This is a genomic window from Psychrobacter sp. H25 (genome assembly GCF_059076335.1).
Window position 1 is genome coordinate 1845490 of record NZ_JCACRV010000001.1, and the last position, 115343, is coordinate 1960832.

The following is a 115343-nucleotide window of genomic DNA, read 5'->3' on the forward strand; positions in this document are numbered from 1 at the left end:
TTTGATTATAAACTGAACGAAGGTGTAAAAGTCTCATGGGTCGATGGCTGGGAGTGGGTATTGCCAGACGATACTGATCATGTAAATAATGCGACTGCACAAAAGGATGGTAGCTGATGGCCCGCAACCACTTAAGCAGCAAAAGTCCGTTTCGTACGGCCACGCTCTGGCTGATTTGGGGCTGGTTACTTATTTTTGCGCTATTACCAAATATATTGGTAATCGCGGTCAGCTTTTTGACCCGAGACAGTAGCGATTTTATTAGTTTGCCTGTCAGCATCGACAGCTATGTGCGCATGGTTGATCCGTTATATTTTGAGGTATTTGTTCATTCATTATGGATGGCAGGTATCACAACGATCATCTGCTTGCTACTGGGCTATCCTTTTGCGTGGCTAGTATCTAGGGTAAAAGTACGATGGCAACCGCTGCTTATGCTGCTATTGATCCTGCCATTTTGGACCAACTCTTTGGTACGAACGTATGCGCTCAAGCTGCTGTTTGCTAACAATGGCTTGATTAATAAGTCGCTACTCGCCATCGGTGTGATCGATACCCCTATCGATATTTTATATACACAAGGCGCGGTGATTGCAGGTTTAACCTACTTGTTATTTCCGTTTATGGTACTGCCGCTATATGCCGTGTTTACCGACTTACGCAATGATATGCTGCTCGCCTCGCAGGATTTGGGTGCATCAAGAACACAGACTTTTTGGCATGTGGTACTGCCTTTAACGACACCGGGTATCATCTCTGGCGTGCTGCTCGTGCTTTTACCGGCGATGGGTATGTTTTATGTGGCGGATATTTTGGGCGGTTCTCGGAACTTACTGGTCGGTAATATCATCAAAAACCAGTTTTTGGATGCGCGTGACTGGCCCTTTGGTGCTGCGGCCAGCGTTTTATTGACACTGGCGATGGCGGTATTATTACTTGCCTACCGTGCTAGTAGCCGCCGTATTGGCAAAACTGATTTTAATGAGGTGGCCTAATGTCTTATAGCTCACCGAACAAAACAACTCGTAAGCTGAAGATTGGCAGTATCGCCGCCAAAGGCTATCTCGGACTTATTTATACCTTGTTATATCTACCTATCATTGTCTTGGTAGTGATGTCATTTAATAAGTCAAAAATCGGCTATAACTGGGGCGGCTTTAGCTTGAAGTGGTACGAGTCGCTATTTAACAACCAGGCGATGCTCGATGCGTTTTGGCATTCTATTGTACTAGGACTGGTGGCCGCTACCGTCTCAACCTTGATAGGTACGCTTACTGCCCTCGCCTTACACCGTTATAACTTTCGCGGTAAAGGCTTGCTAAATGGGCTACTGTTTGTACTGATGATGTCACCTGAGATTGTATTGGCTATCTCGTTATTGGCACTGTTTTTGTTGATCGGTCTACAGTTAGGCTTTGTCTCACTATTGTTGGCGCACATTACCTTTTGCCTACCCTTCGTTGTGATTACCGTTTTTGCACGACTGAGCAGCTTAGATGAGCGCTTGATGGAAGCGGCACGTGATTTGGGCGCTAGCGAATCTACGATGGTACGTACAGTGCTCATTCCCGTTATTCTACCAGCGGTTATGGCAGGTTGGTTACTTGCTTTTACCTTATCGCTCGATGATGTGGTGGTATCGACTTTCGTCACTGGGCCTAGCTATGAGATTTTACCGCTACGTATTTATTCTATGGTGCGGGTCGGTCTCAAGCCAGAGGTCAATGCGATTGGTACCTTATTGCTGGTTGCTTCACTAGTATTAGTGGTTATCTCACAGCTGTTATTACGTAAGCGCTAAATGTTGATTGCTTGTTAATTGCTCATTAACTACTCATTAATGATGGACTATGAGTGAAAGTCAGCGCTATATTGACTATAATGAATTTTTCTCACGGTAGCGGTTGGGTAATATCATGCTTGAGTTACGTCATCTTAATACATTAACCGCGCTGCGTGCGCATGGTTCACTTGCGGCAGCAGCAGACGAGCTACACGTCACCGCCTCTGCCGTTTCTCATCAACTAAAAGAGCTTGAGAACTATTACGATATCAGCTTAGTCAATCGTCGCACTCGTCCGCTGAGCTTCACGCCAGCGGGCAAAACTGTCTTAGCATTAGCAGACAGCATCCTGCCGCAAGTGACCCGTACCAAATCTAACCTCAAACGCTTAGCACACGGTCAAGCAGGACGATTGCGACTAGCATCAGAGTGCCACAGTTGTTTTGATTGGCTTATGCCGATACTCAACCACTATCGCCGTGAATGGTCAGATGTCGAGCTAGACTTTGCCACAGGGTTTGAGCCTGAGCCGCATCATCTGCTGATGGAAGGCGATATTGACCTGCTCATTACCACCAGCGATTTGCCGCTCGACGGTATCAGTTATCAGCCATTGTTTGAGTATGAGAGTCGCTTGGTGTTGTCGCCGACACATGATTTGGCAGCGCAGAAGTTTATTGAACCCAATGATTTGACCAATGAGACGCTTATTGCCTATCCCGTAGAAGCAAAACGTCTCGATATCATTGCCAACTTTATGACGCCAGCACAAGTGAGCTTTGAGCGTGTTCGTACCACAGAGCTGACTGCTATGCTGATTCAGCTGGTGGCGAGCGAGCGCGGCGTAGCGGCACTACCCGACTGGGTGGTGACTGAATATGAGAAAAAAGGCTGGGTCGTCTCACGACCGCTTGGCAGTGGCGTGCATTGCCAGCTATACGCAGCGACACGTACTTCTAGTCAAGATATTGCTTATATGCAAGGATTTGCCAATTTACTGGAAGGGATTATTAAGCCGTTGTAGTTTCATTACTAATTACTTTCTTATAGTTATAAAATATTAATTACCTCTTCATATCGTAGTGAATGTTATGGTAAATAATGGTTCCCTAGTGAGGACTTGAACACTAAGCTTCAGGCTAATGGTATCAGTATCTTGATTTATTTAGGTAGTCACGATGTACTTGGTAATGTACACGAAGTGAGTTTTTCAAGATTCAATCGAATTGTTCTTAAGTATCTTAGACAATTTAACAGGCCATTTGTATGAACGTTTTATTCGATGAAGCTTCAGTTGCTCTTAAAGAAGTTAGAGTGTTAGCAGATGAAGAGTCTAGGAAAGTAATGAGTCAGTTTGTTAGCTCATTTCCGATACGAACTAGTGGTAACGGAGGAATTGACTGGAACAAGGTTGATAAAAAAGTGCTGCTAAACTGTATAGAAGAAATTAAAAATCAAATAAATCTCACACTAGCAGATAACTGTTTTATTATCTGGAATGATGCAGCACACCCGATTCTAGAGACTACTGTTGAAAGGATAGTAAATGCTTTTGACGACGTTACAGCTGTAAGTTTTGATACATGGATATTCATCCCAAAAAACAATAATGTAATTGAAAGTACTCCCTCCGGCTTAAGAATGAGTACGTTTTTTTAGGGTTTATCTGCGTATTCTATACGTGATCGGTGCGCTATACAGGCATCGAACTATATGATAGAAATTTTCCAAGTTAATTCCTACGAGATTAACGGTAGGGTCAGATGTAAGGACAGTTATAATGAAACATATCAAACACTTTGTAAATTCTTATGGAGAGCATACTTGGTATTTTACGTACTACTATGATGAAGTAGTACCTAAGATACTTAAACGTAGGAAAGATTTGAGCCCGATTTTATCAAGTGATTTAAACGGAATAGACGATATAGAGAAGACGCTTAATAAAGGTATAATTAAGGCGATTTATTATGATTTAGAACACGATAAAATATCGTTGAAGATCGAGCAAAGATATGGCAAAGATTTAATAGAAATCATCTATTCTGATATTATAAATGTTGATATTAATTGTCAAATATTACCAATGACTATAATGGCACATGAAGTAGACGTAACGCCTGATAATAATACTATACATTCACTATTTTTATTAGGTGATACAGAAATAGTTTTTGAATGCAAAACAATAGAGTTGAAGACTATGCCTCTTGAAAAAGTCACAAGTTAAGCTCGAAATTAACTGCACTGTCTAATTTATTACGTCTAAATCAAAGCATGTATTTTGGGTTCAACTCATCAAAAGATATAGCAAGAAACTTTGACTATACCCCAACAGAACCAGCTATTTCACCCTTCAAACCTATTAACAGACCACTTAAAACAGACTAATATGATTGAACCACTTATAACAGACCATTAAACGATTAATATCTACTAATGACTACAAAACCAACTTAAAGAAATAAAAGCCAAGCGCGGTTGCCAATAATGTCAGCCCCACATGCAAACCGATGAGCGCTAAGCCTGCCAGCAGCCGCCCGTCATGGATAAAGCCAAACACCTCTGCACTAAACGTACTAAAAGTCGTCAATCCACCCAAAAAGCCAGTTATCACAAACACGCGTACATGATCGGATAAATTGCTACCCATACGCTCAAACCATACTAGCGCAAGCCCAATTAATAGTCCGCCCAAAATATTGGCACCCAGCGTACCGAGTGGTATCCAACCATGCAGGGCGTTGAAGCGAGATAGCCATGCTCGCAGACAAGCACCGAACGCTGCTCCCAAACCGATAGCAAGCCACTGCATAGACTGTCCTTAATTCATGTAAGCGTGTTGGACTAAATACTCAACTATACAGCTGGCAACTCTGTCATCGGCCAGCGCGGAATACAGCTAACCGCTAGGTCATCTGCTTGACCAGCTTGCAGACGCTCAAACCCTGCATAAGCAATCATTGCCCCATTATCCGTACAAAGCGCAGGCGGTGCATAATGGACGGTTGCATTGATCTTAGCCAACTCAGCTTCTAGCATCTCACGCAAATGGGTGTTGGCGCTGACGCCGCCTGCAATAACCAGACGGCTCATATCTGCTTGCTTAAGTGCCTTAACGCATTTTTTTACCAGTGTATCGACTACCGCATGCTGAAAACTAGCGGCGATATCGGCACGGACTTGTGGATCACTATCAGTACTATTGCCTGAACCACCAGACAGTGGTGTGTCTTTAATCAAATTATGTACCGCTGTTTTCATACCGCTAAATGAAAAGTCTAGACCTCGATGGAGCATCGGTCTTGGCAGTGCATAAGCATCAGGGTTACCTGTTTCTGCCAGCTTGGCAATATTAGGACCACCCGGATAAGGTAGACCTAGCATTTTGGCGGCTTTGTCAAAGCACTCTCCCGCTGCATCATCGATCGACTCACCCAAGATCTCATACTGCCCCACACCATGAGCGGCAATAAGTAACGTGTGACCACCAGATACCAGTAAGGAGACAAACGGAAAAGCGGGTGGATTGGCACCCATCAGCGGCGCAAGTAAATGCCCTTCCATATGATGAATACCAATAGCGGGAATATCCAAACCATATGCCAAGCTACGCCCAAACAACGCACCCGTCATTAGTGCACCGATCAGCCCTGGCCCTTTGGTATAGGCAATCGCATCAATATCGCTTTTGCTCATATTGCATTGCTCAAGCAGCTCGTTGAGCAATGGCACCAGTTTACGAATATGATCGCGACTGGCAAGCTCAGGTACAACGCCGCCATAGAGCGCATGCAGCTCAATTTGCGAGTACAGCACTTGCCCGACCAAGCCTTGATTGTCACTATTGATCTGCTCGCTATCAAAAATCGCTAGCCCCGTCTCATCACAAGAGGTCTCTAAACCCAATACCTTCATACTTTTGCCTTTATGCTTTTATTTTCGGACTACTTTTCGTCGCGTCTTTGTCTTATACCGCTTTGGTTTTATATCACTCTAAAGCTGTCAATAGCAAATAAGATAAGTGACACACAGCCAGTCGAACGTCTGAGAGTGATATGAATAAAAATGGGCATAAAAAAACCGCCATTGTCAGTCACAATGACGGTCATTTTAACAAATTTCAATGGCTGATATATGCTATATCCACCGTATCAGCTTACTGACGCGAGCATATAATCAACAGCCGCTTTGACTTGTTCCTCAGTCACACCATCTACCGCTTGAGCCGGCATTTTATTAAAACCTTTGACCGAGTGCATATATAGCACTTCTTTATCTTTGGTCAAACGAGCCGTCCAAGCTGCTTTATCGCCATATTTTGGCGCATTAAGTAACCCAGCAGTATGACAAACCTTGCAATTTGATTCGTACAGCGCGCTACCAGCATTTGCAGTTAACACTTCTGGCTCAGCAGCAACATCAGTTTCTGCTGTTATCGTCTGTTCTGTAGCGTCAATCTCGCTAGTGGTATCAATGACTGGTGCATCGGCTGCCACTGTTGCTTCGGTAGCGTCAGGCTCTACTGGTGCTGCCGTCTCGTTGTCACTACTACAAGCGCTTAATGCCAATAACATGCTTATACTAATTGCAGACAAGCTCAGCTTATTTATATGCTGCTGTATCTCAATCATGACCTGACCTTTTAATTGGCTTATTCAGCAGGTGTTGCTGCTGCGTCTTCCGTTGCCATATCAGCACTTTCCTCAGTAGGTGCCGCTTCGGTATCAGTGCCATCTGTAGTCGCCGCTTCTGCCATATCAGCGTCAGCCATTGCCGCTTCGGTAGTGGCAGTCCCATCAGCGTCTGTCGTAGCTGCATCAGTCGCTGGCATTGGTGCCGTTTCTGGGAACTCCATCTCTTGAGCAGGTGGTCCATTTTTGATTGCAAGCTCAGCAGCTTCATCAACGCGATCGATTGCTAGTACTTCTTCGTGCTCTTCACCGCCACTACAAGCGCTCACGCCTGCACCTAACGCTAGAACAAACGCCATGCTCAATGCTGTCTTTTTCATGCCAAATCCTCAATAAAATACACACAAAACGGTTTATATGCTGACTACAATATGGAAATTATCATAGCATAAACTCCTACCAAACCGTTATAGACCGTAAGGACTTTTTATTTCTAAAGAGTTTTTGTCTATGAGCACAATAAATTAAAGCAGCGAATCTTATAGACTGGCTTATATAAAGAACATATATGAAATTATAAATAGCTGATAAGCAATAAATCGTTAAAACCATTGACTTTGTTGGTATTTTTTATTAAAATACTTGCCCTCACACTTATGCGTGAGAATTGTCCTAGTTTGAGCTGATGCCAGTAATCTTGAGATATTACGGCTAAATACTAACACACAGCCAAACTAATGCCCTTATATCTCATCCTAATCGAGGAGTCTTCATGCCTGCAGTTAAGGTTAAAGAAAACGAACCAGTTGACATCGCTATCCGTCGTTTCAAACGTTCTTGTGAAAAAGCTGGTGTATTATCAGACGTACGTAAGCGTGAGTTTTATGAAAAACCAACGCAAGTACGTAAGCGCAAAAAAGCTGCTGCCGTAAAGCGTTATAAGAAGAAGTTACAACGCGAAACTATTCGTACCACTCGTATGTACTAATCAATAATCTGATTAGTTAAGTACAAGCGCTACACTAACGCCACTGTTATCCATCGATATCAGTGGCGTTTTTTATGCTACAATTTTTGTTATTACTGCTGACGCCACTTTTTATCAAAGCCCGCTATCAGCAGGTTTTACCCCAAAATTTAATTAAACACTATCTAATAAACAGCAGTTAACAAATCAATAAGGATAATAGCAGTGAGCCAACTTAAACAGACTTTGTCAGACAGTATCAAAACTTCTATGAAAGCGCGTGAGCTTGAGCGCGTTAAAGTACTACGCAACGTACAATCAGTAGTTAAACAGATCGAGATCGATCGTCAAACAGAGCTCGATGACGCACAAGTACTAGAAGTACTGCAAAAGCAGCTAAAACAACGTCAAGAGTCGCTCACTATTTTTACAGAAAATGGCCGTGATGATTTAGCGGCAAAAGAGCAGTTTGAGATTGATCTTATCAATGAGTTTATGCCGCAGCAAATGAGTCATGATGAGATCATGGTGTTGGTCAATGCTGAAATCAAAGAGCAAGGTGCCACCTCTATGCGCGATATGGGTAGCGTGATGGGTGTGTTAAAGAACAAAACCGCTGGTCGTGCTGATCCTGCCCTAATCTCTAAGATGGTCAAAGAGACGTTACAAGGCTAGAGCTTTGCTTGAACTATGAGCGTTGCTAATAAGTATGAAACGTAGGTTCATGCAAACATGATCTGACACAACCAAAACCGCCTAAGGCTCAAAGTCTTTGGCGGTTTTTATTGCTTTGATTTCTGCATTGATATTGGCCAGTAACGGACGCGCACTATTGGCTTGCGCTGTGGTTTGCAAATTCTCAGTCAACTGCTTGGCTTGCGTCAGTGAGGTGAGTGCACTCTCATAACGTCCATTCCACAACTGATCATAACTGCGATAGCGCAATGCGTTGATTGTCGCAATGTTTGCCAGTGTCGATGACGTTGTGGTTTTAGCAAGCTTTTCATTAGCCAGCTGTAGGCTTTGCCACGCATAACGATCGCTTGGTTGCTGCGTTGTAAGTGGTTTTAGCAATGCTTGTGCTTGTGTAGGTTGATTGCTGTTGGTGAGTGCTTCTGCCAAATAAAGACGCAGATCACGGCGCTCAGGATAGAGTCGCTGCTGGCTCTCTAAAACATCTACAGCTTGCTGCCATTTGCCTTGCTCACTGAGTAGCTCACTATGAGCAATCGATAGTAAAGGCTCGAGTTGTTGGCGCTGAAGCACAGGGAGTTTATTTATTTCAGCCAACACCTTATTAGCCTCTTGAAAGCGCTGCTGCTCGCCATACCACCTCATCAATGCCAGCTTGGCACCCAGACTGTTTTTGGCAGCGGTTGTGAGCGTCACTTCAGAGGCATGCTTGCCAGTACTTTGTACACGCCAATAGAGCAGATCAAACAATGCCTGATGGCGCTGCTGCTGACTCAGTGATAACGTAGGATACTGCCCAGCACGGCTCTGCGACTCACTTAAGCGTTCACCACTGAGCGGATGCGAGCGCACAAAGCTGGGCAAGAACCGATTTTCAACCTGATTGAGCTGGCTTTGCTGATTCATCGTGGCAAAAAACCGCGGCATCGCTCGAGGGTCATAGCCCGCTTGGGTCATAATTTGCATCCCTACTCGATCGGCCTCGCGCTCGTTATTTCGACTAAACGCCATACTGCTATTCATAGATGCTGTCTGGCTACCCGCCATGACAGCCGCGGCGGCATCGCCATCGACGGCTGATGCAGCAATCGCAGCCAGCATGCCCCCTATTTGCATCAGCAACGCTTTTTTGCGCTCGTCTGCGCCGTGCTCATAGTGACGTTGGCTGATGTGCGCTACTTCATGGGCTATGACACTTGCCAGCTCATCCATACTGTTAGCAGCCAGTATCGTCCCTGTGTTGATACCTATGACCCCGCCAGGTGCCGCAAAAGCATTGATACTAGGATTATCAAGAATCACCAAACCAAGCGGTGCTTGCTGACGTGCTTGGGCGTTCAGTCGCCACGTCATGTCTTTTACCGTTTCTTGTACCCATGGATCGTGCTCCATTTTGACACGGCCATTAATATTCTGTAGCGACCATTCCCCAAGCATTTTGTTTTGATACTGCTCAGAAAAGCTTAGTCCTTGCCCACGCAAATTGGGTAGTTCTAATGCCTGTGAGTCTATTGTTTGCCCCGCGTACTCACCAAATGACAGCGCTTGGGTATCATTGCTATGAGCACCTGTCGCCGTCACTAGTAAGATCGCTGACAGGCTCAATCTCATGCTATGTCTGGTAGTCAACTTGGTCTTTGAGCGTTTGTATTTTTTGTCGAGTCGCGACGATTTGCTATCAATGTAGTGCAAGCGTATTTCCTATCGTATTTTTTATAGCGTCTTTTCGACTATACGAGCTTGTTCCTATCAGGTCAATTCTACTATTCATTTGACTACCAATAACTTAGCGACCCGTCACTATTGTGCAACATGATTGTGTGATTCTAGAGAACCGAATGTGACGTTGACTATATTCAAATACAACTATACATCAGCGATTTGGTATAATGTGTTGTGACAGTAAGCTCGCATTTATAACTAATATGCTCAAAATAGTCATTTTTGAAAGCGCACTGTCAGCTCATCTGTTAATGAAGAAATAATAATATTCACAAGGTTTGTTCTATGTCCGCTGATAGCCAATCACTCATCACGCAAGAATCATACGCTATTTGCTTATCAACGGATTTTTCCGATGCCGTACAACAAGAGGTGACTCATCTATTAGGTTTATTGCCAGCCAGTCATAGTATCGCAGATCATTCTAAAAGCGATGTAGATAGTGCGCTACCTTTGTTAGATATCAGAGGTTTTGTCGATGGTCGCGGCCTTGCATGCCCGATGCCTTTATTGAAAACTAAAGTTGCACTACGTAATGTGGCGATCGGTGAGTCATTATATATCGTCGCAACGGATCCCAACTCACAAGCCGACATCACAGCATTTTGCCGACAAAGCCAACAAGTACAATCATCTGATGGCCTGAAACTGATGGTCAATGACGTTACGGATTTGACAGGTGATAGCACATCATTACAGCGTTTCGCTACAATATATCACTTCATCATTACCAAAACTGATAGCAACTAAACGCTGCTGTCCTTTACAATTACAACTATAGAGATTTTTATCTGACTGTTTGCTTAACTATTTAACCAAGGTCAAGAATATGGCTACTACTACTTCTGATGCTGCAAATGCGAATAAAAAAGACGGCTCAGCTCCTATAAAAAACGATGCGCGCGATGCTGCACTAAAAGCAGCTGCACAGCGTCCTCCTTATGATGCAAGTACGCTAGGTGATATGAATACACGTGATTTGGTGCCTGCGATGCCAACGCACTTGTCAGCGCCAGGTGTGAATTTGGGTGCTTATATCAATACTGTGCATCAAATTCCTATCTTGACCCCTGTCCAAGAACAAGAACTCGCCCATCGCTATTATGATGAAGGTGATGTCGAGGCAGCGCGTCTACTGGTAATGTCGCATCTGCGTTTTGTGATTCATATTGCGCGCAGCTATTCAGGTTATGGCTTACCACAAGCTGATTTGATCCAAGAAGGTAACTTAGGACTGATGAAAGCGGTCAAACGTTTTGATCCTAATAAAGGCGTGCGTCTGGTTTCTTTTGCGGTACATTGGATCAAAGCTGAGATCCATGAATTTGTAATCCGTAACTGGCGTATTGTAAAAGTCGCAACGACCAAAGCCCATCGTAAATTATTCTTTAATTTACGTAGCCTAAAGAAAACCAACAACCAGCTGACACTAGAAGAAGCAGATGCAATCGCTAATGACTTAAATGTCACACGTAAGCAAGTGCTAGAGATGGAGTCACGTCTTACCTCTTACGACGCTTCATTTGAAGCGCAGTCAAGTGACGATGATGATGGTCGCTATGCACCGCAGCTGTTTTTGGAAGATGGTATCGATCCTGCTGAACAGCTAGAAGAAGAAGACTGGGAAGAAAACAACTCGTCAGCACTAATCGCTGCTATGGGTACATTGGATGACCGTTCACGTGATATCGTTGAGCAGCGCTGGCTTTCTGAGCAAAAATCCACGCTCCACGAGCTGGCGGCGGTCTACTCTATCTCAGCTGAGCGCGTGCGTCAGATTGAAAAGAATGCGATGGACAAAATCCGCGATGCCATGACTATCGATAGTGTTATCTTACCAGATGATATTCAATAGTCTTATGACCATAAGAGTTGTGTCATGTTGAATTGGATTGGTATTGCAGCGATCAATATGGCCGTTGCTGTTGCTTTGGGGGCGTTCGGTGCTCATGGCTTAAAAAACATAGCCAGCTCGCAACAGCTTGAATGGTGGCATACGGCTACGCTATATTTGTTTGTACATGCGCTTGGACTACTGTTTGTTGGCCTGCTGATACGCTTGAGGTATATCACTCAGGCAACGGCTTGGTTACTACAGAGTGGTATTATCATATTTGCTGGTAGCCTCTATGCTATGACTCTTGGCGCGCCACTTTGGTTTGGCGCGATCACGCCTATTGGTGGAATACTTATGATAGCTGGCTGGTTATGGCTTGCAGTCTCTGCGTTTCGATCCAATGATGTCGCGCGCTAATCTAGGGTTCGTCTTCAGTCCATCGTCTATATGATGAGTTTTGCCGATACTATGAGTAACTATCCAGACAGTCATTCTTCAATCGCAGAGATAGAGCGATACAAAAGGAATCTTAAATCATTAGGGAGCATTTAATATGAGCACCATTACTGTTAATGGTAGAAGTCTACAAACCACTCATCAGACTGTACAACTGGTCGTCAATGAACTTGGGCTTAGTCAAGGGCGTTATGCCGTGGAAGTTGATGGCGATTTGATACCAAAAAGTGAACTTGCCCAACTACACATCGTAGAAGGAATGAATATTGAAGTAGTGCAAGCTGTTGGCGGTGGTTAAAAAGTTTCCATATCGTAGTTTATTGTCATCTCTCCTCAATTTTAAAACCTTAACACCTGTACTAAAAAAGACCCCAACGTATCAAACGTTTGAGGTCTTTTTTCTTTGTTAAATCACTGGTTGTTGGTTTCTTCATTAAGTTGCTATTTAACTAGATCGTTACTTAATGGAGCAGCTGTTTATCGTACTTCTTATTTTATTTTCCTAATTTATTATATTTTAGTCTTACGAAACTGTAGTAGGACTATTCGCTACTCAACTAACCCTACTTATTAGTAGACTAGGCAGCTGGTACTGCTTCAGCTGGACTGATGTCTTGATAACGTCCATCTCGTCCGGCACCCTGAGTCTTTTTGCGCTCTTGACGAGTCTTATACTTGCGTACTTGTCTATCAAGTTTGTCTGCCATCTCGTTAATGGCTTTATACATATCATCTTCTAATGCTTGGACGAACATTTCTTGACCTGAGACGCGCATAATTGCTTCAGCTTTATGGCTCTTTTTACCACCATCACTTGCGCCGCTATTGTCTAGCGATAATATCACCTTAATACTCTGTATCTGATCAAAGTGTCGCTCTACTTTTTCAAGCTTTTCGCGAACTGCTGTGTCCATAGCTTCGGTAACACTGATATGGTGACCACTGATAGAAACATTCATATTATTGTCCTTTTAGTTGTAACTTACATTCAACAGATGAGGTCGCATTCCTGCTCTTTTCACCTTGCCTTACCAATTACTATACTAGTGTCTCTAGTAAAATATCGACGTATCCTTTTATCGTCTCCTTTATTAGTTATAAATAAATACTATGCTTCGACACTTAGGTTTCGTTGTTGGTATGACTCTAATTTGTCATGAAAATCGGATAGTAGCAAGACATTAAATTGTAATTAAGTGTAACAATACCTGTTGTTTCTATCATGTTTCTATATAATCAAAAAATTTTATTTTTAAACTATGGTCAATCAAATAATCTAACGCTACTATTAAAGGTTGCGTACCACTTATCTCGTCTTCTACTGTCCTAAAACTCTATATTTAAATAAGAGCTAAATTTATGATGATAATAACGTCTATCCGACCTGCTCTCATTTTTACTGCTCTAATAATCTCGTTCACCATGACTGGCTGCAGTGATAACCAATCGTCTACTAGTGATGAGAAAACTGCTACGAAAGAAGTCGAGCAAGTAAATGAAAAACTCAATATTGCTTGGGCTGAAATGGTAAGCGAAAATCAAAATAGAATGGCATTAGTCCCTGAGTTACTAGCTGTTGTCAAAAAGCCTTATGATGAGGAGCAAAGCGCATTTAAACAACTACAAGAGGCACGAGCAGAAGTAGGTAAATTGCAATTGAGTGTCGAGACATTTAATGACACTCAAGAATTGGTAAAATATCAACAGGCACAAACCAACCTGAGTAGTTCGTTAGCAACTGTTATAGAAATCTCAAATCGATATCCTGCTCTTAGTTCTGATGCTGTGTTTCAAGATTTGTTGGCAACTATAGATGCTCAAGAACAGAAGATAACCTTAGCGCGTACACTCTACGAACAACGAAAAGTCGAATATAGGTCTTTATTTGTACATTATCAACGCTTACAAGATGTAGCAGGTAATATTCCCAAAATCATACGGAACCATACTCATAACGATGAGTCGATCTTCACTCAAGTCACCGCTAAAAAATCAGCTTTAGACCGCTTCGATATTAATTTGGAACCACCTACAAGCTTGGAAAAAGCAGCACCTTATCTAAACGCTCAAACAGAGATGGGTATTGCTTTGTCTAGACTGATGGAGCTCTCACAGCATTATATCGAACTACAATCTAATGCAGAGTTTGTGAGGCTACAATCAACATTGGAAGAAATCGATGATCGAATGATAGCGGCACGCAATATTTACGAGGAAGAAGCCAAAAAGCTATAGGACTTGATGACTGGGCTAGCTTGTAAGACTCAGAAAACCAAACAGGCTTAACTGAGTCTTTCGGTATTTTTTTAATATTTTTGCTTACGCTGAGTAGACGAACCTATATTCATCGCCTCGCGATATTTGGCGACGGTTCTTCTGGCAATATCAATACCGTCGGCTAGCAGCTCATCTTTGAGTCGACTGTCTGATAGTGGTTTTTTGGGGTCCTCGTTGGCGATAAGCTTTTTGATCATAGCACTGATAGCCGTTGATGAAATGTCTCCATCGGTACTGCTCACATGCGACGAAAAGAAATGCTTTAACGAAAATAGCCCTTGCGGTGTCAAGATGGTCTTGCTTGTTGTAAGGCGTGAAACGGTGGACTCATGTAGGTCCACTTCTTCTGCAATAACCTTTAAGATAAGAGGCTGCATGGCAGTCGCACCGTGCTGCAAGAACTCTTGTTGATAGCGTACAATGCTGGTCGCTACTTTTAGCAGGTTTTGGTTACGCTCCTCGATACTGCGTATAAATAATCGCGCATCGGTCAGGTTTTCACGTAGATATTGATTGTCAGGACTATCATCACCGCGTTTGACTAGATTGGCGTACTCTTGGTTGACTCGTAGCTTGGGTAGTGTGTCAGGATTTAGGCGTACGTGCCAGCCATCTTCTAGCGCTTCAGAGTTGGTAGTCGCTTTACGGCTTCTTATAGGTGTGACCAGTACATCTGGAATGTCATAACTATCAGATTGCTGGGTATAGTCCGGCTGACTAATCTGAAACAATAATCCTGGTGAAGGGTTTAAAGTACGTAGCAAGGTAATGGCAGGTGTGATCTTTTCAGGTGCAAGTCCTGTAAGTTCAGTAAGTGCTTTGATATTATTACTCACCAAGTGCTCGCCTGCGGTGAGTAGGGCTTTTGCTTCTGTAAGATGTTCGGTGCGCGCATCTAGCTTGGACAGCTGAATGGCTAAGCATTCACTTAAGTGACGCGCCCCAACGCCAATAGGATCGCAAGACTGGATAATATGTAATACCGCCATGACTTCATCGTGCTCAACCCGTTCATCCCATTGATAGAAGTTTGCCATGGTATCGAAGCTTTGTAATAACTCATCGACATCTATCCGAATAAACCCCATGTCATCCATAGAGTCCATCAGATACTCTGCAATCAGCGTATCCACTTCTGACAAGCGCTTAAAGTTGAGCTGCCAACGTACATGATCCTGAATAGTAGAGGAGGTACCGCCTTGATAGCTGTCAAAGTCTTCATCGCTTCTACTGCTGCCTGAGCCTGTTTGGGCAGAGGCATAGTTATCTCTATCAAAGCTGCTGTCGCTATCCATCGCACCATCATCGATACTCGGTTGCTGCAACTTGTCTAAGCTATCAGTGGCATCGTCACTGTTATACTCTGTATTGCTCTCAGACCCTGTCTTTGATGAGTCACTACCTTGATTCCAACTATCAAGTGTTAGGGGCTCACTTAACTCGTCTACCCTATCGTCATGGCTATTTTCGTACTCCTCGTCATCTTCGATACGTTCAAGCAGCGGATTACTATCCAGCTTGGCCTGAACCTCTTGTGCGAGTTCAAGACTAGAGAGCTGCAGCAGTTTGATAGCCTGCTGCATTTGCGGCGTTAGTTTTTGTGAGTTACTCAGCGTGGTCGCCAATCCGAACGACATACTCATGGGCGGCTTATTAAACTCCAGTCTTGGTGATTTTATATTTATTGTGCCAATCGAGGCTGTGTCATAACCTTATTAGGACATGACGATAGCATTTTTTGCCACAATTTTGCTATGATAATTTATATTCTACTCAGATACGTCTGAAATATTTTTTATATAAACTTATCATTTTGGCATCAATAACCAATCAATAATTATGAATGGTCTGTTCAGCAAGCTCTAAAATTTATAATAAATAAAAGGCAACAAGCGACCATTGAAACTCAACAGTTACGGAGAACACCGTTATGAATGACATAATAGACAACCCTCAATTTAGCATAGCTGCTATCCAAATGAACAGTCAGCAAAATATCGAGAGCAATTTAGCAGATATCCAATCTGCCATCATTGATGCCAAATCCCAAGGCGCTGAACTCGTTGTGATACCCGAGAACTGCTGTAGCATGGGGCAACAATTTGCGACTGCCGAGCGTTTTGACGCGCTTTCAGCGACGATGGCTGATTATGCTCGCACTCATGGTATTTATCTACTTGCAGGCTCGTTGCCTTGTCCTTATCGTCCTGATGGTGCTCTAGTCCCTGACGGTAGATTGCGTCAAGTCAGTCAGTTGTTTGCACCAGACGGTACGCGTGTAGCACGTTACGACAAAATCCATTTATTTACTGCAACTGTTGCTGATAAGCAAGGCAGCTATAACGAAGCTGCAACGTTTGAGCCAGGTACTCAGACGATAGTGGCTCCCGTGGAGTCAGGCAGTTCTGTGTATCAGCTGGGCATGATGGTGTGCTTTGATTTGCGCTTTCCTGCATTGGCGCAGCGCTTGCGCCAAGCAGGTGCCGACATACTGAGCGCACCGTCTGCCTTTACTTATTTGACTGGGCAAGCGCATTGGTCACTGCTACTACAGGCACGTGCTCTAGACAGTCAATGTATGGTGATTGGCGCCGCACAAGGCGGTGATCATAGGTACAAGGATGGCAATACTCGCCAGACATGGGGACATACCGCCATTACTGCCTTTGATGGTAGTATCATTAACAGCCATGACAGTAGTGAGCTAACCTCCTCTACCGCATCTGAAACAAATAAAGGCTATGCTGTCATCATGGCCTCACTAGACAAACAAGCTCAAATACAAGGGCGACAAAAGCTACCAATTTTTGATTGCCATCGCTTAGCATAAACAATACTGCCCTATCGCTAGGTTTGCTATTGAATATTAGGTAGGATTACTCTCGTTCTGAGCATGTGTTGCGCGCGGGTGGGCACGGTCATAAACTTGGGTTAGCTTGGCAAAATCAACATGAGTATAGATCTGAGTGGTACTAATATCACTGTGCCCCAGCATCTCCTGCACGGCGCGCAAGTCGCCACTGCCTGACAACATATGTGAAGCAAAACAATGACGTAATAGATGCGGATACATGTTTTGGGCGATGCCTGCGCGTGCCGCCGCAACTTTTAAGCGCTGTTGTACAGCACGTGTGGAGAGCCGAGTACCGAGCTTTTCACTGATGAACAAAGCACTATCCATTTGCTCGACCCATAGATTACGATGTGGTAGATAGCGTCTGATCGCTTCTGCTGCCTTTGCACCAAGCGGCACTAGACGTGTCTTGTTGCCTTTACCCGTGACTCGAACACGCAAATCAGACAAGTCAACATCCGCTATATCAAGTGCGACCAACTCGCCAACACGTAGACCACTACTATAGAGCAATTCAAACATTGCTTTATCTCGTAGCCATAAGCGCGCCTGCTCTGGTATATCAGGAACTTCTTGATCAAGCAGCTGGGTTAATAGATCCACATCAGCAATAGATGGTAGTGGTCTAGGGCTTCGTTTGAGCTGATAGCCTGTGGCTGGATTGATACGTGCTAAGCCTTCTTCTATCAACCAACCATAAAAATGCCGAATCGCTGATAGCTCTTGCTGCACGCTAGCAAGCGCAAGCTTGTCTTCATCGAGACGTTGACTGATATGCTGAGCCAATTGGCGCTTATCACAGCGTGTCCATGTCAAACGCTTGCCGCGTAAGAACAGTGCCAACTGGTTTAATCCTGCAAAGTAAGCCGTTAACGTATGCGGCGAGTGATTACGTATAGATAGGGTATTGAGCCAGCGGTGCACAGGGGCCAGTAGCTCTCGTAATATCGCATCTGACTCTATACTGGCCGCCAGCTCATCTGACAGCCAAGGCATAGAGGGCGTAGAAGGAATAGCCTGCATCGCTTGACTGACCTTATTAGACATAACCATATCAAAAGCACCTGCACCGTTTATATCGTTTGCCCGACATTTATATCATTTTTCTGATGATAGGCAGCAGTCTTTAGACGTTATCAGCCTTCAGAGTTTGGCTTGATACCTGCTTGCGCCATTAACCCATCTGGACTAAATACCCCTTCATAAACAAAAGCAGTCGGACCCGTCATCATGACTGAGTAGCCGGGCTGCCATTTGATAATCATGCTGCCACCATAGAGCTGTGCACGGACTTCTTCACCTTCATCGAGCCAGCCTTCGCGTATACCAACCGCTACTGCTGCACAGGCACCAGTACCGCAAGCTTGAGTCTCACCCACGCCGCGCTCATATACACGCAGACGAATATGACGCTGATTCATCACCTGCATAAAGCCTACATTGACGCGGTCTGGGAAAGCAGGATGAGATTCGATGGCCTTACCTAACGTTTCAACTTCAGCATCGAGTACGTCATCAACCTTGATGACGGCATGAGGGTTACCCATATTGGCAACGTATAGCTGCACAGGCGTACCATTTACATCAAGGTGATAGGTGTTTTGAATTTTAGTCGTGGCTCTCGGACTAAAAGGAATCTCATTTGGTTCAAAACGAGGTTTACCCATGTCTACCTCTACCCAGCCAAACCGATCCGTGGTCAAAGAGATAATACCACTGGCAGTCTCCACACGTAGACGCTGCTTAAAAGATAGCTTACGGGCCTGCACAAAACGGGCAAAACAGCGCGCGCCATTGCCGCATTGCTCAACCTCGGTGCCATCAGTATTAAAAATACGGTAGCTAAAATCAACATCAGGGCGCATCGGTGGCTCGACCACCAGCAATTGATCGAAACCAATACCTAAATGGCGATCTCCCAATAACGCTACCAAATCCTTAGTCAACTCCAGACGCTGGGTCACCAAATCGATAACCATGAAATCATTGCCCAGCCCATGCATTTTAGTAAACTCTATTAGCATATCCTTGATGTCCTATCCTATTTTTATGTATGGCTTATATTAGCACGCTGCCAGATACAATCATAATTATCACCGCGCTCAAATACTAACTTATCGTTATAACTAAAAATTGTTTTGGTTACTTAGGGTTTGCCATAAAAAACCCACCATTATCATCATGGTGGGTTTTCTTTATTACTCAAAAACAGTTTCAGTTTTACAGTTTCAGTTTTGCGGTTTTATTTATCCTGCCATAACATTTCATCAGCATATAACGCTTCGACCGTTTCGCGCTTACGGATCAGTTGATGGCTATCACCTGACACCATAACTTCGCTAGCACGCGGACGCGAATTATAATTGCTGCTCATCGTAAAGCCATAGGCACCCGCACCTGTCACTGCCAAGACATCATTGGTGCTCAATGACAACAAACGGTCTTTTGCCAAGAAATCACCTGTCTCACAAATCGCCCCAACGATATCCCACGGCTGCGTATCCTCCGTATCGATACCATTGCTTGGAAGTCTACTTGGAATCACGGCCATCTCAGCTTGATATAAAGCAGGACGAATCAAATCATTCATGGCAGCATCAACGATCGCAAAGTTCTTGTGCTCCGTTGGCTTAAGCACATCAACTTGCGTCAATAGCACACCAGCATTGGCCACAATACTACGACCCGGCTCAAAGAATACGGTCAACCCAAGCTCGCTAAGTTTCGGCAATAAGGCCTCGGCAAACTCATTAATCGATACTGGTGTCTCATCAATATAACGCACGCCCAGTCCGCCACCTAGATCAACATGGCGTAGCGCAATACCACTATCGCGCAGGCTATGTATCAGCTCAATAACTTTATCTAACGCCGCAACAAATGGCGCCACTTCAGTCAGCTGCGAGCCAATATGACAGTCGATACCAACGATATCGATATGCGATAGATTTGCCGCTTGCTGATAGACGGCTAGTGCGTCTTCATGAGTGATGCCGAACTTATTGTCTTTGAGGCCGGTTGAAATATAGGGGTGTGTTTTGGCATCGACATTTGGGTTAACACGTAATGAGATTGGCGCCCGCTTATCAAGTGACTGTGCGACCTCGTTGATTAGAGTCAACTCACTGATAGACTCGACGTTAAAGCAGCCAATACCTTGGGTCAGTGCATACTCAATATCGCTATACGTTTTGCCAACACCCGAAAACACAACGCGTGATGCGGCGCCACCTGCTGCCAGTACACGCATCAGCTCGCCACGAGAGACGATATCAAACCCAGCACCTGCCTGTGCCAACACACCAAGTACAGCAAGGTTAGAGTTTGCTTTTACGGCATAGCATACCTGATGATCAAGTCTGGCAAAACTGTCGGTATACGCCTGATAGACGTCGAGTATCGCCTGCTTTGAGTAGACATAGCATGGCGTACCATATTGTTTTGCTAGCTCATCGACACTGACCTGCTCCATATATAGCGCATCAGCGCGATAGCTCAGTGCAGGCAGATGAGCACTCAAGGCTTTAGGGTCGATATATAACCCTTGCTCAGATTGGATAGTGACCGATTCGCCAGTTGCAGAGTCGGTCAAGTCAGCAGGTAGTTCAGAATGACTCATATAAACATCTCTAATATAATCAGGGTAACAGGGGTAACATAAATTTTGGGTAGCGAGCACGACCTAATGATTAGGTATCAGCAGTCGTTGGGCTTTAATAGCCGGACTCTAATAATCATTAGGGTCCGTACTTGGTTCAGGCAATAATTGCTGCTCATCTAGATAGTCGTTTTTTTGATAGGTATCGTCATCGATGCCTGCAAAGGCAGCATCTTGCGGATTACTTGTACTATTGAGTACCGACGAGCTGCCTTCGACTGTTTGGCTGCTGGACTCTGCCAAATACAGATCGCCTTTTTGTCCGCAGCCTGATATGCCTACCATGACGGTGCTGCTGATAATGAGAGTAGCAATGGCGCGGCGACTGGTAAGTAGGTATGAGGTATGCTTAGTGTTCGATGGGCGAGATGTAATAGACATAAAGCGTATAACCTATGAGCGTGCAGTGGTGTAAGTGCAATAAAAAACCATAATAGATAGACAGTCAAATAGGCAGCTAAAAAACTGCCAATGCCATCATTTCAATCATAGCATTATTACACAAAGCTGTACGCATACTGAACATGAATGGCTAATAAATTTGCTGAATATTGAGCATTATTTTGAAGCTGTTGCTAGAAATAAATAAAGTACTTCTGACAATGTTGGATGCTTCCTTACCCTTCTTACTACCAACAATGCTGTCCTAAGATAATCGAACGCTTATGGCTATCGCACCCAAGTACGACTCATAACGATAGGTATGTCAACGCTTTGATAGCCTAATATGCAGCACTCTTAAGCCACACCATCATCGAGGTATAGGTACAAAAATATGTTACATTGTAGCGCGACCTTGGCACTATGATGAGTGGCCATGATGATTTGCCGCCTAAGACTGTTTTATAAAAAATAGAATCATTGGTCTAAACTAATATAAGTATCATGCAAATCGACAGCATGTTTGTTTAATGTATTTATTATAAAAACGATACGATATCAACCTGACTATTTAGTAGTATTAATGCTGTATTGGCATAAGCGTCTATTTATATCGCGTTATATTACGCTTACGATATGATGACGCGCCACCTAATAAACACCAACCTGAGGATAGAGCATGAGCGACAACCTAACCACCACTTTTGATGACAAGAACACTGAAGTATCAACCCTGACTAGCCCCACACTGGTTTTGAACTGTGGCTCGTCTTCCATCAAATACGCGTTGATTAGTGATGACAACTCTACTCGTATCACAGGTCTGGCTGAAAACTTAGGGCTTGATACTGCTCGCATCAAACACACTACCCTAGATGGTGACAAGCTCGAGATATCTATTCCTGGTGGTCGACACAAACTGGCACTACAGAAAATCCTTGAGCTACTAGAGCAATATCACTTTATCGCTGTCGGTCACCGCGTGGTACATGGCGGCCGAGAGTACTCAGAAGCGGTACGCGTTGACACTCATGCGTTAGAAGAAGTGAAGCGACTCAAAGCATTAGCGCCACTACACAACCCTGCCAATGCTCTGGGAATTGAAGCGGTTCAGGCGATCTATCCTGATATTCCGCAAGTGGTCGTATTCGATACCGCCTTTCATCAGACCATGCCGCCCGTTGCGTTTCGCTATGCATTACCAAAGTATCTATATGAAGAGCATAGAATTCGCCGCTATGGCTTTCATGGGACATCTCATGCTTATGTCTCAGAACGCACCAGCCAAATTACTGAGTCTACAGGACCACATGGCTGGCTAACGGCGCACTTAGGCAATGGGTGTTCCGCTGCTGCTGTATACGACGGCAAGAGCCTCGATACCAGCATGGGGCTGACACCGCTTGAGGGGCTCATGATGGGTACTCGTAGCGGCGACGTCGACCCAAGCCTGCACATGCATCTAAAGCGCCAGCTGGGTATGAGCCTAGAAGAAACGGACAAAATGCTCAACAGTGACAGTGGTTTACTTGGTATCTCAGGTCTGTCCAATGATCTGCGCACTATCGAACAAGCAGCCAGTGAAGGTCATGAAGACGCGCAGCTTGCTATCGAGATGTTCTGTTACCGCGCGGGTAAGTATCTCGCCAGTCTCAGCTGTGCGCTACCTGAGTTTACTGGTATTGTCTTTACTGGCGGTATAGGTGAAAACTCAGACATTACACGTACCAAAATCTTGGCAGTGATGCGTCATTTCGGTATAAAAATAGACGCTGATAAAAACGCAAACTTGATACGCGGTAAAGAAGGCAGTTTTCATGCCGAAGATAGTAGCGTCGAGCTATGGGTTGTACCAACCGATGAAGAGTACCGTATCGCTCAAGAGACCCGTCAAGCACTAAATATTGGCTAGATTGGGTAATATTGAGCAGTATTGAGCAATGATTACTTGGCATTCATTATAAAAATATAAAATAAACCATAGGATTTATTATGCAAACTATTTTACTTGTTCCCATTAGTCGCGGTATTGGCGTGACATCAGCCGCTCTTGGTTTGATTCGTGCTTTCGATTATAACGGCATCAAGGCCGGTTTTATGAAGCCATTCTTGCAAGATGACACGCTTGATAAGCAGCATAGTCTAGACAGCTCAAACGCCCTAACCATGCATGCGTTTGGTCTAAAACCGCCCAAATCGATCAGCCGTCAGCACGTTGAGCGTATGTTAGGTGATGACAATTTAGATGACTTGATGGAAGAAGTAATCGCCAATTACCACACCATGGATAGTGGGCATGATGTGGTAATTTGCGAAGGACTTGTGCCTACCACGGAGACGTCTTACGCTTCTCAAATCAACCGTGCGCTTGCTCATGCTTTAGATGCCAAAATCATCTTTGTTGGTACAGCAGATATCAGTAAACCTGCTTATCTAGCGGACAAACTCGACGTCCATGCCCGTGAGTTCGGTGGTGTCATCGATACCCGTACGCTGGGTGTGATATTGATGCGCGTACAAGACGTGCCCAATACTTTTGATAACCAACCCGTTGCCCCTGGTGAAGCAGTTGTTAGTTTAGACCCAACCTTTTTGCAAGAAGTGCAGCGCTTGTCGCCATCGTTCAATACCGAAGCGTTCCGTCTTATCGGTGTGGTGCCGTTTAGCGACTCACTGTCAGTACCGCGTACGTGGGATATCGCGACAGAGCTCGATGCTACATGGCTGAATGTCGGTGAAGCAAAGACTCGTCGTATCAACCGTATCAGCTTGACCGCACGCTCAGTGGCCCGAGTCAATGAAGTTTTTAAGCGTGGCACACTAATGGTCGTCCCTGGTGACCGCGATGACTTATTATTGGCGGCGGGCTTGGCTTGTATTAATGGGATTCCACTTGCAGGATTGGTGCTGACTGGTGGTATCACGCCAGGCAAAACCGTGGCTGAGCTATGGCAGTCAGCGCTCAAAACGGGTATCCCTGTTATGAGTGTCGAGACCGATAGTTATGAGACGGTACAGAGTCTGATGCATATGAGCTCTGAGATTCCAAGCGATGATACCGAGCGTGCAGAGGAAGTGGCTCGTTACGTGGCAGCGCACTTAGATCTGAGCTGGATCAAAGAATACTTCAGCCGGAATCACGAACCACGCCTCTCGCCATCAGCGTTCCGTCATCAGCTGGTCAAAAAGTCACAACAGGCCAAAAAACGCATCGTACTGCCCGAAGGGTCTGAGCCACGTACCGTTGAGGCGGCTTGTATCTGCCAAAGCCGCGGTATCGCCAACTGCGTCCTACTTGCCAAGCGTAGCGATGTCGAACAAGTCGCCAAAAACCGTGATTTGACGTTGCCAGAAGGGCTAGAAATCATTGATCCTGATAGTGTCGATATGAGCAAATACATCAGCGCAGTAGTAGAACGCCGCAAAGGCAAAACCAATGAAGATGTCGCTGCTGAATATCTAAAAGACACGGTATATCTTGGTACCATGATGCTACAACTGGATGAAGTTGATGGTTTGGTTTCAGGCGCTATTCATACCACAGCCAACACGGTACGCCCAGCGTTTCAGTTGATCAAGACCGCACCGCAATACTCTTTAGTATCGTCTGTGTTCTTTATGCTGTTGCCTGAGCAAGTGGTGGTCTATGGTGACTGTGCCATTAACCCTGACCCCAACGCCGAAGAGCTGGCAGAGATTGCTATCCAATCAGCACAGTCAGCTGCTGCATTTGGTATCGATCCAAAAGTGGCAATGATCAGTTACTCTACTGGCTCATCAGGCGCTGGCGCGGATGTCGAAAAAGTAGCCCGTGCCACTCAAATCGTTCGTGAGCGTGCACCAGACCTAAAAGTCGATGGTCCACTACAGTATGATGCCGCCTCGGTCATGAGCGTGGGTAAACAAAAAGCACCTGACTCGCCTGTCGCAGGTCAAGCCAATGTCTTTATCTTCCCTGATCTCAATACGGGTAACACCACCTACAAGGCCGTACAGCGCAGTGCCAATGTCGTCAGCGTCGGTCCTATGCTCCAAGGGCTCAATAAACCGGTAAATGACTTGTCTCGCGGTGCGCTCGTTGATGATATCGTCTATACCATTGCACTGACGGCGATCCAAGCACATAGCGACTTGATTTAATTGCTATAGGTCTTGCTAGTTATCCTCTTATATAATGCCGACTATCGCCATGATGGTCGGTTTTTTAATGTCGTTTTATTGGTAATGTGGTGACAGACAGCTGCTATGTGGACAGGCAGTGGTGACAGATGCTCACCTGCCCTCTACAATGGGTCTATCACTTACTCATGACTGCCATGCTCTAATAGCTCATGTACTATCACCACAACAAGCGCCTACCCCTTTATAACTATGCCTAATACCACAAGCGACCAGCAAAGCACACTCACCTCACCCCTACCTGCTATCCGCGCGTATCTTGGTGGCTCATTTGATCCGGTACATAACGGTCATCTAGAAGTAGCGATGTCTGTCCATCAGCACCTGCTCCCCATCGCCGTGCAGCAACAGTGCGCCTTGCACGTCTACCTACTACCCAATGCACGCTCACCATTTAAAACCCAAAGCACAGATCCCAATCACCGCTTAGCCATGTTGAATCTTGCGGTGCAGGACACACCGATACAGATCAGCGAGCTGGAGCTATGGCAAACGCCACCTGTCTATACTATAGACAGCGTACGCACACTCAGGCAGCAATACCCTAACGATAGCTTGATATTTATTATGGGTATGGATAGCGCGCATAGCTTGGACAAATGGAAAGATGGATTGCGACTCATTGACTATGTCGATCTATGGGTGTTCAATCGTGCAAGCCACGATAGTAACAATGACGGGATTTCTGACAGTCAGTCATCATTTGGACAAGATACGGCGACTGCTCAAGATATCTCTACTCTAAAATCGCAACTGCCAGTGTCGTTGCAGCTCTGTATCGCGGACTCACCTATGACATTGTTAACCTCAAGTTCCAAATGCCTGAAAGATAGCACTCATTTAAATAGCTCTGATCCAAATAGCTCTGACTTAAAAAACGCCAATCAAGGACATATTTATATAGACACGCGGCCCATCACTGCCGTATCCAGCACTCAGATACGTGAACAACTACAGGATCTGGCGCACAAAACAAATAAAATACCCGTCGCTGACAGGCAAATCGCATCTATAGCATCAATAAATGCTATCATTAGCAATACTGAATTCAATCCATTAGCTAAATGGCTAAATCCTGCTGTTTATCACTATATTATCGCCCATCAGCTATATTCTGCTGCTCAATTCCGTTAAAATCGCCTTATCTATGTCATTTTTTCTATCCTGTTTTTATGCATGACTGACAATATGTGATCAGTCGGATAAGACAAATTGACGTTTTACCCCTTTATTTTTAATATTTACGATTCAAGAGATTAAAGTTTATGACCAAAACCATGACTGAAGAACGCCTAAAAGAATGTTTGACCATAGTACAAAGCGCTCTAGATGATATGAAAGCAAAGAACATTACTGTAATGAACGTAGAAGACTTGACCGACGTCACTGAACGCATCGTCATCGCTGATGGTACCTCAAAACGTCATGTCCGTGCGATGGCGGATAGCGTTGGTGCTGAAGCCAAGCAATCAGGCTTTATGCCGCTTGGCCGTGAGGGCGGTATCGACTCTGACTGGACATTGATTGATTTGGGCGCAGTTGTCGTTCATATCATGACCCCGCAAGCGCGTGAGTTCTACGACCTAGAAGGTCTATGGTCATCACCGGACCAGTTGGCTGAGCTGGTTGCTACGCCGCGTGAAAAGAAAACTGCTGGTCGTCGCAACAAGAACAAATAAAGTCATTGAGTACAATTACCGCGTCATACTAAAAGCATGAGACCATAAAGACCAGAATCATTATTCTGGTCTTTTTTTGTGCTTATATTTGAGTATATATGTCATGATAAATACCCATTAAAATGGCTAATAATGCGATAGATTGCTATGATAATCTTTTCCTTTTTTGCCCAATTTTTGTCTTGTCTATGACGCTTTTATTAAGGACTGCTCATGTCTGCTGACCACAGCTCAAACCCTAAGATTAACCTACCCTTGCATGTGGCAAACCTAGTATGTGTCCGCGCGGGAAAAGCCATGCCATTCACTCGCGAAGAAATGAGTGCCATTGATAAAGCGCCAATCAAAACGCCTGTTGCCGTCAACTTTATGGGATTGACCACCGATGAGCAAGCCGACCGCAAACATCACGGCGGCCCACTCAAAGCCGTGCATCAACTGCCAACTGCGACGTATGAAAAAATCAATACAGAGTTTGACCTAAAAGTACGTGTCGGTACGCTTGGTGAAAACCTTACCACTGAAGCCGTCAATGAATTACCTGAAATGGATGAGTCTAATGTCTGTATTGGCGATGTTTATCAGTATGGCGGGCAGTATAGTGAAGACAATATAAACGGTGAAGATAGCGTGCAACTGCGTATCGTGCAACCGCGCCGCCCGTGCTACAAAATCAATGACCAAATTGGTCAGTTTACTAAAGTGCCCAATATCGCGGCATGGGTCAGCAAGCAAGGTATCTCAGGCTGGTATTTCCAAGTTGTACGTGATGGCATGATTAACCCTGATTTGCCTGTGTATTTAATCGAACGTCCCTATCCGTTTGCTACGCTTGAGACACTTTGGCAATTGTCCAATTCAAAAGAGAAGTTTGACGCCGAAGTGATTGAGCCGTGGCTGGCAATTAAGTGTTTGGAGGAGAGTTGGAAAAAGGTTCTGGCTAAAAAAATCCAACAGGATCGCAAAAGCATCACTTAACAAAAACCTTTAGTATGACTTTCCTATTTATAAGAGATGGCCAGTACCCTGCGTAATGGCGTCACAAGGTTTTTCATGCCCCAGCCCAATTCGACAATAAGAACGACACTCTCCTTTGTTTTACATCTCAAAGGAGACAGCTATGAGTGAACAAACAGAAAGCATCAGTTATCTACAGGCAATTGCCATCAGCGTGGGCGCCATTATCGGTTGGGGCGCTTATGTGATGCCAGGTGATTTGTTTTTACCTCAATCACAGCTGCTAGGCTCTTCTGTTGCCATTATTATCGGTACTTTGGCAATCTATATGGTGGCGCGCGCTTACATCAACTTGCTGACCCAAACACCAGAAAACGAGTCAGGCGGTATCTATTGGATTGAAAAGTATATCAATAGAAAACACGCCTATATTTATGGTTGGGGTGTCACAATAGGTTATATCTCCATTATCGCGCTCAATATATCAGCTGTCGCTTTACTGTTGCGATATCTGTTGCCCAGCGGCTTACAACTGGGTTATCTGTATACGATTGCCGGTTGGGAAGTCTACGCCAGTGAAGTATTCCTATGTAGCGCGGCTATTATTTTGTTCAGCTATATCAATTTAAAGGGTGTACGAGTTGGCGCAAAAATCCAGCTATACATCGCTTTATTTATGATTTTGTCAGTGACGGCATTGTTTTTTGCGTCGCTCTGGATGACGCCTGCTACTCAAGCATTTTTGCCCACTGATATGTCTAGCAGCTCTATTACTAGTTTGGTATGGCTGCCTATATTAGCCGTGATGCCATGGGCGTATGTCGGTTTTGAGACCACACCGCAGATTTCAAAAGCCATTAGCGACTCAAAAACCAAGACCAAAAGCATTATTTTGATTTCACTCATCGCAGGCGTGTTGTTTTATTTTTTGATCAACTACTTTACTGCGCTAAACATGAGCTTTGAATACCAAGCCATCAAAGACAGCAATTGGGCAGCAGGTGAAGGCATAGACAATCGCATCGGTAGCATCGGCATCTGGCTGCTATCGATAGCGATGATTGGTTCAATAATGAGCGGTATCAATGGGTTTATATTGTCATCTGTTAAGCTTTTAGAGTCTATGAGCGACACCTCGCTATTGCCTAGTATATTTACGGATAAAGACAATCATTTTAGTAAGCAAAAAACCGTGATATTGATATGTTTCGTATGTCTACTTTCGCCCTGGCTCGGTAGAAACTACCTACTCGATATCGTGACCATGGCATCTTTGGGTATTACAGTGGGCTTTGCTTATGTCACTACCGCTGACCTCATCAATGAGCGAAAAAAGAAACAGGCAGGTCTACTAAATTACTTGTCTGTATTGATCAGTGTGGTCTTTATATCGCTACTGCTGCTGCCATTTTCACCAGCAGCGTTGTCATTCAATGCTTATGTATTGCTCGGACTCTTTGTTGTCTTAGGCGTAATAGGATATCGAAAAATAATGCCTGTGCAAACCGTAGCACCGTAGCGCATAATATCAGCACATAACCTTCCGCTATATAGAGCAATTTATGGCAAAAAGTATGACCTCTTTAGCATTGGCATCAGTATTAGTATCGTGCTTCACGCTGCCCTTGATTGGCTGCGTGACGACGACATCACCAGTAGCAACGACCAAAAACTATAGCGTCGATAGCGACACGTATCAATCGACGGGTAAAAGTGAACGCATCAAAACCATCGTTCTGCACTATACGGTCTCAGATAATGAGCGCTCGATAAAGACATTGACGACGGGCAATGTGAGCGCGCACTATCTAATCCTAGACAGTAATGATGATAAAATTTATAACCTCGTGCCCGAATCTGAGCGCGCGTGGCATGCAGGCGACGGTGGCTTTGCAGGACGTACCATCCTCAACGATACCTCTATCGGTATCGAGATTGTCAATGCAGGGATAAAGCCTGAATATCGAGACGCGCTAAAAAAGGATGATATGAATTACCATCCTTATGAGCATTATGTGACGTTTGATGAGTTGCAGATTAAGAAAGTCGCGGAGCTGGTGCAAGATATCACCGCGAGATATGGTATCTCACCAAAAAATATCATCGGTCACTCGGATATGGCACCCTCGCGCAAGATTGACCCCGGAGCAAGATTCCCGTGGGAGCGACTGTATAAAGAATACGGTATCGGCGCTTGGTATGATGAAGCGGACAAACAAGAAATTATGAATCGGCGTACCTTAGTCACGCCAAGCGTGCAAGAGATCAAGCAAGCCTTTCGCAAGTATGGTTATCAAATCAACGATACTGATACGTGGGACAAACCCAGCCGTGACGTGATCTATGCGTTTCAGCTGCATTTCAGACCGCAGCAACCAACCGGTAATATGGATAGCGAGACCTATGCGATATTACAGGCGCTCAATATGAAGTATGCTGGTCGGGGTGACTTCTACTAAAATTAGGTATTGGCCATTAACAACTATCTATTTATTTATCTACCCATAACAACAATGAAAAAGGACATATGATGAGCACCCTATTTAGTGTTAATTTAAACAAACTCGCCTTAATCAGAAACTCTCGCGGCACGGATTATCCCAATCTGCTGTATTTTGTAAAGAAGCTCATTGATCTGGGTGTCAAGGGCTTTACTGTGCATCCGCGACCTGATGAGCGTCATATCAGATACCAAGATGTCTATGATATCAGTGCATTCTTAAAAGACTATCCAGAGATTGAGTTCAATATCGAGGGCAACCCAAATGAGCAGTTTTTAAAGATTATTCGCGAAGTCAAACCGCATCAGTGTACGCTCGTGCCCGATAGCGAAGACCAACTGACCTCCGATCATGGTTTTGACATCATCAAGCATAAAGATATGCTGTCAGCGTTAAGTCATGAGCTGCAAAGGTTTGGTACACGCTGCGCGGTATTTATCGATCCTGATATCGAGCAAATCAAAGCGGTCATCGACAGCGACGTGCAAACGATCGAGATGTATACCGAAGAATGGGCACGCGCCTACAGTAATGGTAAGAGTGATGCCAATATTGATTTCAATGAGGTCAAGCAACGCTTTAGCGACTGTATCACCCTCGCCAGTGATAACGGAATTCGCGTCAATGCGGGTCATGATTTGAATTTGGATAATTTGGCTGATCTGCTCGCGCTTAGTGATATCGCTGAGGTGTCTATCGGTCATGCGTTTACGATTGAGTCGCTAGAGCAAGGCATGGATAATGTGGTGCGCCAGTATCTGACGATTTGTGCTTAAACTGCATCAATAAGCAAATAGTTTGGTTCTATTAGTAGTTTCAATATTTTTATGTTCAACAGACCCTAAGCAAACACTAATAATATAAAAAAGGAATTTTTATGTATCAAGCCTTTCAACAACATCTACAACAAGAAATCGACGATATCCGCGCAGCAGGCCTGTATAAATCCGAGCGCATTATCACTTCTCCGCAAGATGCGCTCATAACCATCGCCGACGGCCGTGAAATGCTGAACTTCTGTGCCAATAATTACCTTGGATTGTCTGACCATCCTGAGATTAAAAAGGCAGCTACCGAGGCCATTGAAAACTCAGGTTATGGCATGTCATCGGTGCGTTTTATTTGTGGTACTCAAGATTTGCATAAGCAGTTAGAGGCGGCGATTTCTCAGTTTTTTAATACCGAAGACACGATTCTGTATGCGGCCTGTTTCGACGCCAATGGCGGTGTCTTTGAGCCACTGCTGACCAGTGAAGATGCCATTATTTCTGACTCATTAAACCATGCCTCAATCATCGATGGTGTGCGCCTGTGTAAAGCCGCGCGTTATCGCTATGCCAATGCGGATATGCAGGATTTGGAGACTCAGCTGCAAGCGGCACAAGCACAGCGTTTTCGTTTGGTTGTCACCGATGCCGTGTTTTCAATGGATGGTAACGTGGCACCGATGGATGAGATCTATGCGTTGGCACAAAAGTACGATGCTATGGTCATGATTGACGAGTGTCATTCAGCAGGTGTCGTCGGTCGCACGGGTGGCGGCGTGACTGAATTGTTTGACCTACGCGGTGATATTGAGCTGATCACAGGTACTTTAGGCAAGGCATTTGGCGGGGCGATTGGCGGCTTTACGACGGGTAAAAAAGAAATGATTGAGATGCTGCGTCAACGCTCACGCCCGTATCTGTTTTCAAACTCTATTCCGCCTATGATTGCGGCCGCTGGGTTAAAAGCGTTTGAGATGCTAGCAGAAGACAATACCCTACAAGACAAACTGCATGAAAATACCGCCTATTTTGTGAAGCAAATGCAAGATGCAGGCTTCGATATCAAGCCCACCGAATCGGCAATCTGTGCAGTGATGCTGTATGACGCTACTGTCTCGCAACAAATGGCAGAGGCGCTACTTGAAGAGGGTATTTATGTGATTGGCTTCTTCTACCCTGTCGTACCCAAAGACGAAGCGCGCATCCGTGTCCAGCTCTCCGCTGCCCATACGCGCGCGCAGCTCGATCAGTGTATCGCCGCCTTTATCAAGGTTGCCAAGCAAATGGAAGTGATTGCTTAGGTATTTGATAATTCATAGGTAGGCACTACTTATAGCCAAAATAAGAGAAAATTATGAAAGCACTGGTTAAAACGCATGCCGAAAAAGGCATCTGGATGCAAGACGTACCAGAACCGACGGTCGGCATCAATGACGTCAAAATAAAAATTAAAAAGACCGCCATTTGTGGTACGGATTTGCACATTTATAAGTGGGATGAGTGGTCACAAAACACCATCAAGACGCCGATGATCATTGGGCACGAGTACGTCGGTATCATTAGTGAAATGGGCGATGGTGTCAAGCATTTCGCAGTGGGTGACCGTGTTACTGGCGAAGGTCATATCGCTTGCGGGCATTGCCGTAACTGTCGCCGAGGTAAGCTGCATGTGTGCGAAAACACAATAGGCGTGGGCGTTGACCGCGATGGCGCGTTTGCCGAATATTTGGTGATACCTGCCGATAATGTCATCAAGCTAGATGAGCGTATCAGCGATGAAATGGCCGCCATTATGGACCCTTTTGGTAATGCCACGCATACCGCCCTTTCATTCCCTGTACTGGGTGAAGATGTGCTAATCACGGGGGCGGGTCTGATTGGGTCAATGGCAACAGCGATTTGCCGCTTTGCCGGAGCGCGTAATATCGTGGTCAGCGATATTAGTGATTATCGCCTAGAGCTTGCCAAAAAAATGGGCGCGACGATGACCATCAACCCAGCCAAAGGTGAAACCATCGAAGGCGCTATCGATACGTTAAAAATGCACGGCTTTGATATTGGGCTTGAGATGTCAGGCTCGCCTCAGGCGTTTGATTCGATGATTAGTAACATGTATAACGGCTCTAAAATTGCACTCTTGGGCATTTTACCCAACACTACCACGGTGGATTGGAGCAAGATTATTTTTAAGGCGTTAACTCTAAAAGGTATCTATGGCCGTGAGATGTGGGAGACGTGGTATCAGATGGAGCAAATGCTGATTAGCGGTATTGATCTATCGCCTATCATTACCCATCGCATGCACATTGATGACTTTCAAGAAGGCTTTGATATCATGGAAAGTGGGCAATGCGGTAAGGTGATTTTAAGCTGGGATTGATAATCCGGTGCGTCAGTATTTGAGGAGTCGTGGTTAGGGTTTACATTGTCACAACTTATGAAACGGCGCTGATTTCAGTGCCGTTTTTTATAGGGTAAAAATTATATGGAGGATAAACTATGAGTGATCCTGAAGCCGATAAACTTAAAAAGTATCTAGCAGAAAAAGCCAAACAAGATCAGGAGAAAGAACAAGCGTCTGAGCCGCTTTCTGCCTATGATGATTGTGTGTTAGAAAGAGTGCTAAAGTTTATGGCAGAGGCTCAAAGAGATGTTAAGAAATGAGTGGGCATAGACATTTTTAGCCAAAAATCTCGTATCAAATCCCTTTAATTTTAACAACTTCATTCATCTTATAAGACCAAGAAGCTAGTTTAACGAAGCTAACTATAAATAGTTTTTGCATGTAGTTAAATTAAGCTCTAGCATACCATTTACCCCTTAATTTTAGACATTATGGTATGCTACTAAATGAGTTGTATTGATATTGAGTTTATTGATACTTTAGCAGTCTACAAGCGTAAAATTTTCTCTATGTTCCACTTTAAGTCACTCCTACTTAGCTAGTTATTCTTAAAGCTAAGTATATCTCTAGTTTGCCTAATATATTAAATTAATGTAAATCTAATTCTAAAGAAAAACTATGAATAATTTTATTGAAAATGTTGAGATTAAAAACCTATTTCATGAGAAGGATGTTAACTGGAACTTGAAAAGAGTAAATGTTCTGGTTGGTAAAAATGGACTAGGCAAATCGACTATTCTTCGTCTTATAGACTCTGCTATCACTCAAAATCCATGTGAAGATTGGAAGGTATGTGATGAAGCTTCTATAAAATTCAATAATAATAACTATAGCACTATAAAAAAAGACCTCAAGGAATTTAAAAAATATTTTGAAAAATTTAATAACTCAGGTAATTTATCAGAATTAGTTGAGAAAACCATTAGAAACAATGCTCTTGCAAAAGAACTCGACCAAGAAATAATTGAAGAACTCAAAAACCAAGTGATAAATGATTTCAATAAGGAACTTAATAATCTAAATAAGAAAAGTATAGGAGAAAATAGCCTGATTGGATACTCTTTAAAGAGTGATCTAGAAGATTTAAAGACTGAGTTTATATCTACAATAAATATGAGTGCGAATTCTATTAATAATATTACTACAAGTAGTGGGAAAAATACGACCCTTTTAGATATCGAAATAGATAATGAAATTAAAAGAATGATAGACAATTGCAAGAAAAATAAAGATTTTGACCTAAGATTGAAGCTTACAACAGCATTGAATAGTTTTTTTGAGGAAACAAACAAGAAAATATATTTTGAGGACGATGCTATAAAGATAGTTTCGGGTAGTAATAAAAAATTGCAATTTCAAAACCTATCATCAGGTGAAAGACAGATAATTTTTATATTTTTAAAAGTAATAAATGGTGGTGTTGATCGATCTTTAATTTTAATGGATGAACCCGAAATATCTTTATACCTTTCATGGCAAGAAAAATTATTAGATGAAATCACTAAAATTAATGAGTCTAGTCAGATTATCATTGTTACTCATAGTCCAGCTATAGTAATGAATGGGTGGTTCGACTGTCTTGTGGACATTGGAGATATTCTTATAGATAAACTTGATTTTATCGAGGCTGAATAATGTCAGCTTTTATAAAATATCCTTTCGACTCTAATTTCATCAAGGCTTACAATAAGATGTATTTTGGCACCGAAATGTACAATCTATATATTGAAGATAGTAGCGATGCTTGGTTTTGGGAAAAATTTATTAAAAAAAGTCTTCCGAATAAATATCGTATTCTCTCTTGGAGTAAACGTGGAAAATTCAATTTAGCGCCGCATTATTCAGAAGCCAAGCTTGAAGCTCTAATTGCTGTAGATAGTGATTTCGACTATCTGTGCCCAAATATTGGGTATGGAAATGAGTTCTGTTCTAATCCTTATCTTTTACATACATTTGCATATAACCGTGAGAGTGTGCTCATAGAAAAAAATAGTCTTCAGCAATTTATATCAGACATTAAATTTACTATCACTCATGATATTGACATAAATCTATTTATTAAAAAATTTTCAGCATTAGTATTTGAAGGACTCATAAAATTTATTCATCTGAAAAATATCAATAAAGAGAACTTAAATCATGATGAATTCCATCAATGCTTTCATATTACAGATAAAAAAATCATAACGGTTAATGCTCAGAATAAGCCAATTATTGATATGACCGTTTTGGACAGTATTTCACATAACTTCCAAAATTATTTCCAGAATTATACACTCTCATTATCAGAAGAATCTGATGCTCGAAACCATCTACTTCAATTAGGTGTTAATCAGGACAATGCTTACAGATTTATAAACGGGCACAAGCTAGAAGAGCTAGTTGTTAATATAGTGAGCCAATTGACTGCTACGTTGTCTCATCTAGAATTAAATATTATCAAACAAGAATTTCAAGGCGATCAAATTAGTGAACGTAGGTCTCAGGTAAGGAAAACTCTCGAAGAAGAGTCTCAAATCAAGACATATTTACGTAGATACCCTATTTGCGATGAAGATGAAATTCATCAAAAAATATTTGCAAAAATTGAAGCTCTTAAACCCTAGCTTCAGTTATTTCTAATGAGTGAGTTTAGACCACAATATCTATCAAAATGCGCCATTCATCTCTAACTGGAGCAGTGTCCTACTAATTTGGGCAAATTACGGCAGCTAGAGGTTGAGATGATGTCGAGGTAACAGTAATATTTCAACTCATGTCACCGCCTAGATCAGATGTACAGATATAATGAAACAGAAAGTTCCCTTTAAATAATTTTCACTTGTGAGGCTAAAATTGCAGTGCAAGTTTTTAACGCTTCTCAGGATTTAGCTCCTAATATAATGAAACCCAAACACAAAAAAGGTGAGCATTACGCCCACCTTTTTTATGTCCACAACATTATCTAAACCAACTTAGCCTATCTAAACCAAGCACGAGCGTTACGGAACATACGCATCCACGCGCCGTCCTCATCCCACTCTTCTGGTTTCCAGCTGTGGTTATACGCTTTTAGGTTACGCTCAGGATGCGGCATCATGATCGTGACGCGACCGTCGGTGCTACATAGACCCGTGACACCGCCGAGCGAGCCGTTTGGATTGAGCGGATACGTCTCGGTTGGGTGACCTTGGCTGTCGACATAACGCATGGCGAGCTGACCGTGGTTTGCCATACCGTCGATTTCGGTATTATCTAGTGTGGCATAGCCTTCACCATGCGCCACCGCGATTGGCAAGATACTGTCTTGCATACCTTTAAACAGGATAGACTTGGTACGCTCAACTTTTACGTTGACAGTACGCGCTTCAAAACGAGCGGATTTGTTAGCGATGAAGCGTGGGAAGTTTTCCGCACCTGGGATGAGGTCTTTTAACTGAGCCATCATCTGACAACCGTTACAGACACCCAAGCTAAAGGTATCAGGACGGGCGAAGAAGCGCACAAACTGCATGCGTAGCTCGTCATGGAACAAGATAGAGTTCGCCCAGCCTGAGCCTGCGCCGAGTACATCACCATAACTAAAGCCACCACAGGCGACCAGACCGTCGAAGTCACGTAGATTGATACGGCCGCTCAGCAGATCGCTCATGTGGACATCGACCGCTTCAAAGCCAGCTTGGGTAAAGCCTGCTGCCATTTCCGTCTGACCATTGACGCCTTGCTCGCGGAGGATTGCGACTCTTGGCTTCTCTTCGCGGCTAGCCAAGTACGGTTCTTCAACTTTTTGATTCAGATCAAAGTTCGGCGCAGCGATCAGACCTTTATGGCTCGCGTCGCTAATCAAGTCATACTCTTGCTGTACGCACGCTGGATTATCACGGCGACGCGCGATTTGATAGCTGACCTGAGTCCACGCTTGCTGCAATTCAGTACGGCTAAAGCGTAGCGTGTCATCACCCATAAGCGTTGGCGTTTGGATAAGCAGGCTATCTTCTTCCGAGCTTTGACCGACGAGGCTCAGCATATCAGCAACGTTAAACTCTTCTGCCAATTGCATTAAAGCGGCTACGTTTTCTGGCAATACTTGGATGACCGCACCCAACTCTTCACTGAACAGCTGACCGAGTAAGTTATCATCATCTAATGACAGCTTGATACCTTGACGGCTGGTGAACTGCATCTCAGCGATAGTTGCCAATAGACCACCATCACCGATATCGTGATAGGCGCTGATGACGCCTTGCGCGTTGCCTGCTTGCACAAAGTTAAAGAAGTCGATCAAGTCGCTTGGCTGAGCCAAATCTGGGCAGTCGTTGCCTAATTGGCTCAACGTTTGCGCAAGGATTGAACCGCCCAGACGTAGCTTGCCTTTTGACAAGTCAATACGGTAGAACGCGCTATCGCCATTGATTAGCTCAGGGGTTAGCGTTTTTGCCACATCAACCACAGGGGCAAAGGCAGTAATCACGAGGCTCGTTGGTGACACGACTGATTTATCCGTATCACCTTCTTCACTGCTGTCAGTCCAGTTGGCACGCATGGATAGCGAGTCCTTACCGACTGGAATAGCGATACCTAGTGCTGGGCATAGCTCTTCACCGACGGTATGTACCGCATCGAATAGTGCTGCGTCCTCGGCGTCATCGCCGCATGCTGCCATCCAGTTCGCTGACATAGTGATATCAGACAACTGAGCGATACGCGCACCAGCGATGTTAGTGATTGCTTCACCCACTGCCAGACGCGCAGACGCTTTTGGATTAATTAGCGCAACAGGTGTACGCTCACCGATACTCATCGCTTCACCAGTCATTGGCTGACCGTCTAGCGCGATCAATCCTGACGCCGTCACTGCGCAGTCCGATACAGGCACTTGATAGCGACCCACATACTGATCACGCACGACCATACCCGTGATAGAGCGGTCACCAATGCTGATCAGGAATGATTTGCTAGCGACGGTTGGGTGACGCAATACATCAGTGATTGACTCGGCTAAATTAACGTCATCAAGCGCTAGTGCTGGCAACGTGCTATCAGTACGCTCAAAGCTACGCTTCATCTTTGGCGTGCCACCGAGCAATACTTGCATCGGCATATCGACAGGCTGCTCATCTAGTAGCGAATCATTAACAACCAGCTGGCGCACATCCGTAGCTGTACCTAAGATGGCATACGGGCAGCGCTCACGCGCACAGATGGCATCAAACTGGGCTTCGCTATCAGGGCGAATCGCGAGGACATAACGTTCTTGCGCTTCGTTTGACCAAATGGCCATTGGTGACATGCCTGCTTCTAGCGATGGAACGTTACGCAGGTTAAGTACCGCGCCCATCTCGTGGTCATTGACCAGCTCTGGCATTGCATTAGAGATGCCGCCCGCGCCCACATCGTGCAATGACACGATAGGGTTACCGTCTTTGCCATTATTGCTCGCATCGACATCATTACCAGCTAATGCCCAGCATCGATCCATAACTTCTTGGCAACGACGCTCCATCTCAGCGTTGTCACGCTGGACTGAAGCAAAATCCAAACCTTCATCAAGGTCGCCACTATCGACCGACGATGCGGCACCGCCGCCCAAACCGATTTGCATCGCAGGACCACCAAGGACGATTAGCAAATCACCTTGTTGAATAGCGTTTTTTTCAATCAGGTTGCGTTTGATGTTGCCGTAACCACCTGCCAGCATGATTGGCTTATGATAGCCGCGCATCTCGCTGCCGTCTTTTGCCGCTGACGTATCTAACTGAAAGCTACGGAAGTAACCGCATAGGTTAGGACGACCAAACTCGTTTGAAAAGTTGGCACTACCTAATGGCGCTTCGGTCATAATCTCAAGGCTGGTTGCCATACGATCTGGCGTGCCATAAGCTTCCGTGCTCAGTTGACCTGACTGCTCCCATTTCTCAGCCAACTCAGGGATATGCAAATGTGATACGTGGAACCCTGTTAGACCACCTTTTGGCTTGCCGCCGCGACCTGTTGCGCCTTCATCACGAATCTCACCACCAGCACCTGTCGCTGCACCAGAGTACGGCGCAATCGCTGTTGGGTGATTGTGCGTCTCAACTTTCATCAAAATATCAATTTCTTCTTGATGGAAGTCATAAGGATGAGCAGAATTTACATCCATAGCGTCAGTCGGGATAGGATAAAAACGCATACCATTAGAGCCTGCCATGACCGCAGCGTTGTCTTTATAAGCAGACAAGATGCCTTGTGGATTAGACTGGTAGGTGTTCTTGATCATTTGGAACAGTGATTTGGGTTGTACCTCGCCATCGACGGTCCACTGGGCATTGAAAATCTTATGACGGCAATGCTCTGAGTTTGCCTGTGCAAACATCATCAGCTCAACGTCAGTTGGGTTGCGTTTCAGCTCATTGACGTACGCATTCATCAGATAGTCGATATCTTCACTGGATAATGCAAAACCAAACTCGGTGTTGGCTGACTCTAGCGCTGACTGACCTTGTCCAATGACGTCGATATGATTTAGTGATGCTGGCGCTTGATCGTCGAACAATTTGCTCACATCGCTCAAGTCATAGACCAAGCTCTGGGTCATACGGTCGAACAATAACTGCTCAGCGTCTACTGGTAATTTTTCGCCTGCATCACCGTTTATTTTTTTATCGAGGGTCAACGTATAAACAACGACACGCTCAACACGGTTGATCTCGATTTCACAGTTATTAAAGATATCTGTCGCTTTACTTGCCCATGGTGAGATAGTACCAAAACGTGGCCCAACGATGACTTGGTATTGATTGTCCTGCGGGGCAGCTAACGTTGTTGATGGGTCAACCGCCAGTAGATCTAGCGCTTTTTTGTGCTCATCACCAGATAGCTCTCGTGATAACACATAGACTTGCTGAGTACTTATTTGACTGACATTTAGCTCGGTTTTTTGCTGGAACTGACTGATGAGTTGCTGCGTCTGAAAATCGGTAAGAAACGGTTGTCCGGCGATGGTCATCATAAAGGCATAATCCGTAAGATCAAGGCATCTCTGCCATGCTAAGTAAATGGTCTGGGTATTATAACAAGAAGACCTATAATAAGCAGGTCTAAACCAAGATAAATTGCCGATAAGTTGTACGCTACTGCTATCGAATACTGGCAGAATAATAAGATTGTGCCACGGTTTATCCATTACTCTGCTAATGCTGTACAAGACAAACAAAAGTGAAAAATACACAGCGTCACACTTTTTACTTAACCCTCATACTCCTTACAAACACTCACATCGCATTACTGGGCACCTATATAAATGTATGGGGACAACTCGGTATTCTACATCCAGATAAAAACTAAAGCGTGTAACCAAAACGTTTCACTATAATCTTAAAGTAAAAGGGATATCCTATGAGCAAGCAAGACCAAATTGATAAAATCCAAAACGTCATTAAAGATGTAAAGTTTGCGATGCTGAGCACTGTCAACAGCAAAGGCGATGTACACGCGTGGCCAATGACGACTAGCGAAGCGAGCATCGGTGGTAAAGAGATTTGGTTCATCGGTGACAAAACATCAGACATAGTAAAAGACATTCAGAATAACGAAAAAGTCGGTCTGTCTTATGCTTCTCAAGATGAGAAAGATTATGTCTCTGTGAGTGCCAATGCAGAACTGCCAACGGACAAGAATAAGTTAGAAGAATTGTGGTCACCAGTCTACAATGCGTTTTTTGAACATGGTAAAGAAGATCCAAACGTACAGCTAATCAAAGTCGTACCACATGGTGTTGAGTGCTGGTTAGGTGGTAGCTCTACCATTAATATGTTCAAGATGGCAGCAGCAGCATTACAAGACGGCAAAACAGCTGAAGACATCGGTGAGCAGTTTGAAGTATCGCTATAAGTTATAAGTATTGAACCAGAAGTATTAGATAAGACGATTATTTGATAATCGGATATTTAATAATATAAAACGTCAGTAAGCATCTGCTTATTGGCGTTTTTTAGTAGGTACTATAGCAGTAGCCAAATCGATTGTTGCACGGTGATAAGCCCTTACAAACCATCACAGAGTATTACAGATTGCCTGTATCGCTGAACTGGACGATATCGTTATATTAATTGTGGTTGCGCTGATAATAGTTGTCGCAATCGCTGCTCTACTACAATACCTACAGGTATTAACAGGTACCGATCAAATTGTAATGACAGTACCTATCCAGCGACGCGAAGATGATTTTTATCAGATAGCTCTTATCTCGCACACTCATTTCATTATAAAAATTAAACAGTAAAGGATAACTATTATGAATAAGCAAGAACAGCTAGATACCCTCCAAGATATGGTAAAAGATATTAAATACACGATGATGACTACTCGCACCAGTGAGAACCACCTCCACTCTTGCCCGATGAACACTACCGAAACCGGTTTTGGTGCCAAAGAGATTTGGTTCATCGCTCATAATCCGTCCGAGACTGTTGATAACATCAACAATGACGCACAAGTCAATCTCGCTTACGTCAGTCAAGACAATAAAAAGTACTTGTCTATCACGGGTAAAGCTGAGCTGGTAGATGATAAAGATAAGTTAGATGAGCTGTGGTCAGTGACTTACAACGCTTACTTTGAGAAAGGTAAAGAAGACCCAACAGTACAGCTGATCAAAGTCATCCCTCACGGCGCTGAATACTGGGCAAATGGTAATGCCATAGCTAGTGCTGTGAAGATGACAGCTGCGGCGGTGACAGATACCGCTATTGAAAAAAGCTTAGGTGAGAACTTCTCAATAGAACTATAGTATGCTAGATATCAAAAATTTGAACACAAAAAACGCCAGTGGTAGTAGCAACTGGCGTTTTTTATTAGTGACGGCTCTCAATACTAGCTACTTTACTAGCCGCTTTGTTTTAAGTAAGGCCATGCCGCTTTTAGGTAAATCATCATTGACCATAATGTCAGTATCACGGCGGCTACCATCAAGACATAACCAATCGTCTCAAGCGACTCCCAATTTAATAACAGTACAGTAATGGCGACCATCTGAAAGGTCGTCTTTAGCTTGCCGACGTAAGACACCGCAACGCTGGTGCTTTTGCCGAGCTCTGCCATCCACTCACGTAGCGCAGATACCGCGATCTCACGTGAGATAATGACGATAGCGGCGATAGCCATGATGATATTAGGGTGCCACTGGACAAGCACAATCAATGCGACCGCTACCATGAGCTTATCAGCCACAGGGTCCAAAAAACGCCCAAATGCTGACATGACGTTTAGTTTACGAGCAAAATAGCCATCGAGCCAATCAGTAATCGCCGCAATAATAAAGACACCGGTCAAAAGTAAGTGGCGCAGCAAACTATCGCTAAACTCGCTCATCCCTACTCGAGCAATAACATTGTCTGAGATTGCCGGCATGCCGATACCCATAGCAGGTGGCCAGTAGGCAATTGCAACAAACAGCGGAATCATCAAGATACGAGCAATCGTCAGATTGTTGGGCAAGTTAAAAATACTCTTAGTATTTTGCGAACTTGACGGCTCCTGCGTGTGCAAATGCGTGCTCTCAGTCATGGCAAACCCAGTTCAATATAGACATAATAATGGCAGATAGCTTAGCATTTTTCGGACGAGACGTCATGCCATCTCTTCAGCGATTGAGTGATCAAAACTATCTAGATTAGATATTTGGGCCCTAGATACCTAACCTATTGAAAGCATTGAACGTTAAAAGCATTGAACGCTTTGATCACTAACTCTTAACCCCAACTGTAGAGACCTTCTCATTTATTTAATCGCTTACCGTTTAGAAACCCCTTAAACGACAATGGCTTAAATGCTAACTACTTAAAACGTGTGCGGCTATTTTAGCAGTCAGAGGTTATCTTCAGACATATGATTTGAGGTTTTTAAAACGTAATATACTGTAACCAGAACCGCCCAACCGTAACCAATTAGGTTATGATAGCAACTGCAATAAAACACTTGTACACTCAAAAATAAGTCTATCTTGCCTTTCATATGGGTCATTATGACTGTGATAAATGACAATATAGAGAACTAATAACTACAATAAATCACGACCACGGAATATGTAGCTTACCTACCTACACAGCCCGTTTTCCTCAGCCCGCAGTATCTCCTCTGTGGGCCTTTTTTTGTCTTTGAACTTCTCGCTTGTACTGTCTCTATCTAACTCAGATTGAATGAGTGACTGATCTGATTACTGCTTGGTTTGATATGCTTATAATTCAAAAAAATTAATATCTACTACGCTTGTTTCGCTTGCCCAATGGTCTGAGCGGTTTGTAGTGCTGCTTGGTAGCAGCTCTCGATATTCCCTTTTGTACACCAGTCACCGCTGACTATCCATTGTTTGGACTCATCTACTAGGATGCCTAATGCTTTCGTATCCGTATCTACTATAGTTGCTGCATAGCGCCAGCGATGACAATCTGTCTGGCTAGGGGCGCTATTCTCATCCCAGCCCAATGCCTGCTTGGCTGCCTGCAATAATTGCTCTTTGACCGCCTCGATATCATCATCGACATGTACCTGCGACCAGTCATTGCGTGCATGAATCGTGACACTTGGTAGTAGTCCATCATGTCCAGGCTTATGATGCTCAATAAATATTCTATCGAGTACAGTGCTATTTACGTAAGCAACATCCCATTGTGGTGCCAACTGATTGTTTAGTGTTTCAGGCAACGGCTGGGAGTCATCCCAACCGAGCATCAGCGTGTAGCACGCCTGCATCTTTGGTTCAGTAATGTTGTCTTGCTGACTAAACCCGCTCCCTGCCATGAGCTCTACCGCCTGACCATTCGGTGCAGTACAGATTACCCAATCAAACCAGCCAAGACTAGCCCCAGTCTCATCAAAGAGCTCAGTTTGCTTTTCGTTTTGATGCTTTTCATTTTGATGTTGAGTCGGGCTTTGGGTAAACTGAGCAAGTGGTGCCACACGAGTTTTGAACACTATGTCTGTATGTTTGAGCGCAGCCGCTAATTCACGTCCCCAGCTGGTCATCTTTGGTGTGCTGATATATCGTGCATGGATAGTATCCCATTGTTCCTTGCTTTTTATATCAGGCGATTGAGCATTGTTGTGTTGTGAGTCAGATGCTGGCATCAGTTCAGCCACCTTGGCACACCATGGCTGTAATAACCCCGTATCTAACCAAGGAGTGATAAACGCTTGGAAGCTAGTGGTCTTTGCTGTAAAGAACTGCGCACCGAATGCCCACTGCCAGTTTTTGCTTGTATCACTATCAGTACGATAACGCGTTGCTAGGCGTCCCACACTACGTGATTTTTCAAAGATAGTGATGTGCGGTGTGAGTGCATGATTGTGGTTCTGGCTTGATTCGCGTTCTAATAGTGTCGCAGTTATCAACCCTGTCAGACCACCGCCAATAATCGCTACTCTTGGTGATAGGGTATCCGTTGAGATCGAAGCATGTTCCGTCATAATGGTCGTAAACCTTATAGAGTCTTTGTGAGTCGCCATTATAGCCACTTTGTGAATCACATCGTCGTATGCGTATGTGCCGTCATGATGTTGTTATTTAGATGTATTGAACCTTCAAAACACCTTAATATCAATATCGTCTACGTAAAAAAGCCATGCTATTCGCGATAGCATGGCTTTTTTTGGCTTTTGTTAAAGATGTATAAGCGAGCCCTACAGGTCAGTTTTGCATATCTTTCTCTGGCAAAAACTAATCAATCAACGACTCTACTCTCCGCGACCAGCTTTGACCTGTTCAACCAGATCATTAATCACTGAGCTATCTGCCAGCGTAGATAAGTCACCCAGTCCAACATACTGTCCTTCTGCTAGCTTACGCAAGATACGGCGCATGATCTTTCCTGAGCGGGTCTTTGGTAGTGCCTCGACCATATAGATAGCATCTAAAGTCGCAATCGGCCCGATCTCAGCACGTACATGACGTTTTAGCTCCGCTTTTAGATCGTCTGTTGTTTCTTCACCTGATTTTAGAATGATGAAGGCACAGATACCTGTCCCGCGTATCTCATGCGGCATACCGACAATCGCAGCTTCGGCAGTAGCCGGATGAGCAACCAACGCGCTCTCAATCTCTGCTGTACCTAAGCGATGCCCTGCAACGTTGAGTACGTCATCGACACGGCCCGTAATCCAATAATGCCCATCTTCATCACGCTGGGCACCATCACCTGTGAAGTAATGACCCGGATAATCACTAAAATATGTCTTTAAGAAGCGCGGATGGTCATTGTAGATCGTCCGCATCTGTCCTGGCCAACCACTGCTGATAACCAAATTGCCTTCTGCCGCGCCTTCCATTATTGCGCCGTCAGCATTGACGACTTGTGGCTTGACACCGTATAGCGGCGTCATTGCAGCACCTGGCTTCAAATCAACTGTGCCTGGTATTGGTGCCATTAGGATACCGCCTGTCTCGGTCTGCCACCATGTATCGACGATTGGACACTTACTATCACCAACAACATTATAGTACCAGTCCCATGCTTCTGGGTTGATCGGCTCACCGACCGAACCTAGCAAGCGTAAGCTTGAACGATCTGACTCATGCACAAAGGCATCGCCTTCTTTCATCATCGCTCGGATAGCAGTTGGCGCAGTATATAGAATAGTAATGTCGTGCTTGTCAATGATGTGTCCGATACGTGCCCAGGTTGGATGCTCTGGTACCCCTTCAAACATAACCGTGGTTGTACCGTTAGCGAGCGGTGCATACGTGGAGTACGTGTGACCAGTAATCCAGCCGACATCTGCGGTACACCAATACACGTCATCTTCTTTGACATCGAATACATCACGGAAGGTGGACAACGCATAAGTAATATAACCCCCTGTGGTATGCACCACACCTTTGGGTTTACCCGTTGAGCCAGAGGTATACAATAAGAATAATGGATCTTCGGCATTCATCACTTCAGGCTCACAGATCTCTGATTGCCCATCAACGAGATTGTGATACCAGACGTCGCGGCGACCACTCATTGGGATAGAGTTACCTGTACGGTGGACGACGATGACTTTTTCGACACTGTCAGTCCCATCCATTTCTAACGCCTGATCGACATTGGCTTTGAGCGGTGTATGTTTGCCGCCGCGTAAGCCTTCATCAGCGGTGATAACGACTTTTGATCGGCTGTCTATCAAACGGTTGCCTAGACTCTCGGCAGAGAAACCACCAAACACCACTGAGTGCACCGCACCAATACGTGCACATGCCAGCATCGAAACCATAGCTTCTGGTATCATTGGCATATATAACGTGACACGATCACCTTTCCCAACGCCAAGCTTGCGTAGCGAATTACCCAGACGACAAACAGCCTCATGTAATTCTTTGAAAGAAATAATCTTGTGTAATGAAGGGTGATCCCCTTCCCAAATAATGGCAGGCTTATAGGGATTGTCTTCAAGATGGCGATCTAGGCAGTTTACTGAGATATTCAGCTCACCATCTTCAAACCATTTGATATTAAAATCATCGAGATCATAATTGACGTTGCTGATTTTTGTCGGTTTCTTTATCCAGTCAATCAGCTCAGCACGCTGTGCCCAAAAAGCATCACTGGTTTCGGTTGATTCGATGGATTGTGCATAATCTTTGTTGTACTGCTCAGGTGTGGTATTGGCTGCAGCCATGAACTCGGCTGTGATAGGGAATGATTTCTGGGTCATAGTTTTGTCCTTTTAATTGTTATGACCTACACAGATAATCGTCTATAACGACCGTCTATACAGGTGATAAGAGCCATCTTCCATAATGTGTGACACTCAGCGATAGTTTGACAAATAAGCGTGACGGTTGCAAGACTTCAACCGCCAAACATAACAATTTCGCTGTACAACTGTGTACTTGCAGACCAATAGCCTCATCTTTGTAAGCACTTATTTTGTTCTCTCCTCTTCTTCCTAATTGCTTTTAATGGCCTATAAGTGATTATCTATTTTGATATTGAGCAAAACCTTTGGACTTATAAGACTATAAGAAACCATTAAGACAAAGGGTGAAATCTAAAGTTGTAAACGACACAAGCCATACTTATGTATGGCTTGTTGTTATCAATATTTAACTATATACAGTACGTACTTATTTGAGCTGCGTAACGGTTTTCCATGCGCCACTGTTCACTTGTGATAAGTAAACATCATTAATCGCAACATGGCTCTCAGGGGTTATTGCGACCGTAGACCCTGTCACGCCATCAACAAAACTAACCGTCTCTAAACCAGCATTGAATGTATCGGCATTCAAATCAGGACCTGCAGCTTTTAATCCGTCAACAGTGATTCTTGCAGCAACATGACCAATAATCGCGCCTGCTGATACGTCTTCACCAGTGGCTTTTTTGAACTTATCAACGAACGCTTTGGTTTCAGGCTCATTGGCTCTTAATGCCAAGTCGTTGTAGTAAGAGACTGCATACAGACCTTCACTTGCACCGCCTGGCGCTGCAGCAACGGCCGGATGGAACCCTGTTGCAGGTGCGATAAACTTCACATCGCTCCAGCCCATTGCGTTTGCCGTACCGACAGCCGTAATAGCGCCTCGGATGGTGAGAGACAACGCAATCAAATCACAATTGGATTCTTTTAGTTTGGCAATCGCCCCTGAGAAGTCTGTCTCATCTGGGCGATGTGAGCTGGAGGCAACCAAGGTGACATTAGGATTATTATCACTGATGTCCTTTGCCGCTGCATTGGTCTCCTCTCCATAATCCGATGGGATATACATGACACATAGGTTTTTCACATCGTTTTCAGCGATCAGATACTCCATCCCAAGTTTCATGGAGTCGTAATAAGTGCTCCCGATTGTATAACGACGATTTAGTGCGCCCTCTTCTTGCATAGGGGTTGCAAACGTGATCGGCATAACGCTAGGGACATTGGCACGATCCATGATAGGGAAACTGGCTAAGTTGTGCGGTGTACCTAACGACATCAACATCGCAAAGACTTTATCGCGGCTCACTAATTTGTTGGCGGCCTGTACTGCTTTTGGCACTTGATAAGAATGGTCTTCGACTATGTAGCGAATCTTTCGACCGTTGACACCGCCTGCAGCATTTACTTCGTCAAAATACATATTGGCCGCAGTGACCGCAGGATTACCAAAACCTGCAAACGGACCAGATAAATCATTTGCACCGCCCAAGACAATTTCGGTATCGGTGACGCCTTGTACTGGTATATCACTCGTAGAAGCTGTCGCTTCGGCATCAGTGCCAGTTGCTGATGTGGTTTCTGGATTATTACACCCAACCAAACCTATCGTCCCAACTGTCAATGCCAGTAGCGTCGTTTTGAATGTCCATCTCATTGCCTATCTCCTTGCGACTGAGTCGCTGTCAGTTTGATGTTACGGTAAATTTGATAGCACTGATCTATACCAACTGTCCGTGTGTAATCAGTACATAGACTCGATTAACGCATGATGTTTTTTCTCAACCAGATTCCTTTTTAATTTCATAGTTGCTGTCAGCTCATCATCTTCAGGACTGAGTAACACGTCTATTAGTCGGAACTTTTTTATGGTTTCGACTTGTGCTAGAGTCGCATTGGCAGACTGAACCACATCATCTATCAAGGCGATCACTTCAGGCGCGTGACACAATGAGCGAAAATCAGAGAACATCACTTGATTGTCTTGGGCATATTTTTCTACGTTTTCTTGATCTATCATGATAAGACAAGTGAGGTACTTACGCTTATCACCAATGACGACCGCGTCTGAGATATAAGGTGAAAATTTGAGCTTGCTTTCTATGGCAGCTGGGGTAACGTTCTTACCACCTGCTGTGATGATGATGTCTTTGATACGGCCTGTGATAAATATATAGCCATCTCTTATCTCGCCCACATCACCTGTATGTAGCCAGCCATCACGTAGGTCGTCAGCGGTTTTTTCGGGCTTGTTCCAGTACCCTGCAAACACATTGCCGCCTTTTAGTAATATCTCGCCATTATCAGCGATGCGAACTTGAGAGTGTGGTAAGGGTTTACCGACGCTACCGACCATTTGGGCGTCTTGAGTATTCATGGATATCACGCCTGTACTTTCAGTCATGCCGTAGCCCTCATAGATAGGCACACCTATCGCATGAAACCAACGAATAATATCCAATGATATTGGGGCAGCCCCAGTAGTAGCACGGCGAACATTTGTCATTCCAATAAGATCGCGAATCTTACGCAATACCAGCCTGTCCCAAAACTCGTAACGAAGCCGTTGACCAGCCGTAGGCGTCTTCCCTGCCATAATCGTGTCAGCATGGTCATGACCCGCTTTTATAGCTTGATCAAATGCCCAGCCATTAAACGCACTGGCATCGCTACGCATATTACTGATAGAGGCGTACATTTTTTCCCATAGCCTTGGAACAGCCGTAAAGGTATTGGGCGATACTTCTTTCATGTTTTCGAATACGGTCTCGGTACTCTCCGCAAAGTTGACGATACAGCCTCTATGAATGGGGACATCTACCGACACCACACGCTCTAGTACATGGCATAAAGGCAAGAAACATAGCTGCTCATCAGTAGGTAGAACCTCGATGACCTCGGTGGTTGTCTTTAGCCCGAACATGACGTTGGCATGCGTTAAAATGGCGCCTTTTGGATCACCAGTCGTGCCCGACGTATAGATCAGTGTGCGTATGTCATTTGCGGTGCTTTGGTCAATATAACTGCCAAAACGCTCTAGCGCATTGTCAACACTTTGACCAAGCGCGTACAGCTCATCCAAAAAGATAACTTGCTCATCTTCTAGGCTACGTAGACCTTTGCGCTCAAAGACGATGACTTTTTTGAGCATCGGTGTCCGCTCACGAATCTCCAAAAACTTATGAAGCTGCTCATCGTTTTCAACGATCAAAAATTTAGACTGACTGTCATTGAGTATATAGGCGAGCTGATCTGGACTGTCTGTGGTATAGACGCCATTGGGTATACCGCCTACAGCGCAGATACCCATATCGCAATAGAGCCATTCTTTATTGTCTTCACTCAAGATAGAAACCGTGTCCCCTTTGGTCAGACCCAGCTCAATAAGTGCCATGCCGATATCACAGCCGCGATGATAATAATCAAGCCAGCTATAACTTTGCCAAATACCAAAAGCTTTTTCACGATGGGCGATTTTTTCTCCTCGGCTCAGGCACATCTGTCGCCAGAGCTTACTTAAGGTATCGCAGCCTTCTAAGACCTGCAGCTCATGGTTATAAGGCGCATTACGTATCTTGCGGCTGTTATTGTGGTCGTTACTATGGCTGTTATTGTAAGTAGAAGACTCCATATGAGCCGATGCTTGCGCCACAGAGATGCTCTCAGCAACCGCCGTATCAGCAGTAGCGGGATGGGTCACATCAATCAAATTATCAGTAGAATTAGTCATGAGTATTATCGCCAAGTCTTTTTGCGTTTCCACCGAGTGGCTTCCGCTGTATTGTCTTTGGTTTGTCCAAGGTAGAACTCTTTAATATCATCAGAGTGCATCAGCTTGTCTGCTGAGCCTGCCATGACGATACGTCCTGTCTCTAACACATAACCATAATCCGCTGCAGCGAGCGCGACTCTTGCGTTTTGCTCAACCAGTAAGATTGTCACGCCCTGCTCTTTGTTCAATCTGTGAATGATGGCAAATATCTCTTGTACCAGTAGTGGTGACAGGCCAAGTGACGGCTCGTCAAGGAGCATCAGTGAAGGGCGTGACATCAGTCCGCGACCGATCGCCAGCATCTGCTGCTGACCTCCGGACATCGTGCCGGCAGCCTGCGTACGGCGGTCTTTGAGTATGGGAAAATACTCGTATATCATCTCAACATCACGCTCTATCTCAGACTTATCACGCCGAGTATAAGCGCCCATTGCTAGGTTTTCGGCAACATTCAAGAACGGGAAAACCTCTCGTCCCTCTGGCACATGTGATAGACCTTTCTTTACTAACCGATCAGGTTCAGTGCCGTCGATACGCTCACCGTGGAACCATACCGCGCCTTTACGTGGATTAATGACCCCAGAGATGGTTTTCATGAGCGTGGTTTTACCTGCACCATTAGCGCCTAAAATCGTGACCACCTTGCCTTCTGGTACCTCAAGGCTTACGCCCCTTAATGCCATGACAGGGCCATAGGCAGATTCTAGGTTACGTACTTCTAGCATGTTGTTCTTTACTTCAGAATCCACTAAATTCATCTCAGTGGTAGGCGCTGCAGACGACAGTGATTTTTTAATTGGTTTCATCACACACTCTCCTGCCCAAGATAGGCCTCGATGACTTGTGGATTGGCTTGAACCTCAGCTGCCGTGCCCTGAGCCAAAAATTTACCTTCAGCCACTGCCAATACGCGATCTGATACTCGGTTGACTAGGCTCATGTCATGCTCGACCATCAATATCGTCAAACCCAAATCTTTTTGCATATCCTCGATCCACCATGCCATCTCGGACGTCTCCTCTACACTAAGACCGGATGCGGGCTCATCGAGCAAAATAAGCTTGGGGTTGGCCGCAAGCGCGCGAGCAATTTCGACGACTTTTCTAATACCATAAGGCAAGCCTGCAATCAGCTGATCTCGATAAGGTGCTAGCTCCAAGAAGTCTATGATTTTCTCAACGTGCATACGATGCTCGCGCTCACTGCGGCGCACTTTTGGTGAAAACAGCAAGTCCTGTATCCATGAGGTGCTACGCTGAGAGTGACGACCGATGAGTAGATTCTGTAGCACACTAGAATGATCAAACAGCTCGATATTCTGAAAAGTACGCGCAATGCCTAGTTTGGCAATGTCATGAGCTGGCAGATCGGTGATGTCCGTACCATCAAAAGTAATACGACCACTGAGCGGCTCATACAAGCGACTGATTAAGTTAAAAATAGTCGACTTACCCGCGCCGTTGGGGCCTACGATTGTAAACACTTCACCTTCGTTAACTTCAAAACTAATGTTATCAACGGCTTTCACACCACCAAACGCGATAGATAACGACTCTACTTGTAATAGGCTCATCGCATACGCTCCGTTTTTAGATAAGTTTTGGAACGGCGGAACAGACCTTTTCGATACAGCGGAAACATATTGAACCACGTGCGTATTTTGATCCACATACCGTATATACCGCGCGGCTCGTAAATGATCATAATAACGATAACCAGAGCAAATAATGCGGTATCAATACCAGGAATGTTGGTGATACTAGCGCCCGTACTTTGACCGATAACGTCACCTAAGATTGCAATAACTTGCGGTAATAAGACGACAACCACTGCACCAAAAAATGCACCGTGTATAGACCCTAAACCACCGATGACAATCTGCAGCAGTATGGTGATGGAGATAACGACAGTAAAACTCTCGTAGTTAACCGCTTGCACGAAATGCCCGTACATAGCGCCGCCAATTGCTGTAATCGCACAAGACAAGCTAAAAGCTAGCGTTTTGGCTTGTGGCACATTGACGCCAAGTGCACGGGCAGAGACCTCACTGTCTCTAATAGCCAAAAACGAGCGTCCAGTATTACTTCTGAGTAGGTTGATATAACCAAAGGTAATCAGGATCACTAGTGCCAAGCATAAGTAATAAAAGGCTTTTGGCGTGATGTAGCGATCGATGGTATAGCCAAAGAGATTGATGGGAGACGCGAAGGTACCAGAGATACCACCGGTAATCGGCTCAGCTACGATAGCAATATCTTCGATGATAATACTAAGCGCCAAGGTGGCAATGGCTAAGTAAATACCACTGGTTCTCAAGATCGGCCGAGCAATCATTGCGCCAATAACACCTGTGATAACTGCACAGGCGATCAAAGCTGGAAAAAAGTTCCAACCTCGACTCATCAGTGCCAGATGACTAAAAGCGCCTATCGCCATAAAAGCAGCATGACCCAAGCTGACTTGACCAGTATGACCCGTCAAAAGCATGAGACCGAGTCCTGATATGGACCAAATTAATATGGCACTGAGCTCACTAATATAATAGTTGCTGAGCAACCAAGGTGCCATTAGGAGTAGTAAGAGAAGCACGCCGTATTTTATAAGCTGGCGTTTATCATCGAAGACATTGATGTCTTGATCGTAGCTGTGTTTAAACTGGGCTTTCATTGACAGTACTCTTCCTTGAAATTGTTTAGAGAAAGCTTTGTCATCCTTGAATCAAAGCGTCTATGAATCAAAGCTTCTATACTTTTTTCTGTTTGACCTGCGAAAAAATACCGCCTGGACGTACGATCAGCACAATCAACATCACCACATAAGGCGCAATCTGACTGAGACCTAACGGCAGATAACGACTGGCGAATGGTTCTATTACGCCAACTAACAGCCCGCCGACGAGAGCACCTGGGAGAGAGCCTAGACCGCCGATTACCGCAGCGGCAAACGCCTTGATGCCGAATAACAGCCCGATGGAGGGTTCGATCGCGCCTTTGGCTGCAAACAATATGCCCGCAAGCGCAGCGACGACACCAGACAGCGCCCAAACAATGCCGTTGACACGTTTGACAGGGATGCCCATATAGTAAGCCGCCATTTGGTTTTGGCTGCTCGCTTGCATCGCGATACCGAGCCGCGTATGGGCAAAGAAGAAGTACAGAATAGAAGTGAGTGCGATGGTAGATACAATAATTATCAGATCCACATAAGCAATACTCAGTGACCCTAACGCCAGCATCTGACCTGAGAACGGTGTCTGTAATGAGACTGGGCTATGTCCCCAGATGACACCCGCGACAAAGCGTATCAAAAAGCCTAGCGAGATGGTGAGAATAACCATGGCGAATTGCGGCTGACCAAAGATACCGCGCAATACGAATCGATCAAGCAGATAACCAAATACCCCCATAATGATGGAGGCAAGCGTGATACCTAATAGAAAAGGAAGGTTTGCTTCATCAGCATTGATGAAAGCGATGCCTAAAAAAGCGCCGAGCATGAGCATATCGCCCTGAGCAAAATTTACAGCCTCAGAGGCTTTGTAAATCAGTACAAAACCCAGCGCTAACAGCCCATATATACAGCCATTAGCAACCCCGCTAATGAGCAGTTGTAGGATATCCATAAAGTCCCTTTTGTCTTAACATTGTCATCCATTACAATGTTTAAATAAGCCGGTCAATCGGCTGGGTTTTCAACTCAATTACTTTTGGAGAACATCATGTCCTTCCAATAAAAATGCCTACATTCTCAACAAATAATAAACGTAATAGCAGTACTAACGAACAATATTTGTGCTTTTACATTATACCAACTACTGTTTGTTGTCTATAAAAAAATAAGGTCATTCAATGATTTATAGCAAATAGGCTTAAGTGATATGCATCAATCACTTAAAACACTTCTATTATTGCCATGATATAATTTGGATACTTTATATCGTTTATCTAAATCTATTTTATAAGTCATCATCATGAGTCAAATGCAAAAACAAGCCAGGTCAGCCAAGTCACATAACCAGTCAATAGATAATCCGTCAGTATCTAAAAAGTCTAATGACAAACATTACGACGTCATCATCGTTGGTGCTGGCGCTTCGGGATTGTATTGTGCACTGACAGCTGGTCGCCGTGGTCGCCGCGTGTTAGTCATAGATCACGCCAATAAAGCGGGCAAAAAAATCTTGATGTCAGGTGGTGGTCGCTGCAACTTTACCAACTATTTCGTTGAGCCTGAGCACTTCATCGGTACCAACCCGCATTTTTGTAAGTCAGCGCTGAGTCGTTATCCGAGTTGGGAGTTTATCGGTATGGTGGAGTCGCATCAGATTCCCTACCATGAGCGTGAGCATGGTCAGCTGTTCTGTGATGACTCTGCCCAAGATATTCTGACCATGCTCTTGGACGAATGCACGGCGGTCGGCGTCCAAGTCAAGCTCAATACTCAAATTGACCACGCGCAAAAGACCGACCATGATAAAGGTAAACGTTTTACACTCACCACCAGCAAAAAGCTAGGCAAAAAAGACACACCAACTGAGGGTCAACCTGTGCAGACGCGCTATAACTGTGAATCCCTAGTTGTGGCGACTGGCGGTCTGTCTATCCCAACGATGGGTGCAACTGGTCTCGGTTATGAATTAGCGCAGCAATTCGGTCATACACTGATAGCGACCGATGCTAGTCTGGTACCATTTACTTTTACAGACAAGACTGGCGAGCTGATCCGTGCATTGGCAGGTATCAGCCTACCTGTCATTGCCAGTAATGAGCGTATCTCCTTCAAATTGCCTGTACTGTTCACTCATCGCGGACTCTCTGGCCCGGCGATGCTACAACTGTCGAACTATTGGCAGACTGGAGAGACCATCATTATCAACCTGCTACCTGATGTGAATGTCACTGATATTTTGCTTGCCCGCAAGCAGTCGCATCCACGCCAGATGATCCGTACTGTACTGGCAGAGAACACAGACAACGCCCTACCCAAAAAACTACTAGCAGCACTACAGACTCATCTGTGGGATGACATCAAAGATACGGAGCTTGCCAATATCAAAGATGAGCGGCTAGCTGATCTTGGCGCTACTCTTAACGGTTGGCTACTCAAGCCCTCTGGTACCGAGGGCTATCGTACCGCTGAGGTTACACGTGGCGGAGTAAAGACGGATGAAGTCTCTTCAAAGACCATGCAAAGCAACTTGCAAGAGGGCTTGTACTTCATCGGTGAAGTGCTCGATGTGACAGGCTGGCTTGGTGGCTATAACTTCCAATGGGCATGGGCCAGTGGGTTTGTCAGTGGCGAAGTCGTTTAGCGCTACTTAGCACCAGCACCATGAAATCCAACACAACATAAGTTCATTTTATTGTGTCATTCATATATAATATTTACTTACCATTATTTATGTTAATGGAATTGCGAGGTAATCAATGCGCCCAATTAAGCAGATTCATGGTGATAAAGCACCACATTGGGTCGGTGACGGATTTTTTGTAAAGACATTAATCAATCACCTTGATGACCATCCAGACTTTAACTACAGTCACACCGATCCGTTTTTATTGTTTGACTATGGTGAGCCCACGACCTTTTCACCCAATCCTGACTACCAGACACAGCCTCATGGTGTCGGTCAGCACCCCCATAAGGGCTTTGAAACAGTCACCATCGCTTACTCAGGTGAGATCAGTCATGCTGACTCGACAGGAGGGCGCGGCGATATTTTAGAAGGTGGTGTACAGTGGATGACTGCTGGTCGCGGTATCTTGCATGAAGAGTTTCATTCTGAAGCCTTTGGGCAGCGCGGTGGTGTGTTTAGTATGGTGCAGCTATGGGTAAACTTACCAAGTGCCAATAAGTTGACCGATCCCAAGTATCAGTCTATCAAGCGTGCTGATATGCCTATCATCGAGCTGATGAACGATAGTGGCGCTGGCTCTCAAGATACTATTGCTAAAGATGCTGTTGCTAAAGGTGCTGACAAGCAAACTGCCATAGGACAAGTCGCTATCATCGCAGGTGACTGGCATGGTCTCACTGGCGCGGCAACGACCTTTACCCCTATTAACTTATGGGATATCGAGCTGCACACAATGGGCACAACGACCATACATATACCAAATACACACAACACGTTGCTGCTTGTACAAGAAGGTACTCTGTTGGTTAATGGCGTATCAGTCAGTGCAGGCAGACTGATTCAGTTTGCAGCGCCAATCTCTGTAGATAATCAGCCTATGCCACTATCTGACGCTACTACCGATGTTACCGATACCATCGAGCTGACCTGCCTTGCAACCACTGATAAGAGCGCCCCTATCAAGTTACTCCTGCTGAGTGGGCAGCCAATCGGTGAGCCAGTTGCAGGTTATGGCCCCTTTGTCATGAATACACAAGAAGAATTAAGGCAGACCTTTCGCGATTATCAAACCGGTAATTTTGGTAAATAAATAAAATTAACCCAAAAAAAGCCCTCTAACTATCGTAGTCAGAGGGCTTTTTTGATACGTCATGCAGCTACTGAGTCAAAAATACTGACTCAATGGCCGTTACGCTTGATCTAAAGAAGGATAGTCGGTGTAACCTTCTGCACCGCCGCCATAGAAAGACTCTGGATGCTGCTCATTGAGCGCCGCGCCTTTTTGGATACGTTCAGGCAGATCAGGGTTTGCAATATAGTCACGACCAAAAGCAACCGCGTCAATATAACCTGCTTTTACGTTTCTCTCTGCTTTTTCGGCTGTGTAGCCACCCGCAGCAATAATCGTATTGTCAAAAGCATCACGGACGCGCTGACGGAATCCGTCGTTATAAGGCGTACCACCTGCCCAGTCAGGCTCTGATAAATGTAAATACATCAGACCACGCTTGTTGATTTGCTCAACCATCCAGACGTTTTCGTCTTCGTCGTAGCCCGCTTCTACATTGTTAAATGTACCTAGTGGCGAGATACGAATACCAACATGGTCTGCATCCCAAGCATCTACGCATGCGTCGACGACATCTAACGTCAGACGTGCACGGTTTTCGCGGCTACCGCCGTATTCGTCATCGCGCTGGTTGGTTTGCTCAACCCAAAATTGATGTAGCAAGTAACCATGGGCACCATGAACCTCTACGCCATCAAAGCCAGCTTCTTGAGCGTTCTTAGTTGCTTGAGCAAAATCAGCAATGACTTGCTTGATTTCATCTAGCGTGGCTGGACGTGGCGGCGTTGCATCGACGCGAATGGCTTGGTTATCGCTATCACGTAGCGAGGTGCGCACACCAACATCAACATTAGAGGCAGAGATTGGCGCTTTGCCGTCTGGCTGTACGCTTTCATGAGAGACCAGACCTGTATGCCATAGCTGCACGACGATCTTGCCGCCTTTGGCATGGACATTGTCTACGATAGCCTTCCATGCCGTGATCTGGTCTGTGGTGTGGACGCCTGGTGCACCTGCATAGCCTTTTGCTTGGAAGGAGACTTGCGTCGCCTCAGTGATGACCAGACCAGAGCTTGCACGCTGAGAGTAATACTCGCCAGCAAGCGCTGTCGGTACATCGCTTGGCTCAACTGAACGCAGACGCGTGAGCGGTGCCATGATAATGCGGTTCTTTAGGGTCTGAGTGCCCATTTCGACGGTTTCAAATAAGTTATCGTGTGCCATAAAAAGCCTTGTTCGTTGTATTAAACCTAAATCACAGGTTTTGTATTTGTTGGTATATAGCGCTCGGTTTTATTGATTTGATTTGCCAAGCGCTTTATTCGTTAGCCGAGTTCTTTATAGGGGGCAGCTGCAATTATTCCAAGCAATATTTACAAACAGATACACCAATATTCACTTATTTGAATCTTTGTAAGCCATTGCTACTAAGACTGTTTACCAAGTCTTAAGCTTTATTTGTCTGAGTGGTATTCTTTGACTGCAGCATACTCTTAACAGATAGCTCTAATGACAGATAGGTACCGATCAAGATTACGATTGAGCCAATAATAGCTTGTATATTTAGCGCTTCACCAAGCAATACATATCCCAAAATAATCGCGAAAATAGGAATAACCAATGTGATGCTCGTGGCACGCGTTGGACCAATATTTTTGATTAACTGGTTCATGAATATCAGAGCAATGGCGGTCGAAAATACGCCGATACATATCACAGATACCCATGCTTTTAGACTGATTGCCTGACCATAAGGGAACTCATTAAAGGCAACAGGCAGCATAATGATGCTACCAATAATCAGTGAGCCTGCCGTGATCGCAACAGGGGAGACATTGAACAGATAGTTTTTGGTGATGTTAGCGCCGACAGCATAGCCAACACAGGCCAGTAACGCATAGCCCATCGGTAGTAGTCCTTCAACCAAGCCTTTACCCTGCTCCCCGCCGCCAAACAGGCTTTCGCTCATCAATATAATGACCCCAACCACGCCAATAACCAGACCGAGTGCTTGTTTTTTTGATAGCCTGTCTTTAAAAAATACGCGAGCGATAAAGCCACTCATCATCGGTACAGAGGCATTCAATACGGCCAATACACCGGCATTCACTGACTGAGCAGAAAACGAAAACAACACAAAAGGCAGCGCTGCCGAAAATATACCGACAAGCGATAGCATTTTCCAATGCGCTTTAATACCCTCTCTGTTTTTTTTCTTTAGTAGTACAAAGACGAGCATGACCAGTCCGGCAAATATCACGCGTAGACTGGCAAAAGCCAATGACCCAAACTCAGGCACGCCAACCCGATAAAACACAAAGGAGAGCGACCACATAAAAGAGAGCGTCACAAAGATGATGAGGTCACGGTTGGTCATTGGGTAATCCTATTAAGTGCTTAGACTGCATTTGCCAACTCGTGTCGGTCATAACTGTCTGCTATGTGGTAAAAATTATCGTGCTGATAAAGCACTATGAAGGTAGAACTTTAGTCGTTTGATATGTCGTTTTTTATAAATTTTATAGCGCCATTCTAATTGATTGACCCATTTTACTTAAAGCCGTATCCATATATTCGTCTTTTTTTATCTTAAATAACCGGGTAAAACACATTATTTAGCGATAGACCAGTAGTTGCTGCTGACCTATAACTTATGTACTTTAGCCTATTTCAGTACCTCACTATTCATATACTGGCAAACTCCGAAGTCACTCTTGAGACATTACTCCCATTAGTACCTATAAGAGTAGAACCTATCCTGATATCGAAGCTCTTTAACAATAAGACTGCGCGATAGATAATCTTAATAATATCAAAGTATAACCAATACTATCTAATCAGTAGGAGTTTTCCTTAAAAATAAAATAGTTGATATTTGTTTACTAATTTTTTACTATCTAGAAAGTATTGGCTCGTATCTAGCGATACAAAAATAGATGACCAATATGATTAGTAGGATTTATAAATTATTGAGGAATGATTATGAAACGGATAGCGTTATGCATCGGTATGATGTCAGTTGCAACGGCAGGGTTTTGCGGGGTTGGTCAGTTCTCAGGTGAGACCACTTGCTACGTTTATAAACAAGACAAATTACAAAAAAAGCTAAACTGTCAGTATGAGGGCGCTGAAGGTGCAGCAATGAGTTATAGTTTTAGGCAGGTCGCTTATAATCTGCCGGGATTTGGCAAAATGGCAACCTCGACCAGTGCAAACTATAATGACCGTAATGAAGTGACTGGATGGACGACGACCGTCAATGACGAGCCCGCGATCATCAGATATCGTCTGCCAACCAATCAGCGTATCGTCAGTGATACCTATGCGCAGTCTGGCAAAGCGGTGATGCAGTGTTATCTCAGTACCAAGTCACAGTGGGAGATTTGTGCTAAATAGGGTGAGATATTATTGAGATTTAATACATCATAAAGCTGAGCCTATTGCTCGGCTTTTTCACTACTAGCAGCAAGACTTAATACTTTCTCTGTCATAGTATTGCTTATAGATTTCATCGAAATACTCTCTCTACCACTCTCCCATTGAACCTCAGCCCTTTATCAGTAAGAATATCAGTATCTATTTATAACACTTACCCTATAAAAACGATTAAAAAAAGGATAAATAATGAAACTGCGCATCTTAAAGTCTGCGGTGACCAATCCTTGGTTCAACCTTGCCACTGAGGACTGGATATTTAATACACTCAATGCCGACTCGCACACGCTTTTCTTGTGGCGCAACTCTGAGACCGTGGTCATTGGGCGCTCGCAAAACCCATGGGTCGAGTGCAAGACGGATAAGATGACGGCAGATGATGTGTTTTTGGCGCGGCGTCAGAGTGGTGGCGGTGCGGTGTTTCATGATTTGGGCAACACCAATTTTACTTTTTTGTCCCCCAAGCACGCGTATGACCAAACGGCTAACTTTACCATTATCATCAATGCGCTAAAAAAGCTGGGCATAGACGCCACGCTATCTGGTCGTAATGACATGCAAGTGGGCAACCGAAAAATCTCAGGCAGCGCCTTTAAACATGCGGCCGACCGCAGCTTTCATCATGGGACACTACTGGTCAATGCCAACATGCAAAAGCTTGGCGACTATCTCAATCCGCATCCGCTAAAACTCAAAGCAAAAGGCATCAAATCTGTGCGTTCGCGTGTGGCAAACTTGGTAAAATTCAATGATGCCATCAATCATGAGACGCTGTCTGAGGCAATTATCGAGGCGTTTTGTGACTATTATGGAGAGACTGCGCCAGTTGAGCAGTTGGATGAAGCCAGCCTTGCCAAGCAGCCAACGCTAAACGCTTACTATCAGCAAATGGCTGACTGGGATTGGCGCTTTGGCAAGACGCCTGAGTTCACCCATCATATCGAGACCCGCTTTGATTGGGGCATGATAGATGTGCATATGGATGTGAAGCAGGCAATGATTTCAGAGGTTGTGATCTTTTCTGACGCGCTAAATGTTGAGCTGATTGACTTGCTCAAAGAGACATTGACGGGTGTTAAATATAATAAGCATGAAATCAAAAATGCGCTCGCTGAACTAGCAAACTCGCAACCTGAATTGGCAGCGCAGGTGAATGATTTTGAACAGTGGTTGATTGATGAGATGAATGCTTGAGCTTGTAGTCTGCTGATATCTTAATCTTGTATATGTCTCTGCATCTTACTTAGCATTTTAGGGGTAGCTATTTAAAGTTAATCCGTTAAAAAAGGTGGAGTAACTCATGGAACAAATCGCCATTATTTTCTTTGCACTGACTTCTTTTTTGGGGATGGAAGACAATACTATTTCAGCCGATAAAACGACTGTGACGGTATACCCTCGTCGCCAAATAGTAGAAATCACTCAACAAGATCTATTTGCTATTGTCCACTCGAATGCAGATGCAACCTACGTCAAACGACAGTGGGCTAGCGTATCGGCTCACTCACAGCAGAGTAATGGCTGGGCAAAAGCATTAGCGCCTTTTCCTAGTAAGACAATAACGCTAGCAACGGTAAATAACCAAATTCAGCCACAGCTAACACTAAGTTATAACGATGAGAAAGATTTGCGTGCGATGGGTATCTGGTATGAGGCTGATAAAAATCATTTTTCTATCAACCATGTACCACGAGATGATCTGCAAACGACAGATGGTAAATTAATAGGAAATTATTGGGTATTTAACGCAGACAAGCCTTTTAGCTTTACCCTTGAGCCGTTCAAAGCGCTACCTCAGGTATACCTGAATCTTAAACAACCATTAACGCAAATACTGGCTGAAGACGATGCTCTAATACAATAGCCTCTCACTAACGCCTCTCTATAGTTGAAGTCTTTGCCATTAAAATAATTACGATATCGGACTAAAATAAAGCCAGATAAATAAGGCACTAACTACCACTTTTTCTAAAGTAAAAAAGCAGCAAGATAATCTATCTTGCTGCTTTTATATTTAACTCAAGCTATCTAACTTTTAGATTTCTGCAGCAACCTCAGCACCATCACGAATTGCACGTTTGGCATCTAGCTCAGCGGCGAGCTTGGCGCCACCGATGAGGTGATATTGCTCGTCTGGTGCATCACCGACATTTGGCATTAGCTCAACGACCGACTCTTGACCAGCGCAGACGACGACGCTATCGACACGTAGTAGCTGGCTTTGACCTTGGGCGTTGGTCACCCAGATACCTTCGTTAGTGATCTTGTCATACTGCACGCCAGCCACTTGGATGACGCCATGCGATTTGATATGGGCGCGATGCACCCAGCCTGAGGTTTTGTTCAGACCACTGCCCAGACGACCTTTGCTACGCTGCATGAGATAGACTTGACGAATTGGCTTAATCGCTTTAGGTCTGACCAGTCCGCCATCACTTTGATAGTCAGTATCATTAGTCACGCCCCACTCTTCGCGCCACTCACTGATTGACTGCGGCTCAGGGCGATAGCTTGGGTCTTTGAGACCCTCAGGACCGATCTCGTCCAACGACTGACCATGGTTGGCTGTCAGATACTCACTGACATCGAAACCAATACCGCCAGCACCGATAACCGCTACCGTATCACCTACGGCTTTTTCACCAGAGAGCAATTCTGCGTAGCTGATGACTTGTGGCAAATCAGCACCTTCGAGCTTACCTGCTAGGCTTCTAGGAACGACGCCCGTGGCCACAATGACATGATGGAACTTAGCTTTTTCTAGCATGTCTTTATCCACAAAGGTGTTGAGTTTGACCTCGACGCCCAAGTGCTCAAGCTCATTAATATAGTAGCGAACAGTCTCAAAAAACTCTTCTTTACCAGGGATGACTTTGGCATAGTTGAACTGTCCGCCCAGCACATCTTTTGCTTCAAACAACGTCACATCATGACCACGTAAGGCGGCGACGTGAGCCGCTGACATACCAGCGACACCGCCACCGATGACAGCGACTTTTTTCGCTTTTTTCGCTTTTTTGTAGACCAGCTCTGTCTCATAGCACGCCTGCGGATTGACCAGACAAGTCGAACGTTTGTTTTCAAACGTATGATCGAGGCACGCTTGGTTACAGGCGATACAGGTGTTGATTCGATCTGTCTGACCGTTTTTGGCTTTGTTGACCCAATGCGCATCCGCCAAGAATGGACGTGCCATTTGAATCACATCTGCCTGACCATCAGCGATGATTTTTTCTGCGGTATCTGGCATGTTGATGCGGTTGGCCGCCATCATTGGGATATTGATGTGTTTTTTGATCTCAGCAGTAAAGTCAACGAAAGCCGCGCGCGGGACACTCGTCACAATAGTCGGGACACGCGCTTCATGCCAGCCGATACCCGTGTTCATGATCGTCACGCCCGCCTCTTCTAGCGCTTTTGCTACGGTGATGACTTCATCCATAACGTTACCGTCTTTGACTAAGTCAATTACTGACAGACGGAACAAGATAATAAAATCTTCACCCACGGCTTCACGAACAGCTGTGACTACATCAACCGCGAATTTCATACGACCTTGAATATCACCGCCATAGATGTCTTTACGCTTATTGACATGACTGGATAAAAACTGATTGAGCAAGTAGCCTTCAGAACCCATGATTTCGACGCCGTCATAGCCTGCTTGCTTGGCAAGTTTGGCACAGCGTGCATAGTCTTTTACCGTCTGCTCGATGTTTTTGATGCTCATCTTACGTGGTTTGAACGGTGAAATTGGGGATTTGATTGGGCTAGATGACACCGCAAAAGGATGATACCCATAACGACCACTGTGCAATATCTGCATAATGATTTTGCTGTCGTGCTTATGGACAGCACGAGTGACCCGCTGGTGATTGATGACATCTGCTTTGCTATTCATCGTGCCGCCAGCAGGCAGTAGCCAGCCTTCGCGGTTGGGCGAAATACCGCCCGTGATCATCATGGCCACGCCGCCACGGGCACGCTCTTCAAAATACGCCGCGAGCTTACCGTAGTTATAGAAACGGTCTTCAAGCCCCGTATGCATAGAGCCCATGACCATACGGTTTTTTAGGGTAGTAAACCCTAATTCCAATGGCTCAAATAAATGGGGATAGTATTCATTGGTGCTGGCGGTATCGATCGTATTAGCAGAACGGCTGGCAGTCATATCATTTTCCTTATGAATGGTTTTTTGGACTATTTTTGCAGAACAGACATACTATAAGATGTAGCGTTATCAGTATCGTAACACACCGCTATTATTGTCAGCTATGTAGACAAACGACTGATGAGTGAGCACTATATACATGACGGCAGCAAGATAACGGTTGGATGGCAATTGGGCGACAGTGGAAGGATGGCTAAATAATAGTAGGATACCAATTATGCAATAAGCAACCGCACTGGCAGTTATAAAAAATAACCCAAATTGCCAGGCAGCTTGCCTACAGTGGGGCAGATGCTTTTGCCAGTATCTTTCGTAACTATAGTATCTAGCGTAACTAAAGAATCTCTCATAGCATAGTAGGATAATCGATAAAAATCGACTATTATAAAAGCTTTCTGTGTTAAATTACTGTGCTAGGCGACCGCATTATAGAAAGGTAATATGCTGAGTTACCGCATTATAGCAATACGATAAAGGACTATCACCATGACAGATTTTCATACTGGTCTTGGCAAAAACGCCGCCAACCACCAACCGCTCACCCCTATTGATTTTATCATCCGTAGCGCGCAAGTTTATCCTGATAAAACCGCCATCATCTATGATGATCTAGAGCACAACAACCTCACTCAAACATGGCAACAGACCTATACCCGCTGTCGTCAACTGGCGGATGGACTACGCAAACTGGGTATTGATAAAAATGACACGGTCGCCGTCATGTTGCCAAACACGCCCGCGATGGTCGAATGCGCGTTTGGTGTGCCGATGTCAGGTGGCGTACTCTGCACACTGAACACGCGCCTCGATATCAATGCCCTTACCTTTTGTTTACAGCATTCAGAAGCAAAGGTTTTAATTTTAGATAGCGAGTTTGCTGAGCACGCCGAGATCATCACTGAGACTTTCCCCAACTTGATCGTCATTCACGCAGCGGATGCGGCTATCGATGTTGAGCCGTTTGGACAGATGAGATATGAGGCTCTGGTTGCCAGTTCAGACAGTCTGGACAATTGGGAGATGCCAGCAGACGAATGGGATGCTATCGCTCTAAATTATACCTCTGGCACGACAGGCAAACCCAAAGGCGTGGTCTATCACCACCGCGGGGCTACGCTCAATGCTGTCTCCAATATATTAGATTGGGACATGCCAAAGCATCCAATGTATTTGTGGACGTTGCCGCTGTTTCATTGCAATGGTTGGTGTTTTCCTTGGAGTATCGCTGAGCGCGCTGGAGTCAATGTTTGTTTGCGTCACATTGATGCAGATTTGATATTACAGCTGATTGCCAAGCATCAGGTCACCCATTATTGCTCCGCGCCCGTCGTACATAATATGATTGCTGGCGGCAAATCAGAGTATAAGGATGCCATCACGCATACAGTCAAAGGTTGGGTCGCTGGTGCACCGCCATCCGAGACCATGCTAGCAGCGATGGAAGCAATGGGCTTTCATATCTCACATGTTTATGGACTTACTGAAGTATATGGACCCGTGACAGTTTGCGCTGAGCAAGAAGAATGGAATGAGCTTGACGTCGCCACACGCGCCCAAAAAAAATCTCGTCAAGGTATGACTTCCCATCTTATGGCAGGGTTTGAGGTATTTAAACAAGGTACCACTGAGCCCGTGGCCGCCGATGGCGAAGAGATGGGCGAGCTGGCATTACGTGGCAATATGGTGATGAAAGGCTATCTCAAAAGCCGCAAAGCCACCGAAGCAGCATTCGCCGATGGCTGGTTCCGTACAGGTGATTTGGGTGTCAAATATCCTGATGGCTATATTAAAATCATGGATAGACTCAAAGATATCATCATCTCAGGCGGTGAGAACATCTCTAGTATCGAGGTAGAAAACGTCTTGTACAAACTCCCAGCAATCGAGAGCTGTGCGGTCGTCGCCGCGCCCCATGATAAATGGGGAGAAGTACCCGTCGCCTTTATCGAGATTCATACTGGTAGCACGCTACAACGCGATACCGTGATGGCGCACTGTAGTCAGCACCTAGCAGGCTTCAAAGTGCCAAAATATATTGTTTTTGCCGAAATACCAAAGACCAGTACGGGTAAAGTGCAAAAATTTGAGCTACGCCAAGCCGCAAAATCATTGGCACACGAAACGCCAAAAGTAACTGCCAGTGTTAAATAAAATAGCGACTTATTAAGTCATATCATTAATCATTGCTCATGAAAAAGGTCAGCGACACATAACTGACCTTTTTTCGAATGCTAGCCTATTTATACGATAGTTGGTTCAATATAATTTGGAGACAAGGAAGCTAAGGAAGCTAAGGAAGCTAAGGAAGCTAAGGAAGCTAAGGAAGCTAAGGAAGCTAAGGAAAAGTACTACAAATAGTGGACTAAGCGAGGCTGACACCGTATCCAGTTTATAGAGAACTAACTATATCAACCAAGTTTGGGCTCAAGCCATTGGTAAATCAGCATTCCTATGATCATAGCTGGGATAAACACATACGCTTGCCATTGTCCTGTACCAAGCAGCACAATACCGGGCCCTGGGCAAATACCCACCAGTCCCCAGCCGATACCAAAAAGCATGGCACCAATGATCAGTTGTTTGGTGATAATGGTTTTGCTTGGCATATCGATCGGCGTGCCAATCCAGCTGCTTTGTTGACGCTTGGCCAATAACACACCAAAAAACGCCACAACCAAACCGCCACCCATCACAAGAGCAAGGGAGATATCCCAGGCGCCAAACACGTCCAAGAATCCTTGCACCTTCACAGGATCAGTCATACCTGATACCAGCAGTCCAAACCCAAATAGTAATCCGGCTAGCAATCCGATTATATTCTTTAGCATTGTTGTCTCTCGCTATTATTATTTTCTATTGACCATCATCTATCATTTACGCTCTAACACGACTGATCGCTACTGTCTGGAATTTGCCATCCAGCACCTATAGTAGCCCTAGGACATGCCGACCGATATATACGGTCACAATACCGAACAGCATAAAAGTCATAGTCGCGGCCAGCGAGCGTGGAGACAGACGTGCATTACCGCAAATGCCATGACCACTCGTGCATCCTGAACCAAGACGAGTCCCAAAACCAACCAATAACCCTGCAATAATCAACAGTGGCAACGAGCTACTAATCTCTACATCAGGTAGTGGTCTTGCTAGCCCGTATAGCACTGGTGATATGACCAAACCCACTATAAATAGCACCTGCCACATCTCTACACGCTTAGGTTTTAGCAAGTTTGAAAAAATGCCACTGATACCTGCGATACGTCCGATGCCGAGCAGCAAGATAACCGTTGCCACGCCGAGCATCAAACCACCTACCAAAGAAATCGGTGTAAATGCTTGCCAGTCTATTTGTATACTCATAATGAGCGACCTATTCAGATGTGTTAGATATTTCTGTTAATTGTTTATAAAAATACATTATATTATAAAATATAATAAAAAAGTAAAAAAATACTGAGCACGTACATAAACGGCTCAGTACATTGATAACGATAGCAACATCTCAAAAACGTCTATAAATATGACAGCATCAGTTTATAGACGTCTCTTAAACAGTTTTACTTGCTCAACACTTTATCCAGTGCCGCTTCAAAACGTGCCACGGTTCCATCGATATCGGTTAGTTTATCCAAACCAAACAGACCTAGACGGAAGGTCTTAAAGTTATCAGGCTCACCTACTTTTAGCGGTACACCAGCAGCAATTTGCACTCCGATTTCAGCAAATGCGCTGCCTTTATGCATGTCATCACGATCTGTATAAGAGACGACAACGCCAGGCGCTTTGAAGCCTTCAGCTGCTACGCTCTCGACACCTTTGGCTTCTAAGATTTCACGGATGCGTTTGCCAAGCGTCCACTGTGCGTCACATAGTGTATCAAAACCGATTGCTTTGGCTTCATTAACCGCGTCACGGAACTGGCGTAAGCTATCTGTCGGCATCGTCGCGTGATAGGCGTGACCACCATTCTCATAAGCACGCATGATGTTTAGCCATTGCTTGAGATCAACACTGAAGCTGTCAGACTCAGTGCTGTCTACTTTTTTGACAGCAGCGTCGCTTAGCATGACCAGACCAGCGCTAGGCGTACTGCTCCAGCCTTTTTGCGGCGCGCTAATCAGCACATCGATACCTAGTGCTTTCATATCTAGCCATACGCAGCCTGACGCGATACAGTCGATGACCAATAAACCACCAACGCTATGCACAGCGTCGCCCAGTGCTTTTATATAGTCATCTGACAAAATCATACCAGACGATGTCTCGACGTGCGGTGCAAATACAATGGCTGGTTTTTCTTCTTTGATCTTGGCTACGGCGGTGTCGATATCGACTGGTGCAAATGGTTTAGGTGACTCGCTATCATCCGCACGATTGGCCGTAAGTACAGTAGAATATTTGGCGATTTTGCCTTTCTCTAAAATTTGCGTCCAGCGATAACTGAACCAGCCATTACGGATGATCAGACAATCTTCGTCGTTTGCCATTTGGCGAGCGACGGCTTCCATACCATAGGTACCAGAGCCAGGTACAATCGCCACGGCGTCAGCGTTATACACAGATTTTAGGTCACTAGATAGATCGTTCATTACTTGTTGAAAAGCTTTTGACATGTGGTTCAGCGCGCGATCGGTATATACCACTGAATACTCTAACAAACCGTTTGGATCGATATCTTGACGTAATGCAGGCATTGAACACTCCTAGTGTGTGATTAGATGATTGACTATTTTTTGACTATTTTTTCCGTAATATCTGGGTATGAAATAATATAGATACTGATCAAGTAGCAGAATTAATGACTAGCTAATAAGTAGTAATTAAGCACTGATCTAGAGCAAAAACAAAGGATAGAATGAAATATTGACCAGATAGCACTTTAATATAGCGATATTGTCTTGGACAATAATGTCTTGAGCTGTTTAGAGGTTCCTCGCTCTTGAACGTATACAAAACAAGAGACACTGATGAAGTCTACTAACATTGCGTCAATATATTTATAGTCATATTACGAGCAGATATCAGCACATTATCTTGACCCAAACCATTCATAAGAGCTTGATATTAGCACTGATGCTAGAGGTTGACAACGACATGCTGGGGCAGTGTTATGACTTGCACTGTCGATGATTTGTTGATAAGTCGTGTATAACTATCAGTGCCCGCGATGAGCATCCTGTAGCCCTGAAACCACAAAGTCGAGCAGATCACTATCGCCTTCGCGCGCCGCTTTGCGCATGAGCTTTGATGGTGCATGCGTCAATGTTTGGGTTAAGCGTCGTGATAGTTCGGTGAGGATATCTTCTGGACTGACATCGCCCTGTTGCAGCTTAGCGATAGACTCGTGTAGCAGCTTATCTACTTGACCTTGGGTACAGACGCGGTACTGTTGAATGTCTTTACCGACTTGACGAACTTGAAAGCGGCGGTCTATCTCAACAACCAATTGACTCACCAGTAACTCAGCGTCAACCGCTGCTTGCCGACGCTGCTCGATATTGCCAGCAATCACATGCTGTAAATCATCGACAGAGTATAGATACACATCATCAATGCGGCTGATGTTGGAGTCGATATCGCGCGGTACTGCCAAGTCTATCATCAGCATTGGCTGATAACGACGACGCTTGAGTGCTTGCATCGTCATTGTCTTATCAATCAACAAATCCATACTGCCGCTACAGCTACTGACAATATCTGCTTCTGCCAGTACTTGTGGCAACTCCTGCAATGGCTTTACATCGACACGGCGATTGGGACTACGTAGTTCCGCCGCCAATGCTTCGGCACGCTCAGGATTACGATTACAGATAATGACTCGTCCTACCCCAAGCCCTGCGATATGGGTCGCGACCAAGCGGTTCATCTCGCCTGCGGCAACGACCAATAGTGTACGACTGGGCAGATCATCAAATATTTGCGTGACCAGTTTCGCTGCAGCAAAGCTAAGCGATACAGCTTGCGCGCCGACTTGCGTTTCATTACGCACTCGTTTGGCCGCGGCAAATACTTGATCTACAATCCAGCCAAGCTGATTACTGAGTACTTTTTGCTCTTGCGCTAAGTGCACAGAGCGCTTTATTTGACCAAGGATTTGTGGCTCACCCAGTATCATAGAGTCAAGCCCTGCAGCCACTCTTAACCAATGGGTCAATGCATGAGTATCCCGATGTACATAAAGGTAAGGGTCGATGTCTGAGAGTGGGAGCTGTTTGAATTCAGCAAGCCACGTCTTTATTTTGATGATGTGAGCGCTAATGGCGGTAGCCGAAACATTGCTGCTACCACTAAAGTTGTTTTGCTCGGTAGTAACGGTCGTTTGCAAGCTAGATGGCTGTGAGACTGCGCTTTGCGACACTGAAGGTTGCGATGCTGAGTTGTGCGGCACGAGGGCATAGATCTCAGTACGGTTGCACGTTGAGACAATCACGCTACCATCAGTGAAACTCTCTATTTGGTCGAGTGCGACATTCACATCGTCACCCACAAGTGCCAAGCGCTCTCGTAGAGCGACTGGTGCAGTTTTGTGATTGACCCCAATGACCACTAATCTCATTATTGATAGACCATAAACATGACGCTCAGTTGCCTACTTACGCTATCTTATTATTTTCAAAAGACAGTCTTTGATGACAGCGCTGAAAGGAAGACCCTAAAAACCGCTTATTATATCATTATTGCTGGCGTTAATTAACACTCACCCATCTATGATAGCTATATCTCTGTATCTGGTCACAAAGGTAACAAATCAACTACCCATACGATTTATAAAATCAATAGCCAGATTTTGGCAAGTGGTCAATAAAACAAACATAAATAGCTCGCTTAGTATGACTTAACTTGTTATATTTCCACAGTATTCTAATCGATACGCACCTAAAAATAAAAACATAGTCGACCGTGTTTGCGCTTAAAACAGGCCTCACATGTCGCGTATTCATATAAGAACTATGACTCTCATCGGAGTAACACGGCTCCTATTGTTTATAGTGTGCCTCTGCTCTTATAATGTCTGTCATAGGTACTCGTTACCATTATCTGATTTACAATGATTAAAATAAAATACCTCAGTGATGTAGGTAAACCATGGACGAATACGGCTATCTATGATGTTTTTTGGATCATTATTTCACGCGCATCCTCCACTTAATGAGGAATCTAGCCTTCGTGCTCTGTTGCAGGTCGTTATGGAGCGCCTGTGCCAACGGTATAAGCTTGCCTTATCATTGGCCGTTTGTTTGTGCTTGACCACGCCAGTTCATGCCAGCCAACCCGACACCTCATCACAGGTAACCTTTCCGCAAGCACCAGCTATTATCAATAATAATCCGAATAATACCAGTACCAGTACTAGCACTAGCACTACTGTTAACACGACCGTTCGTAGAGTCAGTCAGCCGGCAGATAGCATTGCAAATATTGATGGTCTAGCGCCTACTGGCTTGTGGAAACCTGAGCTTAATGAACCAAGTTTATATGCTCTACTAGATGCAGAGTTTGCCGCGGATCGCGACAATCGACAGCGAGCGATTGCAATCTATAAGCAGCAGTCTTTTAAAGAAGACGCCACCGCAGTTTTTGAGAGAGCATTGACTTTATCCTTGCGTAACGAGCGGGTCGAAGACTCGTTAGCATTTGCCAAATCATGGCAAGACCAAAACCCTGACCATGTACCTGTTTGGTTTTATGTGGCGCATTTAGCCCTGCGCGCACACGATTACATCCTAGCTGGTGAGACGCTAAACCGTATCTTACGTTATGATCCGCGCGCAGATCTGAGCGAAATCCTTATCGGTATTTATCCAAATAACGATGAGGATAAACGCGAGCTACTTGCTGCTTTGCAGCCGCTAGATAGCGAGCAAAATGCTTCGTTATCTGTACTAAAAGCAGGTCTGCTATACCAGTTTAACGAGCCCGAAATCGCTATCGTACACATCAACCGCGCATTAGAACGTCAGCCTGACTATGTGCCTTTTATTACCTTAAAAGCTGACATACTGCGCAAAATCGTTACCGCCGAGACCGTGGTCAATTATGTCAGCCAAGCGCGCCTTCGTAACCCTGATAGCAAAAGCTTGTACCTGTACGAGATACGCTACTTATTGGATCTAAAACAAAGCGAGCAAGCTTGGAGATTACTGCTCGAAGCACATAATCGCTTTAGTGATGATGCTGAGATTACTTTGCTAGCGGCATTGGTGAGTCTGGATATCGAAGAGTATGCGAGCGCAGACGATCTACTCAACATGCTTGCCAAAAGCCCCACCTACCTTGATCAAGCCTATTACTATCTCGGTATCAGTGCTGAGCGGCAGCAGCTCTTTGAACAAGCCAAATACTATCTCAATGATGTGATGCAAGAGGACTTGGTATTAGAAGCTCGTAGAAAAGTAGTCGCGTTTGAATTACTTGATAATGATGTCGATGCTGCAATCGCGACTTTAGAAAAGCTACGCAAAGACTTTACGGTGTTTGCGCCTGACACGTTTGTCATGCAGGCCGATATTTTGTGGCAACAAAACCAATCAGCAGAAGCATTGCTGCTACTAACACGTGCCGCCCGCAAATATCCTGATAATGAAATGCTACTGTTTGCTCGGGCTCAACTCTTAGATGACAAAGATGATTATGTCGTCAAACGCACTTTACTCAATCATCTGCAAGCATTAGATCCTAGCAACCTATCTTATCAGCTCAGTTATGCGCAGTTACTATTGGCCAACGAGCGCAGCTCAGAGCAGGGTCTAGCACTAGCCACCGCTATTATTCAGATTCGCTACGATGACCCACGCTATGATAATGAGCTCCATCTGCAAGCCCTAAATGTACTGGCGGGCAATGCACTGGCAAAAGAAAACTATAAACAAGTGATTAACTATCTACAGACACCTTATGATGTTCTGCCAACCCTGCGCTCAGGTACTTTGCTATTGCGCGCTTACCAAGGGCTAGGCAACAATGACAAAGTTGAAGCCTTACTCGCAGACTTACAACAGCGCTTCTCATTTGGACAACACAATATCAATGACCGCATACAGTTGTACTAATATTGACTGTACAAGCTTCCTGTTTGATCTTTTAGCTTGGTAGATAACACAGCACTTATAAATTACAAGGCAGTTATAAGAAGCTAACAGCCGTGCATAACCGAGCAACAAATAACGCTTAAGCTAATATCTTTGTCCAACTTCCTATTTTGAGAAACCATTATGTCTGTATCATTCTTCTCTTACAAACCAAACAAATTGACGCTATTGACTGCCATGGCGACCGCAATGGTCATCACCTCTGGCTGTCAGTCGCTAAAAACAGCCAGCGCAACCAATCAACCAACTGCCATGCAAGGCCAAAATACTGATCAACCTAAAAAGTTAGAAAGCTTTGACATCACTGGTAAAATCGGCGTGACAATGCCTGCTAATGACACTTCAGGCACCCAAGGCGGTAGTGCGTTCTATGCGTGGGGGCAACAAGACGATCGTTTTGCGATTGAGCTCATCGGCGCACTCGGTATTGGCAAAACTAACATTGAGTACAATGGTCAAACGGCCACGCTAGTTAGTGAAAAGACGGGCACATTGACTGCTGAAGACCCTGAGACTCTGCTCAAAAAAGCCACTGGATGGCAAGCGCCCATCTCACAAATGCCTTATTGGATATCTGGACGTCCGGCACCTTCAGATAGCGCGCCGCAGCTTGATGCTCAAAACCGCTTAGTCAGTTCAGTCAATGGCGAATGGAATGCGAGCTTCACTTACAAAGGTGATGATAAGCTACCTAGTAAGATCAGTGCCGTACGGTCACAAGGCAATAAAGTTGTGATGACGATCAATCACTAACGCATCACAACTCGCTAATAAAACCACTCCACAAGCTATCACTGCTTATTAAGATAGCTGTTTTTGACCGAGACTATGACTAAAGATACTGCTATAGCGTCGACTTCTACCTTCACTCGTTTGTCCCCTGCAAAAATCAATCTATTTTTGCACATTACGGGCAAACGAGTTGACGGCTATCATAATTTGCAAACGGTATTTCGCCTGCTCGACTGGGGCGATTACTTGCACTTCTCGGTCGGCGATGGTGCTATGATTTCTACTGAAAATAGTGAATTAGACGCTACTACCCTCTGTCATCAACTGTTGGTATTAGCCGGTGCAGAGACGATCACGGCCAATATAGAAGACAATTTAATCTTCAAAGCAGCGCGCGCATTGCTAGCATTTGCTACGCAATCAGGTGAGCTACCGAAGCAATTGGTACAAATTACTGTCACCTTAGACAAGCATTTACCAATGGGTGCAGGATTAGGCGGTGGTTCGTCCAATGCCGCAACGACCATGCTGGCACTCAATGAGATTTGGCAGCTCAATTTTACTTGCCATGAGCTTATCAAAATCGGAGCAAAGGTCGGTGCAGACGTACCCATATTTATCTTTGGTCAAGATGCCATTGCCATGGGTATTGGTGAAGAATTGACGGCCATTGATCTACCTGATCAGCAGTATTTAGTCTTAACGCCTGATGCGCATGTCAATACTGCCACCCTATTCGCTAACCCCGAACTACAGCGAGATATCGCTCCCCTTTCAGTTGAGAGCATCCAAACTCAATGCGCTGACTACGTGCAAACGCTCGCCGCGCCCTATCACAATGTCTTTACGCCAGTGGTAACGAGTCTCGCTCCTGCTGTTAGAGAGGCTTTAAATTATTTACAAGGGTTAGAATCGCAGGTACTTAGCACAGCACGGATGACAGGCTCTGGTAGTGCCGTGTTTTTACCTTTAGATGCAGGCGTTGCCACTGACGAAAAGCTTTTGGAAAAGTGGGTTACAGAGGCACCTTGTGCAGGGTATGTGGTGGGTAGTTTGTAACTGCGCAAGTTTTTATAGATAGGTGGAAAGGTAAGCGCCACAAATACTACCAAGCCTAAAGCATTTAGGAGCAAAATATGATCACTCTCGGAAATATAGAGACGATTGCTTTTCAAATACATGAAATGGAAAAACCATTCATAGTAATGGATATTATTGTGAACTCAGTAAACATCAGTTATCAAGATAATAATTATTATGCGTTTCCACTTGTTAACAATATTAAGAAAGAAATAGAACTGATTACTAATGGCGAATTTCACCTAAATAAAAGTTTGATCAATACACCACTAAGCAAGCTACACGATATTTTTTATGAAACTGAAACTGGAGTTTACGATAGCAGTAATGAGAGAGATAACTTTTTGTTCTACGACTTATCTACTAACAAATCTCTATTTTACGTTTACCAAGAAGATGGATGTCTGATATTTTTTGGGAAATTTTTTGATGGTAATAATATTATCACCTCAAAAATAAGAAAAAGTGAGTTCTTAGCTACATTGCTCAAGCTGTTGCATACAGTTGAGCCTTACGCTGCTCCTCGAAACATATAAGACTATTTTGGAAACCTCGTGCCAGACATACTAGTCTCAAGCTCACTCATATAGCCCTAAAAGAGAATATAAGTAAGATATCAATCCTTATCACCAACTTTCACCATATACCTATCGAAATCATACCGTCCTTGATAAATTACGAATAAATCCCAGAAAAAGTCGCAAATGACTTGCAAAATCTGAAAATTTACTTATAATAGGTCGCCACAATAGGGGTATAGCCAAGTTGGTAAGGCATCAGGTTTTGATCCTGACATCCGTTGGTTCGAGTCCAGCTACCCCTGCCATTTTTTAGTACGAAGCGTTAGAGATATAGTGAGTATAAGCGGTTTATAGACAACCTCTTATTTTATTGTCATTGACAACGTTATCCCAGTTTCGGTATAGTTCGCAATGGACACCGCTAGGGAAAAGTTATACTTTAGACGGCTCAATCGTCTATAATATAACTGATAGGTCGTGACGCCATTCTAATAATGATTAAATAATCAATATTAGCTATCGGACGTATATAGCCTAGACATTACAGGGGTATAGCCAAGTTGGTAAGGCATCAGGTTTTGATCCTGACATCCGTTGGTTCGAGTCCAGCTACCCCTGCCATTTTTTACTGTAATAGTAGTCATCAACACCTTCACCACTCTTTTCTTAATTTGAGCAGTTTGTCACTGCTTAGCGGTCGCTGCTTGAGTCAATCAATAGGACTTCTGTCATGCCTTATTTGGCGATTTTTACGGGTAATGCCCACCCAGAATTAGCAAAAACCGTAGCCGATCATCTTCATATACCTCTTGGTAAAGCTGACATCACGCGTTTTTCTGATGGCGAAATTGCCGTGGAAATCAAAGAACACGTACGTGGTAAAGATGTGTTTATCATGCAGCCTACTTGTGCACCGACCAACGACAACTTGATGGAAATCATGATGATGGCAGACGCCTTGCGTCGCTCTAGTGCTGGCCGTATCACAGCTGTCATGCCATATTTTGGTTATGCTCGTCAGGATCGTCGCCCGCGTTCAGCTCGTGTACCTATCTCAGCCAAAGTCGTCGCTGATATGCTAAATATCGTTAGTATCGATCGCGTCATGACGGTTGATTTGCACTCAGATCAGATTCAGGGTTTCTTCGATATCCCTGTAGACAACATCTATGGTACGCCAGTACTCCTAAACGACCTACAAAAACAAGATTATGACAATATCATGGTGGTTTCTCCTGATGTTGGCGGTGTGGTTCGTGCCCGTGCGATGGCCAAGCAGTTAGGCGATACTGACATGGCGATTATCGATAAGCGCCGTGCGCGTGCGAATGAGTCACAAGTGATGCACATCATTGGTGATGTCCGTGACCGTGATTGCGTTATCGTTGATGATATGGTCGATACTGCAGGTACGCTATGCAAAGCTGCCGAAGCACTAAAAGAAAATGGTGCACGTCGCGTATTGGCTTATATCACGCATCCTGTCCTGTCAGGTAACGCACTCAAAAACATCAGCGAATCGGCGCTAGACGAAGTCGTTGTGACCGATACGATTCCATTATCAGCTGAAGCAAAAGCCTGCAGCAAAATCCGTCAGGTCAGTATCGCGCCGATGCTTGCTGAGAGCTTACGCCGTATCAACAACGAAGAATCTATTAGTGCAATGTTTGATGCCTAATGTTTAGTGATCAGTGTTTAATACTGAACGCTAGATAGTAGTTGTTATAATCAAAACAGCAACGCCTGTGTTAATAGATATTGAATAAGCCAAAGAAATAGCGCCAAGTATGAGTACTTGGCGCTATTTTTATGTCCGTGATTTTCGTAGGTCTTTATTATTGCTACAAAATCACGTATAATGCGCGCCTGTGCTAGCCTTTTGTTTTATTACGCAAGGGTGGCATTATTAAAAGTGCTGATCAAGCTGAACAATAATGGCTACTGTAGTATTTATTACTATAAAAATCATTGTTATAGGCAAATGGCTAATGTTGTTAATCGTGTTACATACATACGATGATAAACCTTAGCTCTCATCACGTATTAGTGGATTGGTCGCAAATCCACTTTTTTATGACCAGACACTTCATCATTCTTTTTATAGGATTATATCCATGAGCATTAATCATTTTGAACTAAAAGCCGTTGATCGTTCTGCTGAACTACAAGGTAAAGGTGCGAGCCGCCGCCTACGTAAGCAGAACCTAGTTCCTGCTATCATTTATGGTGGTAATGAAGAACCAACAGCTATCTCTATCAAGCTTAACGAACTAGTAAAATCACTAGAATTCGAAGCGTTCTTCTCACACATCTTGACTATCGATGTTGATGGTGAAGAGCATCAAGCAGTCATCAAAGATTTGCAGCGTCATCCTGCTAAAGGTTTCCCAATGCATGCTGATTTTCAGCGCATTGTGAAAGGTCAAAAAATCCACATGAACGTTCCTGTGCATTTCTCTGGCCGTGAAGATGCTCCTGGTACTGCTGCTGGTGGCGTATTGTCTACTCTAGTATCTGACATCGAAATCATCTGCCTACCATCTAAACTTCCTGAATACCTAGATGTAGACGTTTCTGGTATGGAAATCGGTGATTTGTTCCGTCTATCAGACATCGAACTTCCTGAAGGTGTTGTGATTCATGAGCTTGAGCTAGAAGACGGCCATGACCGTACTATCGTTAACATGCAGCCACCTACTGTTGAAGAAGTTGACGAAGATGCTGAAGACGTTGATGCTGATGAAGTACCAGCAACTGAGCAAAACGCTGAAGTTGACACTGAAGAGAAAGAAGACGACGAGTAAGATACACTTTCTATGTAGCGACTCATATTGCGCTACGTAGTGACAGACTTGTTTAGTCAACAAAACAGCAGGTGATTTAAAATCTCCTGCTGTTTTTGTAAGTAAGGTTTGAAAATACACAGTTTTCTCAAATTTAATGCCTTATCTCTATTTATCGTATTCAAGCAGGGTGTTTTTATGGCCATAAAGCTTATTGTCGGTCTTGGTAATCCTGGTCAGCAGTATATGTTCACGCGTCATAATGCTGGGTTTTGGTTCGTTCATCATTTGGCACAGCAGTTCAATATCACGCTCGCCCCTGACAAGAAGTTTCACGGGGTGACAGGACGCGGGCAAATTCATGGGTCTGATGTGCGTCTACTGATGCCGCTGACGTTTATGAATAAATCTGGTCAGTCAGTCGTGCCTATGGTAAATTTTTATGGCATCAAAAACGACGAGCTATTGATTGCTCATGATGAGCTCGACATCCCAGCTGGCAGCATCAAGCTCAAAACCGATGGCGGTCATGGTGGTCATAATGGTCTGCGTGATATTACACCGCACATCGGCAATGACTTTCATCGTCTACGCGTAGGTATTGGCCACCCAGGACACAAGTCCAAAGTTAGTGGGCATGTCCTCTCAAAAGCGTCACCCGATGAGCAAATCGCTATCGATAGCGCACTGACAGCAGCTTTTGAAGCACTACCCCTGTTGATGAGTGGTGATACTGAGAAAGCCCGCTCACAAATTAATGGCTTTAAATTACCTGAATAATATAGCGTCATTATAACAACGACCTTTTATTTTGGTAGTTTTGTCCCCATTAACCTTTTGATTTAGTTATTTAATATCAGTTACGCTAAGGAAGCAACCTATGCTACTTAATATGCTTAAATGCAAATTACATCGTGCTCGCGTTACCCATGCTGAGCTTCATTATGAAGGCTCATGCGGTATCGATGGTGATCTGCTTGACCTTGCTGGTCTACGTGAAAACGAATCTATCGATATCTATAATGTGACCAATGGCAAGCGCTTTCGCACCTATGCTATCCGTGCTGAAGCAGGCTCTGGTATTATCTCATTAAATGGTGCTGCAGCTCATATGGCAGATTTAGGTGACATCGTCATTATCTGTGCTTATGCCCAGTTTGATGAAGTTGAAGCATCTACCTACCAACCAAAACTTGTCTACTGTAATGAAGACAACACGGTTAAAGACACAGCAAATATCATCCCTGTACAAGTTGCTTAATATGACAGGATGACGAGGTTTTGGTTAGATCAAGAGAAATATCAAACTAAAGCGTTGGTTTAACTCTGGTTATTACCAAAAACCTCGATGCTAAAATGAAAGCTGAATCTTTGTGTCGATTCAGCTTTTTTTGTGCCAGTTTTATTTATCAAGTTCATCACTTTTATTATCTATAAGGAAACATACTGATGTGGTTGGCAGTGATTGCAATACTGATTGGGTTAGCAATTTTGGTTTGGAGTGCCGATGTCTTTATTGATGGGGCGACAGCACTAGCAAAGAAGTTTAGCGTGCCAAGCTTCTTGATCGGCGTATTGATACTGGGTATCGGCACATCAGCCCCTGAAATGGTGGTGTCAGTATTGGCCGCAATTGAAGGCAGCCCTGAGCTGGCTTTGGGTAATGCTTATGGCTCAAACATCATCAATATTGCCTTGGTACTCGGTGCAACCGTACTGATTAGCCCTATTATCATTCGTAAGGGCATCGTAAAGCGCGATCTACCTCTATTACTCCTAATCACTGCTATAGCGGCGTGGCAGCTACGTGATGGCGTGTTGAGCCAAGCTGATGGTATTGTGCTACTGATACTCTTGGTTGTCGTCTTAGCGATACAGATTGTACTGAGTATCCGTGAAGGGTATCATGAGCATGAGGATGATGTGATTGTTGAGAGCACTGATTCAGATCACGTAGAGCCGAGTATGGCGCGTGGACTTATCAGTTTGCTTATCGGTATGCTAATGCTGGTCATCAGCTCACGTGCTATTGTTTGGGGTGCGGTCGAGCTGGCGACGCTATGGGGACTCAGTGAGCTTATCATTGGATTGACGATTGTGGCTGTTGGCACCTCATTGCCCGAGCTGGTGTCGAGCTTGTCAGCGGCGCGTAAAGGCGAGCATGATATGGCGCTGGGTAATATCATTGGCTCAAATATTTTCAACACGTTGGCCGTTGTCGGTTTGGCGACCGTGATTGCCCCTATTACCGCTGATCCAATTATTTTTTCACGCGACGTGATGGCGATGGGATTACTGACAGTGTTGCTTGTCGCCCTGTGCGTGTTTGCTTTTATGAAAAATCGTCAATTTGGTCGTATGTCAGGCGCTACATTGGTACTTTTCTTTGTAGGTTATACCGCATGGCTGATCCAAAGCGTCAGTATGTAATCAGTATTTTCGTTATACCATCCAATTTTTGATAATTTGGATGGTATCGTTTCAAACGGTCTGTTTAGGTTTCAGTAAAAAGACGATTTATTGGATGATGTTACGGTTTTTTGTTACGGTTTCTAAAACCGCGCCATAACCCTTCGTGTGCTACTTTTGGCATTTTTAGCGTAATGGTGTTCGATAGCATGTCTTGTACTGCCAGACCGCGAGGGTTGAACAGACAAAAAACATAGTTAAAGACCAATCCAAGGAACGCGCTGGCAAGTAAGGCGGCGCGTGACCCATCGACCAAGCTACCGATAATGCCAAAAAGTAATGGCATCAAACAAGCTGACAAGATACGCTTAAACGACTGCCCCCATGTTAGCCATTGACCAGCATCATTGATAGTCTTCAATCGCCATGTCTGCATTCCCAATGTCTGCCCGCCGCGGCGCCAAAATATGCCATAGAATGCGACCAACGTCAGTACAAACGACGGCGTCATAATGGCGTTTTGGTACCATAGCGGTAGCGACTGGGCCTGCGATGACTCAGTCCCCGTCTCCATCGTTAGAATCGTTCCCACTACCGTCAGTATCGTACCCACCAAAAACAACAGTGCCAAAATCAGCATGCCATCATAAAGAATCGCCACAACTCGAGTCGTGGGTTTAGCGATGGTAGGCTCTTCATTAGGATTTTGCTGCACAGAAGCGCTCGGCTGAGGCTTCGCATTGCGAGTAGGTTTTGATGGGCGTTTAAATGGACGTTTTGACATGGTACAAGCTCATAGCAAGCAGTGAATAATAGCGCTATTGTACCGTAAATTATTGGACTGTCGTACATTATCCTAAATGACTGTCCAATCACGCTAGCGACCGACACCATGCATCTACATTAGTCATAAGATAATGATGACAAATTATAAAGGAGTCACTGATAACTCTAGACAACGACTTAAGGTTTTAAACCATACAAAATTTGGACATAAAAAAACCGCCAATTATCATAAGACAGGCGATTGATTTAATTGATTGTGCAAATGGTGCGCCTGGAGAGATTCGAACTCCCGACCCCTTAGTTCGTAGCCAAGTGCTCTATCCAACTGAGCTACAGGCGCGTATTTTGCAAATCATTTACTGACTTGTTAAAAACAATCTCAGTAAATTAGGTTGGCTATTATATAGATAATATCGCTTGTGTCAACATCTTTTTTAATTAAAAACAAAATATTTTTGATTTAACTATTAAGATGTTTAACGCCAGTATACTGCGCTACTACTCTAATAACAACTGAATAAATGGCGGTGAAGGAGGGATTCGAACCCTCGATACGCTTACACGTATGGTTCCTTAGCAGGGAACTGGTTTCAGCCACTCACCCACTTCACCTAACGAATCAAGACATTTATAAAACCGCTATAAACATAGTATTGATGCTAACAATACGTCTCATGTCGTGGGCGAGTATTATAACAAAGCCAAAATGAATTGCAAGCCTTGTCTGCTAATTTAATGCAGCTTTTATCATAATTAAAGATATAAGTACCTATCTCACATGCTATTGCTAAAAATTGTACCATCTCATAGCGAAGCCTCACTACTTACTTGGTCATCGTTGATGATGTTTTTGCTACTTGCTCTATAAACGCTAGACTAGGATGGATTTTTTGGCAGTAGGTGGCTATAGTATTTATTACTTATTTCAAAATATCTAAAAGGAGCGGTTATGCGACCTGTCGTACTGTGTTTTTCAGGATTGGATCCCTCAGGTGGTGCTGGGTTACAAGCAGATATCGAGGCCATCGGACAGACAGGAGCACATGCTGCCATCGCTTGTACGGCAGTCACTATTCAGAACTCACAGCAAGTATTTGGTTTTGACGCTTGCGCCGCAGATTTGGTACAGGCTCAAGCCATTGCTGTGCTCGATGATCTGCCAGTGAGCGCTATCAAATCAGGCATGCTTGGCACCACTGAAAATATTGCAATGCTCACACGTTTATTTGCAGAAGAAAAGATCTCCAAAGACATACCTTTTGTATTGGATCCTGTATTGGTTGCCAATAGCGGTGGTAGCTTGGGTGACGAAAAGACATTGGTGAGTGCCTTTAGACAGCTCCTGCCCTATGCGACCTTAATTACCCCAAATACGCACGAGCTTCGAGCATTAAGTGGTGAACAGGACTTACACAGTGGGGCAAAGCAGCTGTGCGCACAAGGCGTTCATGCCGTACTGGTAAAAACTTCACACGATTTTGAAGATGGTGATATCGAGCAGTACCTATACATAAAGGGCGAGATGGTACACAAAAGCACGTTGCCACGTCTAAATGGTGAGTTCCATGGCTCAGGATGCTCTCTTGCTAGCTTTATCGCTGGACGTTTGGCGATGGGTGATAATTTGATTGATGCAATAAAAGCAGCAGACAGCTGGATTATTCAAACATTACGTGCAGCTGACGTACCGCACCCTAATGATGCTCAGGCTCAATTAATACCCAACCGCTTTGTTAGTTTTTAATACTATTATAGAAGCCTGTCTCACACATGCAGCAAATAAAAAAGCGCTCTATATGCCATAGAGCGCTTTTTTGTACTATATATTTTTGGATTGAACGATATGACGTTTACCCTACCCTAACATTGGCATCACACTGGCAGTCAATCCGCCAATAAATATCTCAAGTAAGTAAAAAGCAAAAAAAGCAACCATTGGTGACAAGTCAAGCATACCTAGATTTGGCGTAATACGACGAAACGGCGCGAGTATCGGCTCCGCTAAGTTCATAATAATACCGATGATAGGATGCTGAGACTGGGTAAACACCACGATCCAGCTAACGATGATAGAACCAATCACTAAGTAGCGACACATGCGCAAAAAATCTAATATTAAGCTGGTCGTACCCGTAAAGAATAACGGTACAGGGGCTATACCTTGATGCGTCAATGCTGCTTTTCCAGAGATATCGATCAAACGAATCAAAAACATAAGGACAATAGCAGCAATGCTGATACGACCCTGTGCTACCGTTGGAAAAATACGCCCAAATACATCGACGACATGAGTCGCTTTGTAGGCAGGCGCAATCATCGGATTGCTCGCATCCATCCCTGCAAACTGCAACATAAAACGAATAAACACCAGCATCATAGCGAATGTGGTGACCAAATCAAAAATTTGAAATAACATGTTGTTCATGAAGTGCTACTCAATGGGACATTATTAACAGAGGCTAGGATGACAAAGGTCATTATCAGCTGGTGGTTGCATAAGCGCTATCGTAACTTATAATACCGCGTGTCAGTAATTACTTACTCATCTCTTCACTTAACGCTTGGCTACGATCGTAGCAAGCCTGCATGGCTTCGCTGATTTGACGACCAATTTCGTTGGCTTGCATGGACTCGACCGCTGCCTGAGTCGTACCGTTCGGAGACGTCACTTTGCGGCGCAGTTCAGCTGGTGCATCATCGCTGTTCATCGCCATTTTTGCAGCACCAAGCATGGTTTGCATTGCAAGCGCTGAGGCTTGTTCTTTGTCTAGACCTAACGCCACGGCCCCATCGACCATCGATTCGATAAAGTAAAACATATATGCTGGCGCTGAACCTGACACGGCTGTGACCGCATGCATATGCTCTTCGTCATCAACCCACATGACCAGTCCTGATGCTTCCATTACCGCAGTTGCCAGCTGTTTTTGTTCTGCTGAGATATTATCTGTACCGTAGAGACCCGTCGCACCCATCTGAATCATAGAGGGCGTGTTTGGCATGGCGCGCACGATATTGCTATAGCCGCCCAGCATACTAGACAACAGATCAGTCGATAGGCCTGCGGCTACTGAAATGACCAACTGATTATCCAATGCATCAGCAAAGCTACTAACAACCACTTTCATCATCTGTGGTTTTACAGCGAGTACTATGATATCAGCATCGACTACAGCGGCTGTTGCATCAGCCATTGGGTCAACGGTATTTAATCCTTTAGCAGCCAGTTGCTCACGTGCATCGCTGCTAGGATCGGCGACCGTGATGAGATCAGGTTTGATGCCGCAGCCTACAAGCCCGCTAATAAGCGCTTGCGCCATGTTTCCGCCACCAATAAAACTGATTTTTTTATTATCTAATACCGACATACTTGTCTCCTAGTCACAACATTCAAAGGTATTCAACTTAACATCTTGATATATAAAACGACACTCAGTTTATCATACTGCCACTAGTATCGTTTGATAAATTCAAACTGTGAGTGCCCACCTCAGGCTAATGACAACCAATGCGCCAGTACAAAGCACCTCGATCTTTAGTTTATGGTACGTAGGCTTAGGTTGCTTCTAATATACTCAGTTAACTTCTGATGTGTCATATCAGTTATCACGCTTTCAGAGCTCAAATTCCAACTCTCAAATGGTGATATGAGCAATATAGGCGCATCATTTTCGGTACCGTCTTTATTAATAGAAGCGACACTGATTACCAGCAGATTTTGTCGCAGCCACACTGGGATACCTAGGGTTTGATACAGTCTTTTGCCAGCTTGTAGACGCGTCGCCAGTGCAGTCTTGAGACGCGTTTTGCTATCCAATGGGGTTATTTTTAATGTAGCTTTCGATACTCCCTCATTTGCGTGGTCGCTTAGCAGCTTTGCCAATCTATCTGGACATACTTGTAACTGCCACACGTAGTCAATACTGCGGCGCAATATGATTGAACCGTCATCAGCTGAATCGCTCTCAATAGAGAGCAGACCAGATAATGGCAGCACTTGCTCTGTGATTGGTATATTTAGCCAAGACAGCCATTTACTACTCAGACGATAGATCTGCTGACGATAGCGGCGAAAAGTATAGGATTGCTTACGACCCTGCCAAAACAACTCTGTTTGATGATCTTGGTCATCACGTTGGCTTACATTTAGTACATCATCGACGAGCTGCTTAGCAGGTGGCAATGGCTCATCTTGACCCAGCCAATGATGCAGTAGTTGGCGCTGGCGATAGATCGGTAGTGCTCGTAGCGCATCAATATTGAGCACCTGCTGTGCAGTTGGCAGTTGTAGGCTTTCATTGACTGTCTGCTGCATATCTTGCTCAGCTTGCGCATTGACAGTAGCTTGGGCCTCACTCAATAGCTGCGCACTACGGGTAATATTATCAATAATATTGGGGTTATAAGTCGCCAGTATTGGCATGATGTCGCGGCGTAGCCCACTACGTACATTATCGCCAGTGTTATTGGTTGGATCATCGATGTAGGGCAACTCTAGGCGCTTAGCATAGGTGCTGATAGCGTTACGCCTGATGGTAAGCCAAGGTCGCCATAGTACATGACGCTGTACGCCCTGCATTTGCACTCGCCATGGCTGCATACCTGAGAGACCGTTGACTCCAGCGCCTTGAATCAAGCGCATCAGTACGGTTTCCGCTTGATCATCAGCATGATGTGCCAATAGCAGTACGTCATCTTGGTTCATATGTGCGCGCATGACGTTATAACGTGCTTGTCGCGCTGCTTGCTCATCATGTCCATTCACTTGTGCCTGTAAAATGCGACAAGGTATCTGCTGCGCTTGCGCCCAATTGGCAACATGCTTGGACCAGTGCTGACTGTCCGCTTGCAGACTATGATCGACATGTAAGAGCTGCGGTAGACATGGTAGTTTGCCTTGCTGGTAGAGCTGCGCACATAATGCCGCAAGTGCCAACGAGTCACGTCCACCACTACATGCCAACCAAAGGCGGCGACCATGTAACTGCTCGCTATACGTCTGCATACTGCTCAACAATGCGTCTGCCAATACGTCATCAATCGGCAAATTGGCAACGGATCTAACAGGATATGGGAGGATGGCATTGCTGGTCATAATCAGCCTTAGTCATTAGGGGGTTGTATATTTATTGATGTGCCGATAAAGAAATACTTGTATTAATTAAGACATTGCATGAAATGCTTTGTGTTAGGGGCTTCGTATTAGGGGCCTTGCATCGAAGGCTTTGTCTAATAATAGCCACAAAAAAACGCGCCATTCAATGACACGTTTTTATTTTAGCATTAAGACTCAGCCTCTAATATGAAAAGCTTAGCGCATGTCTTGAACTAGCAAGGCAACATCACTTCTGAATTAAAAGACTTGAGCTTTTCATAGCGTAGCTCGCAACGTTCTTGAGGATCTAAATCTTTAATCTCATCAAGCTGTTCAATGATCAGGGTTTTTAATGCAGCCATTACTGGTTGCGGCTGTAGATGTGCGCCCTCGCCTTCATCAATAACAGCATCAATCAAACCCATTTGATAAAGGTTAATGGCGTTTAGCTTTAGTGCCTCACTGGCGTCTTGTGCTTTTTCAGCGGTTTTCCATAGGATAGAGGCACAGCCCTCAGGAGAAATAACTGAGTAAATACTGTTCTGTAGCATGTTTACTTTGTCACCAACGCCAATAGCAAGCGCGCCGCCTGAACCACCTTCACCGATAATGGTCACGATTACAGGTACCTGAAGACTAGAAAATACAGCAATACTCTCTGCAATCGCTTGTGCTTGTCCGCGTTCTTCTGCACCAATACCAGGATAAGCCCCTTGAGTATCGACAAAGGTCATCACAGGAATATTAAAGCGCTCAGCCATTTTGACCAAACGTATCACCTTGCGGTAGCCTTCAGGATTGGCCATACCAAAGTTATGGGCGATACGCTCACGAGTACTGCGGCCACGGTGTTGACCGATTACCATCACAGGCTGACCATCAAAACGCGCCAAACCACCCAAGATGGCTTTGTCATCGGCATAAGCACGGTCACCGTGCAACTCATCAAATTCGGTAAAAAGCTGATTAACATAGTCCATAAACAATGGACGCTTGGCATGTCGTGCAAGCTGCACACTATCCCAGACAGTGCTCATAAACGCTTCCTTTTACTCATTATACTTAGTGTATATATGTTTAAAATAATTATGTTTAAAAAATAATATCGCTATCGATCTTTTGATAATGAAAGTACAGTTGTAAACTCAATAGAAGCTATAGTAGCACATCTTATATAGCATGACATTATCGGCGACACCGCTTTTGTTACGTTACTCTTTAACTCGATACTGACAATGGTAACGGCTCGGATTCCTCGGCCTCAATCACACTCAGCTGTATGCCCCATTTGGCAAACTGGTCAATCTCCGTACGCAAATCAGCCAACAAAAATGCATAATGTTCACTGCTATCAGCAACCGTAATCTGCCACTCACTATCGCTTGTGACCTTGAGTGCTAGATCTGGTAGCTTATGATCACTACGGCTATGGTGTGCTAGGACAGCAAGACGTAACAGCAAGCACAGATAGACCAGCTGATCGCCGCCAACCTGGCAGGTCTGATCTAACATATCGCTTTTAAGCTTGCGGCGATGATTGAGCATCAGCTGCGCCATGCGCTTTTGATCCACTTGCGAAAACCCTGGAATATCAGAATGCTCAAGCAAATAGGCACTGTGCTTATGATAGCTGCTATGACTGATCGCAAGACCTATTTCATGCAAGAACGCGGCGCGTCTGAGTAAGTCGCAATCATCATTCGTAAGATCAAGCGATTCTTTTACTTGTTCGAACAGATTACGGCTGGTTTTTACCACTTGCTTGGCTTGCTTTTTGTCGCCTGAATAACGCTTTATCAGCGCAAGCACACTACGGTCACGCACGTCTTCGCTCGCAAAACGTCCCAGCATGTCATACATCACCCCTTCACGTAATGCCCCATCTGAATAGGTAATAGTCTCAACACCTAGTACTTTCATAACGGCACGCAGCACTGCTACGCCCGCAGGGAACACGGCTTTACGGTGATCTTTAACGCCTTCTAGTTCAATATCGTCAATATTGCCAATCTTAACCAGCAGTCTCTCTAACTTTTTGACCCCTTTATAGGTGATGCGTTCTTGCTCATCAGCCCATCCCTTAGATACCAGAACGTTGCGCACGGCTTTGATCGTACCGCTTGAGCCAACCACACTGCTCCAGCCTGTCTTTTGGTAACGACCATTTATCGCTAATACTTCTTTGCGCGCACCTGAAATCGCGTCATTGAACGCTTCTTTGGTAACAAGACCATCAGCAAAGAATTTTTGTGTAAAGGCAACGCAGCCCATTTGCAAGCTTTCAGTCAGTAGCGGATCGAACTCTTGACCGATGATAAACTCTGTTGAGCCGCCACCAATATCAATAACCAAGCGTTTATCACTACTCTCATTGGTATGCGAGACACCCAAATAGATCAGTCTCGCCTCTTCACGTCCAGCGATAGTCTCGATGGGCTTTGGTAAGATTTTATTGGCACGGGAAATAAAGTCATTAGCGTTTTTGGCTTGGCGCAGGGCATTGGTAGCAACCACACGAATACGCTCTGGCGGTACAGAATCTAAACGCGCGACAAATCGGCTCAAGCAGTCCAGACCGCGTTGCTCAGCGGCATCGCTCAAGATATTATTCTCATCCAAACCTGCAGCGAGCTGCACTTTTTCAGACATGGAGACTACTTTACGCACTTCCCCGTGATCCAGACGAGCGATGGCTAAGTGAAAACTATTGGAACCAATATCAATAGCGGCCATCATTTGATCATCGCTGAGAGGCGGATTTGCAAGATAGTCAATAGGCATAAGACAAGTCGTCACCGTGTTAGAGAGAATGTGTAGTTTATCAAAATCATGTGCTACATAGATATAGAAACCACATGTGTAGAAAAGAGCAGCATCTACAAAAGTCAGGGCAATTTTTTCATTAAAGCATTTATCTCAAACACTCGCAAGCAACGTAAAATCATGGCGAGCACACAACCAACCATTCTATAAAGCAGCAGCATTGTCATTGGTATGCCTACTGAGGGTATAAATGACGATAATCATAAGATAAATGGCAGCCAAATAAGCAGTATCATCAAAAATCCAGTACAGATAATATTGGGACATGAGCAACATTTGGCAAAGTTTGCTACAGGCTTACCTCCTCTACAGCCTACTCTTTAAACTAAGGGAACATATTGGCACTTGTCATCGTAGCGCTTATTATTTAAGTATTTATCGTCTAAGCCCTTGGCATCTAGCGCTTGTGTTAGTGATAGCGGTTTGCTACATTAAAAGTTATCAATAACATGATAAAAAACCGTTAGTTACTGGTCGTATACTCCTACAACTGACATTAAAATCGTTAATTATTTGCCCAGAATTTGCTTAGAAACCATCTTCGATTGACCATCGATAAACCCGCCAGCAAGGAAGCTAGTCGCATGAATCAGACCACCACAACAAATACTACCAAGATCGCAAGCCCTCAGGCCAATAACACCAAGACAGATATGGTAAAAACTGAGACGCCATCTGAACAAGCATTCTATGATTTTTATTTGGACGAGCATCAAAACATGGCTTGTCGCCGTCTGCATTTTGCAGGCAGTAGTTTTGGCTTATTGGGACTGGCAAAGTCTGTCAAAACCAGATCAGCAAAACCTTTGGTAAAAGGTATCGCTGCTGGGTATGCTTGTGCTTGGGTTGGGCACTTTTTCTTTGAAAAAAACAAGCCAGCTTCCTTTAAGTTTCCACTAAAAAGCTTTGCTAGCGACTTCCGTATGTATAGCGATGTCCTACGAGGCAATCTGAGCCTAAGAAATCGTAAGTACGATAAAGCACGATAAAAACCAGCTAACGTACGAGACAGGTGACAAAAAAACTGGGCTACTATTTTTAGTAGCCCAGTTTTTTATTATTGATCGCTTTATTGCTGTCAGCTCATTTTTATAAACGACACGACACATTTTTTATCTTAAGGATTTACGTAATATCTTGCCAACAGCGGTCTTAGGTAGCTCATCGATAAACTCATAGGATTGCGGACGCTTATAGCCAGTGAGGCGTTTGCTTGCAAAATCCTGTAGCTCCTCTACTGTGAGGTCTGAGTCTTTTTTCACCACAAATGCTTTTGGCACTTCACCGCTATGTTCATCTGCAACGCCTACCACCGCCACCTCCAATACTTTAGGGTGCTCGGTCAGGGCAGCCTCTACTTCATTGGGATACACATTAAATCCTGAGACCAATATCATGTCTTTTTTGCGGTCTACGAGCGTCAAAAACCCCTCGTCATTCATGACACCAATATCACCTGATCTAAAGTAGCCATTGTCGGTAAAGGTATCTACATTGTCTCGTTGCCAGTAGCCGCGCATGACCTGTGGGCCTTTGATACAAACCTCTCCACGCGTACCTATCGGACATGTCTTGCCATTCTCATCTATGATATTAATGTTTGTCAAAGCCAGCGGCAGTCCAACGCTACCATTGAACGCGGTAACGCCAGAGGGATTGAAAGAGATAACTGGCGCGGTCTCAGACATACCATAGCCTTCGCTAATAATCATACCCGTCACTTGCTGCCACTGATCTGAGACTGCTTTGATAATCGCTGTGCCGCCACCGATAGATAGTGCCAAGCGGCTAAAATCAAGGCTGGCAAATTTTGGATGGTGCAACATACCAATGAATAAAGTATTTACCGAAGGAATGACATGAGGTCGATGCTGTTCAATCGTTTTGACCAAACCATCGATATCACGAGGATTGGTGACTAAGACATCCTCCCAGCCGCCATAAAGACCCAGTAGTCCGCAGACTGTAAATGAAAAGATATGATAAAGCGGTAAAGGATTGAGGATTTTGATTTGCTCACTACGATTGGCTTCAATTGTCTTGCCAAACATTGCGTAGCACTGACAAACATTGGCCATGACATTGTAATGGGTCAGCATAGCGCCTTTTGGCTTGCCAGTCGTACCACCTGTATACTGCAACAATGCCAAATCTTCACGTTCTATCGTAACGTCTTTGAACGCTGACTCACTATACGCCTGCATAACATGGGCAAACGTTATGTTGTGCTTTGATGAGTCAGTTGATGACTCGGTTACTGCCTCAGTTGATGACTCAGTTGTTGACTGGGTCGAGGTATGTGCTGGCTCATGTGTGCTTGCAGATTGTGCTGAGTCAATTTGACTGAGCAAGGCAATATCGTTATCAGAAATACTAGGATCTATAGAGCACCTGACCACCCATTTTAGTTGTGCTTTTACCGTTTCATCTAGTTGCTCATAAGCCGTGCTCATACCATCTAGCACAATGAGACCGCAAGCTTGGGCATCCGTCAACTGATGTGCCAACTCATACTGCGTATACATGGGGTTGACGTTGACCAGTACCACACCCGCTCGTAAGCAACCTAACAGTACTACGGCATATTGCAGTATGTTTGGTAGCTGTACGGCAATACGGTCGCCTTTTTCTATACCTTGTGCCTGTAAGAACGCCGCAAAACGGCGGCTGGCACTGTCTAACTGACCAAAAGTAAGGGTCGCAGCGCCCATACTAAAAGCGGGACGATTACTGTGCTGATCTATCTTTGGTTGCAATAAGTCAATCAGGTTTTGTTTGCCTGCCAATACGTCCAAGTTGTTGTCCAAACCATACTGCTCATACGTGGTCAGCCATAGAGGCGCTACGCTACTAGAAGTACTATTGCTCATTCTTTTGCATCCTTGCGTTATTGTCCGAATTTATCTCAGAGTATCATAGTTTATTGTCTATTTTTTAGACACACAGGGATTGAATGTATAAGCATCAGTCACGCTATTATTAATATAAACGAACCTTAGAAATACACCTTTACTTCTGTAATGGTTATAAGACAAATGCCACTAAACGAAAAAAACCAGCAAAAATCACCGTTTGATTTTGCTGGTTTTTTGAACTATTCAATGTTTATGAAGCTTAATAATTATATGGCTGAACCAAGTTAAAGCTAAAGCTAGACTAAGCTTTTGCCATCTCTGCAAATATCTCATCAGCAGCTGCTATCGATGCATCAATATCTTCATTACTATGTTTAATTGACATAAAGCCTGCTTCATAAGCAGAGGGTGCAAGATAGATACCACGATCTAGCATGCCATGAAAGAAAGTATTAAATACCGTCATGTCACATGCTGTCACATCATCGAAGTTCATTGGCGTCTGAGTGTCAGCATCTTTGACAAAGAACATACCAAACATACCGCCTAATTTATTGGTACGCAGATTGATGCCGTGTTTGTCCGCTGCCGCTTGAAAACCATCGACCAAATGATCGACTTTGGCAGCTAAGTCATCGTAGAAACCTGCTTCCGTTAAGTCTTCAAACATCGCGATACCAGCGCGCATGGCCAGTGGGTTGCCAGACAATGTACCAGCTTGATAGACACCGCCAAGTGGCGCGATGCAAGACATGATGTCTTCTTTACCACCGAACGCGCCAACAGGTAGACCGGCACCGATGATTTTGCCAAAACAAGTCAAATCAGGCGTGATACCAAAATGTGCCTGCGCGCCGCCAAGACCCACGCGGAACCCTGTCATGACTTCATCAAAAATCAATACTGCGCCATGCTCAGTACATTGGGCACGCAGCGTATCGTGAAAATCCTGCTCTGGAATGATCATATTCATGTTGCCAGCGATAGGCTCTAAGATAACGCAGGCAATCTCTTCACCCCATTTCTCAAAACAGTCTTTGATCGCTTGTGGATCATTATAAGGAATCGTAATGGTATGCTTCGCAAAATCGGCTGGCACGCCTTTAGACGTTGGTTCACCGATATCAAGCATACCTGAGCCTGCTTTCACAAGTAGACTGTCTGAATGACCATGATAGCAGCCTTCAAACTTAACGATTTTGTCACGCTGGGTATAGCCACGTGCCAGACGGATCGCGCTCATGGTCGCTTCGGTACCCGAGCTGGTCATACGAACCATCTCAACGCTTGGTACGATGTCGCAAATCTTGTCGGCGACCGTCGTTTCAAACGGCGTTGGCGTACCAAAGCTCAAACCATCATCAGCCGCTTTTTTTACCGCATCAATAACTTTTGGATGCGCATGACCCAAAATCATCGGACCCCAAGAACCCACATAATCGATGTAGGCATTGTCTTCGGTGTCATAAATCTTGCTACCGTTGGCACGGTGCATAAATATCGGCGTACCACCAACTCCGGCAAAGGCACGTACGGGTGAATTGACGCCACCTGGGATATGTTTGCGCGCTTGGGCAAAGAGCTGTTCGTTTTTAGTACTCATAGCTAGTCTCTATTTGTAGATGTTGTATTTTATAGGGTCTGTATTTTTTGATTAACGTTAGTTTTATATTTGTTTATTATCCAATCTTTCAAGACGTTTTTACAATTTACGCTTTTTTGACGACAGAAGATTTTAGCTTCATTGGACCATAGCCGTCGAGCTTGCAATCAATATCATGACCATCAGTCGCGTCTGGTAACAGGCGAATACTTTTTGCCTTTGTCCCGACTTTGATGACCAGTGAAGAACCTTTAACCTTGAGGTCTTTAATGACCGTGACCGCATCACCATCCTGCAACTCGTTGCCAACCGCATCACGAATCAATGCATCTTGTTCTTCTGCTTGTGCTGCATCAGTCTCAGCCGCCGTCCACTCATGAGCACACATAGGACATACCAGCAACGCACCATCTTCGTACGTATATTCAGCATCACATTTCGGGCAATTTGGTAAGCTCATTATATCCTCGGTAGTCATCAAATATTGGGTTCAATATAGAGTCAACATTGTACCGTAACTCACCATCTTTAACCAATTTGTACGGTTGAAAATTGGACACTGTGCCCAATTTAACACGTAACCCCTCACTTTAATGCACCCCTTAGCGATGACGTTTTTGTGACTGTATTTTTGTGGTACTCTTCTTAACCTTATAACGATTTATACGCGCACTTTTAGTTAGTAACATGGTCAGTAACAACGGCATCTATATAAAAAGTGCGCGTATAATTTTTTATCACTCCGATGTCATCTCTATATTAGGGTGTGTCCCTATTTTAAAAATGGCGATAAAAACGAGATAAATCGCAGGCAGGACAAGTAGCGCAGAGAACATCGAGATATTAGCCAGCTATTTGATGTCATTTACTAAAGATTTAGCCATTTTTAGCCCATTTATTTATAAACATTTGAATTAGGGATATGCCCTAATAAATAAGCGCTTAGCAGAAGGATAATAACAATGACTCAGTCTTCAGATACCTCAGTATTACCGCAGTTTTCGCAGCTGACCATTCAAGGTGAGGACGCCGAAAAATTCTTGCAAGGTCAATTGACTTGTGATGTGACCAAACTTGGGCTCAGCTATCAGGCAGCCGCTATCGGTAACCTAAAAGGTCGTATCGAGTTTGGCATTTGGATTAAGAAACAAGCAGAAAAGCATTATGATGTGGTCATAAGCAGCGATTGTGCGGCATCTTTGCAAGCGCATCTGAACAAGTACGGCGCGTTTTCAAAGTTTGAGACCAGTGCACCGACTGCGATCTATCCTTGCGTGCTGGCAGATACGCCAACCTTTAGTCACAAAGACGACCATAATACAGCCGCTGATACTGAAGCTTGGATGACATGCAGCATAGCCACAGGCAACTATTGGATCGTGGCGGCGACTCAGGGTGAGTTTCAGCCGCAAGAGCTGCGTCTACATCAGCGCGGCGGTATGGACTATGATAAAGGCTGCTATTTGGGTCAAGAAGTTATCGCCCGTATTTATTTCAAATCTGCGCCCAAAGCATTTTTGCACTATGTACAAGGCACTGGCGCAGCACCAGTAGCAGGCGACAAGTTAGACAAAATCCAAGTGGTCAACACCATGCAAACCGATGATGGTTTTATCGCACTGGTGGTGGCGCGTCCTGAACAATTGGCAGAAAGCACACTTAGCATACTGGACTTGCCAGCAGCACTACAAGTGGACGTGGCGCGCCCAAAGTAACTCAAGCAATATAGCTACTTGGCAAAGGTGATAGTGGTTTAATACAGAACTGCCATCATGATTAACATGAGCATAGAGAATCCTATGACACATATTGCGGTACTCGGAGCAGGCGTGGTGGGCGTGACCACCGCATGGTATCTACGTCAGGCAGGCTATGATGTGACCGTGATCGAGCGTGAGTCCGCAGCAGGCATGCAGACATCCTTTGCCAATGGCGGTCAAATATCGGTCTCGCATGCCACGCCATGGGCCAATCCTGCGACGCCAATGAAAGCGCTCAAGTGGTTGTTTAAAGAAGATGCGCCACTGCTGTTTCGTCTACGTGCAGATAAGGATCAGCTCAAATGGGCCATGCAGTTTTTGCAAGAGTGCCGCGCTGATCGTGCCGATGCCAATCTGGTACAGATGGTGCGCTTGGGTCTGTATTCTCGCGATACCTTACAACAGCTACGCGCAGACATCGATATCAATTATGAGCAGCAAACACGCGGTATCATGCACTTTTATACCAGCCAAGCTGAATTTGACGCCGCTATCGAACCTACAGAGCGCATGCAAGCGCTAGGCTGTGAGCGTCATGTGATTGATATCAACAACGCCGTCAGCTTAGAGCCAGCACTCTACCCTATTGCACACAATCTCACAGGGGCTACCTATACCGGCCGCGACGAGTCTGGCAACGCGCACCTGTTTACGCAGCGCTTAGCACAGCGCTGCATCGATGCGGGCGTGCAGTTTTTGTATGATACTGAGATATTAGCCCTCAATACTGACGCTCACTCTGCGTGTCCGCACGTGCACAGTATTACCATTCGCCCAAAAGGTGAAAACGCACAGACTTTCACAGCTGATAGTCATGTGGTTGCGCTTGGCAGTTATAGCGTCCCTCTCTTAAAACCACTGGGTATTCATGTGCCCATCTTTCCTGCAAAGGGCTATTCGGCCACGTATACCATCAATCCGCGAGCACCGCATTTAGCGCCTTTTGTCAGCTTGATTGATGATGAGTTTAAGCTGGTCACCTCACGGCTGGGCGATAAATTGCGAGTGGCGGGTACAGCAGAATTTAACGGCTACAATCTCGACCTAAATACCACGCGCTGTGAGGCCATTACCCGCCGCGTGCAGCAATTGTTTCCAAAAGGCATCATTGCAAACTCCGTTCAGTATTGGACAGGGCTGCGACCGATGACCCCATCGAACGTGCCATTGATTGGTCGTGCACACTGTGGCCAGGTCAAACATGGCAGTCATAATGCTTCAGCGACTTTTGACAATTTATGGCTCAATACAGGGCATGGCACACTAGGGTGGACACATGCTTGCGGTTCTGCAAAAGCGATCAGCTTGTTAATCCAAGGGGATACGCCCAATGTTGATTTTGATTTTGTAGGCGTAAGTAGCTGACCTAGTATCGAAAGAATATATGAGAATGGTACCCAAAAAAACGGCGCTTACATCGTGTAAGCGCCTTCTTTTTGCTTTGTGACAAACTTGCAATGAAACCTAAGCTTATGCGATTGCACTGTCTACTAACGTCTCTGATGCCTCGGTAGATATACTTTCTATGCTAGTACCCAACGCTTCCAACTGTACTGGCACACCATTGACAGCGGCATTACCGCTCAACTGATCGATTAGGGTATCGTCTGTTAAGTCATTGACACTCACACCAGCATGCTCTTGAGCAATCTTTTGCTTAACGCCTTTACGTCCATGCCCAAAGCCATGTGGAATACTCACCACGCCTGGCATCAGCTCATCGGTTACTTCTGCTGCGATGACTACACTACCGACTCGAGACGTTACTTTTACGTCTTGACCATCTTCAATACCATACTGCTCTGCCGTTTGTGGATGCAGCATCAGCGTACAACGAGATTTGCCTTTGACCAATCGATAACTGTTATGCAGCCATGAGTTGTTGCTACGTACATGGCGACGACCAATGAGTAAAATCTCTTGATTGTCGTACTGCTGCATCATCTCTTTAACCCGTGCCAAATCTGCTTGATAAAAATCAACATTGAGATTGATTTGTTTATCCGCATGCTTGATAGCCTCTGGCAACATACGATGCAATGGTCCCAAATCAATACCATGTGGGTTATCTATCAGCGCATCCAATGTCACGTCTTTATAAGGTCCATATTTGAGACCCTGTTCAAGTAAGAACTTTGGTCCAAATGCTTTTGTCGCCGCACGCTCTTTTTGTACCGCTTCAGGGGCATCTTTATCCAAACGATCAGCAAGCCCCAAATAAATCTCCCAGTCATGCTTTTCATTGTCTGTTTTACTAAACAAGGCAGGCGAGTATTTGGCAACATTATGTACCGCAAAACCGTTAAACGTGATGTCGTAATGGTCACGCTCTAATGGCGATACAGGCGGCAGGATAATATTGGCATGGCGACTGGTCTCAGTCACAAAATAATCGAGCGACACCATAAACTCCAGCCCTGATAGCGCCTCGTCTAGTTTTTCGCCGTTTGGTGTCGTGAGGACGGGGTTACCCGCAACTGTCATAAAGCCTTTTAACTGTCCTTCTCCTTCTACTAGCATCTCATCGGCCATCGCAACGACGGGATACTCACCATTAAAATCAGGTAGGTTACTCACGCGGCTGTGGCGTTTGCCCAAATAGCCAGGACCCGAGCTATTGACCACATCGACAGCTGGGTTCGGGAACATGAGTCCGCCCACTTCATCCAAGCGTCCTGTCACGATATTGATGACCATAGAGAGATACTGGCTCAGCAGCCCAAACTCTTGCACTGAGATACCCATACGGCCATAGCAGACTGAGCTTTCGGCCTCACAGAACTCTTTGACTATACGTTTGATTTCATCAGCTGTGATACCCGTGATGCCCGCTACCGATTCAGGTGTGAACCCTTCTGCAAATGACTCAATACGATCAATCTCTGGTGCCAAGCCTGCCACTCGGCTATCTACTTTGGCATAGCCTTGTGCATAGATTTCATTGAGCATGGCAAGTAACAGCAGTACGTCTGTCGCTGGGCGAATAAAGTGATGCTCGCTAGCGATATCTGCGGTTTCGGTACGTCTTGGATCGATCACCACCACTTTACCGTCGCGGGCTTTGATGTCTTTTAGTTTTTGGCGCATGTTGGGCGCAGTCATGATACTGCCATTAGACGCCAGCGGGTTACCGCCGATGATGAGCATATACTGGGTATGGTTCACATCCGGGACCGGAATACGCAGCATATGACCGAACAGGTGCATACTAACAATATGGTGTGGTAGCTGGTCAATAGATGTCGCAGAAAAACGACTGCGTGTCTTTAGGCTGGTCAGTAGCTGTTTGATGGTCAACATACCGCCCATATTATGGACATTCGGGTTACCTAAATAGACCCCAAACGCATTTTGTCCGTGTTTTTGCTGAACGGACTGAATACCTGCAGCGACTTTGTCTAAAGCCTCTGGCCAACTGATCGATTTCCAGCCATCCGCCGTTCTCTCAACAGGCCCTCTCAAACGATCAGGGTCTTCGTACAAGTCCTGCAAAGCAGTTGCTTTTGGGCAAATGTAGCCTTGCGAAAAAGGATCATTTTTATCCCCTTTAATCGATAAGACTTTTTCGCCGTCGTGCTTTATTTCGACGCCGCACATGGCCTCGCATAAGGTACAGGTTCTAAAGTGTATCTGTTCATTGTCCGTTGGTGTAGCCGCTGTTGTGGCCATAGTCATGCTCCCTTTTATGTGTTGTGAATCCTAGCTGTCACGACATACATCATGACTTGCTATGGTTGCTTCCGTGCAAAAAATTAGCGAACAGCGCATCAAAGCTAATGCTCAATGTGTTAATCGCCTGCGCCCTTGAATAGCGCTGCTGATGACAGCCTAATATCAACTCGTGTACTTGTGCAGCAGCCATATCGACACAAAGATTGACAGCACTCCTCTCAGCAGAACGATTGGATAGCTGTAATCCTTGAATAAATATCTCTGTCCACTCTTCTTGTATTTCGCTGACTAGATTTCCTAGACCATTACTTAGTGAAGACTGGTTTTCTATAGTGGCGCTAAATCGCGGACGGTCTTCGAGCAGGTGCTGAAAAAGCTCGATATTCTGAAATGCTGAATCAAAAATCATCGTCAGACATTGCTGACACTGCTCATTAAACTGATCCTCACTCAATACGTCGTAGTCTTTGAGCATATTGACCCACGCCAGTCGCATAGGAGATAGGTAGTTATCTTTTAACTGAGCACTTAGCTCGTTTTGCAGCGCATCTAAGCTCTCAAAATGATTATAAAAACTGGGCTGCGCTATACCAGCACCCTTAGCAATTTTATTCATGCTCATACCTTGAGCACCTTGCAAACTGTACAACCGTAAGGCACTCTTGAGCAATGCACGCCGCGTTTTGGCTTTTGCCTGCTCGCGTTTTGAATCTAATTTTGAATCTATAGGTGCTGTCAGATCTTGTACTAATACATTCAATACAGAGGTATCCTGATTTGGTTAATAACTTGATTAAGAATTCGATCAATAACTCAGTCAATAGTATGGTCAACAGGTCAGTAATTTACCTGGAGTGCTATTGTGCTAAAAAAATGTGATGATAGATAGAGATCACGGTTTTTGGGTGAGCTGCCTTTCGATCAGCCATTTTTAAAATCACTACTCATAAATTCACCGCACTTACTACCAATCACGTTTCGACTATAAGGTTATAGTCATTTAAACTATAAGTCTATAGCCAAACGCATAGTAGAACTCGTGCTTCACAAAAATATAATCTTAGGCCACTGTTATGACATCACCTGTTTTTTCATCGTTCGTATTGCCTTGTGGCATCACCTTACCCAATCGCTTAGCAAAAGCCGCCATGGAAGAAAACATGGCTGATGCAGGTCAGATTCCAGGCGCTGTCCTCCTTCGCCTATATAAGCGCTGGGCAGCAGGTGGTACAGGCTTACTCATTACAGGGAATGTGATGGTCGATGGTCGCGCCATGACTGGTCCTGGCGGTGTTGTACTAGACAAGCATAGTGACATCGCGCCTTTTGAGGCGTGGGCACATGTTGCCAAACAAAACAACACCCGCGTTGTGATGCAGCTCAACCACCCTGGTCGTCAGGTATACGCTGCGATGGGCGGTGATGTCCTCTCCCCTTCTGATGTGGCGCTTGATTTGGGCAAGCACTCTCATTTATTTAGTAAACCTCGTGCCATGACACCGCAAGATATAGAGCAGTTGGTACAGCGGTTCGCCGATAGCGCTGTCAAAGCAGAGCAGGCAGGTTTTGATGGGGTGCAAATTCACGCGGCCCACGGCTATCTTATCTCTCAATTTTTATCCCCGCTCACCAATCAGCGAAAAGATGAATACGGTGGTTCTATCGAAAACCGTATGCGGCTGCTGATCGAAGTGATCAAAGCCATTCGTGAGCAGGTTTCTGCCACTTTTATAGTGGCTGTAAAAATAAACTCAGCTGACTTTCAGCGAGGTGGTTTTGATGCCGATGACGCTAAAGTGGTGGTGTTAGCTATGAATGATCTAGCAGTGGATTTGGTCGAGCTCTCTGGTGGTAGTTACGAAAGCCCAGCCATGCAAGGCAGTACAGCAGATGGACGCACTCTACAGAGAGAGGCTTACTTTTTGGATTTTGCAAAAGAGATTGCTCAAGCCGCTACCATGCCTATTATGACGACAGGTGGCGTTAGACGGTTGGCTGTTGCAGAAGAGGTACTGGCTCAGGGCATCGATATTGTTGGCATGGGTACAGCGTTGGCGCTGAATCCAGCCCTTCCCAATGATTGGAAAAAAGATGCCGCATTGAGTGCTCACGATCCTATGGTACGCTGGAAAGACAAAACCTTAAGTGCGCTTGCGACCATGGCAGTAGTCAAACGTCAGCTACAGCGCATGGGCAATGGCAAGCCGCCTAAGTCTAATGTATCGCCATTATTTTCACTGGTTAGTGACCGTATTCGCATAAAGAAACTGACCACGCGTTATAAGCGTTACCTGGCTAACCGCTAATAACCTAGCGCTCTTCACTGACCTCTATTGAGTATGAAGAAGTAAAAAGCAGAGACTCTAAATTTAGAGCTCTGCTTTTTTTCGCTACGCATTTTGCCTACACGTTCGTTCTACCTTGCAAACACGCTATTTGATTACGCTCAGATTTCCATATTCAGTTTAATGCTATTACGCACAATAGACGCAATTTACGCTGCACTATCACAGCGTCCGTGTCGATAACACTTAGCGAACGTTCACTATAATTAAGTAACACTATAAACATAGCACATACAGACAGTCGAATTGAAAAGTCCTATATTTGATTTCACAAGATATTTGAAAATAACCAATTATACTTGTGAATCATAAACAAAATAATAATAGCTAGAATAACAATAAACAAAATAAAGATTTTAAAATAAAAATAATATAATAATAAATATCATCCAATAACAAAGAAGAAGTATTAGAAAAGAAGCGTTAAAACTAACCGAAGACAATAAGTTCAACAAAAGGAATAATACAATGAACGAACATACTCTAAAAGGCGAATGGAACCAAATGAAAGGTTCGGCTAAGCAAAAGTGGGCAGAGTTGACTGATGATGATCTCACCCATGTCGAAGGTAGCCGAGACAAACTAGTCGGTCGTGTCCAAGAGCGCTATGGTCATGCTAAAGAAGATGCAGAGCGTGAAGTAGATGACTGGCGTCGCGAAAATAAATACTAATTGGCTTTATTTAGAAAAATAGTGATTTCTTAATAAGAATAAAAAACCGTATATTAATATATGCGGTTTTTTTACGTAAGATAAATATCAATAATTAAATAAATATTAACCGTCAAATAAAAGCTAGTTATTGTATAAAGACTCGTTATAAACCATCAATATTTTAAATAGTATATGCGTTTCGATAATTAAATAGTAATAAAAATGAGCGTCATCCAGACACGATAAAACCGCATAGCAATTAATTGTTATGCGGTTTTATTGTTAACCATCCATGTTACCTATCGCGGACTAATTTCTATGCATCCTTGCACAAATAGTTAGTATATTGCGATACTGGGCATCCTGCCCTTATTACTACATTACAGCTCACTGTTAATTGCTGCTATCAGCAAAGGGTATGTGTCCTTGCTTCAACTATCATTATCATCCTGATGGTGATAGCTGAATCATTATCCTTAATGCGGTCAACTCAATCCTTGAGTCACATTCCCTAATGCCGTGTGACTATAATGCCTGAATCTCACTATCATGTTAAGTCGCGTAAACGTCATTGTGTGTAAGCATATGCTTACATCGATTGGATTATAGCAACGATTACAACTTACTAACGCAAATGACACTTAATATAAAGTTTTGCATCTTACTATAGATAATGTAAGAAAACATTTCTAAACGTACTTTCCGATGATAACAACTGTGAACTTTTAAATAAAGATTACCTTACCCAGCAGCCTATTGTTTTAATCAGTACCAGCACTTTACCTTATAGCCCTCTGAAACCTTATAGGATATCGAACTATGAAAACTATAAAGCCGTTCTCACTTAGGACTGCTGTATCTACTGGCCTTGCCCTTACGCTATTAGGTACAACTGTCGGTTGTACAGTAGTTGGTCCAGGCTATGATAACCAACGTGTATATCGTGTCGATAACAATCGTCAAAATGATAGTTTTAATCGTGTCAGCCAGCAATTACGTCAAGACCTGCGCCGCAAAGGCTATCAGGTGATGGATATTAGACCCGACAGTTATCGCGGCGAGCGCGCAATTACGGCTTTTGTCAAAAAGAATAACCAAGCTTATGAGGTCAAATATACTTATCCTACTCTGAGACTCATCAACTCAAGTAAGATAGCGTGGTCAAATAACGGTAAAAACAATAAGTACCAACGAGACAATGACCGATATAAAAAAGACAAGTACAAGGATGATGACAAATACAAAGGGAATAAGCGCTATAAAAAAGGGGATGTCGAAGACAGTATCAAGAGAGAGTCACGTTACCCCGCTATCAAGCGCCGTGCGATCAACAAAGTCAGAGCGATGGGCTACCGTGTCGAAGATATAGATCTTGAAGAAAAGAACAAGCGCGGTGTCTTTGAAGTTGAAGCAAAACGCGGTTCACAGAAATATGAGATATTGCTGAGCTACCCAAATCTAGAGGTTATTAGAGTCAAAAAAGATTGATTGTGCTGAGCAGCTTTTATTAGCGCAGCTCTATATGTCTGTCCATCGAAGCAAGTGCAAATCGTCAAGCTTACTGACCTGAGTGTTGGCGAGATATCTTGAAGCATTGCAAAGTAATCTGTATTCAACAATGTCCTGTTATGAGAAAATTTTTATGAGAACCATATTACCTTTGGCACTAAAAAATGTAGTATCTGGTAGTATTGTTGCCGCATTACTAGCAGTAACAACTGGCTGTGTGACTACCCCTAATGGCTACAATATCTACGATGACATCTACGGAGATGTCTACAAGGATAGTAAAGATCACAAAAAGCACAAGAACAAAAAAGCTGACAAAAACGTCTCATCATCTACTGTCGAGCGCCGAGCGGCTAGTAAAGTCAGCAGTATGGGCTACCGTGTCAAAGACGTTAAATATAAAAAGGGCGATCGTAAAATTAAAGTGAAGGCTGAACGTGGACGCGATGATTATAAAATCGAGCTGGGTTATCCGAGCTACAATGTGATTAAGCTTAAAAAAGATTGATCAGTTGTTAAATACTGGCATTCACTATTAATACCTAGTTGGAACATCAAAAATTTTATAACCAAATAAGTCATTGAGTGGTTTATTTGGTTCTTTTATGAAAAGCCTTACACTCAATAAGCTGATATTTCTCTACATAACACTAAAAATCCAAGACTTTTATTACATCGTAAGCAGGTGTCTCATACGGGTGCGTCTCTTTTAACGCGGCGATAGTAGCCGTTATAAATGCGTCATCGACGACCATCTCTACTCGCCACTCATCGACCGTTTCTAAACTATCGTGACGACCGATATGCGGCGCACTACCTGCTAGTGGCATAAACTGTCCAGTCCCTTGCACTTGCCAACAGCACTGCTCGTAGTTAGCGATACTACCGGCACCTGCAGCAAACAACGCAGATTTTACCTGGTCTAACGCTGCATCAGGAATGAATACGGTTAACTTATACATAGGTTTACCTCATAGATGTAGTCAACAGGCAGTCAGTCGAACTAATTTTTGGACAGAGATGGATGATCAGTCCAAATATAGCGTAGTAGCCAGTCTTTGGCATCACCTGCATAGTCGATACCAATGCGTGGACGCACTGACACGGGTGGCTGGCAGCCATCATCTTCGATCCAAACGCTTGAGTCTGGCGTGATTGGTTTGCCATATAGCTCACGGTCGATCTGCAAGCGCTTAGTCAATTTACCAGGGCCTGCGAATTGCTTAGGGTGAGTGAGCTGATTATTTGGACTCAGTTGCTGCTCTTCAATCAGACGATCACTATCATCGGTCAAAAACCCGGCGCGAATCAGTACCGATTCAGGCGACTCTATAGAGCCGCTAATCAAATTTAGCATATGATGCACGCCGTAAGTCAAATAAACATAGAACACACCGCCTTGCTCATACATAATCTCTGTGCGTGCCGTTCGAGTGCCTGCATGTGAATGGCAGGCGGGATCATCTTGACCAATATAGGCTTCAGTTTCAGAGATACGCATACGTAGCGTTTTTTGTTGTCCATCACTATCGGTTAGCCGCCGACATAAGACTTTACCAATCAAGTCGGCCGCGACCACACAGGTCGGACGAGTAAACCAGTCAGGCTCTAGAACGGTTGATGAAGCAGTAGACATTAGCGAAACCTTTTCTTATTTTTATGGTCTAATGGGTATGAGTAAGTATTAATAAATTAGCATAAAAATAAGATAAGCTATCGAGGAGAGTGTTGGCGCTATGTTTGATTTTTTATACGAGTTAAATGATAAGCCTATGACTGAAGAGTGATGCTGTTGATAAATGGATAGGAATTGCAATCTGTTATAAGTAGTTCCATTATAGCGGTCTGTTTTAGGTGGTCTGTTAATAGGTTTGTCGAGTGAAATAACTGGTTCCATTGGGGTATGCTTAAAAAAAATGGTGATAATATATGGAAATGGTTATAGATTTTAAAGATGTTGATACAGCGGACAAGATGCACATAAAATTAAAGCATGCTTTTGGTTTTCCAGATTTTTATGGTGCTAATATTCATGCCTTAATTGATTGCTTAGGTGACATACGCCATCCAGAATACGGCATGTCGGAGGTTACTATAGGAGAAAATGAAGTGTTAAACCTAACGATTAAAAACTTTCCTTACGAGAACGACATAATTATAAATATTTTTTTTCTTGCTATTAAATATGTTAACGCTAAGTCTATTCGAAATGAAGAAAGTCCTTCGATACATTTGATACTAGTTTAGGTCAACTGATAAGTGGCCCCTGCCGTTAATCTCGTAGGAATTAACTTGGGAGATTTTAATCATACAGCTCGATAATACTGTGCTATGAGTTTTATATTAATTAATTTCCTGTCTAGCACTAGCAGTTCGATGCCTGTATAGGGAACCGAACCAGTTTAATAAGAATTATTGAATTGGTACATTGAGATAATCACAATGTACCCTTTGACGTACATACCGTGTCTATTCAGTTTCCAACATCCCTTTGTTATAGCCACTTTAACGGACGTTATCACAAGACACTCCCCTTTTCTTAATTACTCTTTGATACCAGCCATAATGCAATCACATACTGTTTCTCAAAGCTAGATCTTTGGTTTTCTAGAGGCTTATTTGGGCAGAAATAAAATGATAGATATTATAGAAAAAATACAGTTTCTCAAAGAGACTTGGAGTCAGCCGAAGAAGGCTAGCTACGACAACGAAAGCTACTCATTTGAGCTAATTTGTATATTTAACGAAGGTTCTTTAGAGTCTGAAATTGTCAGTACTTTTAATTTAATAGGTATTGAAGAATTACCTTTCGAATATAAGCAGTTTCTATTAGCCAGTAATGGCGCTTTCTTATTTTTGAATAAAAAGTATAACCAGGCTGGATTAGATCTCTATAGTTTAAAAGATTTTGAAGCCAAAATAGGCTTTTGGTTATCGAGCTATAGGGCAAATAGTCTAATTAAAGGCGATTTAATTATTGGTGAATTTGTTGGAGATAGTGATTTTGTAGTTTTGAGATGCGATAAGAAAGCTGATGATTATGGCGCTATTATTATTTCTCATCCATTTGATGAACGTAAAGATTGGTTCTACATAGAGGATGGTTTCTCAAAATTTTTATCAGATTTTGTGAAAGCTGAAGGATACAAATATTGGGAATCAATTTAGCTTAGGTGCATTCCCTCTCAGTAAGTACACCACCGTGTACACTGTGGCCACCTAAATAATTAATACCATTACTATCATTAGCCTACAGCTTAGCGTTCAAGTCCTTACTAGGGTACCATTATAAATATAATGCCATAAAAAAACTGAGCACATGGCTCAGTTTTTTATTTTATATTGTGACTATTGATAGCTTAGTTTAATGGTACACCAATACGGTCAGCCACTTCTTCATAAGCTTCGATCACATCACCCAATGACTGACGGAAACGGTCTTTATCAAGTTTCTTCTTGGTGTTCTTGTCCCAGATACGGCAGCCATCTGGTGAGAACTCATCACCTAACACGATACGGTCATGGAATACGCCAAACTCTAGTTTGAAATCAACTAGAACCAAATCACCCGCATCAAACAATGCTTTTAATACATCGTTGACTTGATAGGTTAGCTCTTCCATTTTGGCCAGCTGCTCTTTGGTCGCCCAGCCAAGAGAAACAGAAAGTGACTCGTTGACCATCGGATCACCTAACGCATCATCTTTATAAAACAGCTCATACGTTGGCGGCTTCAATTCTTGACCTTCTTCTAAGCCTAAACGGCGCACCAAACTACCAGCAGCAAAGTTACGTACCACGCACTCAACGGGAATCATATCCAAGCGCTTGACCAATACTTCGTCATCAGACAGTTGCTTTTCGAAATGCGTTTCGATGCCAGCATCAGACAATTTTTGCATGATAAAAGCGTTAAAGCGGTTATTGACCACACCTTTACGTGCCAATTGTTCGATACGCTTACCATCAAGCGCTGAAGTATCATCACGGAAGTGCAAAATCAGAAGATCATTGTCTTCTGTTTCATAGACAGATTTAGCTTTACCTTTATACAGCAGTTGTTGCTTTTGCATTATGGGGTTCCTGTTCGTTCAAGCTTATGTGGTAAAAACGCGCAGCGACCGCTCACTCTTATCTGGTAATATCGATGTCACTGTAATCAATAACGATAAAAGCCAGCGGTATAAATAAGGAAAATGAAATTAGTTCGAAGGGCTACTAACAGCACGCTGAGGTTTTGGCAGCTGATACTGATTGCCTGATTCGTTCTGTAGTTTGAGCGTATTTGCGCCAACGTTAGGTGTCGGATACAAAGGCACAAAAGGGGCCGTTTCTTGGGCAGCAGGAAGCTCGATTGGCGCAAGCTTTTTGCTTTGTTGATAATCTAAGCTACCGTTGTCACGCTTACCAAGTAGGTTCTTGGTTGCCTGACAGCCACTCAATACTAGCGTGCTACCCAAAACTAAGGTCAGCATCGCTGGAAATAATTTTTTCGTTGATGATACTGTCTTTGATGTTACTGTCATCGTATTGTCTCTCTGAGTTAGCAGTTGTTGCTCATGTGGGCAATTGACTTACCGTGATAAGGTGACTTGCTGCTAGATCGAATAACACTCATCTAATGTGCAGCAAGTCTTAAATCGCCGAATATCAATGTACTGGTTATCAATTTATCGTATGTTTGCTCGAACCAATGCTTCATCGATAGTCGCATGATGCTGCTCTGCCAACCAAACGAGCGGTAAGCGTATACCTTTATCGATAATGCCCATTTTGTGTAGTGCGTATTTTGCTGGGATAGGGCTTGATTCGATAAACAAATCACGATGTAAGTGCTTGACCACGTCGTGAATTTTGTCAGCCGCTTCAAAGTCACCGCGCAATCCTGCTGTAAATGTCTCGCTCATGGCTTTTGGTGCTACGTTTGCAGTCACTGAGATATTGCCTTTACCGCCTACTCTCAGCAAATCAAGCGCCGTGCCATCATCACCTGATAGGACAACCATTCTATCGCCAACTACTTTTATCAGTTGCTCGCCGCGACCGACAGAGCCTGTCGCATCTTTAATAGCAACGATATTATCAATATCACACAAACGCTCGACCGTATCTTGCGCAATATCAACCACTGTACGTCCTGGCACGTTATACAGCATTTGCGGTATGTTTACGGCTTTGGCGATGGCTTGGTAATGTTGATACAAGCCTTCTTGCGGCGGCTTGTTGTAATAAGGGGCAACCAATAACGCACAGTCTGCACCAGCATCTGCTGCATCTTGAGTCAGCTTGATAGCTTCCATGGTATTGTTGGCACCAGTACCCGCGATAACAGGCACGCGACCTTTGACATGCTTTACAAAGTAGCGAATAACATCACTATGCTCTTGCATAGATAAGGTTGCCGACTCGCCAGTAGTGCCGACAGCGACGAGGCAATGAGTGCCCTGCTCAATCTGCCAGTCTATGAGGTCTGCCAGACGTTTATAATCGACCGTGCCGTCAGGATGCATGGGCGTTACCAAAGCTACCATTGAGCCTTGTAGTCGGGTTTTAATCTCGTCGTATGCTGTGCTCATAACCGTGCCTTACTGTATTATCCTAGCTTTTATCAAAGCTGTCACATGATAGGTCGTTTGCAAGTGGTCAAATATTTATATGCGTCGATAAACGCTAATGACCATGTCTTGCTTGATGTTGATGCCGAATGTTTGTTTATTATAATAATACTTACATCGAAAATGACTGTGTATTTAGACCAGGTATTTAGACCAGGTATTTAGACCAGGTATTTAGACCAGGTATTTAGACCAGGTATTTAGACCAGGTATTTAGACCAGGTATTTAGACCAGGTATTTAGACCAGGTATTTAGACCAGTATTGACATCAGCTACGCTAATGATGATAAATACTTGCTCAGTCATCAAATATAATAATAAAAACGCCTGCTAGTGTAGCATATTTTTTTTTGACCGCTATCAATCAATTGATGATTGAAACACAAATTACAGACTAAAAAAGAGTCTTTTTTATTACTAAAAACCGTAACTATCAGCGCAAAAGCGCATCAATAGATAAGACTATCACTTAATAGTCAGTTTAGCGTAATGATTACCCACTGAGATAATCTTAACGAATCGTCAACACGTCAATAGTCGGGCGATATAGCCACACCTCTTATCTTGATTTCCCGAAAACTCACCTTCAGTAGTATCTACTCAATACGCAAGCCAATAATAGCAGGAATGCCTTGGCGGATGACTTCTATCGTTACCACGCCTTTTTTAGGAAGGGATGAGATAGCATTAGAGAAATCCGTTACCTTTTTGATCGGCTTTTGGTGGAAATTGGTGATGACATCACCGGCCAAAATCCCCGAACGTGCCGCAAGCCCAGTAGGGTCAACAGTCGTCACTAAGATACCCGTTTTTCTATCCTTAGCGATTTCTGCTTGCTCATCCTCAGTCAAATCACGCAAGCGCAAGCCCAGCTGTATATCATCACTCTGCTGATCGCCGCCCTGAGCTCTCACATCATCGGGTGCATAGGCAAGCTTACCGCTCACAATCATTTGCTTACCATTACGCTGAATCTGTGCGCGGAATGGATCGCTTGGCTTTGCTCGATTGAGTAAATTTAACAAGTCAGAGGCGCGCATGATTTGTACATTGTTATATTGCAAGATGATGTCACCAGGTTTTAGACCTGATTTTTGTGCTGGTGAATCTGGAGACACACGAGTTAGCAGGGCACCTTGAGGTCGATCCAGTTTGTACGCTTCGGCTAGATTACGGTCGATATCTTGCGGATAGATACCCAAATATGCACGGGCTACTTCACCATTGGTTTTTAATTGCTCATAGATATCCATCGCAGCATCAATTGGGATAGAGAACGACAGTCCCATATAGCCACCAGTACCACTGAAAATACGCGAGTTAATACCGATGACTTCGCCGCGCTGATTGAACAGCGGCCCACCCGAGTTACCCGGGTTCAACGCTACGTCTGTCTGGATAAATGGCACACTGGTCTCACGTGAGAAGCTGCGTGATTTTGCACTGACGATACCAGCAGAAGCAGAATAATCAAAGCCAAATGGTGAACCAATGGCCAGTACCGGCTCCCCTACTTTTAGGCTGTTTGAATCGCCAATCGGCAGCGCAGGAAACTGACTGCCTTCTACTTTTAACACAGCCACATCTGAGCGCTCGTCACTACCGACTAAGGTCGCATCCAGCTCTGTTCTATCATTCAGTGTGACAGTAATCTTGTCAGCGCCTTCGATGACATGATGGTTGGTCAGCATATAGCCGTTAGACGAGATAAAAAAGCCCGTACCATAAGCATTCTCAATCGCTGGCGTGGCTGCACGATCAGGGATACGCACACGGTCACCAAAGAACTGTCTTAACACTTCAGCCGTTTGGGCTTTAGCAAGCTCAGCTTCACTGATGGTTTTGGTGACGTTGACACGTGCTACCGCTGGTGTGACTTGTTGAACCAGATCAGAAAAATCAGCCGTCGTCACGGCAGCCTGGGCATTATTCATGGTTGTGACGCTGATACCAGCCACCATAGCGGTACTCACAGCAAATGCTAGTGCGCTACGCTGTAACCAAAGTCGCATATCGACAGTGGTTCGTGCTCTAAACATATTGATAGGCATATTGTCCTCCATATGAGTGGTCATTATTATTGTTATCGATCGTTATCATTGATCATTGTACGACGGTTATTTTTGATGATTACTGTTGATGGTTGTTTTCAATAGTATCTTATCCATGTTGCTTATAACTATCTTACAACCAAGCTACTATATCCATCATTATATCTGCTTACTCTCTCATTACTGCTCTATACATTATAGGACTACAGAACGTGGCAAATACGTCCGATCGTCACCCTTATATAGTGCCTAGTTGACCTCATATTATTGTCGTATTCGCAGCGTGCAAGACCACCGTCGCTACTGTATGATGAGTAAAACGCTGTGTTGTCATCGCCTCTATAGTGCAGAATAACCCAAGGTATCGCTATTTCATACTTACTTTGTACAATTTTATGGCGCTATGATGATATTGTGACCGGCGCTATCTACATGGGCATGAAATAAAACCATGCTATGATAGCAAGCAAAACATATTACTTAATAAACAAAAGTTACTTTGAAAAATATTATCGATGAGCAGTTTTATCAGGCTGACCATCATCACCCTTGTTTTCCATCTTTTGCATTTTTAGGACAATATTATTTGTCTACAGATGCTTTTGTCTTTACTACTTTATAGTATATATATCATATCTGGCTCATGTTGTGATTCATGATGGCTGTCAATGTTGTGACCCAGACACGGTAAGTACTGGTGACAACCGATTATTAGAATGAACGATGGCACTATTTTATAGTAGCTATGGATAGATATAAAATATGACAAGATTATAAAAGGATTAATTTATGGATACCGCCCTATTGCTATCCGGCGTGGTTGGGATCGGCATCGCCGCCCAATGGTTGGCTTGGTATTTAAAGCAACCGTCCATTTTATTTTTATTATTGATTGGTATTATCGTCGGTCCCGTATTAGGGATATTTGACCCCGATTTGGTATTGGGTGAGCTGATGTTCCCCTTTATCTCTCTGGGCGTCGCGATTATCTTATTTGAAGGTTCGCTGACCCTAGAGTTCGATGAGATCAAGCAGCACGGTACTGTCGTACAAATGCTAGTCTCGGTGGGTGTGCTTATCACCATCGCCATCGTAGCGCTATCGACTTACTTACTATTCGATGTCGACCCATTGATAGCTCTGCTGTTCGGGGCGCTAGTCTGTGTGACTGGTCCGACGGTCATTATGCCACTCCTGCGTAGTGTACGTCCCAACAAGACGATATCTAATATCCTCAAATGGGAAGGTATCATCATTGACCCAATCGGCGCGATTGCCGTTGTATTGGTCTATGAATATATTATCTCAGGCGGCGAAGCCAGTAGTATTTTGCTATTTGCCAAAATCGTTGTATTGGCTACAGCACTTGGCATGGCAGGTGCTTGGTTACTAGCGTTCCTCATGCGTCGACATATGGTTCCTGAGTTTCTACGCAATGTGTTTACCCTCGCGTTTGTGCTGGTATTGTTTTCGATTTCTAACCACTTAGAGCATGAGTCCGGTCTCTTGACGGTCACTGTACTGGGTGTGGCATTGGCAAACTGGCCAAAGTTCCCTCGCGAAACGATTTTGGAGTTCAACGAGTCGTTGACCGTTCTGCTTATCTCTGTCCTGTTCATTATTCTGGCGGCTCGTGTCGAGTTGGCAAGCTTATTGAGCGTGGGTTTTGCGGGGCTAGTACTACTTGCTATCGTCATGTTTGTGGCACGTCCTCTATCGGTCTGGGCATCGGCTATTGGCTCAAACCTCAAGACCAATGAAAAGCTGATGATTAGCTGGATTGGACCACGTGGTATCGTTGCTGCTGCTATCTCATCACTGTTTGCGATTCGTTTGCAAGAGTATGATATTCAGGGTGTCGAGCTGCTCGTACCACTGGTGTTTATGGTCATCATCGGTACGGTCATGATTCAAGGACTGGGTGCAAAAGTAGTCGGTAACTTGCTCGGCGTACGCGAGCCTGAAACCAACGGTATTCTGATTGTCGGCTCAAACCCCATCGCCCTATTGATTGCAACATCGCTCAAAGACCAAGGGTTTGACGTCATCGTCGCGCATAACAACTATACCAATATTGCACGCGCCCGTATGAGTGGACTGCGTACGTACTTTGGTAACCCTATCTCCGATCATGCCGATCATCATCTCGATCTTATCGGTATTGGTCGTTTGTTTGCCATGAGTATGGATAAAGAGATGAACACCCTGTCTGAGATTCATTATCGTCATGAATTCGGAGAGCGTAAGCTATACCGTCTCAAATTCAGTGATGAAAAAGTCAGAAGTGAGCGTGACGACAAGCAATCAAACTTCCACTCGCAGTGGCTATTTGGCAAAGATGTGACGTATACCAAACTTGCTAGTATGCTGTCCAAAAAAGCCCGTATCAAAATCACTAACATCACTGACAGCTATAGCTTTGAGCAGTATAAAGCGGATAACAAACAGTTCGTACCGCTGTATACGATAGACAAAGAAGGCAAGCTGCATGTCATCACTGATAAATTCGACGGTACAGTACCTCGTGATCGTAAGCTTATCTCACTGGTCGTGGATGACGAAGTACAGCCAAAACCTGTCGACGTGACCGCTAAGCAAGAGCAAGCACGTATGGCAGCTGACGCTAACTTTGAATCGAGTTCAAAAGCGCCTGAAAAGCGCAAAGAGAAAGAACTAAGCGGTGATAGTAGCCCAAAAGTTGAGCCAGAGACTCCGACGGATACTACCAAAAGCACTGAGCAGAATACGGTTACTCAGTCATCAA

Annotated in this window: 100 protein-coding genes and 4 tRNA genes (2 of these 104 only partly in view); 57 read left to right on the forward strand and 47 right to left on the reverse strand. The window is 44.4% G+C overall.

The window, feature by feature from the left end; genetic code table 11:
• The 6 genes from potA to AC5JPO_RS07425 all read left to right on the forward strand — a co-directional run.
• Positions 1 to 117, forward strand: the end of a protein-coding gene (potA, locus tag AC5JPO_RS07400; RefSeq protein ID WP_493853694.1) for a spermidine/putrescine ABC transporter ATP-binding protein PotA. It extends 1125 nt beyond the left edge of the window; the window shows 117 of its 1242 coding nt (coding positions 1126–1242); its start codon lies beyond the left edge, outside the window; its stop codon occupies positions 115 to 117.
• The gene (potB, locus tag AC5JPO_RS07405; protein WP_493853695.1) at positions 117 to 995 is read left to right on the forward strand and encodes a spermidine/putrescine ABC transporter permease PotB; all 879 of its coding nucleotides are present in this window, start codon (positions 117 to 119) and stop codon (positions 993 to 995) included. The genes potA and potB overlap by 1 nt, the downstream gene beginning before the upstream one ends.
• Positions 995 to 1801: a spermidine/putrescine ABC transporter permease PotC gene (gene potC / locus AC5JPO_RS07410; RefSeq protein ID WP_319051181.1), complete on the forward strand. Its 807-nt coding sequence runs from the start codon at positions 995 to 997 to the stop codon at positions 1799 to 1801. Before potB ends, potC begins: the two co-directional genes overlap by 1 nt.
• A 115-nt stretch (positions 1802 to 1916) precedes the next feature.
• Positions 1917 to 2807: a LysR family transcriptional regulator gene (locus tag AC5JPO_RS07415; RefSeq protein WP_493853696.1), complete on the forward strand. Its 891-nt coding sequence runs from the start codon at positions 1917 to 1919 to the stop codon at positions 2805 to 2807.
• A gap of 242 nt (positions 2808 to 3049) precedes the next feature.
• Positions 3050 to 3442: a CDI toxin immunity protein gene (locus AC5JPO_RS07420; RefSeq protein WP_397476623.1), complete on the forward strand. Its 393-nt coding sequence runs from the start codon at positions 3050 to 3052 to the stop codon at positions 3440 to 3442.
• A 121-nt stretch (positions 3443 to 3563) separates the two neighbouring features.
• Positions 3564 to 4013: a hypothetical protein gene (locus tag AC5JPO_RS07425; protein ID WP_493853697.1), complete on the forward strand. Its 450-nt coding sequence runs from the start codon at positions 3564 to 3566 to the stop codon at positions 4011 to 4013.
• 213 nt (positions 4014 to 4226) lie between these two features.
• On the opposite strand, the gene crcB is transcribed toward AC5JPO_RS07425, so the two are convergent.
• The 4 genes from crcB to AC5JPO_RS07445 form a co-directional block, all read right to left on the reverse strand.
• Positions 4227 to 4598, reverse strand: coding sequence for a fluoride efflux transporter CrcB (crcB, locus tag AC5JPO_RS07430; RefSeq protein WP_493853698.1), 372 nt, complete (start codon positions 4596 to 4598; stop codon positions 4227 to 4229).
• 44 nt (positions 4599 to 4642) lie between these two features.
• Entirely contained in the window at positions 4643 to 5701 is a 1059-nt protein-coding gene (gene tsaD / locus AC5JPO_RS07435) for a tRNA (adenosine(37)-N6)-threonylcarbamoyltransferase complex transferase subunit TsaD (RefSeq protein WP_443525269.1), read from the reverse strand.
• Positions 5702 to 5937: 236 nt separating this feature from the next.
• Positions 5938 to 6417 (reverse strand): c-type cytochrome, encoded by a 480-nt coding sequence (locus AC5JPO_RS07440; protein ID WP_493853699.1) that lies wholly within the window; start codon positions 6415 to 6417, stop codon positions 5938 to 5940.
• A 20-nt stretch (positions 6418 to 6437) separates the two neighbouring features.
• Positions 6438 to 6797: a hypothetical protein gene (locus AC5JPO_RS07445; RefSeq protein ID WP_493853700.1), complete on the reverse strand. Its 360-nt coding sequence runs from the start codon at positions 6795 to 6797 to the stop codon at positions 6438 to 6440.
• Between the two features lie 392 nt (positions 6798 to 7189).
• On the opposite strand from AC5JPO_RS07445, the gene rpsU reads away from it, so the two are divergent.
• Complete coding sequence (gene rpsU, locus AC5JPO_RS07450; protein WP_110921885.1) at positions 7190 to 7405, forward strand: 30S ribosomal protein S21; 216 nt, start codon at positions 7190 to 7192, stop codon at positions 7403 to 7405.
• A 204-nt stretch (positions 7406 to 7609) separates the two neighbouring features.
• Entirely contained in the window at positions 7610 to 8059 is a 450-nt protein-coding gene (locus AC5JPO_RS07455) for a GatB/YqeY domain-containing protein (RefSeq protein ID WP_443525265.1), read from the forward strand.
• A gap of 81 nt (positions 8060 to 8140) precedes the next feature.
• Here the strand turns inward: AC5JPO_RS07455 and AC5JPO_RS07460 are convergent, their stop codons facing one another.
• Entirely contained in the window at positions 8141 to 9688 is a 1548-nt protein-coding gene (locus AC5JPO_RS07460) for a M48 family metalloprotease (RefSeq protein ID WP_493853701.1), read from the reverse strand.
• 396 nt (positions 9689 to 10084) lie between these two features.
• On the opposite strand from AC5JPO_RS07460, the gene AC5JPO_RS07465 reads away from it, so the two are divergent.
• From AC5JPO_RS07465 to thiS, 4 genes are all read left to right on the forward strand, one after another.
• Positions 10085 to 10549 (forward strand): sulfurtransferase TusA family protein, encoded by a 465-nt coding sequence (locus AC5JPO_RS07465; protein ID WP_493853702.1) that lies wholly within the window; start codon positions 10085 to 10087, stop codon positions 10547 to 10549.
• A gap of 214 nt (positions 10550 to 10763) precedes the next feature.
• Positions 10764 to 11654 carry an RNA polymerase sigma factor RpoH gene (rpoH, locus tag AC5JPO_RS07470; protein ID WP_319051242.1) on the forward strand — a complete coding sequence of 297 codons (891 nt, stop codon included), beginning with the start codon at positions 10764 to 10766 and terminating at the stop codon, positions 11652 to 11654.
• Between the two features lie 24 nt (positions 11655 to 11678).
• A complete protein-coding gene (locus tag AC5JPO_RS07475) occupies positions 11679 to 12053 on the forward strand; it encodes a DUF423 domain-containing protein (RefSeq protein ID WP_493853703.1) in 375 nt (124 codons plus the stop codon).
• A 136-nt stretch (positions 12054 to 12189) separates the two neighbouring features.
• Positions 12190 to 12390 carry a sulfur carrier protein ThiS gene (thiS, locus tag AC5JPO_RS07480; protein ID WP_319051194.1) on the forward strand — a complete coding sequence of 67 codons (201 nt, stop codon included), beginning with the start codon at positions 12190 to 12192 and terminating at the stop codon, positions 12388 to 12390.
• Positions 12391 to 12670: 280 nt separating this feature from the next.
• Here thiS and hpf read toward each other — a convergent pair whose 3' ends face one another.
• Positions 12671 to 13051, reverse strand: a complete 381-nt coding sequence (hpf, locus tag AC5JPO_RS07485; RefSeq protein WP_319051195.1) for a ribosome hibernation-promoting factor, HPF/YfiA family — start codon at positions 13049 to 13051, stop codon at positions 12671 to 12673.
• Between the two features lie 400 nt (positions 13052 to 13451).
• Between hpf and AC5JPO_RS07490 the strand changes: the two genes are divergently transcribed.
• Positions 13452 to 14327, forward strand: a complete 876-nt coding sequence (locus tag AC5JPO_RS07490) for a LemA family protein (RefSeq protein ID WP_493853704.1) — start codon at positions 13452 to 13454, stop codon at positions 14325 to 14327.
• Positions 14328 to 14398: 71 nt separating this feature from the next.
• Here the strand turns inward: AC5JPO_RS07490 and AC5JPO_RS07495 are convergent, their stop codons facing one another.
• Entirely contained in the window at positions 14399 to 16012 is a 1614-nt protein-coding gene (locus AC5JPO_RS07495; protein ID WP_319051197.1) for an RNA polymerase factor sigma-54, read from the reverse strand.
• A gap of 287 nt (positions 16013 to 16299) precedes the next feature.
• On the opposite strand from AC5JPO_RS07495, the gene AC5JPO_RS07500 reads away from it, so the two are divergent.
• Positions 16300 to 17199 carry a nitrilase-related carbon-nitrogen hydrolase gene (locus AC5JPO_RS07500; protein WP_493853705.1) on the forward strand — a complete coding sequence of 300 codons (900 nt, stop codon included), beginning with the start codon at positions 16300 to 16302 and terminating at the stop codon, positions 17197 to 17199.
• A 36-nt stretch (positions 17200 to 17235) separates the two neighbouring features.
• Here the strand turns inward: AC5JPO_RS07500 and AC5JPO_RS07505 are convergent, their stop codons facing one another.
• The 4 genes from AC5JPO_RS07505 to lptM all read right to left on the reverse strand — a co-directional run bounded on the left by AC5JPO_RS07505 (position 17236) and on the right by lptM (position 21262).
• On the reverse strand, positions 17236 to 18276 hold the full coding sequence (locus AC5JPO_RS07505; RefSeq protein ID WP_493853706.1) for a tyrosine recombinase XerC: 1041 nt from the start codon (positions 18274 to 18276) through the stop codon (positions 17236 to 17238).
• A gap of 83 nt (positions 18277 to 18359) precedes the next feature.
• A complete protein-coding gene (dapF, locus tag AC5JPO_RS07510) occupies positions 18360 to 19247 on the reverse strand; it encodes a diaminopimelate epimerase (RefSeq protein WP_319051200.1) in 888 nt (295 codons plus the stop codon).
• A 218-nt stretch (positions 19248 to 19465) separates the two neighbouring features.
• Positions 19466 to 20695, reverse strand: coding sequence for a diaminopimelate decarboxylase (gene lysA, locus AC5JPO_RS07515; RefSeq protein WP_493854024.1), 1230 nt, complete (start codon positions 20693 to 20695; stop codon positions 19466 to 19468).
• Positions 20696 to 20950: 255 nt separating this feature from the next.
• Positions 20951 to 21262 carry an LPS translocon maturation chaperone LptM gene (gene lptM / locus AC5JPO_RS07520; RefSeq protein ID WP_493853707.1) on the reverse strand — a complete coding sequence of 104 codons (312 nt, stop codon included), beginning with the start codon at positions 21260 to 21262 and terminating at the stop codon, positions 20951 to 20953.
• A 679-nt stretch (positions 21263 to 21941) separates the two neighbouring features.
• Between lptM and AC5JPO_RS07525 the strand changes: the two genes are divergently transcribed.
• From AC5JPO_RS07525 to AC5JPO_RS07585, 13 genes are all read left to right on the forward strand, one after another.
• Positions 21942 to 23174, forward strand: a complete 1233-nt coding sequence (locus AC5JPO_RS07525; RefSeq protein WP_493853708.1) for an acetate/propionate family kinase — start codon at positions 21942 to 21944, stop codon at positions 23172 to 23174.
• An 80-nt stretch (positions 23175 to 23254) separates the two neighbouring features.
• Entirely contained in the window at positions 23255 to 25402 is a 2148-nt protein-coding gene (pta, locus tag AC5JPO_RS07530) for a phosphate acetyltransferase (RefSeq protein ID WP_493843860.1), read from the forward strand.
• Between the two features lie 231 nt (positions 25403 to 25633).
• Positions 25634 to 26575: a nicotinate-nicotinamide nucleotide adenylyltransferase gene (locus tag AC5JPO_RS07535; protein WP_493853709.1), complete on the forward strand. Its 942-nt coding sequence runs from the start codon at positions 25634 to 25636 to the stop codon at positions 26573 to 26575.
• A 131-nt stretch (positions 26576 to 26706) separates the two neighbouring features.
• A complete protein-coding gene (gene rsfS, locus AC5JPO_RS07540) occupies positions 26707 to 27120 on the forward strand; it encodes a ribosome silencing factor (RefSeq protein ID WP_443525250.1) in 414 nt (137 codons plus the stop codon).
• Positions 27121 to 27333: 213 nt separating this feature from the next.
• A complete protein-coding gene (locus AC5JPO_RS07545) occupies positions 27334 to 28098 on the forward strand; it encodes an MOSC domain-containing protein (RefSeq protein WP_493853710.1) in 765 nt (254 codons plus the stop codon).
• Between the two features lie 142 nt (positions 28099 to 28240).
• A complete protein-coding gene (locus AC5JPO_RS07550) occupies positions 28241 to 29596 on the forward strand; it encodes an APC family permease (RefSeq protein WP_493853711.1) in 1356 nt (451 codons plus the stop codon).
• A 43-nt stretch (positions 29597 to 29639) separates the two neighbouring features.
• On the forward strand, positions 29640 to 30536 hold the full coding sequence (locus tag AC5JPO_RS07555) for an N-acetylmuramoyl-L-alanine amidase (RefSeq protein WP_493853712.1): 897 nt from the start codon (positions 29640 to 29642) through the stop codon (positions 30534 to 30536).
• 71 nt (positions 30537 to 30607) lie between these two features.
• Positions 30608 to 31354 (forward strand): pyridoxine 5'-phosphate synthase, encoded by a 747-nt coding sequence (locus tag AC5JPO_RS07560; RefSeq protein ID WP_493853713.1) that lies wholly within the window; start codon positions 30608 to 30610, stop codon positions 31352 to 31354.
• A 101-nt stretch (positions 31355 to 31455) separates the two neighbouring features.
• Positions 31456 to 32646, forward strand: a complete 1191-nt coding sequence (gene kbl / locus AC5JPO_RS07565) for a glycine C-acetyltransferase (RefSeq protein WP_493853714.1) — start codon at positions 31456 to 31458, stop codon at positions 32644 to 32646.
• A gap of 53 nt (positions 32647 to 32699) precedes the next feature.
• Positions 32700 to 33725 (forward strand): L-threonine 3-dehydrogenase, encoded by a 1026-nt coding sequence (tdh, locus tag AC5JPO_RS07570; RefSeq protein ID WP_493853715.1) that lies wholly within the window; start codon positions 32700 to 32702, stop codon positions 33723 to 33725.
• A 119-nt stretch (positions 33726 to 33844) separates the two neighbouring features.
• A complete protein-coding gene (locus AC5JPO_RS07575) occupies positions 33845 to 34009 on the forward strand; it encodes a hypothetical protein (protein WP_493853716.1) in 165 nt (54 codons plus the stop codon).
• A gap of 358 nt (positions 34010 to 34367) precedes the next feature.
• Positions 34368 to 35384, forward strand: coding sequence for an AAA family ATPase (locus AC5JPO_RS07580; protein ID WP_493853717.1), 1017 nt, complete (start codon positions 34368 to 34370; stop codon positions 35382 to 35384).
• Complete coding sequence (locus AC5JPO_RS07585) at positions 35384 to 36355, forward strand: DUF4435 domain-containing protein (RefSeq protein ID WP_493853718.1); 972 nt, start codon at positions 35384 to 35386, stop codon at positions 36353 to 36355. The genes AC5JPO_RS07580 and AC5JPO_RS07585 overlap by 1 nt, the downstream gene beginning before the upstream one ends.
• A gap of 353 nt (positions 36356 to 36708) precedes the next feature.
• Here the strand turns inward: AC5JPO_RS07585 and purL are convergent, their stop codons facing one another.
• Entirely contained in the window at positions 36709 to 40719 is a 4011-nt protein-coding gene (gene purL / locus AC5JPO_RS07590) for a phosphoribosylformylglycinamidine synthase (RefSeq protein ID WP_493853719.1), read from the reverse strand.
• 386 nt (positions 40720 to 41105) lie between these two features.
• Here purL and AC5JPO_RS07595 point away from each other — a divergent pair, with 386 nt between their 5' ends.
• Both AC5JPO_RS07595 and AC5JPO_RS07600 read left to right on the forward strand, forming a co-directional pair.
• Positions 41106 to 41600 (forward strand): pyridoxamine 5'-phosphate oxidase family protein, encoded by a 495-nt coding sequence (locus tag AC5JPO_RS07595; RefSeq protein ID WP_319051217.1) that lies wholly within the window; start codon positions 41106 to 41108, stop codon positions 41598 to 41600.
• Between the two features lie 403 nt (positions 41601 to 42003).
• Complete coding sequence (locus AC5JPO_RS07600) at positions 42004 to 42498, forward strand: pyridoxamine 5'-phosphate oxidase family protein (RefSeq protein ID WP_493853720.1); 495 nt, start codon at positions 42004 to 42006, stop codon at positions 42496 to 42498.
• 95 nt (positions 42499 to 42593) lie between these two features.
• Here AC5JPO_RS07600 and pgsA read toward each other — a convergent pair whose 3' ends face one another.
• The 9 genes from pgsA to AC5JPO_RS07645 all read right to left on the reverse strand — a co-directional run bounded on the left by pgsA (position 42594) and on the right by AC5JPO_RS07645 (position 54784).
• Positions 42594 to 43274 (reverse strand): CDP-diacylglycerol--glycerol-3-phosphate 3-phosphatidyltransferase, encoded by a 681-nt coding sequence (gene pgsA, locus AC5JPO_RS07605; RefSeq protein WP_443525233.1) that lies wholly within the window; start codon positions 43272 to 43274, stop codon positions 42594 to 42596.
• A 696-nt stretch (positions 43275 to 43970) separates the two neighbouring features.
• Positions 43971 to 45212 (reverse strand): NAD(P)/FAD-dependent oxidoreductase, encoded by a 1242-nt coding sequence (locus AC5JPO_RS07610; RefSeq protein ID WP_493853721.1) that lies wholly within the window; start codon positions 45210 to 45212, stop codon positions 43971 to 43973.
• Positions 45213 to 45440: 228 nt separating this feature from the next.
• Positions 45441 to 47402 carry an acetate--CoA ligase gene (acs, locus tag AC5JPO_RS07615; protein WP_493853722.1) on the reverse strand — a complete coding sequence of 654 codons (1962 nt, stop codon included), beginning with the start codon at positions 47400 to 47402 and terminating at the stop codon, positions 45441 to 45443.
• A gap of 412 nt (positions 47403 to 47814) precedes the next feature.
• Positions 47815 to 49047, reverse strand: coding sequence for an ABC transporter substrate-binding protein (locus AC5JPO_RS07620; protein ID WP_443525228.1), 1233 nt, complete (start codon positions 49045 to 49047; stop codon positions 47815 to 47817).
• Positions 49048 to 49134: 87 nt separating this feature from the next.
• Complete coding sequence (locus tag AC5JPO_RS07625) at positions 49135 to 51120, reverse strand: AMP-dependent synthetase/ligase (protein ID WP_493853723.1); 1986 nt, start codon at positions 51118 to 51120, stop codon at positions 49135 to 49137.
• Positions 51121 to 51125: 5 nt separating this feature from the next.
• Positions 51126 to 51968: an ABC transporter ATP-binding protein gene (locus tag AC5JPO_RS07630; protein WP_493853724.1), complete on the reverse strand. Its 843-nt coding sequence runs from the start codon at positions 51966 to 51968 to the stop codon at positions 51126 to 51128.
• On the reverse strand, positions 51968 to 52735 hold the full coding sequence (locus AC5JPO_RS07635; protein ID WP_443525223.1) for an ABC transporter ATP-binding protein: 768 nt from the start codon (positions 52733 to 52735) through the stop codon (positions 51968 to 51970). Before AC5JPO_RS07635 ends, AC5JPO_RS07630 begins: the two co-directional genes overlap by 1 nt.
• Positions 52732 to 53829, reverse strand: a complete 1098-nt coding sequence (locus tag AC5JPO_RS07640) for a branched-chain amino acid ABC transporter permease (protein WP_493853725.1) — start codon at positions 53827 to 53829, stop codon at positions 52732 to 52734. The genes AC5JPO_RS07635 and AC5JPO_RS07640 overlap by 4 nt, the downstream gene beginning before the upstream one ends.
• 76 nt (positions 53830 to 53905) lie before the next feature.
• Positions 53906 to 54784 (reverse strand): branched-chain amino acid ABC transporter permease, encoded by an 879-nt coding sequence (locus AC5JPO_RS07645; RefSeq protein ID WP_493853726.1) that lies wholly within the window; start codon positions 54782 to 54784, stop codon positions 53906 to 53908.
• A 348-nt stretch (positions 54785 to 55132) separates the two neighbouring features.
• Between AC5JPO_RS07645 and AC5JPO_RS07650 the strand changes: the two genes are divergently transcribed.
• A complete protein-coding gene (locus tag AC5JPO_RS07650; protein ID WP_493853727.1) occupies positions 55133 to 56473 on the forward strand; it encodes a BaiN/RdsA family NAD(P)/FAD-dependent oxidoreductase in 1341 nt (446 codons plus the stop codon).
• Positions 56474 to 56588: 115 nt separating this feature from the next.
• Positions 56589 to 57608 (forward strand): pirin family protein, encoded by a 1020-nt coding sequence (locus tag AC5JPO_RS07655; RefSeq protein WP_493853728.1) that lies wholly within the window; start codon positions 56589 to 56591, stop codon positions 57606 to 57608.
• 99 nt (positions 57609 to 57707) lie between these two features.
• On the opposite strand, the gene AC5JPO_RS07660 is transcribed toward AC5JPO_RS07655, so the two are convergent.
• Positions 57708 to 58811 carry an alkene reductase gene (locus AC5JPO_RS07660; protein ID WP_493853729.1) on the reverse strand — a complete coding sequence of 368 codons (1104 nt, stop codon included), beginning with the start codon at positions 58809 to 58811 and terminating at the stop codon, positions 57708 to 57710.
• Positions 58812 to 59034: 223 nt separating this feature from the next.
• On the reverse strand, positions 59035 to 59964 hold the full coding sequence (locus AC5JPO_RS07665; protein ID WP_493853730.1) for a DMT family transporter: 930 nt from the start codon (positions 59962 to 59964) through the stop codon (positions 59035 to 59037).
• Positions 59965 to 60569: 605 nt separating this feature from the next.
• Here AC5JPO_RS07665 and AC5JPO_RS07670 point away from each other — a divergent pair.
• The 3 genes from AC5JPO_RS07670 (at position 60570) to AC5JPO_RS07680 (ending at position 62886) form a co-directional block, all read left to right on the forward strand.
• Entirely contained in the window at positions 60570 to 60983 is a 414-nt protein-coding gene (locus AC5JPO_RS07670; RefSeq protein ID WP_493843878.1) for a hypothetical protein, read from the forward strand.
• A 228-nt stretch (positions 60984 to 61211) separates the two neighbouring features.
• Positions 61212 to 62216, forward strand: coding sequence for a lipoate--protein ligase (lplA, locus tag AC5JPO_RS07675; protein WP_493853731.1), 1005 nt, complete (start codon positions 61212 to 61214; stop codon positions 62214 to 62216).
• A 106-nt stretch (positions 62217 to 62322) separates the two neighbouring features.
• Positions 62323 to 62886, forward strand: a complete 564-nt coding sequence (locus AC5JPO_RS07680; protein ID WP_493853732.1) for a hypothetical protein — start codon at positions 62323 to 62325, stop codon at positions 62884 to 62886.
• A 171-nt stretch (positions 62887 to 63057) separates the two neighbouring features.
• On the opposite strand, the gene AC5JPO_RS07685 is transcribed toward AC5JPO_RS07680, so the two are convergent.
• Positions 63058 to 65193 (reverse strand): 2,4-dienoyl-CoA reductase FMN-binding domain-containing protein, encoded by a 2136-nt coding sequence (locus tag AC5JPO_RS07685; protein WP_493853733.1) that lies wholly within the window; start codon positions 65191 to 65193, stop codon positions 63058 to 63060.
• A 486-nt stretch (positions 65194 to 65679) separates the two neighbouring features.
• Between AC5JPO_RS07685 and AC5JPO_RS07690 the strand changes: the two genes are divergently transcribed.
• Positions 65680 to 67344 (forward strand): AMP-binding protein, encoded by a 1665-nt coding sequence (locus AC5JPO_RS07690; protein WP_493853734.1) that lies wholly within the window; start codon positions 65680 to 65682, stop codon positions 67342 to 67344.
• 257 nt (positions 67345 to 67601) lie between these two features.
• Here the strand turns inward: AC5JPO_RS07690 and AC5JPO_RS07695 are convergent, their stop codons facing one another.
• The 4 genes from AC5JPO_RS07695 to hemA all read right to left on the reverse strand — a co-directional run bounded on the left by AC5JPO_RS07695 (position 67602) and on the right by hemA (position 71752).
• Positions 67602 to 68021: a DUF6691 family protein gene (locus AC5JPO_RS07695; protein WP_319052139.1), complete on the reverse strand. Its 420-nt coding sequence runs from the start codon at positions 68019 to 68021 to the stop codon at positions 67602 to 67604.
• Positions 68022 to 68118: 97 nt separating this feature from the next.
• Positions 68119 to 68556, reverse strand: a complete 438-nt coding sequence (locus tag AC5JPO_RS07700; protein WP_493853735.1) for a YeeE/YedE family protein — start codon at positions 68554 to 68556, stop codon at positions 68119 to 68121.
• Positions 68557 to 68753: 197 nt separating this feature from the next.
• Complete coding sequence (locus AC5JPO_RS07705) at positions 68754 to 69890, reverse strand: aminotransferase class V-fold PLP-dependent enzyme (protein WP_493853736.1); 1137 nt, start codon at positions 69888 to 69890, stop codon at positions 68754 to 68756.
• A 461-nt stretch (positions 69891 to 70351) separates the two neighbouring features.
• Positions 70352 to 71752, reverse strand: a complete 1401-nt coding sequence (gene hemA, locus AC5JPO_RS07710; RefSeq protein ID WP_493853737.1) for a glutamyl-tRNA reductase — start codon at positions 71750 to 71752, stop codon at positions 70352 to 70354.
• 550 nt (positions 71753 to 72302) lie between these two features.
• Between hemA and AC5JPO_RS07715 the strand changes: the two genes are divergently transcribed.
• The 11 genes from AC5JPO_RS07715 to AC5JPO_RS07765 all read left to right on the forward strand — a co-directional run bounded on the left by AC5JPO_RS07715 (position 72303) and on the right by AC5JPO_RS07765 (position 81831).
• On the forward strand, positions 72303 to 74246 hold the full coding sequence (locus AC5JPO_RS07715; protein ID WP_493853738.1) for a tetratricopeptide repeat protein: 1944 nt from the start codon (positions 72303 to 72305) through the stop codon (positions 74244 to 74246).
• 162 nt (positions 74247 to 74408) lie between these two features.
• Entirely contained in the window at positions 74409 to 75038 is a 630-nt protein-coding gene (lolB, locus tag AC5JPO_RS07720; protein WP_493853739.1) for a lipoprotein insertase outer membrane protein LolB, read from the forward strand.
• A 75-nt stretch (positions 75039 to 75113) separates the two neighbouring features.
• Complete coding sequence (ispE, locus tag AC5JPO_RS07725; RefSeq protein WP_493853740.1) at positions 75114 to 76076, forward strand: 4-(cytidine 5'-diphospho)-2-C-methyl-D-erythritol kinase; 963 nt, start codon at positions 75114 to 75116, stop codon at positions 76074 to 76076.
• A 77-nt stretch (positions 76077 to 76153) separates the two neighbouring features.
• Positions 76154 to 76633 (forward strand): hypothetical protein, encoded by a 480-nt coding sequence (locus AC5JPO_RS07730; protein WP_493853741.1) that lies wholly within the window; start codon positions 76154 to 76156, stop codon positions 76631 to 76633.
• Positions 76634 to 76847: 214 nt separating this feature from the next.
• Positions 76848 to 76923, forward strand: a tRNA-Gln gene (locus tag AC5JPO_RS07735).
• A gap of 240 nt (positions 76924 to 77163) precedes the next feature.
• Positions 77164 to 77239, forward strand: a tRNA-Gln gene (locus AC5JPO_RS07740).
• A 109-nt stretch (positions 77240 to 77348) separates the two neighbouring features.
• Positions 77349 to 78296, forward strand: a complete 948-nt coding sequence (locus AC5JPO_RS07745; RefSeq protein ID WP_057758042.1) for a ribose-phosphate pyrophosphokinase — start codon at positions 77349 to 77351, stop codon at positions 78294 to 78296.
• A 436-nt stretch (positions 78297 to 78732) separates the two neighbouring features.
• Positions 78733 to 79422: a 50S ribosomal protein L25/general stress protein Ctc gene (locus AC5JPO_RS07750; protein WP_493853742.1), complete on the forward strand. Its 690-nt coding sequence runs from the start codon at positions 78733 to 78735 to the stop codon at positions 79420 to 79422.
• 177 nt (positions 79423 to 79599) lie between these two features.
• Positions 79600 to 80181, forward strand: coding sequence for an aminoacyl-tRNA hydrolase (gene pth, locus AC5JPO_RS07755; RefSeq protein WP_201548988.1), 582 nt, complete (start codon positions 79600 to 79602; stop codon positions 80179 to 80181).
• A gap of 100 nt (positions 80182 to 80281) precedes the next feature.
• Positions 80282 to 80662: an aspartate 1-decarboxylase gene (gene panD / locus AC5JPO_RS07760; RefSeq protein WP_201548990.1), complete on the forward strand. Its 381-nt coding sequence runs from the start codon at positions 80282 to 80284 to the stop codon at positions 80660 to 80662.
• A 188-nt stretch (positions 80663 to 80850) separates the two neighbouring features.
• Positions 80851 to 81831, forward strand: a complete 981-nt coding sequence (locus AC5JPO_RS07765; RefSeq protein WP_493853743.1) for a calcium/sodium antiporter — start codon at positions 80851 to 80853, stop codon at positions 81829 to 81831.
• A gap of 100 nt (positions 81832 to 81931) precedes the next feature.
• Here AC5JPO_RS07765 and AC5JPO_RS07770 read toward each other — a convergent pair whose 3' ends face one another.
• The 3 genes from AC5JPO_RS07770 to AC5JPO_RS07780 all read right to left on the reverse strand — a co-directional run bounded on the left by AC5JPO_RS07770 (position 81932) and on the right by AC5JPO_RS07780 (position 83208).
• Positions 81932 to 82594, reverse strand: a complete 663-nt coding sequence (locus tag AC5JPO_RS07770; RefSeq protein WP_493853744.1) for an RDD family protein — start codon at positions 82592 to 82594, stop codon at positions 81932 to 81934.
• A 265-nt stretch (positions 82595 to 82859) separates the two neighbouring features.
• A tRNA-Arg gene (locus tag AC5JPO_RS07775) sits at positions 82860 to 82936 on the reverse strand.
• 182 nt (positions 82937 to 83118) lie between these two features.
• A tRNA-Ser gene (locus AC5JPO_RS07780) sits at positions 83119 to 83208 on the reverse strand.
• Between the two features lie 337 nt (positions 83209 to 83545).
• On the opposite strand from AC5JPO_RS07780, the gene AC5JPO_RS07785 reads away from it, so the two are divergent.
• Positions 83546 to 84340 carry a hydroxymethylpyrimidine/phosphomethylpyrimidine kinase gene (locus tag AC5JPO_RS07785; RefSeq protein ID WP_493853745.1) on the forward strand — a complete coding sequence of 265 codons (795 nt, stop codon included), beginning with the start codon at positions 83546 to 83548 and terminating at the stop codon, positions 84338 to 84340.
• A gap of 111 nt (positions 84341 to 84451) precedes the next feature.
• Here the strand turns inward: AC5JPO_RS07785 and AC5JPO_RS07790 are convergent, their stop codons facing one another.
• From AC5JPO_RS07790 to ppx, 5 genes are all read right to left on the reverse strand, one after another.
• A complete protein-coding gene (locus AC5JPO_RS07790; RefSeq protein WP_319052129.1) occupies positions 84452 to 85012 on the reverse strand; it encodes a YggT family protein in 561 nt (186 codons plus the stop codon).
• Positions 85013 to 85130: 118 nt separating this feature from the next.
• On the reverse strand, positions 85131 to 85964 hold the full coding sequence (gene proC, locus AC5JPO_RS07795) for a pyrroline-5-carboxylate reductase (RefSeq protein WP_493853746.1): 834 nt from the start codon (positions 85962 to 85964) through the stop codon (positions 85131 to 85133).
• A 167-nt stretch (positions 85965 to 86131) separates the two neighbouring features.
• A complete protein-coding gene (gene tilS, locus AC5JPO_RS07800; RefSeq protein ID WP_493853747.1) occupies positions 86132 to 87691 on the reverse strand; it encodes a tRNA lysidine(34) synthetase TilS in 1560 nt (519 codons plus the stop codon).
• Positions 87692 to 87924: 233 nt separating this feature from the next.
• On the reverse strand, positions 87925 to 88728 hold the full coding sequence (locus tag AC5JPO_RS07805) for an acetyl-CoA carboxylase carboxyltransferase subunit alpha (RefSeq protein ID WP_319052125.1): 804 nt from the start codon (positions 88726 to 88728) through the stop codon (positions 87925 to 87927).
• Positions 88729 to 88909: 181 nt separating this feature from the next.
• On the reverse strand, positions 88910 to 90472 hold the full coding sequence (ppx, locus tag AC5JPO_RS07810) for an exopolyphosphatase (protein ID WP_319052124.1): 1563 nt from the start codon (positions 90470 to 90472) through the stop codon (positions 88910 to 88912).
• A gap of 695 nt (positions 90473 to 91167) precedes the next feature.
• On the opposite strand from ppx, the gene AC5JPO_RS07815 reads away from it, so the two are divergent.
• Positions 91168 to 91503, forward strand: a complete 336-nt coding sequence (locus tag AC5JPO_RS07815; protein ID WP_319052142.1) for an Mpo1-like protein — start codon at positions 91168 to 91170, stop codon at positions 91501 to 91503.
• Positions 91504 to 91626: 123 nt separating this feature from the next.
• Here the strand turns inward: AC5JPO_RS07815 and AC5JPO_RS07820 are convergent, their stop codons facing one another.
• From AC5JPO_RS07820 to AC5JPO_RS07830, 3 genes are all read right to left on the reverse strand, one after another.
• A complete protein-coding gene (locus AC5JPO_RS07820) occupies positions 91627 to 93384 on the reverse strand; it encodes an AMP-binding protein (RefSeq protein ID WP_493853748.1) in 1758 nt (585 codons plus the stop codon).
• 286 nt (positions 93385 to 93670) lie between these two features.
• Positions 93671 to 94972, reverse strand: a complete 1302-nt coding sequence (gene hemL, locus AC5JPO_RS07825) for a glutamate-1-semialdehyde 2,1-aminomutase (protein WP_493853749.1) — start codon at positions 94970 to 94972, stop codon at positions 93671 to 93673.
• Positions 94973 to 95078: 106 nt separating this feature from the next.
• Complete coding sequence (locus AC5JPO_RS07830; protein WP_493843901.1) at positions 95079 to 95432, reverse strand: zinc ribbon domain-containing protein YjdM; 354 nt, start codon at positions 95430 to 95432, stop codon at positions 95079 to 95081.
• A gap of 502 nt (positions 95433 to 95934) precedes the next feature.
• On the opposite strand from AC5JPO_RS07830, the gene ygfZ reads away from it, so the two are divergent.
• Together ygfZ and AC5JPO_RS07840 are read left to right on the forward strand one after the other, a co-directional pair.
• Positions 95935 to 96687, forward strand: a complete 753-nt coding sequence (gene ygfZ / locus AC5JPO_RS07835; protein WP_493853750.1) for a CAF17-like 4Fe-4S cluster assembly/insertion protein YgfZ — start codon at positions 95935 to 95937, stop codon at positions 96685 to 96687.
• A gap of 84 nt (positions 96688 to 96771) precedes the next feature.
• Positions 96772 to 98097, forward strand: coding sequence for a D-amino acid dehydrogenase (locus AC5JPO_RS07840; RefSeq protein ID WP_493853751.1), 1326 nt, complete (start codon positions 96772 to 96774; stop codon positions 98095 to 98097).
• A gap of 105 nt (positions 98098 to 98202) precedes the next feature.
• Here the strand turns inward: AC5JPO_RS07840 and AC5JPO_RS07845 are convergent, their stop codons facing one another.
• The gene (locus AC5JPO_RS07845; RefSeq protein WP_443525175.1) at positions 98203 to 100401 is read right to left on the reverse strand and encodes a molybdopterin oxidoreductase family protein; all 2199 of its coding nucleotides are present in this window, start codon (positions 100399 to 100401) and stop codon (positions 98203 to 98205) included.
• A gap of 49 nt (positions 100402 to 100450) precedes the next feature.
• A complete protein-coding gene (locus AC5JPO_RS07850; protein WP_493853752.1) occupies positions 100451 to 101164 on the reverse strand; it encodes a TetR/AcrR family transcriptional regulator in 714 nt (237 codons plus the stop codon).
• Positions 101165 to 101477: 313 nt separating this feature from the next.
• Between AC5JPO_RS07850 and AC5JPO_RS07855 the strand changes: the two genes are divergently transcribed.
• The 4 genes from AC5JPO_RS07855 to AC5JPO_RS07870 all read left to right on the forward strand — a co-directional run bounded on the left by AC5JPO_RS07855 (position 101478) and on the right by AC5JPO_RS07870 (position 105420).
• Positions 101478 to 102710 (forward strand): NADH:flavin oxidoreductase/NADH oxidase family protein, encoded by a 1233-nt coding sequence (locus AC5JPO_RS07855; RefSeq protein ID WP_493853753.1) that lies wholly within the window; start codon positions 101478 to 101480, stop codon positions 102708 to 102710.
• Positions 102711 to 103217: 507 nt separating this feature from the next.
• Positions 103218 to 103421: a CsbD family protein gene (locus AC5JPO_RS07860; protein WP_319052385.1), complete on the forward strand. Its 204-nt coding sequence runs from the start codon at positions 103218 to 103220 to the stop codon at positions 103419 to 103421.
• An 801-nt stretch (positions 103422 to 104222) separates the two neighbouring features.
• A complete protein-coding gene (locus tag AC5JPO_RS07865) occupies positions 104223 to 104891 on the forward strand; it encodes a hypothetical protein (RefSeq protein WP_493853754.1) in 669 nt (222 codons plus the stop codon).
• 154 nt (positions 104892 to 105045) lie between these two features.
• Positions 105046 to 105420: a hypothetical protein gene (locus tag AC5JPO_RS07870; RefSeq protein ID WP_493853755.1), complete on the forward strand. Its 375-nt coding sequence runs from the start codon at positions 105046 to 105048 to the stop codon at positions 105418 to 105420.
• Positions 105421 to 105562: 142 nt separating this feature from the next.
• Here the strand turns inward: AC5JPO_RS07870 and AC5JPO_RS07875 are convergent, their stop codons facing one another.
• Positions 105563 to 105874, reverse strand: coding sequence for an NGG1p interacting factor NIF3 (locus tag AC5JPO_RS07875; protein ID WP_493853756.1), 312 nt, complete (start codon positions 105872 to 105874; stop codon positions 105563 to 105565).
• A gap of 41 nt (positions 105875 to 105915) precedes the next feature.
• Positions 105916 to 106548 (reverse strand): DNA-3-methyladenine glycosylase, encoded by a 633-nt coding sequence (locus AC5JPO_RS07880; protein ID WP_493853757.1) that lies wholly within the window; start codon positions 106546 to 106548, stop codon positions 105916 to 105918.
• A gap of 293 nt (positions 106549 to 106841) precedes the next feature.
• Between AC5JPO_RS07880 and AC5JPO_RS07885 the strand changes: the two genes are divergently transcribed.
• The gene (locus AC5JPO_RS07885; RefSeq protein ID WP_493853758.1) at positions 106842 to 107159 is read left to right on the forward strand and encodes a barstar family protein; all 318 of its coding nucleotides are present in this window, start codon (positions 106842 to 106844) and stop codon (positions 107157 to 107159) included.
• Positions 107160 to 107546: 387 nt separating this feature from the next.
• Complete coding sequence (locus AC5JPO_RS07890; protein ID WP_493853759.1) at positions 107547 to 108080, forward strand: SMI1/KNR4 family protein; 534 nt, start codon at positions 107547 to 107549, stop codon at positions 108078 to 108080.
• Between the two features lie 191 nt (positions 108081 to 108271).
• On the opposite strand, the gene purC is transcribed toward AC5JPO_RS07890, so the two are convergent.
• From purC to AC5JPO_RS07910, 4 genes are all read right to left on the reverse strand, one after another.
• The gene (gene purC / locus AC5JPO_RS07895; protein WP_493853760.1) at positions 108272 to 108985 is read right to left on the reverse strand and encodes a phosphoribosylaminoimidazolesuccinocarboxamide synthase; all 714 of its coding nucleotides are present in this window, start codon (positions 108983 to 108985) and stop codon (positions 108272 to 108274) included.
• Between the two features lie 129 nt (positions 108986 to 109114).
• Positions 109115 to 109438, reverse strand: coding sequence for a hypothetical protein (locus AC5JPO_RS07900; protein ID WP_493853761.1), 324 nt, complete (start codon positions 109436 to 109438; stop codon positions 109115 to 109117).
• Between the two features lie 144 nt (positions 109439 to 109582).
• Complete coding sequence (dapA, locus tag AC5JPO_RS07905; RefSeq protein WP_443525155.1) at positions 109583 to 110488, reverse strand: 4-hydroxy-tetrahydrodipicolinate synthase; 906 nt, start codon at positions 110486 to 110488, stop codon at positions 109583 to 109585.
• A 636-nt stretch (positions 110489 to 111124) separates the two neighbouring features.
• Complete coding sequence (locus AC5JPO_RS07910) at positions 111125 to 112489, reverse strand: Do family serine endopeptidase (protein ID WP_443525541.1); 1365 nt, start codon at positions 112487 to 112489, stop codon at positions 111125 to 111127.
• Positions 112490 to 113368: 879 nt separating this feature from the next.
• Here AC5JPO_RS07910 and AC5JPO_RS07915 point away from each other — a divergent pair.
• On the forward strand, positions 113369 to 115343 hold the 5' portion of the coding sequence (locus tag AC5JPO_RS07915; RefSeq protein ID WP_493853762.1) for a cation:proton antiporter. 359 nt of this gene lie beyond the right edge of the window; only the first 1975 of its 2334 coding nucleotides appear in the window; its start codon is at positions 113369 to 113371; its stop codon lies beyond the right edge, outside the window.

What these genes read in the sequence shown, in the direction of transcription:
- AC5JPO_RS07830 (WP_493843901.1), bottom strand. Translation starts at nt 95,432, where the DNA reads ATGAGCTTACCAAATTGCCCGAAATGTGATGCTGAATATACGTACGAA.
- hemL (WP_493853749.1), bottom strand. Translation starts at nt 94,972, where the DNA reads ATGAGTACTAAAAACGAACAGCTCTTTGCCCAAGCGCGCAAACATATC.
- AC5JPO_RS07505 (WP_493853706.1), bottom strand. Translation starts at nt 18,276, where the DNA reads ATGGTTATGTCTAATAAGGTCAGTCAAGCGATGCAGGCTATTCCTTCT.
- AC5JPO_RS07560 (WP_493853713.1), top strand. Translation starts at nt 30,608, where the DNA reads ATGAGCACCCTATTTAGTGTTAATTTAAACAAACTCGCCTTAATCAGA.
- AC5JPO_RS07700 (WP_493853735.1), bottom strand. Translation starts at nt 68,556, where the DNA reads ATGAGTATACAAATAGACTGGCAAGCATTTACACCGATTTCTTTGGTA.
- AC5JPO_RS07630 (WP_493853724.1), bottom strand. Translation starts at nt 51,968, where the DNA reads ATGAAACCAATTAAAAAATCACTGTCGTCTGCAGCGCCTACCACTGAG.
- AC5JPO_RS07785 (WP_493853745.1), top strand. Translation starts at nt 83,546, where the DNA reads ATGCGACCTGTCGTACTGTGTTTTTCAGGATTGGATCCCTCAGGTGGT.
- AC5JPO_RS07665 (WP_493853730.1), bottom strand. Translation starts at nt 59,964, where the DNA reads ATGACCAACCGTGACCTCATCATCTTTGTGACGCTCTCTTTTATGTGG.
- tilS (WP_493853747.1), bottom strand. Translation starts at nt 87,691, where the DNA reads ATGACCAGCAATGCCATCCTCCCATATCCTGTTAGATCCGTTGCCAAT.
- purC (WP_493853760.1), bottom strand. Translation starts at nt 108,985, where the DNA reads ATGCAAAAGCAACAACTGCTGTATAAAGGTAAAGCTAAATCTGTCTAT.
- AC5JPO_RS07670 (WP_493843878.1), top strand. Translation starts at nt 60,570, where the DNA reads ATGAAACGGATAGCGTTATGCATCGGTATGATGTCAGTTGCAACGGCA.
- AC5JPO_RS07575 (WP_493853716.1), top strand. Translation starts at nt 33,845, where the DNA reads ATGAGTGATCCTGAAGCCGATAAACTTAAAAAGTATCTAGCAGAAAAA.
- AC5JPO_RS07695 (WP_319052139.1), bottom strand. Translation starts at nt 68,021, where the DNA reads ATGCTAAAGAATATAATCGGATTGCTAGCCGGATTACTATTTGGGTTT.
- AC5JPO_RS07535 (WP_493853709.1), top strand. Translation starts at nt 25,634, where the DNA reads ATGCCTAATACCACAAGCGACCAGCAAAGCACACTCACCTCACCCCTA.
- pgsA (WP_443525233.1), bottom strand. Translation starts at nt 43,274, where the DNA reads ATGACTGAGAGCACGCATTTGCACACGCAGGAGCCGTCAAGTTCGCAA.
- potC (WP_319051181.1), top strand. Translation starts at nt 995, where the DNA reads ATGTCTTATAGCTCACCGAACAAAACAACTCGTAAGCTGAAGATTGGC.
- AC5JPO_RS07745 (WP_057758042.1), top strand. Translation starts at nt 77,349, where the DNA reads ATGCCTTATTTGGCGATTTTTACGGGTAATGCCCACCCAGAATTAGCA.
- AC5JPO_RS07555 (WP_493853712.1), top strand. Translation starts at nt 29,640, where the DNA reads ATGGCAAAAAGTATGACCTCTTTAGCATTGGCATCAGTATTAGTATCG.
- acs (WP_493853722.1), bottom strand. Translation starts at nt 47,402, where the DNA reads ATGACCCAGAAATCATTCCCTATCACAGCCGAGTTCATGGCTGCAGCC.
- kbl (WP_493853714.1), top strand. Translation starts at nt 31,456, where the DNA reads ATGTATCAAGCCTTTCAACAACATCTACAACAAGAAATCGACGATATC.
- AC5JPO_RS07545 (WP_493853710.1), top strand. Translation starts at nt 27,334, where the DNA reads ATGTCTGCTGACCACAGCTCAAACCCTAAGATTAACCTACCCTTGCAT.
- AC5JPO_RS07525 (WP_493853708.1), top strand. Translation starts at nt 21,942, where the DNA reads ATGAGCGACAACCTAACCACCACTTTTGATGACAAGAACACTGAAGTA.
- lptM (WP_493853707.1), bottom strand. Translation starts at nt 21,262, where the DNA reads ATGTCTATTACATCTCGCCCATCGAACACTAAGCATACCTCATACCTA.
- AC5JPO_RS07770 (WP_493853744.1), bottom strand. Translation starts at nt 82,594, where the DNA reads ATGTCAAAACGTCCATTTAAACGCCCATCAAAACCTACTCGCAATGCG.
- panD (WP_201548990.1), top strand. Translation starts at nt 80,282, where the DNA reads ATGCTACTTAATATGCTTAAATGCAAATTACATCGTGCTCGCGTTACC.
- AC5JPO_RS07600 (WP_493853720.1), top strand. Translation starts at nt 42,004, where the DNA reads ATGAATAAGCAAGAACAGCTAGATACCCTCCAAGATATGGTAAAAGAT.
- AC5JPO_RS07660 (WP_493853729.1), bottom strand. Translation starts at nt 58,811, where the DNA reads ATGGCACACGATAACTTATTTGAAACCGTCGAAATGGGCACTCAGACC.
- rsfS (WP_443525250.1), top strand. Translation starts at nt 26,707, where the DNA reads ATGACCAAAACCATGACTGAAGAACGCCTAAAAGAATGTTTGACCATA.
- hpf (WP_319051195.1), bottom strand. Translation starts at nt 13,051, where the DNA reads ATGAATGTTTCTATCAGTGGTCACCATATCAGTGTTACCGAAGCTATG.
- pth (WP_201548988.1), top strand. Translation starts at nt 79,600, where the DNA reads ATGGCCATAAAGCTTATTGTCGGTCTTGGTAATCCTGGTCAGCAGTAT.
- AC5JPO_RS07865 (WP_493853754.1), top strand. Translation starts at nt 104,223, where the DNA reads ATGAAAACTATAAAGCCGTTCTCACTTAGGACTGCTGTATCTACTGGC.
- crcB (WP_493853698.1), bottom strand. Translation starts at nt 4,598, where the DNA reads ATGCAGTGGCTTGCTATCGGTTTGGGAGCAGCGTTCGGTGCTTGTCTG.
- AC5JPO_RS07880 (WP_493853757.1), bottom strand. Translation starts at nt 106,548, where the DNA reads ATGTCTACTGCTTCATCAACCGTTCTAGAGCCTGACTGGTTTACTCGT.
- AC5JPO_RS07500 (WP_493853705.1), top strand. Translation starts at nt 16,300, where the DNA reads ATGAATGACATAATAGACAACCCTCAATTTAGCATAGCTGCTATCCAA.
- ygfZ (WP_493853750.1), top strand. Translation starts at nt 95,935, where the DNA reads ATGACTCAGTCTTCAGATACCTCAGTATTACCGCAGTTTTCGCAGCTG.
- AC5JPO_RS07885 (WP_493853758.1), top strand. Translation starts at nt 106,842, where the DNA reads ATGGAAATGGTTATAGATTTTAAAGATGTTGATACAGCGGACAAGATG.
- AC5JPO_RS07475 (WP_493853703.1), top strand. Translation starts at nt 11,679, where the DNA reads ATGTTGAATTGGATTGGTATTGCAGCGATCAATATGGCCGTTGCTGTT.
- purL (WP_493853719.1), bottom strand. Translation starts at nt 40,719, where the DNA reads ATGATGACCATCGCCGGACAACCGTTTCTTACCGATTTTCAGACGCAG.
- proC (WP_493853746.1), bottom strand. Translation starts at nt 85,964, where the DNA reads ATGTCGGTATTAGATAATAAAAAAATCAGTTTTATTGGTGGCGGAAAC.
- AC5JPO_RS07805 (WP_319052125.1), bottom strand. Translation starts at nt 88,728, where the DNA reads ATGAGCACTGTCTGGGATAGTGTGCAGCTTGCACGACATGCCAAGCGT.
- dapF (WP_319051200.1), bottom strand. Translation starts at nt 19,247, where the DNA reads ATGCTAATAGAGTTTACTAAAATGCATGGGCTGGGCAATGATTTCATG.
- ppx (WP_319052124.1), bottom strand. Translation starts at nt 90,472, where the DNA reads ATGCCTATTGACTATCTTGCAAATCCGCCTCTCAGCGATGATCAAATG.
- AC5JPO_RS07840 (WP_493853751.1), top strand. Translation starts at nt 96,772, where the DNA reads ATGACACATATTGCGGTACTCGGAGCAGGCGTGGTGGGCGTGACCACC.
- rpsU (WP_110921885.1), top strand. Translation starts at nt 7,190, where the DNA reads ATGCCTGCAGTTAAGGTTAAAGAAAACGAACCAGTTGACATCGCTATC.
- hemA (WP_493853737.1), bottom strand. Translation starts at nt 71,752, where the DNA reads ATGAGATTAGTGGTCATTGGGGTCAATCACAAAACTGCACCAGTCGCT.
- AC5JPO_RS07460 (WP_493853701.1), bottom strand. Translation starts at nt 9,688, where the DNA reads ATGAGATTGAGCCTGTCAGCGATCTTACTAGTGACGGCGACAGGTGCT.
- AC5JPO_RS07625 (WP_493853723.1), bottom strand. Translation starts at nt 51,120, where the DNA reads ATGACTAATTCTACTGATAATTTGATTGATGTGACCCATCCCGCTACT.
- AC5JPO_RS07620 (WP_443525228.1), bottom strand. Translation starts at nt 49,047, where the DNA reads ATGAGATGGACATTCAAAACGACGCTACTGGCATTGACAGTTGGGACG.
- AC5JPO_RS07595 (WP_319051217.1), top strand. Translation starts at nt 41,106, where the DNA reads ATGAGCAAGCAAGACCAAATTGATAAAATCCAAAACGTCATTAAAGAT.
- AC5JPO_RS07415 (WP_493853696.1), top strand. Translation starts at nt 1,917, where the DNA reads ATGCTTGAGTTACGTCATCTTAATACATTAACCGCGCTGCGTGCGCAT.
- tdh (WP_493853715.1), top strand. Translation starts at nt 32,700, where the DNA reads ATGAAAGCACTGGTTAAAACGCATGCCGAAAAAGGCATCTGGATGCAA.
- AC5JPO_RS07445 (WP_493853700.1), bottom strand. Translation starts at nt 6,797, where the DNA reads ATGAAAAAGACAGCATTGAGCATGGCGTTTGTTCTAGCGTTAGGTGCA.
- AC5JPO_RS07855 (WP_493853753.1), top strand. Translation starts at nt 101,478, where the DNA reads ATGACATCACCTGTTTTTTCATCGTTCGTATTGCCTTGTGGCATCACC.
- AC5JPO_RS07900 (WP_493853761.1), bottom strand. Translation starts at nt 109,438, where the DNA reads ATGACAGTAACATCAAAGACAGTATCATCAACGAAAAAATTATTTCCA.
- AC5JPO_RS07640 (WP_493853725.1), bottom strand. Translation starts at nt 53,829, where the DNA reads ATGAAAGCCCAGTTTAAACACAGCTACGATCAAGACATCAATGTCTTC.
- AC5JPO_RS07690 (WP_493853734.1), top strand. Translation starts at nt 65,680, where the DNA reads ATGACAGATTTTCATACTGGTCTTGGCAAAAACGCCGCCAACCACCAA.
- AC5JPO_RS07765 (WP_493853743.1), top strand. Translation starts at nt 80,851, where the DNA reads ATGTGGTTGGCAGTGATTGCAATACTGATTGGGTTAGCAATTTTGGTT.
- AC5JPO_RS07820 (WP_493853748.1), bottom strand. Translation starts at nt 93,384, where the DNA reads ATGAGCAATAGTACTTCTAGTAGCGTAGCGCCTCTATGGCTGACCACG.
- AC5JPO_RS07870 (WP_493853755.1), top strand. Translation starts at nt 105,046, where the DNA reads ATGAGAACCATATTACCTTTGGCACTAAAAAATGTAGTATCTGGTAGT.
- AC5JPO_RS07860 (WP_319052385.1), top strand. Translation starts at nt 103,218, where the DNA reads ATGAACGAACATACTCTAAAAGGCGAATGGAACCAAATGAAAGGTTCG.
- AC5JPO_RS07685 (WP_493853733.1), bottom strand. Translation starts at nt 65,193, where the DNA reads ATGACTGCCAGCCGTTCTGCTAATACGATCGATACCGCCAGCACCAAT.
- AC5JPO_RS07730 (WP_493853741.1), top strand. Translation starts at nt 76,154, where the DNA reads ATGATCACTCTCGGAAATATAGAGACGATTGCTTTTCAAATACATGAA.
- AC5JPO_RS07910 (WP_443525541.1), bottom strand. Translation starts at nt 112,489, where the DNA reads ATGGTGGCTGGTATCAGCGTCACAACCATGAATAATGCCCAGGCTGCC.
- dapA (WP_443525155.1), bottom strand. Translation starts at nt 110,488, where the DNA reads ATGAGCACAGCATACGACGAGATTAAAACCCGACTACAAGGCTCAATG.
- AC5JPO_RS07635 (WP_443525223.1), bottom strand. Translation starts at nt 52,735, where the DNA reads ATGAGCCTATTACAAGTAGAGTCGTTATCTATCGCGTTTGGTGGTGTG.
- tsaD (WP_443525269.1), bottom strand. Translation starts at nt 5,701, where the DNA reads ATGAAGGTATTGGGTTTAGAGACCTCTTGTGATGAGACGGGGCTAGCG.
- AC5JPO_RS07650 (WP_493853727.1), top strand. Translation starts at nt 55,133, where the DNA reads ATGAGTCAAATGCAAAAACAAGCCAGGTCAGCCAAGTCACATAACCAG.
- AC5JPO_RS07550 (WP_493853711.1), top strand. Translation starts at nt 28,241, where the DNA reads ATGAGTGAACAAACAGAAAGCATCAGTTATCTACAGGCAATTGCCATC.
- AC5JPO_RS07655 (WP_493853728.1), top strand. Translation starts at nt 56,589, where the DNA reads ATGCGCCCAATTAAGCAGATTCATGGTGATAAAGCACCACATTGGGTC.
- AC5JPO_RS07440 (WP_493853699.1), bottom strand. Translation starts at nt 6,417, where the DNA reads ATGATTGAGATACAGCAGCATATAAATAAGCTGAGCTTGTCTGCAATT.
- rpoH (WP_319051242.1), top strand. Translation starts at nt 10,764, where the DNA reads ATGAATACACGTGATTTGGTGCCTGCGATGCCAACGCACTTGTCAGCG.
- AC5JPO_RS07580 (WP_493853717.1), top strand. Translation starts at nt 34,368, where the DNA reads ATGAATAATTTTATTGAAAATGTTGAGATTAAAAACCTATTTCATGAG.
- AC5JPO_RS07425 (WP_493853697.1), top strand. Translation starts at nt 3,564, where the DNA reads ATGAAACATATCAAACACTTTGTAAATTCTTATGGAGAGCATACTTGG.
- AC5JPO_RS07495 (WP_319051197.1), bottom strand. Translation starts at nt 16,012, where the DNA reads ATGAGTATGTCGTTCGGATTGGCGACCACGCTGAGTAACTCACAAAAA.
- thiS (WP_319051194.1), top strand. Translation starts at nt 12,190, where the DNA reads ATGAGCACCATTACTGTTAATGGTAGAAGTCTACAAACCACTCATCAG.
- AC5JPO_RS07705 (WP_493853736.1), bottom strand. Translation starts at nt 69,890, where the DNA reads ATGCCTGCATTACGTCAAGATATCGATCCAAACGGTTTGTTAGAGTAT.
- AC5JPO_RS07845 (WP_443525175.1), bottom strand. Translation starts at nt 100,401, where the DNA reads ATGGCCACAACAGCGGCTACACCAACGGACAATGAACAGATACACTTT.
- potB (WP_493853695.1), top strand. Translation starts at nt 117, where the DNA reads ATGGCCCGCAACCACTTAAGCAGCAAAAGTCCGTTTCGTACGGCCACG.
- lplA (WP_493853731.1), top strand. Translation starts at nt 61,212, where the DNA reads ATGAAACTGCGCATCTTAAAGTCTGCGGTGACCAATCCTTGGTTCAAC.
- AC5JPO_RS07610 (WP_493853721.1), bottom strand. Translation starts at nt 45,212, where the DNA reads ATGGCGACTCACAAAGACTCTATAAGGTTTACGACCATTATGACGGAA.
- pta (WP_493843860.1), top strand. Translation starts at nt 23,255, where the DNA reads ATGCAAACTATTTTACTTGTTCCCATTAGTCGCGGTATTGGCGTGACA.
- AC5JPO_RS07490 (WP_493853704.1), top strand. Translation starts at nt 13,452, where the DNA reads ATGATGATAATAACGTCTATCCGACCTGCTCTCATTTTTACTGCTCTA.
- AC5JPO_RS07585 (WP_493853718.1), top strand. Translation starts at nt 35,384, where the DNA reads ATGTCAGCTTTTATAAAATATCCTTTCGACTCTAATTTCATCAAGGCT.
- ispE (WP_493853740.1), top strand. Translation starts at nt 75,114, where the DNA reads ATGACTAAAGATACTGCTATAGCGTCGACTTCTACCTTCACTCGTTTG.
- AC5JPO_RS07815 (WP_319052142.1), top strand. Translation starts at nt 91,168, where the DNA reads ATGGTAAAAACTGAGACGCCATCTGAACAAGCATTCTATGATTTTTAT.
- AC5JPO_RS07750 (WP_493853742.1), top strand. Translation starts at nt 78,733, where the DNA reads ATGAGCATTAATCATTTTGAACTAAAAGCCGTTGATCGTTCTGCTGAA.
- AC5JPO_RS07890 (WP_493853759.1), top strand. Translation starts at nt 107,547, where the DNA reads ATGATAGATATTATAGAAAAAATACAGTTTCTCAAAGAGACTTGGAGT.
- lysA (WP_493854024.1), bottom strand. Translation starts at nt 20,695, where the DNA reads ATGGAGCAGGTCAGTGTCGATGAGCTAGCAAAACAATATGGTACGCCA.
- AC5JPO_RS07465 (WP_493853702.1), top strand. Translation starts at nt 10,085, where the DNA reads ATGTCCGCTGATAGCCAATCACTCATCACGCAAGAATCATACGCTATT.
- AC5JPO_RS07645 (WP_493853726.1), bottom strand. Translation starts at nt 54,784, where the DNA reads ATGGATATCCTACAACTGCTCATTAGCGGGGTTGCTAATGGCTGTATA.
- AC5JPO_RS07790 (WP_319052129.1), bottom strand. Translation starts at nt 85,012, where the DNA reads ATGTTATTTCAAATTTTTGATTTGGTCACCACATTCGCTATGATGCTG.
- AC5JPO_RS07875 (WP_493853756.1), bottom strand. Translation starts at nt 105,874, where the DNA reads ATGTATAAGTTAACCGTATTCATTCCTGATGCAGCGTTAGACCAGGTA.
- lolB (WP_493853739.1), top strand. Translation starts at nt 74,409, where the DNA reads ATGTCTGTATCATTCTTCTCTTACAAACCAAACAAATTGACGCTATTG.
- AC5JPO_RS07715 (WP_493853738.1), top strand. Translation starts at nt 72,303, where the DNA reads ATGATGTTTTTTGGATCATTATTTCACGCGCATCCTCCACTTAATGAG.
- AC5JPO_RS07420 (WP_397476623.1), top strand. Translation starts at nt 3,050, where the DNA reads ATGAACGTTTTATTCGATGAAGCTTCAGTTGCTCTTAAAGAAGTTAGA.
- AC5JPO_RS07680 (WP_493853732.1), top strand. Translation starts at nt 62,323, where the DNA reads ATGGAACAAATCGCCATTATTTTCTTTGCACTGACTTCTTTTTTGGGG.